The 110,596-nt window shown below is 58.8% G+C and carries 119 protein-coding genes (2 of these 119 cut by a window edge); 60 read left to right on the top strand and 59 right to left on the bottom strand.

The features are described 5' to 3' along the window. Both ACR0MV_RS13035 and ACR0MV_RS13030 read right to left on the bottom strand, forming a co-directional pair. Positions 1-262: the 5' portion of an NUDIX hydrolase gene (locus ACR0MV_RS13035; protein ID WP_480702391.1), read on the bottom strand. It extends 158 nt beyond the left edge of the window; 262 of the gene's 420 nt are visible here — the first part of the coding sequence; its start codon is at positions 260-262; its stop codon lies off the left edge, out of view. 13 nt (positions 263-275) lie between these two features. Beyond that, positions 276-1,082, bottom strand: a complete 807-nt coding sequence (locus ACR0MV_RS13030) for a protein-disulfide reductase DsbD domain-containing protein (RefSeq protein WP_170469109.1) — start codon at positions 1,080-1,082, stop codon at positions 276-278. A gap of 145 nt (positions 1,083-1,227) precedes the next feature. Here ACR0MV_RS13030 and ACR0MV_RS13025 point away from each other — a divergent pair, with 145 nt between their 5' ends. Next, the gene (locus ACR0MV_RS13025) at positions 1,228-1,782 is read left to right on the top strand and encodes a YqgE/AlgH family protein (RefSeq protein ID WP_170426969.1); all 555 of its coding nucleotides are present in this window, start codon (positions 1,228-1,230) and stop codon (positions 1,780-1,782) included. On the opposite strand, the gene ACR0MV_RS13020 is transcribed toward ACR0MV_RS13025, so the two are convergent. Then, positions 1,783-2,709 carry an L-threonylcarbamoyladenylate synthase gene (locus tag ACR0MV_RS13020; protein WP_480702390.1) on the bottom strand — a complete coding sequence of 309 codons (927 nt, stop codon included), beginning with the start codon at positions 2,707-2,709 and terminating at the stop codon, positions 1,783-1,785. A 153-nt stretch (positions 2,710-2,862) separates the two neighbouring features. Here ACR0MV_RS13020 and ACR0MV_RS13015 point away from each other — a divergent pair, with 153 nt between their 5' ends. The 7 genes from ACR0MV_RS13015 to ACR0MV_RS12985 all read left to right on the top strand — a co-directional run bounded on the left by ACR0MV_RS13015 (position 2,863) and on the right by ACR0MV_RS12985 (position 9,377). Then, the gene (locus tag ACR0MV_RS13015) at positions 2,863-4,566 is read left to right on the top strand and encodes an acyl-CoA dehydrogenase family protein (RefSeq protein WP_480702389.1); all 1,704 of its coding nucleotides are present in this window, start codon (positions 2,863-2,865) and stop codon (positions 4,564-4,566) included. After that, positions 4,566-5,612 carry an MBL fold metallo-hydrolase gene (locus ACR0MV_RS13010; protein WP_170426972.1) on the top strand — a complete coding sequence of 349 codons (1,047 nt, stop codon included), beginning with the start codon at positions 4,566-4,568 and terminating at the stop codon, positions 5,610-5,612. Before ACR0MV_RS13015 ends, ACR0MV_RS13010 begins: the two co-directional genes overlap by 1 nt. 4 nt (positions 5,613-5,616) lie before the next feature. Continuing rightward, positions 5,617-6,069 carry a DUF6173 family protein gene (locus ACR0MV_RS13005; RefSeq protein ID WP_170426973.1) on the top strand — a complete coding sequence of 151 codons (453 nt, stop codon included), beginning with the start codon at positions 5,617-5,619 and terminating at the stop codon, positions 6,067-6,069. Positions 6,070-6,135: 66 nt separating this feature from the next. Continuing rightward, on the top strand, positions 6,136-7,974 hold the full coding sequence (locus ACR0MV_RS13000) for a glycerophosphodiester phosphodiesterase family protein (RefSeq protein WP_480702388.1): 1,839 nt from the start codon (positions 6,136-6,138) through the stop codon (positions 7,972-7,974). After that, entirely contained in the window at positions 7,961-8,521 is a 561-nt protein-coding gene (locus tag ACR0MV_RS12995; RefSeq protein WP_170426975.1) for a hypothetical protein, read from the top strand. Before ACR0MV_RS13000 ends, ACR0MV_RS12995 begins: the two co-directional genes overlap by 14 nt. Before the next feature lie 68 nt (positions 8,522-8,589). Next, on the top strand, positions 8,590-8,724 hold the full coding sequence (locus tag ACR0MV_RS12990) for an aa3-type cytochrome c oxidase subunit IV (RefSeq protein ID WP_170426976.1): 135 nt from the start codon (positions 8,590-8,592) through the stop codon (positions 8,722-8,724). Between the two features lie 20 nt (positions 8,725-8,744). Beyond that, positions 8,745-9,377 carry a hypothetical protein gene (locus ACR0MV_RS12985; RefSeq protein WP_480702387.1) on the top strand — a complete coding sequence of 211 codons (633 nt, stop codon included), beginning with the start codon at positions 8,745-8,747 and terminating at the stop codon, positions 9,375-9,377. Here ACR0MV_RS12985 and ACR0MV_RS12980 read toward each other — a convergent pair. Both ACR0MV_RS12980 and ACR0MV_RS12975 read right to left on the bottom strand, forming a co-directional pair. Next, a complete protein-coding gene (locus ACR0MV_RS12980) occupies positions 9,366-9,698 on the bottom strand; it encodes an AzlD domain-containing protein (protein WP_480702386.1) in 333 nt (110 codons plus the stop codon). The genes ACR0MV_RS12985 and ACR0MV_RS12980 overlap by 12 nt on opposite strands. Further along, positions 9,695-10,411, bottom strand: coding sequence for an AzlC family ABC transporter permease (locus ACR0MV_RS12975; RefSeq protein ID WP_480702385.1), 717 nt, complete (start codon positions 10,409-10,411; stop codon positions 9,695-9,697). The genes ACR0MV_RS12980 and ACR0MV_RS12975 overlap by 4 nt, the downstream gene beginning before the upstream one ends. Between ACR0MV_RS12975 and ACR0MV_RS12970 the strand changes: the two genes are divergently transcribed. From ACR0MV_RS12970 to ACR0MV_RS12950, 5 genes are all read left to right on the top strand, one after another. After that, positions 10,410-11,351: a formate dehydrogenase accessory sulfurtransferase FdhD gene (locus ACR0MV_RS12970; RefSeq protein ID WP_480702384.1), complete on the top strand. Its 942-nt coding sequence runs from the start codon at positions 10,410-10,412 to the stop codon at positions 11,349-11,351. The genes ACR0MV_RS12975 and ACR0MV_RS12970 overlap by 2 nt on opposite strands. 97 nt (positions 11,352-11,448) lie before the next feature. Then, entirely contained in the window at positions 11,449-12,402 is a 954-nt protein-coding gene (locus ACR0MV_RS12965) for an AEC family transporter (RefSeq protein WP_480702383.1), read from the top strand. 59 nt (positions 12,403-12,461) lie between these two features. Then, entirely contained in the window at positions 12,462-13,106 is a 645-nt protein-coding gene (gene mobA / locus ACR0MV_RS12960; RefSeq protein WP_480702382.1) for a molybdenum cofactor guanylyltransferase MobA, read from the top strand. Continuing rightward, on the top strand, positions 13,103-13,594 hold the full coding sequence (gene mobB, locus ACR0MV_RS12955) for a molybdopterin-guanine dinucleotide biosynthesis protein B (protein WP_170426982.1): 492 nt from the start codon (positions 13,103-13,105) through the stop codon (positions 13,592-13,594). The genes mobA and mobB overlap by 4 nt, the downstream gene beginning before the upstream one ends. Beyond that, positions 13,591-14,856, top strand: coding sequence for a molybdopterin-binding protein (locus ACR0MV_RS12950; RefSeq protein ID WP_480702381.1), 1,266 nt, complete (start codon positions 13,591-13,593; stop codon positions 14,854-14,856). The genes mobB and ACR0MV_RS12950 overlap by 4 nt, the downstream gene beginning before the upstream one ends. Here the strand turns inward: ACR0MV_RS12950 and ACR0MV_RS12945 are convergent, their stop codons facing one another. The 3 genes from ACR0MV_RS12945 to ACR0MV_RS12935 form a co-directional block, all read right to left on the bottom strand. Beyond that, positions 14,857-15,849, bottom strand: coding sequence for a hypothetical protein (locus tag ACR0MV_RS12945; protein WP_170426984.1), 993 nt, complete (start codon positions 15,847-15,849; stop codon positions 14,857-14,859). Positions 15,850-15,863: 14 nt separating this feature from the next. Beyond that, complete coding sequence (greA, locus tag ACR0MV_RS12940) at positions 15,864-16,334, bottom strand: transcription elongation factor GreA (RefSeq protein WP_170426985.1); 471 nt, start codon at positions 16,332-16,334, stop codon at positions 15,864-15,866. A gap of 140 nt (positions 16,335-16,474) precedes the next feature. Beyond that, on the bottom strand, positions 16,475-16,855 hold the full coding sequence (locus ACR0MV_RS12935; protein WP_480702380.1) for a VOC family protein: 381 nt from the start codon (positions 16,853-16,855) through the stop codon (positions 16,475-16,477). A gap of 87 nt (positions 16,856-16,942) precedes the next feature. Here ACR0MV_RS12935 and soxR point away from each other — a divergent pair, with 87 nt between their 5' ends. From soxR to ACR0MV_RS12915, 4 genes are all read left to right on the top strand, one after another. Further along, positions 16,943-17,398 (top strand): redox-sensitive transcriptional activator SoxR, encoded by a 456-nt coding sequence (soxR, locus tag ACR0MV_RS12930; protein ID WP_170426987.1) that lies wholly within the window; start codon positions 16,943-16,945, stop codon positions 17,396-17,398. Between the two features lie 135 nt (positions 17,399-17,533). After that, positions 17,534-19,180 carry an electron transfer flavoprotein-ubiquinone oxidoreductase gene (locus tag ACR0MV_RS12925; protein WP_480702379.1) on the top strand — a complete coding sequence of 549 codons (1,647 nt, stop codon included), beginning with the start codon at positions 17,534-17,536 and terminating at the stop codon, positions 19,178-19,180. A 104-nt stretch (positions 19,181-19,284) separates the two neighbouring features. Continuing rightward, complete coding sequence (locus tag ACR0MV_RS12920; protein ID WP_480702378.1) at positions 19,285-20,997, top strand: tetratricopeptide repeat protein; 1,713 nt, start codon at positions 19,285-19,287, stop codon at positions 20,995-20,997. Further along, positions 20,987-21,808 (top strand): 4-(cytidine 5'-diphospho)-2-C-methyl-D-erythritol kinase, encoded by an 822-nt coding sequence (locus tag ACR0MV_RS12915; RefSeq protein WP_480702377.1) that lies wholly within the window; start codon positions 20,987-20,989, stop codon positions 21,806-21,808. The genes ACR0MV_RS12920 and ACR0MV_RS12915 overlap by 11 nt, the downstream gene beginning before the upstream one ends. On the opposite strand, the gene ACR0MV_RS12910 is transcribed toward ACR0MV_RS12915, so the two are convergent. Next, entirely contained in the window at positions 21,801-22,799 is a 999-nt protein-coding gene (locus ACR0MV_RS12910) for a polyprenyl synthetase family protein (protein WP_480702376.1), read from the bottom strand. The two genes, ACR0MV_RS12915 and ACR0MV_RS12910, sit on opposite strands and share 8 nt — an antisense overlap. Positions 22,800-22,855: 56 nt before the next feature. On the opposite strand from ACR0MV_RS12910, the gene ACR0MV_RS12905 reads away from it, so the two are divergent. The 3 genes from ACR0MV_RS12905 to ACR0MV_RS12895 all read left to right on the top strand — a co-directional run bounded on the left by ACR0MV_RS12905 (position 22,856) and on the right by ACR0MV_RS12895 (position 24,127). Continuing rightward, positions 22,856-23,071 (top strand): putative signal transducing protein, encoded by a 216-nt coding sequence (locus ACR0MV_RS12905; protein WP_480702375.1) that lies wholly within the window; start codon positions 22,856-22,858, stop codon positions 23,069-23,071. Continuing rightward, entirely contained in the window at positions 23,068-23,841 is a 774-nt protein-coding gene (locus tag ACR0MV_RS12900; RefSeq protein ID WP_480702374.1) for a tRNA1(Val) (adenine(37)-N6)-methyltransferase, read from the top strand. Before ACR0MV_RS12905 ends, ACR0MV_RS12900 begins: the two co-directional genes overlap by 4 nt. Positions 23,842-23,962: 121 nt before the next feature. After that, a complete protein-coding gene (locus ACR0MV_RS12895; protein WP_082643634.1) occupies positions 23,963-24,127 on the top strand; it encodes a YdcH family protein in 165 nt (54 codons plus the stop codon). Here the strand turns inward: ACR0MV_RS12895 and yddG are convergent. The 10 genes from yddG to ACR0MV_RS12845 all read right to left on the bottom strand — a co-directional run bounded on the left by yddG (position 24,124) and on the right by ACR0MV_RS12845 (position 32,119). Beyond that, positions 24,124-24,990 (bottom strand): aromatic amino acid exporter YddG, encoded by an 867-nt coding sequence (gene yddG / locus ACR0MV_RS12890; protein WP_480702373.1) that lies wholly within the window; start codon positions 24,988-24,990, stop codon positions 24,124-24,126. The two genes, ACR0MV_RS12895 and yddG, sit on opposite strands and share 4 nt — an antisense overlap. Beyond that, on the bottom strand, positions 24,987-25,934 hold the full coding sequence (locus ACR0MV_RS12885; RefSeq protein ID WP_170426994.1) for a transcriptional regulator GcvA: 948 nt from the start codon (positions 25,932-25,934) through the stop codon (positions 24,987-24,989). Before ACR0MV_RS12885 ends, yddG begins: the two co-directional genes overlap by 4 nt. A 302-nt stretch (positions 25,935-26,236) precedes the next feature. Beyond that, positions 26,237-26,959 carry an acetoacetyl-CoA reductase gene (gene phbB, locus ACR0MV_RS12880; RefSeq protein WP_155149791.1) on the bottom strand — a complete coding sequence of 241 codons (723 nt, stop codon included), beginning with the start codon at positions 26,957-26,959 and terminating at the stop codon, positions 26,237-26,239. 186 nt (positions 26,960-27,145) lie between these two features. Further along, positions 27,146-28,321 (bottom strand): acetyl-CoA C-acetyltransferase, encoded by a 1,176-nt coding sequence (locus tag ACR0MV_RS12875; protein WP_170426995.1) that lies wholly within the window; start codon positions 28,319-28,321, stop codon positions 27,146-27,148. Between the two features lie 183 nt (positions 28,322-28,504). Continuing rightward, on the bottom strand, positions 28,505-29,338 hold the full coding sequence (locus ACR0MV_RS12870) for an EAL domain-containing protein (RefSeq protein WP_480702372.1): 834 nt from the start codon (positions 29,336-29,338) through the stop codon (positions 28,505-28,507). A 101-nt stretch (positions 29,339-29,439) separates the two neighbouring features. Continuing rightward, positions 29,440-29,628, bottom strand: a complete 189-nt coding sequence (locus ACR0MV_RS12865) for a hypothetical protein (RefSeq protein ID WP_170426997.1) — start codon at positions 29,626-29,628, stop codon at positions 29,440-29,442. A gap of 91 nt (positions 29,629-29,719) precedes the next feature. After that, positions 29,720-30,691 carry a sterol desaturase family protein gene (locus tag ACR0MV_RS12860; RefSeq protein ID WP_480702371.1) on the bottom strand — a complete coding sequence of 324 codons (972 nt, stop codon included), beginning with the start codon at positions 30,689-30,691 and terminating at the stop codon, positions 29,720-29,722. Then, complete coding sequence (locus ACR0MV_RS12855; protein WP_480702370.1) at positions 30,688-31,074, bottom strand: hypothetical protein; 387 nt, start codon at positions 31,072-31,074, stop codon at positions 30,688-30,690. The genes ACR0MV_RS12860 and ACR0MV_RS12855 overlap by 4 nt, the downstream gene beginning before the upstream one ends. Before the next feature lie 60 nt (positions 31,075-31,134). Next, positions 31,135-31,464: a hypothetical protein gene (locus ACR0MV_RS12850; protein WP_480702369.1), complete on the bottom strand. Its 330-nt coding sequence runs from the start codon at positions 31,462-31,464 to the stop codon at positions 31,135-31,137. Positions 31,465-31,552: 88 nt separating this feature from the next. Further along, positions 31,553-32,119 carry a TlpA disulfide reductase family protein gene (locus tag ACR0MV_RS12845; protein WP_480702368.1) on the bottom strand — a complete coding sequence of 189 codons (567 nt, stop codon included), beginning with the start codon at positions 32,117-32,119 and terminating at the stop codon, positions 31,553-31,555. Positions 32,120-32,140: 21 nt separating this feature from the next. Here ACR0MV_RS12845 and argH point away from each other — a divergent pair, with 21 nt between their 5' ends. The 5 genes from argH to ACR0MV_RS12820 all read left to right on the top strand — a co-directional run bounded on the left by argH (position 32,141) and on the right by ACR0MV_RS12820 (position 37,856). Beyond that, the gene (argH, locus tag ACR0MV_RS12840) at positions 32,141-33,529 is read left to right on the top strand and encodes an argininosuccinate lyase (protein ID WP_170467153.1); all 1,389 of its coding nucleotides are present in this window, start codon (positions 32,141-32,143) and stop codon (positions 33,527-33,529) included. Then, positions 33,529-33,711 carry an argininosuccinate lyase gene (locus tag ACR0MV_RS12835; protein WP_480702367.1) on the top strand — a complete coding sequence of 61 codons (183 nt, stop codon included), beginning with the start codon at positions 33,529-33,531 and terminating at the stop codon, positions 33,709-33,711. Before argH ends, ACR0MV_RS12835 begins: the two co-directional genes overlap by 1 nt. A gap of 84 nt (positions 33,712-33,795) precedes the next feature. Next, positions 33,796-33,945: a hypothetical protein gene (locus tag ACR0MV_RS12830; RefSeq protein WP_170427004.1), complete on the top strand. Its 150-nt coding sequence runs from the start codon at positions 33,796-33,798 to the stop codon at positions 33,943-33,945. Between the two features lie 65 nt (positions 33,946-34,010). Then, positions 34,011-35,276, top strand: coding sequence for a diaminopimelate decarboxylase (lysA, locus tag ACR0MV_RS12825; RefSeq protein ID WP_480702366.1), 1,266 nt, complete (start codon positions 34,011-34,013; stop codon positions 35,274-35,276). A gap of 36 nt (positions 35,277-35,312) precedes the next feature. Next, complete coding sequence (locus ACR0MV_RS12820; protein ID WP_480702365.1) at positions 35,313-37,856, top strand: TIGR02302 family protein; 2,544 nt, start codon at positions 35,313-35,315, stop codon at positions 37,854-37,856. A gap of 9 nt (positions 37,857-37,865) precedes the next feature. Here ACR0MV_RS12820 and ACR0MV_RS12815 read toward each other — a convergent pair whose 3' ends face one another. Further along, positions 37,866-38,600: a zinc-ribbon domain-containing protein gene (locus ACR0MV_RS12815; protein WP_480702364.1), complete on the bottom strand. Its 735-nt coding sequence runs from the start codon at positions 38,598-38,600 to the stop codon at positions 37,866-37,868. Positions 38,601-38,784: 184 nt separating this feature from the next. Between ACR0MV_RS12815 and ACR0MV_RS12810 the strand changes: the two genes are divergently transcribed. The 4 genes from ACR0MV_RS12810 to ACR0MV_RS12795 are packed head-to-tail and all read left to right on the top strand — an operon-like array spanning position 38,785 to position 41,690. Next, on the top strand, positions 38,785-39,462 hold the full coding sequence (locus ACR0MV_RS12810; protein WP_170427007.1) for a cell division ATP-binding protein FtsE: 678 nt from the start codon (positions 38,785-38,787) through the stop codon (positions 39,460-39,462). Next, positions 39,459-40,358, top strand: a complete 900-nt coding sequence (locus ACR0MV_RS12805; RefSeq protein ID WP_480702363.1) for a cell division protein FtsX — start codon at positions 39,459-39,461, stop codon at positions 40,356-40,358. The genes ACR0MV_RS12810 and ACR0MV_RS12805 overlap by 4 nt, the downstream gene beginning before the upstream one ends. After that, positions 40,358-41,098, top strand: a complete 741-nt coding sequence (locus tag ACR0MV_RS12800; RefSeq protein WP_480702362.1) for a lysophospholipid acyltransferase family protein — start codon at positions 40,358-40,360, stop codon at positions 41,096-41,098. Before ACR0MV_RS12805 ends, ACR0MV_RS12800 begins: the two co-directional genes overlap by 1 nt. Beyond that, positions 41,085-41,690: a pyridoxamine 5'-phosphate oxidase family protein gene (locus tag ACR0MV_RS12795; RefSeq protein ID WP_480702361.1), complete on the top strand. Its 606-nt coding sequence runs from the start codon at positions 41,085-41,087 to the stop codon at positions 41,688-41,690. The genes ACR0MV_RS12800 and ACR0MV_RS12795 overlap by 14 nt, the downstream gene beginning before the upstream one ends. Before the next feature lie 8 nt (positions 41,691-41,698). Here ACR0MV_RS12795 and ACR0MV_RS12790 read toward each other — a convergent pair whose 3' ends face one another. Continuing rightward, the gene (locus tag ACR0MV_RS12790; RefSeq protein WP_475207331.1) at positions 41,699-42,292 is read right to left on the bottom strand and encodes an NAD(P)H-dependent oxidoreductase; all 594 of its coding nucleotides are present in this window, start codon (positions 42,290-42,292) and stop codon (positions 41,699-41,701) included. Between the two features lie 102 nt (positions 42,293-42,394). Between ACR0MV_RS12790 and ACR0MV_RS12785 the strand changes: the two genes are divergently transcribed. After that, positions 42,395-42,973: a TetR/AcrR family transcriptional regulator gene (locus ACR0MV_RS12785; protein WP_480702360.1), complete on the top strand. Its 579-nt coding sequence runs from the start codon at positions 42,395-42,397 to the stop codon at positions 42,971-42,973. A 20-nt stretch (positions 42,974-42,993) separates the two neighbouring features. Here the strand turns inward: ACR0MV_RS12785 and lpdA are convergent, their stop codons facing one another. From lpdA to mdh, 10 genes are all read right to left on the bottom strand, one after another. After that, entirely contained in the window at positions 42,994-44,382 is a 1,389-nt protein-coding gene (gene lpdA, locus ACR0MV_RS12780) for a dihydrolipoyl dehydrogenase (RefSeq protein ID WP_480702359.1), read from the bottom strand. Between the two features lie 86 nt (positions 44,383-44,468). Then, positions 44,469-44,858 (bottom strand): MAPEG family protein, encoded by a 390-nt coding sequence (locus ACR0MV_RS12775; protein WP_480702357.1) that lies wholly within the window; start codon positions 44,856-44,858, stop codon positions 44,469-44,471. 68 nt (positions 44,859-44,926) lie between these two features. Then, positions 44,927-45,196, bottom strand: a complete 270-nt coding sequence (locus tag ACR0MV_RS12770) for a hypothetical protein (protein ID WP_480702356.1) — start codon at positions 45,194-45,196, stop codon at positions 44,927-44,929. Positions 45,197-45,198: 2 nt separating this feature from the next. Then, a complete protein-coding gene (gene odhB, locus ACR0MV_RS12765; RefSeq protein ID WP_480702355.1) occupies positions 45,199-46,707 on the bottom strand; it encodes a 2-oxoglutarate dehydrogenase complex dihydrolipoyllysine-residue succinyltransferase in 1,509 nt (502 codons plus the stop codon). Positions 46,708-46,710: 3 nt separating this feature from the next. Next, a complete protein-coding gene (locus tag ACR0MV_RS12760; protein ID WP_480702354.1) occupies positions 46,711-49,668 on the bottom strand; it encodes a 2-oxoglutarate dehydrogenase E1 component in 2,958 nt (985 codons plus the stop codon). Then, entirely contained in the window at positions 49,665-50,207 is a 543-nt protein-coding gene (locus ACR0MV_RS12755) for a DUF805 domain-containing protein (RefSeq protein WP_480702353.1), read from the bottom strand. The genes ACR0MV_RS12760 and ACR0MV_RS12755 overlap by 4 nt, the downstream gene beginning before the upstream one ends. Positions 50,208-50,248: 41 nt before the next feature. Further along, entirely contained in the window at positions 50,249-51,130 is an 882-nt protein-coding gene (gene sucD, locus ACR0MV_RS12750; RefSeq protein ID WP_058278790.1) for a succinate--CoA ligase subunit alpha, read from the bottom strand. Between the two features lie 83 nt (positions 51,131-51,213). Further along, positions 51,214-52,407 carry an ADP-forming succinate--CoA ligase subunit beta gene (gene sucC / locus ACR0MV_RS12745; protein WP_170427019.1) on the bottom strand — a complete coding sequence of 398 codons (1,194 nt, stop codon included), beginning with the start codon at positions 52,405-52,407 and terminating at the stop codon, positions 51,214-51,216. A 225-nt stretch (positions 52,408-52,632) separates the two neighbouring features. Beyond that, the gene (locus ACR0MV_RS12740; RefSeq protein WP_170427020.1) at positions 52,633-53,481 is read right to left on the bottom strand and encodes a putative nucleotide-diphospho-sugar transferase; all 849 of its coding nucleotides are present in this window, start codon (positions 53,479-53,481) and stop codon (positions 52,633-52,635) included. Between the two features lie 70 nt (positions 53,482-53,551). Then, positions 53,552-54,514, bottom strand: a complete 963-nt coding sequence (gene mdh / locus ACR0MV_RS12735) for a malate dehydrogenase (protein WP_170427021.1) — start codon at positions 54,512-54,514, stop codon at positions 53,552-53,554. Between the two features lie 160 nt (positions 54,515-54,674). Here mdh and ACR0MV_RS12730 point away from each other — a divergent pair, with 160 nt between their 5' ends. Next, the gene (locus ACR0MV_RS12730) at positions 54,675-55,430 is read left to right on the top strand and encodes a sulfite exporter TauE/SafE family protein (RefSeq protein ID WP_480702352.1); all 756 of its coding nucleotides are present in this window, start codon (positions 54,675-54,677) and stop codon (positions 55,428-55,430) included. On the opposite strand, the gene ACR0MV_RS12725 is transcribed toward ACR0MV_RS12730, so the two are convergent. Next, positions 55,427-55,726, bottom strand: a complete 300-nt coding sequence (locus ACR0MV_RS12725) for a hypothetical protein (RefSeq protein ID WP_480702351.1) — start codon at positions 55,724-55,726, stop codon at positions 55,427-55,429. The genes ACR0MV_RS12730 and ACR0MV_RS12725 overlap by 4 nt on opposite strands. Before the next feature lie 181 nt (positions 55,727-55,907). Here ACR0MV_RS12725 and ACR0MV_RS12720 point away from each other — a divergent pair, with 181 nt between their 5' ends. The 9 genes from ACR0MV_RS12720 (at position 55,908) to sdhA (ending at position 62,792) form a co-directional block, all read left to right on the top strand. After that, on the top strand, positions 55,908-56,765 hold the full coding sequence (locus ACR0MV_RS12720; RefSeq protein WP_170427024.1) for an HpcH/HpaI aldolase/citrate lyase family protein: 858 nt from the start codon (positions 55,908-55,910) through the stop codon (positions 56,763-56,765). A 6-nt stretch (positions 56,766-56,771) separates the two neighbouring features. Continuing rightward, the gene (locus tag ACR0MV_RS12715) at positions 56,772-57,326 is read left to right on the top strand and encodes an NnrU family protein (protein WP_480702350.1); all 555 of its coding nucleotides are present in this window, start codon (positions 56,772-56,774) and stop codon (positions 57,324-57,326) included. Positions 57,327-57,338: 12 nt separating this feature from the next. Beyond that, a complete protein-coding gene (locus tag ACR0MV_RS12710; protein ID WP_475207363.1) occupies positions 57,339-57,545 on the top strand; it encodes a DUF1737 domain-containing protein in 207 nt (68 codons plus the stop codon). Then, entirely contained in the window at positions 57,545-58,573 is a 1,029-nt protein-coding gene (locus tag ACR0MV_RS12705; protein ID WP_480702349.1) for a MaoC family dehydratase, read from the top strand. The genes ACR0MV_RS12710 and ACR0MV_RS12705 overlap by 1 nt, the downstream gene beginning before the upstream one ends. Before the next feature lie 13 nt (positions 58,574-58,586). Then, positions 58,587-59,285: a DUF4344 domain-containing metallopeptidase gene (locus ACR0MV_RS12700; RefSeq protein ID WP_480702348.1), complete on the top strand. Its 699-nt coding sequence runs from the start codon at positions 58,587-58,589 to the stop codon at positions 59,283-59,285. A 45-nt stretch (positions 59,286-59,330) separates the two neighbouring features. Then, positions 59,331-59,993: a DUF1194 domain-containing protein gene (locus ACR0MV_RS12695; protein WP_480702347.1), complete on the top strand. Its 663-nt coding sequence runs from the start codon at positions 59,331-59,333 to the stop codon at positions 59,991-59,993. A gap of 199 nt (positions 59,994-60,192) precedes the next feature. Next, positions 60,193-60,576 (top strand): succinate dehydrogenase, cytochrome b556 subunit, encoded by a 384-nt coding sequence (sdhC, locus tag ACR0MV_RS12690; protein WP_170467107.1) that lies wholly within the window; start codon positions 60,193-60,195, stop codon positions 60,574-60,576. An 11-nt stretch (positions 60,577-60,587) separates the two neighbouring features. Then, positions 60,588-60,959, top strand: a complete 372-nt coding sequence (gene sdhD / locus ACR0MV_RS12685; RefSeq protein WP_480702346.1) for a succinate dehydrogenase, hydrophobic membrane anchor protein — start codon at positions 60,588-60,590, stop codon at positions 60,957-60,959. A 24-nt stretch (positions 60,960-60,983) separates the two neighbouring features. Continuing rightward, positions 60,984-62,792 carry a succinate dehydrogenase flavoprotein subunit gene (gene sdhA / locus ACR0MV_RS12680; RefSeq protein ID WP_480702345.1) on the top strand — a complete coding sequence of 603 codons (1,809 nt, stop codon included), beginning with the start codon at positions 60,984-60,986 and terminating at the stop codon, positions 62,790-62,792. Between the two features lie 109 nt (positions 62,793-62,901). Here sdhA and ACR0MV_RS12675 read toward each other — a convergent pair whose 3' ends face one another. Further along, entirely contained in the window at positions 62,902-63,759 is an 858-nt protein-coding gene (locus tag ACR0MV_RS12675) for a hypothetical protein (protein WP_170427033.1), read from the bottom strand. 123 nt (positions 63,760-63,882) lie between these two features. Here ACR0MV_RS12675 and ACR0MV_RS12670 point away from each other — a divergent pair, with 123 nt between their 5' ends. The 3 genes from ACR0MV_RS12670 (at position 63,883) to ACR0MV_RS12660 (ending at position 65,742) form a co-directional block, all read left to right on the top strand. Beyond that, complete coding sequence (locus tag ACR0MV_RS12670) at positions 63,883-64,590, top strand: class I SAM-dependent methyltransferase (protein WP_170427034.1); 708 nt, start codon at positions 63,883-63,885, stop codon at positions 64,588-64,590. An 88-nt stretch (positions 64,591-64,678) separates the two neighbouring features. Next, the gene (locus tag ACR0MV_RS12665) at positions 64,679-65,458 is read left to right on the top strand and encodes a succinate dehydrogenase iron-sulfur subunit (protein ID WP_480702344.1); all 780 of its coding nucleotides are present in this window, start codon (positions 64,679-64,681) and stop codon (positions 65,456-65,458) included. A gap of 137 nt (positions 65,459-65,595) precedes the next feature. Then, complete coding sequence (locus ACR0MV_RS12660) at positions 65,596-65,742, top strand: hypothetical protein (protein WP_480702343.1); 147 nt, start codon at positions 65,596-65,598, stop codon at positions 65,740-65,742. Positions 65,743-66,018: 276 nt separating this feature from the next. Here ACR0MV_RS12660 and deoD read toward each other — a convergent pair whose 3' ends face one another. The 3 genes from deoD to ACR0MV_RS12645 form a co-directional block, all read right to left on the bottom strand. After that, entirely contained in the window at positions 66,019-66,729 is a 711-nt protein-coding gene (deoD, locus tag ACR0MV_RS12655; protein ID WP_480702342.1) for a purine-nucleoside phosphorylase, read from the bottom strand. 23 nt (positions 66,730-66,752) lie between these two features. Beyond that, the gene (locus tag ACR0MV_RS12650; RefSeq protein ID WP_480702341.1) at positions 66,753-67,064 is read right to left on the bottom strand and encodes an H-NS histone family protein; all 312 of its coding nucleotides are present in this window, start codon (positions 67,062-67,064) and stop codon (positions 66,753-66,755) included. 129 nt (positions 67,065-67,193) lie between these two features. Next, entirely contained in the window at positions 67,194-69,161 is a 1,968-nt protein-coding gene (locus ACR0MV_RS12645; RefSeq protein ID WP_480702340.1) for a methylmalonyl-CoA mutase family protein, read from the bottom strand. Positions 69,162-69,305: 144 nt separating this feature from the next. Between ACR0MV_RS12645 and ACR0MV_RS12640 the strand changes: the two genes are divergently transcribed. From ACR0MV_RS12640 to ACR0MV_RS12610, 7 genes are all read left to right on the top strand, one after another. Beyond that, positions 69,306-70,694 carry a 1-acyl-sn-glycerol-3-phosphate acyltransferase gene (locus ACR0MV_RS12640; protein WP_480702339.1) on the top strand — a complete coding sequence of 463 codons (1,389 nt, stop codon included), beginning with the start codon at positions 69,306-69,308 and terminating at the stop codon, positions 70,692-70,694. Between the two features lie 111 nt (positions 70,695-70,805). Further along, positions 70,806-72,092 carry a crotonyl-CoA carboxylase/reductase gene (gene ccrA / locus ACR0MV_RS12635; protein WP_170427041.1) on the top strand — a complete coding sequence of 429 codons (1,287 nt, stop codon included), beginning with the start codon at positions 70,806-70,808 and terminating at the stop codon, positions 72,090-72,092. A 206-nt stretch (positions 72,093-72,298) separates the two neighbouring features. Then, on the top strand, positions 72,299-72,517 hold the full coding sequence (locus ACR0MV_RS12630) for a hypothetical protein (protein WP_170426876.1): 219 nt from the start codon (positions 72,299-72,301) through the stop codon (positions 72,515-72,517). Next, positions 72,456-73,175 (top strand): helix-turn-helix transcriptional regulator, encoded by a 720-nt coding sequence (locus tag ACR0MV_RS12625; RefSeq protein WP_170427042.1) that lies wholly within the window; start codon positions 72,456-72,458, stop codon positions 73,173-73,175. The genes ACR0MV_RS12630 and ACR0MV_RS12625 overlap by 62 nt, the downstream gene beginning before the upstream one ends. Positions 73,176-73,259: 84 nt before the next feature. Then, the gene (locus tag ACR0MV_RS12620; protein WP_480702338.1) at positions 73,260-73,898 is read left to right on the top strand and encodes an acyl-homoserine-lactone synthase; all 639 of its coding nucleotides are present in this window, start codon (positions 73,260-73,262) and stop codon (positions 73,896-73,898) included. A 60-nt stretch (positions 73,899-73,958) separates the two neighbouring features. Next, a complete protein-coding gene (locus tag ACR0MV_RS12615) occupies positions 73,959-75,491 on the top strand; it encodes an ATP-dependent DNA helicase (RefSeq protein ID WP_480702337.1) in 1,533 nt (510 codons plus the stop codon). Beyond that, positions 75,488-76,216 carry an SDR family oxidoreductase gene (locus tag ACR0MV_RS12610; RefSeq protein WP_170427045.1) on the top strand — a complete coding sequence of 243 codons (729 nt, stop codon included), beginning with the start codon at positions 75,488-75,490 and terminating at the stop codon, positions 76,214-76,216. Before ACR0MV_RS12615 ends, ACR0MV_RS12610 begins: the two co-directional genes overlap by 4 nt. A gap of 3 nt (positions 76,217-76,219) precedes the next feature. On the opposite strand, the gene ACR0MV_RS12605 is transcribed toward ACR0MV_RS12610, so the two are convergent. The 13 genes from ACR0MV_RS12605 to trpS form a co-directional block, all read right to left on the bottom strand. Continuing rightward, positions 76,220-76,987 (bottom strand): TIGR02186 family protein, encoded by a 768-nt coding sequence (locus ACR0MV_RS12605; RefSeq protein ID WP_170427046.1) that lies wholly within the window; start codon positions 76,985-76,987, stop codon positions 76,220-76,222. Positions 76,988-76,989: 2 nt separating this feature from the next. Then, positions 76,990-77,910, bottom strand: a complete 921-nt coding sequence (locus ACR0MV_RS12600) for a sulfite exporter TauE/SafE family protein (protein WP_170427047.1) — start codon at positions 77,908-77,910, stop codon at positions 76,990-76,992. Between the two features lie 348 nt (positions 77,911-78,258). Next, positions 78,259-79,227, bottom strand: coding sequence for an ABC transporter permease (locus tag ACR0MV_RS12595; RefSeq protein WP_170427048.1), 969 nt, complete (start codon positions 79,225-79,227; stop codon positions 78,259-78,261). Next, on the bottom strand, positions 79,227-80,321 hold the full coding sequence (locus ACR0MV_RS12590) for an ABC transporter permease (protein WP_170427049.1): 1,095 nt from the start codon (positions 80,319-80,321) through the stop codon (positions 79,227-79,229). Before ACR0MV_RS12590 ends, ACR0MV_RS12595 begins: the two co-directional genes overlap by 1 nt. Position 80,322: 1 nt before the next feature. Next, positions 80,323-81,852: an ABC transporter ATP-binding protein gene (locus ACR0MV_RS12585; protein WP_170467082.1), complete on the bottom strand. Its 1,530-nt coding sequence runs from the start codon at positions 81,850-81,852 to the stop codon at positions 80,323-80,325. Positions 81,853-81,938: 86 nt separating this feature from the next. Continuing rightward, positions 81,939-82,937, bottom strand: a complete 999-nt coding sequence (locus tag ACR0MV_RS12580) for a BMP family lipoprotein (RefSeq protein WP_170467080.1) — start codon at positions 82,935-82,937, stop codon at positions 81,939-81,941. Between the two features lie 159 nt (positions 82,938-83,096). Beyond that, complete coding sequence (locus ACR0MV_RS12575; RefSeq protein WP_480702336.1) at positions 83,097-83,510, bottom strand: GNAT family N-acetyltransferase; 414 nt, start codon at positions 83,508-83,510, stop codon at positions 83,097-83,099. Further along, positions 83,507-84,094 (bottom strand): tRNA (adenosine(37)-N6)-threonylcarbamoyltransferase complex dimerization subunit type 1 TsaB, encoded by a 588-nt coding sequence (gene tsaB, locus ACR0MV_RS12570; RefSeq protein ID WP_480702335.1) that lies wholly within the window; start codon positions 84,092-84,094, stop codon positions 83,507-83,509. Before tsaB ends, ACR0MV_RS12575 begins: the two co-directional genes overlap by 4 nt. After that, positions 84,084-84,647, bottom strand: a complete 564-nt coding sequence (locus ACR0MV_RS12565; RefSeq protein WP_170427054.1) for a NifU family protein — start codon at positions 84,645-84,647, stop codon at positions 84,084-84,086. Before ACR0MV_RS12565 ends, tsaB begins: the two co-directional genes overlap by 11 nt. 69 nt (positions 84,648-84,716) lie before the next feature. Then, the gene (locus ACR0MV_RS12560; protein WP_480702334.1) at positions 84,717-85,310 is read right to left on the bottom strand and encodes a DsbA family protein; all 594 of its coding nucleotides are present in this window, start codon (positions 85,308-85,310) and stop codon (positions 84,717-84,719) included. Positions 85,311-85,320: 10 nt separating this feature from the next. Beyond that, positions 85,321-85,776: a universal stress protein gene (locus ACR0MV_RS12555; protein ID WP_170427056.1), complete on the bottom strand. Its 456-nt coding sequence runs from the start codon at positions 85,774-85,776 to the stop codon at positions 85,321-85,323. Between the two features lie 64 nt (positions 85,777-85,840). Beyond that, on the bottom strand, positions 85,841-86,704 hold the full coding sequence (locus tag ACR0MV_RS12550) for a branched-chain amino acid aminotransferase (protein WP_480702333.1): 864 nt from the start codon (positions 86,702-86,704) through the stop codon (positions 85,841-85,843). Positions 86,705-86,763: 59 nt separating this feature from the next. Then, complete coding sequence (trpS, locus tag ACR0MV_RS12545; protein ID WP_170427058.1) at positions 86,764-87,792, bottom strand: tryptophan--tRNA ligase; 1,029 nt, start codon at positions 87,790-87,792, stop codon at positions 86,764-86,766. A gap of 86 nt (positions 87,793-87,878) precedes the next feature. On the opposite strand from trpS, the gene ACR0MV_RS12540 reads away from it, so the two are divergent. After that, complete coding sequence (locus ACR0MV_RS12540; protein WP_480702332.1) at positions 87,879-88,565, top strand: rhomboid family intramembrane serine protease; 687 nt, start codon at positions 87,879-87,881, stop codon at positions 88,563-88,565. Here the strand turns inward: ACR0MV_RS12540 and murJ are convergent, their stop codons facing one another. The 3 genes from murJ to ACR0MV_RS12525 are packed head-to-tail and all read right to left on the bottom strand — an operon-like array spanning position 88,566 to position 94,055. Beyond that, on the bottom strand, positions 88,566-90,107 hold the full coding sequence (gene murJ / locus ACR0MV_RS12535; protein ID WP_480702331.1) for a murein biosynthesis integral membrane protein MurJ: 1,542 nt from the start codon (positions 90,105-90,107) through the stop codon (positions 88,566-88,568). It lies immediately after the preceding gene. Then, entirely contained in the window at positions 90,104-92,923 is a 2,820-nt protein-coding gene (locus ACR0MV_RS12530; RefSeq protein ID WP_480702330.1) for a [protein-PII] uridylyltransferase, read from the bottom strand. Before ACR0MV_RS12530 ends, murJ begins: the two co-directional genes overlap by 4 nt. Continuing rightward, positions 92,883-94,055 carry a penicillin-binding protein activator gene (locus ACR0MV_RS12525; RefSeq protein ID WP_170427062.1) on the bottom strand — a complete coding sequence of 391 codons (1,173 nt, stop codon included), beginning with the start codon at positions 94,053-94,055 and terminating at the stop codon, positions 92,883-92,885. Before ACR0MV_RS12525 ends, ACR0MV_RS12530 begins: the two co-directional genes overlap by 41 nt. Before the next feature lie 88 nt (positions 94,056-94,143). Between ACR0MV_RS12525 and rsmI the strand changes: the two genes are divergently transcribed. The 3 genes from rsmI to gshB all read left to right on the top strand — a co-directional run bounded on the left by rsmI (position 94,144) and on the right by gshB (position 96,368). Then, the gene (rsmI, locus tag ACR0MV_RS12520; protein WP_480702329.1) at positions 94,144-95,001 is read left to right on the top strand and encodes a 16S rRNA (cytidine(1402)-2'-O)-methyltransferase; all 858 of its coding nucleotides are present in this window, start codon (positions 94,144-94,146) and stop codon (positions 94,999-95,001) included. A 1-nt stretch (position 95,002) separates the two neighbouring features. After that, positions 95,003-95,374 (top strand): YraN family protein, encoded by a 372-nt coding sequence (locus ACR0MV_RS12515; RefSeq protein WP_480702328.1) that lies wholly within the window; start codon positions 95,003-95,005, stop codon positions 95,372-95,374. Positions 95,375-95,435: 61 nt separating this feature from the next. Beyond that, positions 95,436-96,368 carry a glutathione synthase gene (gene gshB, locus ACR0MV_RS12510; protein WP_480702327.1) on the top strand — a complete coding sequence of 311 codons (933 nt, stop codon included), beginning with the start codon at positions 95,436-95,438 and terminating at the stop codon, positions 96,366-96,368. Here the strand turns inward: gshB and ACR0MV_RS12505 are convergent. From ACR0MV_RS12505 to cobU, 4 genes are read right to left on the bottom strand one after another with little or no spacing between them, the layout of a single operon-like run. Continuing rightward, complete coding sequence (locus tag ACR0MV_RS12505) at positions 96,365-97,879, bottom strand: YifB family Mg chelatase-like AAA ATPase (RefSeq protein ID WP_480702326.1); 1,515 nt, start codon at positions 97,877-97,879, stop codon at positions 96,365-96,367. The two genes, gshB and ACR0MV_RS12505, sit on opposite strands and share 4 nt — an antisense overlap. 45 nt (positions 97,880-97,924) lie before the next feature. Further along, positions 97,925-98,809 (bottom strand): glutathione S-transferase, encoded by an 885-nt coding sequence (locus tag ACR0MV_RS12500; RefSeq protein WP_170427067.1) that lies wholly within the window; start codon positions 98,807-98,809, stop codon positions 97,925-97,927. 58 nt (positions 98,810-98,867) lie between these two features. Further along, positions 98,868-99,446, bottom strand: a complete 579-nt coding sequence (locus tag ACR0MV_RS12495) for a histidine phosphatase family protein (protein WP_480702325.1) — start codon at positions 99,444-99,446, stop codon at positions 98,868-98,870. Further along, the gene (gene cobU / locus ACR0MV_RS12490) at positions 99,443-99,964 is read right to left on the bottom strand and encodes a bifunctional adenosylcobinamide kinase/adenosylcobinamide-phosphate guanylyltransferase (RefSeq protein ID WP_170467046.1); all 522 of its coding nucleotides are present in this window, start codon (positions 99,962-99,964) and stop codon (positions 99,443-99,445) included. The genes ACR0MV_RS12495 and cobU overlap by 4 nt, the downstream gene beginning before the upstream one ends. A gap of 100 nt (positions 99,965-100,064) precedes the next feature. Between cobU and ACR0MV_RS12485 the strand changes: the two genes are divergently transcribed. The 6 genes from ACR0MV_RS12485 to ACR0MV_RS12460 all read left to right on the top strand — a co-directional run bounded on the left by ACR0MV_RS12485 (position 100,065) and on the right by ACR0MV_RS12460 (position 106,749). After that, positions 100,065-100,943, top strand: coding sequence for an RNA polymerase factor sigma-32 (locus ACR0MV_RS12485; RefSeq protein ID WP_170427070.1), 879 nt, complete (start codon positions 100,065-100,067; stop codon positions 100,941-100,943). Continuing rightward, a complete protein-coding gene (locus ACR0MV_RS12480; RefSeq protein WP_480702323.1) occupies positions 100,940-101,755 on the top strand; it encodes a ChaN family lipoprotein in 816 nt (271 codons plus the stop codon). Before ACR0MV_RS12485 ends, ACR0MV_RS12480 begins: the two co-directional genes overlap by 4 nt. A gap of 63 nt (positions 101,756-101,818) precedes the next feature. Next, on the top strand, positions 101,819-103,015 hold the full coding sequence (gene coaBC / locus ACR0MV_RS12475; RefSeq protein ID WP_170427072.1) for a bifunctional phosphopantothenoylcysteine decarboxylase/phosphopantothenate--cysteine ligase CoaBC: 1,197 nt from the start codon (positions 101,819-101,821) through the stop codon (positions 103,013-103,015). A 14-nt stretch (positions 103,016-103,029) separates the two neighbouring features. Then, entirely contained in the window at positions 103,030-103,485 is a 456-nt protein-coding gene (gene dut, locus ACR0MV_RS12470) for a dUTP diphosphatase (protein WP_170427073.1), read from the top strand. Beyond that, positions 103,485-104,534, top strand: a complete 1,050-nt coding sequence (locus tag ACR0MV_RS12465; RefSeq protein ID WP_480702322.1) for a HesA/MoeB/ThiF family protein — start codon at positions 103,485-103,487, stop codon at positions 104,532-104,534. Before dut ends, ACR0MV_RS12465 begins: the two co-directional genes overlap by 1 nt. Before the next feature lie 199 nt (positions 104,535-104,733). After that, positions 104,734-106,749, top strand: a complete 2,016-nt coding sequence (locus ACR0MV_RS12460; protein WP_480702321.1) for a M3 family metallopeptidase — start codon at positions 104,734-104,736, stop codon at positions 106,747-106,749. Here the strand turns inward: ACR0MV_RS12460 and ACR0MV_RS12455 are convergent. The 3 genes in view from ACR0MV_RS12455 to mrdA are tightly spaced (at most 15 nt apart) and all read right to left on the bottom strand, a layout consistent with a single transcriptional unit that may run on beyond the window. Next, the gene (locus ACR0MV_RS12455) at positions 106,746-107,678 is read right to left on the bottom strand and encodes a 2-hydroxyacid dehydrogenase (RefSeq protein ID WP_480702320.1); all 933 of its coding nucleotides are present in this window, start codon (positions 107,676-107,678) and stop codon (positions 106,746-106,748) included. The genes ACR0MV_RS12460 and ACR0MV_RS12455 overlap by 4 nt on opposite strands. 15 nt (positions 107,679-107,693) lie before the next feature. Continuing rightward, on the bottom strand, positions 107,694-108,833 hold the full coding sequence (gene rodA, locus ACR0MV_RS12450; protein WP_170427077.1) for a rod shape-determining protein RodA: 1,140 nt from the start codon (positions 108,831-108,833) through the stop codon (positions 107,694-107,696). After that, on the bottom strand, positions 108,830-110,596 hold the 3' portion of the coding sequence (mrdA, locus tag ACR0MV_RS12445) for a penicillin-binding protein 2 (RefSeq protein WP_480702319.1). Its footprint extends 183 nt past the window's final position; the window shows 1,767 of its 1,950 coding nt (coding positions 184-1,950); its start codon lies beyond the right edge, outside the window; it ends in the stop codon at positions 108,830-108,832. Before mrdA ends, rodA begins: the two co-directional genes overlap by 4 nt.

The following is a 110,596-nucleotide window of genomic DNA, read 5'->3' as shown; positions in this document are numbered from 1 at the left end:
GCAGATAGTGCACCAGAGTTTCGCCACTTTCATCCCGGCGCAGCAGGTCGAGGTTGTCCAAATAGTGGAGCGGCTCGGCGATGACCGAAGTTTCCTCCAGCAACTCCCGCTGTGCGGCCTGCAACACGGTTTCGCCCCATTCCACGTGACCGCCGGGGAACCCCCACAGGCCTGCGTCCGGTTGCTTGCTGCGTTGCACAAGCAGTACCTGATCCTGGTGCAGGACAACCGCCAAGGCGCCGATTTTCGGAGATTGGGTCATGATCTCATCGGGCTCAGCCTGCGCTGCACCCTTTGATGTCCACCGCGTGATTGGCCCCCAGAACGGTGATCCGAATCTCGGACCGGTCCAGCGCAAAGGGCCCGCCCGCAGCGTTGATCACCTCAGACGTCGCAACCAATGTATTGCCCGTCCGCGTGGTCTGAGTTTGCGAGGCCCAAAGGGCAGGATTTCCCGGCTCGATCACGGCGACCTCACGCCCCCCGGCCGAGGGCATGGTGACCCGCGCTTCGATCTTCATTCCATCTGAAGTAGGCGACAGGCGACAGCTGGCCTGAGAGACGCTGGCCTCTTGTGCCGAGAAGGGCCGTTGGGCCAGCGCTGCGGCAATAGCCGGATTGCGCCCGGCCTCTGCATCCAACGTGTGATTGAAATCCAGTTGTTCCGGGATGCAGACATCCTTGCAGACACCCAAATCCATGGTTCCCTTCAGCTTTACGGGCTTGGAAGGGTTCTTCGGCGTGATTTCAACCGGCAGAACCAGTTGGTTTTCATATCCGATCGATTGCAGCCCATTCTGGTCAAACACATCCGGGGCGGGCCAGGTAATCGAAACGTTGCCGACATTGTTTGACTGATTCCAGTCGAATTCCGGTGGAATGCCCGCGTCGCCCGGTGCGCGCCAATAGGTCTTCCACCCATCCTGCAGCGTCACGCGTACGGCGCCCAGATAGGTCCCTTGCGCGGTCCGTCCGCCGTCCAGAATATCCAGCTCGGCCACGGGTCCATTGACCTGCGCCGTTGCGGGCAGGGACAAGCCAAAAGCCAGAGCGATAGCCGAAACTGTGATTTTCACATTCATAACCTATAAATGCGCGGTCATCGCAAGGATTCCAAGTCACGTTCCGGTCATGGGGATGAAATCTGCGGAAATATGCGCTGATCCCTTGCTATTCCGGGTGACCAAGGGTCATTGTTGCCACAGACCTACCAAGAGATGTCGGCCTATGGATCTGACCGGAAAACTGTTGATTGCGATGCCTGGCATGGGCGATCCGCGCTTTGATCATTCGGTGGTGTACCTTTGCAGCCATGGCGAAGAAGGCGCGATGGGCCTGATCATCAACAAACCGTCGGATCTGCGGCTCAAAACCCTGTTGGGGCAGCTCAATATCCCGTGCCGAATCCCTGTTGTCGGGGAACGGTTGGTCCATTTCGGCGGCCCGGTCGAGATGTCGCGGGGTTTTGTCCTCCATAGTTCGGATTATGAGGCCAACCTGCATTCGATGCATATCGACGAAGATTTCAGCATGACCGCGACGCTGGATATTCTCGAAGATCTGGCCTCGGGACGCGGACCTTTGAACTCAACTCTGGTGCTGGGCTATTCTGGCTGGGGCCCGGGGCAGCTTGAGGATGAGATCGGCATGAATGGCTGGCTGACGACCGAGGCGTCCTCGAATCTGGTGTTCGATGTGCCCGATGACGAAAAGTGGGAGGGTGCGCTGGCCACCCTTGGCGTTGACCCGCTGATCCTGTCGGCCGAATCCGGGCGCGCGTAACTAGCGTGGGGCGGCGGCCCGGCGCAGGCGGTCATTGATCGCTGCACCCAACCCGTGATCCGGAATCGACGTGACGGCGATGGGCCTGCCGGTTTCGTTCAGCTTGTGCAGCGCAGCGAACAAGGTCGCTGCCGCTTCAGTCAGATCGCCCGCAGCTGACAGGTTCAGGTCGCAGTCCACCGGTCCAAAACCCAACAAGATCTCATCCCCCTGAGCGCTGCTGGCGTTCAGGCGAACAGGCGCATCCGGTGCGTAGTGGGATTGTAGCTGGCCCGGCGCATTCAGCGCGTCGCCGGGTTGGTGGAGGTGCAGTTGCGTGTTCAGAACAACTTCGACTTGTTCCAGCGCAATGCCGCCGGGGCGCAACAAGGCAGGCTCGCCCGCAAGGCCGACAATCGTGCTTTCCACACCGACACCGCATGGCCCATCGTCCAATACCGCTGCAATGCGCCCGTTCAGCCCTGCCAACACATGAGCAGCCGTCGTGGGGCTGATTTGCCCCGACGGGTTGGCCGAAGGTGCAGCGACCGGTCCGTCGAACGCAGTCAACACCGCGCGCGCGGCGGGATGGGCGGGAACGCGCACCGCCAGGGTTTCAAGCCCTGCAGTGACCAGTGAGGAAATGCCGTGACCGGGTCGCAAGGGCAGAACAAGGGTCAGTGGACCGGGCCAGAACGCGTCGGCCAAGGCCTGTGCCTGATCGGACCATGTGACAAACCGTTGCGCCGCTTCGACCGAGGCCACATGCGCGATCAGAGGGTTGAAGCTGGGCCGCCCCTTGGCGGCATAGATGCTGGCGACGGCCTCGCCATTGCGGGCGTCGCCGCCTAGGCCGTAGACTGTCTCGGTCGGGATGGCCACCAACAGCCCTTGCCGCAACAGGTCTGCGGCCTCTGCGATTCCGGCCGGATCTGCGGATAAATTCATTGTGCCGTTGGGGATCATGGGTGGTGACGCCGCGTTCTGATTGCGTATAGCATGTGGCCCGATACGTAATCGGTTGAACCCAGATGCATAAAGGTGGGCTTCAGAAATTCCAAGCCCGTCGCAAAACGCAATCAGACAGCCCCGAGGGAAGATATGCCATATCGCGCGCCAATCTCTGATTATGAATTCCTGTTCCGTCACGCGGTCGGCTTTGACGAAATCGCGGCAACCGAGAAGTTCTCGTCCGCCAGCGAAGATGTGGTTGGTGCAATCCTGACCGAAGCCGGCAAACTCTGCGAAGAGGTCCTAGCCCCGCTGCAGCGTCCCGGGGACCTTGAACCCGCGCGGTTGGAAAACGGCGTGATGCGGACCTCGCCCGGATTCGCGGACGGTTGGAAGGCAATCGCGGATGGCGGTTGGATCGGGATGAGCGGTGACCCTGAGTTTGGTGGTATGGGTCTGCCGATGACCCTGACCACAGCCGTTAACGAGATGATGTCGGCCGCTTGCCTGTCGCTACAGGTTGCCCCCCTGATGACACAGGGCCAGATCGAAGCGCTGGAACACCACGCCAGCGATGAGATCAAAGCGCTCTATCTGCCCAAGATGATGGCGGGTGAGTGGTCGGGCACCATGAACCTGACCGAACCGCAGGCCGGGTCGGACGTTGGTGCGCTGACGTCCAAAGCTGTGCCCAACGGGGACGGCACCTACGCGGTCACGGGGCAGAAGATTTATATTTCCTGGGGCGACAACGATTTTGCAGAGAATATCTGTCATCTGGTTCTGGCGCGCTTGCCCGACAGTGTTCCGGGAACCAAAGGGATATCCCTGTTCCTGGTTCCGAAGTTCCTGCCGGATGAGGCCGGAAACCCCAGTATCGCCAATGATCTGAAAGTCGTCTCGATCGAACACAAGATGGGCCTGCACGGCTCACCCACCTGTGTCATGCAGTATGACGGTGCCAAGGGTTGGCTGATTGGTCGGGAGCACGGCGGAATGGCCGCGATGTTCACCATGATGAACAACGCGCGTCTGGGTGTCGGCGGACAGGGCGTTGGCTGTGCCGAAGGTGCATATCAGCACGCGCTGGCCTATGCGCTGGAACGCAAACAGGGCAAGACGCCGTCGGGTACGATCATTGACCATGCGGACGTGCGCCGGATGCTGATGAGCATGCGCGCTGATACATTCGCCGCGCGCGCTATCATGCTGGCCAACGCCGCGGCAATCGACATGGGCAACGCCACCGGCGACCCCGAGTGGATCGCCCGTGCCGCTCTGCTGACACCGATCAGCAAAGCTTTTGGAACCGAGACTGGCATGCGCGTATCGGAAACCGGTGTGCAGGTGCACGGCGGCATGGGCTTCATCGAAGAGACCGGTGCGGCGCAATACTATCGCGATGTCCGCGTCACCGCGATTTACGAGGGTACAAACGGCATTCAGGCGATGGACCTCGTCGCGCGTAAGATGATGGATGGTGGCGATGCGGCCTCGCGCCTGCTGGATGAGATCGAGGATCACGCCGAGCAGGCCCGTGCGACCATGCCCGAACTGGCCGGTCCCGTTTGGGAGGCGACCGAAAGCCTGCGTGAAACGACTGAATGGATGGTCGCACAATCGGACCTGAATGCCCGCTTTGCCGGCGCTGTGCCATATCTGCGTGCTTTTGCGCGTGTTCTGGGCGCACACTACCATCTGAAAGCTGCTTTGGCGCAGCCTGATGGCCCACGGTTCAAACTGGCGCGATTTTACATCAACGCGCTGTTGCCCGAGTTTTCAGGCTTGCTGGGTCAGGCTCAAACCGGGGCCGATGATGTGTTTGCCCTGAGTGCCGAGGAGTTTGTGGCGTAATGGACGGCGATACTCCTTTGGCGATCAGATACCCTTGGCCTGAACCTCCGGCGGAAGGCGAGGCGATCGAAGTCGCCGAGGGCGTTCTGTGGATGCGGCTGCCGCTGCCCATGGCACTGGACCACGTCAATATCTATGCGCTGGATGATGGTGACGGCTGGACCGTCATCGATACGGGCATGTCGTCGAACAAAACCCGGCGTATTTGGGAAACGCTGATGGCGGGTCCGCTGTCGGGCAAGCCGATCAAGCGCGTGGTGGTGACGCATCATCACCCCGACCATGTGGGCAACGCGGGCTGGTTCCAGTCGGAACATGGCGCTGAGCTGGTAACCTCGCGCACGTCATGGCTGTTTTCGCGCATGCTTCAGTTGGACGTTCAGGAAAGCTGGCCGCAGGAAACGCTGGATTACTACCGCAGCGCAGGTATGGCACCCGACATTCTGGCCAAGCGGATGGCCGAGCGGCCGTTCAATTATTGCGATACGGTTTACCCGATGCCACTTGGCTTTACCCGGATCAAGCAAGGCAGCGTGATCCGTATGGGCGGGCGCGACTGGGACGTCCATATGGGCAACGGCCACGCCCCCGAACACGCCACATTCTGGAGCCGCGACGACAACCTCGTGATCACTGGCGACCAGATTCTCAGCTCGATCAGCCCCAATCTGGGGGTCTATGTCACCGAACCCTTGGCGGATCCGGTTGCAGAATGGCTTGAGGCCTGTGAAAGGCTGATGGGTCTGGCACAACCCGATCATCTGGCGCTGGGCGGGCACAAGTTGCCGTTCAAAGGACTGCCCATTCGGATGAAGCAGTTGATCGACAATCACCATGGTGCGCTGAATCGGTTGCAGGACTATCTGGACACACCCAAAACGGCAGCGGAGTGTTTTGTGCCCTTGTTCAAGCGTCGGATCGGCTCGGGTGAGTATGGTCTGGCCCTGGTCGAAGCGGTTGCACATCTGAACCATCTTTACCACATTGGAACGGTCACCCGGACGCGCCGCGCGGACGGGGCGTGGGAGTTTCAGCGCAAAGGGTAAAGCCATGCAGGATCAGATCGAAACATCGGCCGAAGCCGCCGAAGCTGCGGCATTGCCCCGCTGTTACGAAGTGCATGCCAACCCCGAGGCCGAGTCGGGCAACAAGGATTTGCCCGGCCAGCTGCAGAAACCGGTTGAGACCAAAAGCCCGGCGCAATGGGCCTATGAGCGGCTGATCCTGTATATCCAGAACTTCGAAAAGACGCTGACCGGCGACCAGGAGGTCGCGATGGGCTTCACTGGTGGGGACGCAGGCGTCATGCGGATTGAGGGGATGGGGTATTTTGATCCCGACATCATCACCTTCTACGGGTCAGACGCGACAGGAGCGCGGACTCAACTGGTGCAGCATGTCAGTCAGCTGAACGTCATGTTGCGGGCCCTGCCCAAATCTGTCGAGGACAAGCCCGCCAACCGCATCGGCTTCCGATTGGCCGCGGATCTCGAAGAAAGCTGACCGCCTGACTTGCAATTCACGTCTGCGCAGCCTTGAATGAGTGCATCTTCAAGGGGGCGTCCGCGCGTGACTCATTTCTCAGCTGTTTCAACTGCGTACAAAGGCGCATGGGCGCGCCGACGCGTGTTTGTTCCCATCTATTTCGTGGTGCGCTTGCTGCTGGTCGCACTGATCGCGCCAGGGGTGGCCATCGTCGTGAATCTGGCGGTGCGGTTGTCCAACCAAACTGCACTGACCGATCAGGCCATCGCCGCGTTCATTCTGTCACCGGCAGGGTTCATCGCCGCCGTCGCCGTGCTCAGCCTGTTTTTGCTGGCCGAGGTCTTTGTTTTCTCGGTCATGGCGGGTTCCTTGCGGATGGGCGAGTCCGACCCGTGGCGCGCTGGCAGTTCAGCCATTGGCCTGATCCTGTCGCGCCTGCCTGCTCTGTTCGGCTTTGCCGTTCGGTTTGTGTTGCGGGTTCTGGTGCTGATCGTGCCATTTGCAGCCGTGTCTGCGCTGATCGCGTGGTGGACGCTGACGGAATTTGACATCAACTATTACCTGACCTTTCAACCGCCATCGTTTTGGCTGGCTGTGGTAATGATCGGCGCGGTTGTGCTGGTCATGGCTTGGGTTTTGATCCGCCGTCTTTCGGCCTGGGCCCTGTCACTGCATTTGGTGCTGTTCGAAGGCGTCCATCCGGGACATGCGTTCAACGTCAGTGCCAACCGGATGGAGGGCAAGCGCGGGCGCCTCAAGATAGAGCTGGCTGTATGGCTGGGGATGCGCCTAGTCATTGCGGCGCTGATCGCTTGGGTGGCCGGGCTTCTGTTCGCGCTGGTCCCGCTGCAAGGGGCAGCGAACCTGCGCCTGGCGCTGATCTACAGCTTGGGTGTCGCCGGCATCTGGTCACTGGCCGGTTTGGTCTTGGCGGCGACGGCACTTGGCGCGCTTGCGGTTTTGCTGGACGGGTTCTTCGAGATCGAGACATCTGAGCCGCCCCATCCTGAACCCGGCAGCCTGCGCGTGCCGTTGTTGGCGGCAGTTGGCGCTGCAGCCGTCGCCGTGTTTGTCGGGCTGTGGTTTGGGCAGTACCTGTTGGAACGCGTTCAAGCCCCTGACCGGGCCGAGGTAATAGGCCATCGCGGTGCAGCGGCGCTGCGGCCCGAAAACACCATGGCGTCGGTTCTGAAGGCGATCGAGGACGGGGCCGACTGGGTTGAAATCGATGTTCAGGAATCTGCGGACGATGTGGTGATCGTCGCCCATGACAGCGACTTCATGAAATTGGCAGGCGTTGACCTCAAGGTCTGGGATGCAACGATGGATGACATCGCCCAGATCGATATCGGCAGCTGGTTCGGCCCAGAATACGCAGAAGAACGCACACCAACGCTGCGCGATGTGTTGGAGGCCGCAAAAGGCAAGGCCAAGGTCATCATTGAACTGAAGTACTACGGTCACGATGTCGATCTGGAAAACCGCGTCGCCGCCATTGTCGAAGAACTTGGTATGCAAGACGATATCGCCACGATGTCGCTTAAGTACCCGGCGGTGCAAAAGATGAAATCCATCCGGCCCGACTGGCGGGCGGGGGTTCTGGCGGCGACCGCCGTGGGCGATCTGTCGGGACTAGAGGGTGATTTTGTTGCCGTGAATGCAGCGATGGCCACGCCCGGATTGGTGAATTCAGTCCATGCGGCGGGCAAGGATATCTACGTTTGGACGGTGAATGATCCGCTGCAGATGTCAGCTATGGCATCTATGGGTGTGGACGGCTTGATCACCGACCGACCCGCTATGGCAAACGAAGTGCTGCGCGTGCGGGCAGAAATGGGTCCAGGCGAACGTTTGATGCTATGGCTGGCAACAACCTTCGGTATGTCTGTTGACACTCAGGCGATGCGCGATGAAAGCCCTTAGACTGGCGGCGATCCTTGCTCTGACTGCTGCATCGGCGATGGCGCAGGATGTCATGCGCACGTTTGAATTGCCCGCTCATCGTGCGCTTATGGCGCAAAAGGGTGGTGCCGAGTTGTCGCCGTTTGAAACCGATGGCTGCTCGGGCGGGTTGTCGTCCAGCTGGCGTTTTGTGGCCGATACATTTCCCAGTTTTCGTGCACTTTATGAGGCGCATCCACCTTGGGAGTATTGCTGTGTCGCCCATGACCGCGCCTATCACCACGCGGGTGGTGCCCTTCGGGCTGAAGACAGCTATACGGCGCGTCTGTCTGCCGATGACACCTTGCGCGCCTGCGTCAGCCAGCACGGCGCAGACCATGCCGATGAATACGCCGAACGGTACGATATGACGCCCGAGCAGATTCGCACCGCTCATTCCGTCACGGCAGAGGCGATGTTCGCAGCCGTTCGTTTTGGCGGCGGGCCTTGTTCGGGGCTGCCGTGGCGATGGGGGTTTGGGTATCCCGGATGCTCGGTGTTCGCACCTTTGACGCCTGCGCGCGAATGACGTGGTGACAGGCCTCGGATTTTCGATTATCCAACATCTCAAACACGCGAATTGGGAATCTGAGACACATGGCTGAACACAAGCACGGCGAAATGGACATCACTGTTCAAACCAAAACCTTTGATGGCTTCATCAAAGCGACCACTTGGTGTGTGGTTGCCATCGCCTTCCTTTGCCTGTTCCTGGCGGTTTTCGCCTCTTAATCCAAGAAACGGGGTCGACCGTGATCAGGATTTTGTGTGCCTGCCTTCTGGCAGCAACCGTTGCGGGCTGCGCTGGGTCGCAGCGACCACAGGCGGACTTGGCTGAAGTAGCGGCGCGGTCCTACCGGGATCCGGGGCCGTCGACCCTGACTCTTTACACGATGATCAGCACCCGGACAGGTTCGGGTGCGCACACGTCGCTGATGATCAGCGGCAGTGAGCGGGTGATCTTTGATCCTGCAGGCTCGTTCCGGGCAGATGTGGTGCCGATCAAGGATGATGTGCTGTATGGTATCACTCCGAATGTCGAGCGCGCCTATCGCAGCAGCCACGCGCGCGAGACGCATTACGCACGTATCCAGACGATCGAGGTGTCGCCCCAACAGGCCGAGATTGCCTTGCAGTTGGCAAAACAATCAGGCCCGGTGGCCGGTGCATTCTGCGCCAATTCGACCTCGCAGCTGTTGCAGCAGGTGCCAGGCTTCGAGCAGATCCAGACAACTTTTTACCCTGTCAAATTGTCCGAACAGTTTGGCGAGTTGCCGGGTGTGCAAACGGCTGAATATCGTGAAAACGACGATGCGGACTTGCAAAAGGGTCTGGCTTTCAACAACGAACGTCTGAACCAGCTGGAAACGACCTCAGCCCAGTAGATACAGAAGACTGTACAATGTACCCGCGCCCGAAAAGATCGCGGCAATTACGTTTTTGGTGAACAGGCCAACGGTAACGGCGACAGCCGCCGCTGCCATGCGAGGGATATCCGGTTGGCCGCCCGTTGCCGTCGGCCAGATGACCAACGGGGCGATCAGGGCGGGAATGATGGCTACGGCAGTATAGCGCAGGTGGCGCAGCAGCCACGGCGGCATTGGGCGGTCGCCAACCAAACCGATGAAGACGAACCGCAAGGCGTAGCTGCCGATTGCAAGCCCGACGATGATCGTCCAGATGGTGACGGGATCCGGCTGGGTCATGCGTTGACCTTTCTGCGTTCAGCAATCACTTCGGCTTGCGCCCCTGCAATCATGCCAGCGCAACCTGCGATCAGCAGACCCAGATTGAATGGAATTCCTACTGCCAGCAGCGACACGATAATGGCCACCAGCGCAGCCACAACATGCGGGAAGGTGCGCATCATCGGTCCGATCATGGCGAGAAACGTGATCGGCAAGGCAAAATCCAACGCCCAGCTTTCCGGGATTCGCGTGCCCAGTACCGCCCCGAGGTAAGTCGCCAGTATCCAAAGCGGTGTAATGGGAGTGACCGAGCCCACAAAATACGCCATGCGCTGGGGAACGGTCATATTCGGTTCTTTCTCGAACTGCACGATCGAGCTTGCGTAAGACTGGTCAACGGTCAGATAAGCCGCGCAGGCCCTTTGCCACATTGGCGCAGCGCCGAGGTAAGGCGTCAACGAGGCGGAATACATTGCCATCCGCAGGTTCACCGCCAGGGCAGAAATCAGGATAATCGCAGTCGGGGTCTGGTCCTGCAGCAATTGCAACGCGGCGAACTGGGCTGCCCCCGCAAACACGGTCGACGTGAAGGCCATCGTCTGGACGATGTTCAGGCCAGCCTCGGTCGCAAACACGCCGAACAGGGTACCAAAGGGAATCGCCACAAAGATAAACGGGGTCCCGTCTCGAAAACCCTTCCAGAAGTATGACTTGGATGTGGTGTCTGCCATGGCTAAATCCTATGGTGTTGACCGCAGCAGTAGCGGTCTTGGGAAAGGGTTGCAATTGGCCACGGAACAGAACCTGTCAGACTACATCATCGCCCCCGATCCCGGCGCGCCGCGATTGACCCGCGCCGTCGAGGGCGTGGACCAGAATGGCGAGGCCAGCCAGATCTCGGTGGTCGAAGAGCGCCCTCTGACCATTTTCCTCAATTCGCAGGAAATCGTGACCGCAATGACGATTGGCGACTATCCGGAATATCTGGCATTGGGCTTCCTGCGCAATCAGGGGATGTTGCTGGCCGACGACCAGATCACACGTGTCGAATACGATGATGATCTGGAAACCGTGGTCGTGCGCACCGCGCGCGAGACCTCGTATGAGGACAAGCTGAAGAAAAAGACCCGCACCAGTGGTTGTGCCGTAGGTACGGTGTTTGGCGACATGATGGAGGGGCTGGAGGATGTCCGCCTGCCACAGGTTCAGGTGCGAACCTCTTGGCTGTATGAGCTAGCCGCCAAGATCAACCGGACCCCGTCCCTGTACCTAGAGGCCGGAGCGATCCACGGCACCGTTCTGTGCCGCGAAAACCGCCCTCTGGTCTATATGGAGGACGTGGGCCGCCACAATGCGGTCGACAAAATCGCAGGCTGGATGCTGTCCGAAGGCGAGACGGCCGACGATAAGATCTTGTACACCACCGGCCGATTGACCTCGGAGATGGTGATCAAAACGGCAATGATGGGCATTCCCGTGCTTGCGTCTCGGTCAGGTTTCACCGCCTGGGGCGTAGAAATCGCGCGCGAGGTCGGGTTGACCCTGATCGGACGCATGCGGGGGCAGCGGTTCGTGTGTCTGTCGGGCGAGGATCGGCTGGTTCGGGATGTGGACCCGTCAACAGTTCCGGCCGAAGACAAAAAGCACAAAAGGAAAAGCGCGCAGGCCTGATTTCCTGCCCCCTGTAGTCGATCCGAAAAAGTTCTGCGAATTCCAATGGATATGCTCTAAGCTGGGCCGACAAGGGTTTTGGCCTTCCGAGTACGCTATGGAGCTGATCAATCTCATTGCGCCGGTCTTTGCGGTGATCCTGACCGGGTACGCGTTTTCCTGGACGAACTTGCTGAGCAAGGAGACATCCGACGCACTGGTGCAGTTTGCCGTCTATGTCCTGATCCCGGCCATCATGTTCTATCTGATTGGGCAGGAAGAGTTTGCGAACCTTCTGAACTATGGCTTCTACATTTCCTACGGTGGAACCTTGCTGGCGCTGTTTGCCGTGTTGTTTCTGGGGCTCAATACAGTAGTTGGGTTCCAAGTGGGCTCGGCAACCGTGGCCGCTTTTGCAGGTGTGGCGTCGAACACGGCGTTGGTTGCTTTGCCAATCCTGCACGCGATTTTTGGGTCCAAGGGGGCGTTGCCAGCGGTTCTGGCAAACCTTGTCGTCGCGATATTGTTGTTGGTAATGACAACCGTTCTGGAAAGCTCGGCGGGGCACAAAGCAAATGCCAAAACGCCAATCTACAAGATCCTGTTGAACGTCCTGAAGAACCCCATCATTGCCGCAACCCTTTTAGGTGTGGTCTATTCCTTTACCGGTATCGGGTTCTCTGACGCCGTTTCCGACTATTTAGAGCTTCTCAGTCAGGCATTGGCTGCGGTGGCGCTGTTTGCAATCGGGTTCACGACCAGCGTTCGGACCATTGTTCAGACGGGGCCGCTGATCCTGTCTCTGACGGTCGTCAAACTGGTCGTGGCGCCGGGTCTTGTCCTGTTGGCGGCGCATCTTGTTGGTCTTGATCCGCTGTGGACCATCGCGGCGACCATTTCCGCGGCGGTACCCACGGCCAAAAACATCTTTCTCTTGGCCAAGCACTACGATCAGGAACCGCAACTTGCCGCGCATATCGTGTCAGCGACATCCTTTTTGGCGGTTGGCACATTGATCATGTGGCTGTTTGTCCTGCACCATATGTATCCAACGGCGTTCCAATTGAACTGAGTTCAATCTACAACGGTGCCAATGACGGATCACTTCGGTGAAAGCAGTAAGGTACGGCAATGAACACCCCTTTGGGCGTAATCCTCGCAGGCGGTCTGGCCACTCGGATGGGGGGTGGTGACAAGGGCTTGCTGACCATAGGCGGGCAAAGCCTCTTGTCTCATGTGATCGCCCGTTTGACGCCGCAGGTGGGCGGTGTGGCGCTGAACGCAAATGGTGATCCCGAACGATTTGCGGATCTGAACCTGCCCGTTCTGCCAGACACGATTGAAGGGTTTGCTGGCCCCTTGGCCGGAGTTCTGGCGGGCCTCGACTGGGCAGCAGAGCAGGGGGCTGACAGTATCGTAACCGCTGCAGCCGATACACCGTTTTTTCCGCGCGATCTGGTCGAAAGGCTGGTTGCAGCGTCAGAAGGCCAAACGCATCCACTTGTCCTGGCAACTACGCCCCGAACCGGGGACGAAGCTTTGAAATCAGGCGGCGGCAAGCGAGTGAACCGGCATCCGACTTTTGGACTGTGGCCCGTGGCTCTGCGCGATGATCTGCGCGAGGCATTGAACGATGGGCTGCGCAAGGTTGTGTTGTGGACCGACAAGCACGACGGGCGCGAGGCCCTGTTCCCAGCCGAACCGTTTGATCCCTTCTTTAACGTCAACACGCCTGACGATCTGACGCGGGCACAACAGCTGCTGGAGCAGGCATGAGGGTCTACGGCGTCACCGGTTGGAAAAACGCCGGAAAGACTGGGTTGATGGAGCGGTTGGTGACTGAGATCACGAGGCGCGGTTTCACCGTTTCGACGGTAAAACATGCCCATCATACGGTGGATGTGGACCAACCTGGCACGGACAGCTACCGCCATCGCGAAGCAGGCGCGTCCGAGGTTTTACTTGCCTCTGGTAAACGCATCGCGGTGATGCAAGAGCTGCGCGGCGCGCCGGAACCGCCTTTGGCCGATTTATTGACCCGCCTGTCCCCCGTGGATTTGGTGTTGATCGAAGGGTTCAAACGGGAAAACCATCCAAAGGTCGAGGCCTATCGCGCCGAAGCAGGTAATCCGTTGATGGCCCGAGAGAACAGCACGATACGGGCCGTTGCCAGCGACACACCGCTGAAAATGGACGTCCCCGTTCTTGATCTGAACGACACCGCTGCGATTGCTGCGTTCATCTTGCAGGAGGTCGGGTTATGACGCCGCCGAACATCTCTCCGCCACCGCTGCGAAACGACTGTTTTGCCTTGCCTGCCGGGGTGAACTGGACGCCTGTGGATGATGCGCTGGGCCTGTTGCAGGACCGGCTTTCTGTAGTGACGGCGGTTGAGACTCTGCCTGTGGGGCAGGCCTCGGGGCGTATTCTCGCGCAAGATATTCACGCGAAACGGTCAAATCCGCCTCAGCCGAATACGGCCGTGGATGGTTACGGGTTCTCAGGTGCAGCCCCGGATGGCCCGCAGGTCATGCCCCTGCATCAGGGGCGCGCGGCGGCGGGGATCCCGTTTGATGGTGCCGTGCCAAACGGGATGGCTCTGCGCGTCTTGACCGGTGCGGCCCTTCCTACCGGTGTGGACACGGTGATACTGGAAGAAGACGTGACTGTTCAGGATGGTCACATCGCCTTTCACGGCCCGCTGAAACAGGGGGCGAACACGCGCAAAGCTGGTGAGGACGTGGCCGAAGGGAAACTGGTGCTGCCCGCCGGGCGCAGGTTGACACCTGCCGATCTGGCGCTGCTGTCGGCGACCGGGATATCCGATGTGCCATTGCGCAAGGTTCTGCGGGTTGCGGTCCTGTCGACCGGAGATGAGCTGGTCGAGCCCGGGCACACAGCTGGGCCGGGTCAGATTTTCGATGCCAACCGCCCGATGTTGTTGTCGTTGGTCGACCGTCTTGGTTTTCAGCCGGTTGATATGGGGCGGGTGTCAGACAGCAGGGACGATTTGCGCAACCGCTTGGATCAGGCAGCGGAACAGGCAGACGTCATCCTGACCAGCGGTGGCGCATCTGCGGGGGACGAAGACCACGTCTCGGCCCTGTTGCGCGAAGCCGGAGCGATACAGGAATGGCGCATCGCATTGAAACCAGGTCGTCCGCTGGCGTTGGGGATGTGGAACAAGACGCCTGTCTTTGGCCTGCCGGGCAACCCTGTTGCTGCCATGGTCTGCACGTTGATCTTTGCCCGCCCGGCGCTTGGCCTGATGGCGGGTGAAGGCTGGTCCGCTCCACAGGGCTTTGACCTGCCAGCGGATTTTGAGAAACGCAAGAAACCGGGGCGTCGCGAATACCTGCGCGCCCGCATCCGAGAGGGCCGGGTCGAGGTGTTTGCCTCAGAAGGGTCGGGCCGGATAAGTGGCCTCAGCTGGGCTGAAGGGCTGGTTGAGATTGGAGATGGCGAACGCCACATCACGCCGGGTGATCTGGTGCGTTTCATTCCCTATGGCAGCTTTGGACTTTGATCAGTCAAAGGTTCCTGCAACACGCCCCAGCAGCATGAATGCCCGTGCAGTCCGCGTGTCGCCCAAGGCTGTCAGGTCCGCATCGCTGGCATCCGGCTCGAACTCGACAATCATATGGTCGAAGCGGCGCAGGAAATGGTGCGCAGCGTCCCGAAAAATCGGGTCCTGCTTCATTCGGGCTGCCGTAAGCGCCAGCGAGGACCGGTCGCGAATACCGCCCAACGCGGCCACGGCGCGACCACGTGCGCCCTGTGCGAACTGCCGCCAGATTTCTGGCCGGGCCATATCGGGGCGCAGGTCGTCCATGTAGATGCCTTCCTGGCTCAGCAAGGTCAGCACATCCTGAGAGGCCTGCACCAGTTGCGCGACCTTGCGATCCTGCAGCGCCAGACGAAGAGCATCGAATCCGGCGGCGTCATCCTGCGTCTCTGGGAAGTTCAGAGCGCGGATAAAGATATCTGTTGTCAGGGGTGGCGCAATTTCTTCCGCCGGAGTGCCCAACTCCAACGAGGTCTGGTCGCCGCTTTGGGCCGGTTTGTCACCCCTTGCCGGCTCGGTTCGTTTTGACGAAAACGTCGCCAATGCGGTTTCCGCTTTTTTGGTGGCTTCGGCGATTTCGTCCAGCTTTTTGCTGACGCCCGGTTCTTGAAGGCTGGCGGCACGCTGTTGTTGGATCACATACGCCTGACGGATTGCGTCGATCGCTGTTTGCAGCCGGGCGCTTTCTTCGCGCATGACGCGGCTGGCGCGCATCGCGGTGGCCGCAACCCAGATCATCGCGACCGGCATGAACACCGCCAGCAGAGTCACAACGAACCCGCCGCCATCGACCTTGCCGGGTAGGACCAGAAATACGACCGATACGATCAGCCAGACCACGCTCAAGGCAATGGCGACGATCTCGATCTCGGTCACCGAAGGATGCGAAGGCTTGTCGTAGATCCCCAGCGGGGTTGGCCGTTCTGCATCCTGTTCTGGATTGGGCTCTGACATGGTCAAGGCTCCGGTCAGGCGTACTCGATATTCAGAACTTCATATGACCGCACGCCGCCGGGCGTGCGCACTTCGACACTGTCGCCTTCTTCTTTGCCGATCAATGCCCTTGCGATGGGCGATTTGATGTTCAGCAGGCCGTTTTCGATGTTGGCTTCGTATTCGCCAACGATCTGCCAGGTTTTTTCCTCGTCGGTGTCTTCGTCCACCAGCGTCACCTTGGCGCCAAACTTGATTGCGCCGGTCAGCTTGCTGGGGTCGATCACATCGGCCAGCGACAGGATGCCTTCCAGCTCTTTGATGCGGCCTTCGATAAAGCCCTGCTTTTCGCGGGCCGAGTGATACTCGGCGTTTTCTTTCAGGTCGCCCAGTTCGCGCGCCGAGGCGATGGCTTCGATGATGGCCGGGCGCTCGACGGACTTGAGGTTCTTAAGCTCCGCCTCGAGCGCGGCATTGCCCGCAGGCGTCATTGGAATTTTTTCCATGTTCTTGTCGTCCACGCATAAATTTTTTCGCCCCGCCGCATGAGACAAGCGTCGGGGCGAAGTGATGGGTCGTCAGATACCTGACCCAAATGAGGCGTGAATTGCAAGAGGGCTTGGTCGCGCAACGCGCGGATTACAGCCTAGTCGTAGCTAATCACTTCGAACTCGATGTCATTGTCATCGTTGAAGTAGAAGCGCCGCCCTGGTTCGTAATCAGCATGAGATTTGGGGGTGAACCCGGCATCAATCACTTTCTGCTCGGTGGCATCAATGTCCTCGACCAAAACACCAACGTGGTTCAGCCCGCCAACGATGTCATAGCTGCTTTCGCCCGACGGTCTGGGATCACTGGGTGCGTAAAGCGCCAGGTAAGTATGCTGGCTGCCGACGTGAACCGTGTAACCACCCGCAATGGCGGGGCCTTCCCATCGTGTTTTCCATCCGAACACCTTTTCCATCCACGCAGCCGAAGCTTGTGGGTCCCGGACCGTGAAATTGGTGTGTTCAAGCGTCGCCATCATGGGATCTCCTTTTCAGTCTTGAGGCTTGTCCCGACTCACCGTAATTTCTAAACCTAACTTTAGGTCAAGGTATTTTGTGAGGGTGAAATGGCTGTGTCCGAAGGGTTGGCAATCGGCGCCTTGGCGCGGCGCACGGGATTGGCCGTATCGGCAATCCGGTACTATGAGGCGCAGGGGCTGATCTCGCCCTGGCGCAATGCTGGCGGGCAAAGGCGCTATCAGCGGGCAGATATCCGGCGATTGAGCTTTGTCATGATCGCCCAGCAATTCGGCCTGACCCTGCCCGAAATTCGCGAGGTTTTGTCCGAACTGCCCGGCAACCGCACACCTACACCACAGGATTGGAAAGCCATAAGCGTTGGGTTGCGGGCGCATTTGGACCGCCGAATCGATACGCTGACGCGGTTGCGCGACAATTTGGGCGGCTGTATCGGCTGCGGATGCCTCAGCTTGCCAAAATGCGCCCTTTACAACCCGGATGACCGCGCCAAATCCAATGGTAGCGGTCCCAGGTACCTGATGGGGGACTCTCCCGAGGCATAACTGCCGCATTGCAGCAATGTTACGCCGTGTTTCGATTGACCAACGTCTTTCAGACCATGTAATCAGCCGAGAAACAAAATTGCGCAGACCACGCAGTGAAAGCGCCAATTCGGAAAGTTAGCTAAGGAGCCCGCGATGGCCGAGATTGAACGCGAAGCGATGGAATACGATGTGGTGATCGTGGGTGCAGGCCCCGCGGGCCTGTCGGCGGCCATCCGTCTTAAACAGCTGGATGCCGACCTGAACGTTGTCGTTCTGGAAAAGGGCTCGGAAGTGGGTGCGCATATCCTGTCAGGCGCAGTTCTCGACCCGTGCGGGCTGGACGCTCTGATCCCGGATTGGAAAGAAAAAGGCGCGCCGCTGAACGTTCCGGTGCACGAGGACAACTTCTACATGCTGGGTGAGGCGGGCAAGATCCGGATCCCCAACTTCCCGATGCCGCCACTGATGAACAACCACGGCAACTACATCGTCTCGATGGGCAACGTTTGCCGCTGGATGGCCGAGCAAGCCGAAGAGCTGGGCGTTGAAATCTTCCCTGGCATGGCCTGTTCCGAGCTGGTTTACGGCGACAATGGCGAGGTCAAAGGCGTTGTTGCGGGTGTCTTTGGCCTGGAGCCCGATGGATCCTATGGTCCGGGCACCGAGCCGGGCATGGAGCTGCACGGCAAATATGTCTTCCTGTCGGAAGGTGTTCGCGGCTCGCTGTCAAAAGAAGTCATCGCCAAGTACGACCTGTCTGCTGGCAAAGAGCCGCAGAAATACGGCGTCGGCATGAAGGAAATCTGGGAGATTGACCCAGCCAAGCACAAGGAAGGCAGCGTCACGCACACGATGGGCTGGCCACTGGGCAGCAACGCGGGTGGTGGATCGTTCATCTATCACCTTGAAAACAATCAGGTCTATGTCGGTTTCGTGGTTCACCTGAACTACAAGAACCCGCACCTGTACCCCTACATGGAATTCCAGCGCTTCAAGCACCACCCGATGGTGGCCGAGCTGCTGAAAGGCGGCAAGCGCGTCGCATACGGTGCCCGTGCGATCACCGAGGGCGGCTATCAATCGATGCCGAAACTGGTCGCGCCGGGCGTGGCGCTGCTGGGCTGTTCTGCGGGTATGGTCAACGTGCCGCGCATCAAGGGCAACCACAACGCGATGCTGTCCGGCAAAGCGGCAGCCGAAGCGGCATTCGACGCGATCAAAGCCGACCGTTCGGGCGACGAACTGACCGCATACGAAACCGATGTCCGTGAAGGCGCGATTGGCAGCGACCTGAAGAAGGTGCGCAACGTCAAGCCGCTGTGGTCGAAATACGGCCTGACGGCCAGCCTGATGCTGGGCGGTATGGATATGTGGACCAACACGCTTTGCTTCTCACTGCTGGGCACTCTGGGCCACGGCAAGAATGACGCGGAATCGACTGAGGATGCCAGCAAGCACCAGCCGATCGACTATCCCAAACCTGATGGCACGCTGTCGTTTGACCGTCTGACCAACGTCTCGTTTGCGATGACCAACCACGAGGAAAGCCAGCCCTGCCATCTGAAGCTGGCTGATCCGTCGATCCCGGTCAAAGTCAATCTGCCCAAGTTCGACGAACCCGCGCAGCGTTACTGCCCTGCAGGCGTGTACGAGATGGTCGAGGATGAAGACGGCCCACGATTCGTCATCAACTTCCAGAACTGCGTCCACTGCAAAACCTGCGACATCAAGGATCCCAGCCAGAACATCACCTGGACCACACCGCAGGGCGGGGACGGACCGAACTATCCCAACATGTAAGCGAAAACATGGGCAATGGCGGGGTCGTGAAAGCCCGGCCATTGCCTCTTTCCTGCCAAAGCCCTAGCTTGTTGGCCAGTCAACGATAGCAAGGCAGGATTTTGGTGGCTTCCCTCGTTCGTCGCGCAGCATTGGTCGCGCTGTTAACCTCGTCATTTGCACTTCCGGCTCTGTCGGATACAGGCTCAGGGGCGTATCTGGCCGGGCGTCAGGCGATTTACCAAAGCGACTATACTTCCGCTGAGAAGTATTATGCGCAGGCACTGCGCGCCGATCCCGAAAATGGCAAACTTCTGGAAAACGTAGTCGTCGCACGCCTTGCCTTGGGCGAAGTTGCTCGCGCCTTGCCTGTCGCACGGTCCATCGAAGAGCTTGGGCTGCCCAGCCAGGCGGCCAAGATGGTCATCATGGCGAACCTGATCGCCGACGACAATCTGGAAGAGCTGCAGGCGCGCGATCCCGAGACGCAGGGCGTCGGCCCACTGGTAGACGGCTTGATCCTGGCCTGGGCCCATGTGGCGCAGGGCTCGATCACCAGCGCGATGGAAAAGTTCGACGAAGTTGGAACGCAGGAGGGCTTGCGGGATTTCGCCATGTTCCACAAAGCCCTGGCGTTGGCGTCGATCGGTGATTTCGAAGGGGCGGAAGAGATCTTTTCGGCCAATAACGGGGCCGTTTCGCGTTTCTCACGCCGTGCGGCCCTGGCCCGGACCGAGATTCTGTCGCAACTGGATCGCAACGAGGATGCGATACAGTATTTGGATGAGGTTTTTGCCGCTGGCAGCGATCCATCCATAGAAGGCTATGTGGCGCGGTTGGAGGCTGGTGAAACATTGCCCTTCACCCATGTCCAGTCCGCCCAGGACGGTATGGCCGAGGTGTTCTTTTCCGTGGGTGCGGCGCTCAGCAGCGAGGCATCGCAGGACTATGTGCTGCTGTACGCACGGATCGCTGCATTCCTGCGCCAGGATCATGTAGATGCAATCCTTCTGAGCGCCGAGCTTCTGGACGCATTAGAGCAATATGATCTGGCGGTTGAGGCCTATCGCATGGTGCCCACCACCAGCAGCGATTATCACGCGGCCGAACTGGGCCGGGCCGAAGTTCTTGGCCGGTCTGGCAAAACCGATGCAGCGGCAGAGGTTTTGCAAAACCTTGCTGCCCAAAGCCCCGATCTGCCCAGTGTGCACGTGGCCCTTGCCGATCTTCAACGACGGCAGGAAGACTACGCAGACGCGGTGCGTACGTACGACACCGCAATCGAATTGACCGAGCAGGGCATCAGCGGAAACTGGTTCCTCTATTACGCCCGGGGTATTTCACATGAGCGGCTCAAGAATTGGGACTCGGCCGAGGCGGATTTCCGCAAGGCATTGGAACTGAACCCCGATCAGCCGCAGGTGCTGAACTATCTGGGCTATTCGCTGGTCGAGCGGAAAGAAAAACTGGATGAGGCGCTGGACATGATTGAACGCGCCGTGGCAGCGCGTCCTGACAGCGGATACATCGTTGATAGCCTAGGTTGGGTTCTGTTCCGTCTGGGTCGGTATGACGAGGCCGTAGGGCATATGGAACGCGCGGTAGAGCTTATGCCCGTCGATCCGGTGGTAAACGACCATCTGGGCGACGTGTACTGGGCCGTGGGCCGTGCCCGCGAGGCCGAGTTCCAGTGGAAGCGCGCGCTGTCTTTCATTGATCCCGAAGACACCGATGGTGAGGCCGACCCGGACCGAATCCGCCGCAAGCTTGAGATCGGGCTGGATGCGGTTCTAGCCGAAGAAGGGGCCGAGCCGCTGAAGGTCGCCAATGGCAACTAAGGCCTTCGCGCCCGCCAAGATCAACCTGACCCTGCATGTGACCGGCCGCCGCGACGACGGGTATCATCTGTTGGATTCGTTGGTGGTCTTTGCGGATGTCGGCGACACGATGGAGTTCGCTCCGGGGCCTGTACTGTCGATTTCAATGACGGGCGAACATGCGGCGGGCGTTCCCACTGACAACCGTAACTTAGTGTGGAAGGCGGCCGCAGCTACGGGCTGGACGGGGCACATAGCGTTGAACAAAGTGCTTCCGCACGGTGGCGGGATCGGAAGTGGGTCTTCTGATGCGGCCGCGACACTTCGAATGATCGCCGAGCAAGGCACAGAAATTCCGGATGGCACAGCTTTATCCCTTGGTGCAGATGTGCCAGTGTGCATGGCTGCCAAGGCCACGCGGATGCGAGGCATTGGTGAGCGGCTGGCACCGGCGACCTTGCCGCAACTACCTGCCCTATTGGTCAATCCTGGTGTCGAGGTGCCCACAGGTGCGGTGTTCTCGGCCCTGCAAAGCCGCGATAACCCTGCGATGCAAGACCACATCCCGACCTTTGAAACGCCCGATGCCTGCGCCGTTTGGCTGCAAAACCAACGAAACGATCTTGAGCCCCCCACCAAAGGCCTCGCGCCCGAGGTGGTCCGTGTACTGGACGAGTTGGCGGATAGCAAAGACGCGCTGCTGGCCCGCATGTCGGGCTCAGGTTCGACCTGTTTCGCACTTTACCCCACGATGAAAGCAGCGCATTTCGCTGCTTATGAGATCGGCGCGGCCCATCCCAATTGGTGGTGCCGCGCAACGCAGCTTAGTTGAGGCGTGAAACCACGTAATCTGCGAGGTCGCGCAGCAATGTGCGGATTTCGTGATCTGGCAACGTGTCCAGCGCGGCTTTTGCCTTAGCGGCCCAACCAAAGGCGTCCGCGCGCGTAGCCTCGAGCGTAGCGTACTTGTTCATCAGGCTCAGCGCGTGGTCCAGATCGCCATCTTCCTGGCGTCCCCGACCAATTGTGCGCTCCCAGAATGCGTGCTCGTCCGGCGTGGCCTGAGCTATCGCTTTGATCACCGGCAGCGTCAGCTTGCGCTCGCGGAAGTCGTCGCCGACGTTTTTGCCAGTCGCCTTACTGTCACCCTGATAATCCAGCAGATCATCGGCGATTTGGAACGCGATCCCCAAGGCATCGCCATAGTCATACAGCGCCTTTACCTGAGCCTCTGAGGCTCCGGCGATCACGCCGCCCACCTCGGTCGCCGCAGAAAACAGCGCGGCGGTCTTGCCGCGTACGACCTGCAGATAAATTGCTTCGGTGGTACCCAGATCGGTGGCTGCGGTCATCTGCAGGACTTCGCCCTCGGCAATCGTTGCCGAGGCGTTGGCCAGGATGTCCAGAACGCGCAGAGATCCGGTTTCAACCATCAGCTGGAAGCTGCGGGAAAACAGATAATCTCCGACCAGAACGCTGGATTTGTTGTCCCACAAAAGGTTCGCTGTGGGTCGGCCCCGCCGCTGGGCGCTTTCGTCGACGACATCGTCATGCAGCAGGGTTGCTGTGTGAATGAACTCGACCGTTGCGGCCAGACGCACGTGGTGGTCACCCGCGTATTCGAACATGCGGGCTGCTGCCAGCGTCAGCATGGGGCGCAGACGTTTGCCGCCGGCTTCGACCAGATGTGCGGTGACTTCGGGAATGCGAGGCGCGTGTTCCGAGGCCATGCGCGTGCGGATCAGCTGGTTCACCGCATCCATTTCACCTGCCAGAAGCTCAGCAAGTCGCTCGTGCGGTTTCGAGATAGTGCCGATGTTCATCACTCTCCTGATACAAGGCTCGACTTCCGCCTCGCCTTGCCCTTACATCAATCCCCATGAAAGAACTACTGCGCAGCACCGATCCGACGATCCTGGCCTTTGCTTCCGCCCTTCTTGAAGGCGAGGATATAGACTGCTTTCAGATGGACGTAAATATGAGCATCCTCGAAGGAGGTATCGGAGTCTTTCCACGCCGCCTGATGGTGCGCGCGGATGATCTGACCCGCGCGGAACGGGTGATGCGTGACAACGACATCCCACTGGGTCGATGATCCTGTTTTCCGATACTGATTTGACGCGAAACGACTTTCTGGGTGGCCGTGTGCGGCTTTGGCAGCCACGGTCTGGATATCGTGCCGGGGTAGACCCGGTGTTGCTGGCCGCCACGGTACCGGCGACACGTGGTCACACCGTTTTGGAACTGGGCTGCGGGGCAGGGGCGGCGGTCCTTTGTCTGCTCGCCCGCGTGCCGGGCTTGCAGGCTGTGGGGGTCGAGCTGCAAGCCAGTTACGCCGATCTGGCGCGCCGCAATGCGGCCGAGAATGACGCACCGCTTGAAGTGGTCGAGGCAGACCTGAGCGCCTTGCCTGCCGACTTGAAACAACGACAATTTGACCACGTGATTGCGAACCCGCCTTACTACCGGGCTGGGGCGCACAGCCCGGCAGAGGATGCGGGGCGCAGCATCGCGCTGGGCGAACAGACACCGCTGGAGCTTTGGTTCGACTGCGCGGCCAAACGCCTTGCCCCGCGGGGCTATCTGCACATGATCCAAAAAGCGGACCGGCTGCCCGACATGCTTGCAGCCTGTGCGGGGCGCTTGGGATCGGTCGAAGTCCTGCCCTTGGCCGCGCGGACCGGTCGGGCCGCTGAATTGGTTATTCTGCGAGCCAGAAAAGGCGGAAAAGCTGCTTTTCGACTGCATGCGCCGCTGATTTTGCACGCAGGGGATCGCCACGAAAAGGACGGCGAAAGCTATGAACCACAGGTGTCAGAGGTGCTGCGTGATGGGGCTGCGATGACCGGGTTTTTTGGCCAATAGGCATTAACCAGCCGAAATTGTCGGATTTATTACAGATTCTGTGCGTCTGCAGCGTGACAGGGTGGAAACGATGTGGTCAAATTCTTACGTGAACCTGAGACACCAACGAAGGAGTATCGCCATGAGCGTGAGCGCACATCTGACCGAACTGAAGAAAAAGCACGAAACTCTCGGTCTTGAAGTCGAACAAGCCCAACGCTCGCCAGGCATCGATGATCTCCATATCGCTCAACTCAAAAAACAGAAGCTAAGGCTAAAGGAAGAGATCGAGCGCCTGTCAAACTAGCGTTTCAGACTTGCACGCGCGGCAATGATCGCGCCGCCTGTAATCAAAAGTGCCGCGATCGCCAGCCCCCAGGATGGGGCGGCGTTCCCGGCCAAAACAAGAACCAGCGTAGACAACAAGGGTGCCGCATACGACGCCGTGCCCAAGACCTGAATGTCGCCCTGTTTCACCCCGATATCCCAAACATAGAACGCCAGCCCGACCGGACCCAGCCCGAGTGCTACAACGGATGCCCAGCCAAGGGTCGTGTCAGGCAAGATCGTATCCTCGACCGCCAGATGCAGCGCAGCAGAGGCGATGGCCGTAGCAATACAGAATATGGCGACCGAACTGGTGGGGGTGTCGCCCAAACGACGCGACAGCACAGAATAGCCGGACCAGGTCAATGCGCATAGCAAGGCCAATGCGTATCCCGGCAGATGTTCGGCCTGAAATCCGGCGCTGCCGCCGCCTGCGATGATCACGGCCGCTCCGGCAAAACCCAGGCAGGCCCCGATCAGATGTCCGATCCTAAGATGCTCACCCGGCAGAAGCCCTGAAAGCAAAACGATGAGCAACGGCCAGAGGTACGCGATTAGACCCGCCTCGGCCGCAGGTGCCATGCGCAAGGCCGAGAAGTACAGGGCGTGATAGCCAAACAGGCCGATTGTACCAAAAACGTATGTGGTCCAGGGGATGTCCAGCAACTGGCGCAACCCGCCGCTGCGCCACGTCCAGATCAGGCCCATAGCTCCACCGATGGAAAAACAGATGGCGTTCAGTAACAGCGGTGGCGTCGGCAGCGAGCCCACCGTGAACAATGCCAGCAGAGACCAAAGGAGGACGGCGATGAACCCAATGGCCGTGGCGCGCGATTTCATCATGTGGACGGAACCTCTTCCACCGGAATAATCTCGAACTCATCCGAGATATGGGCCGTCTTTTCAATCTCTGACATGAACCAGTCGCGGAATGCCGCGATTTGCGGTCTGTTTTCCGCCCCCGGCAGGCACAAGAACCGAAAACGGCCCTGTGTTTCAATCGCGGTTTTGAATGGGGCAACAAGGCGGCCCTCTGTCAGGTCCTTGATGATCATCGCGCGGCGTCCCAGCACCACGCCGACACCGGCAACTGCGGCATCAATCGCGTGGTCCGCGTTCGAGAAATGCGCCCCATGGCTGGGCGAAAAATCCACACCCACCGCCCGAAACCACGTTGGCCAATCGCTGGGTGGCTGCAGGAACGCGATCGAGTCGTCAAAGATCAGCGGGGCGTCTTTCAGGCTTTCTGGGGTTGGAAACTGCTCGGCCAGTTCGGGCGTCATAACCGGCGTCAGCCATTCCTTGCGAACGGGCAGCGAGTACAACCCTTCATCTCCGCCATAGCCGAACCGGATAGCGACATCCACGTCGTCGCGCTCAAGATCCATGTTGCGCAGGGTGGCCGAGAATTTGAGGTCGATCTCAGGGTGCGCACGGGCAAAGTCGTAGAGACGCGGGGCCAGCCACTTGGCGGTCAATGCGGGCCCCGCCGTCACTGTCAGCGAGGTATCGTTGCCCTGCCGTCGCGCGGCCTGCCATGCGGTTTGCAAGGCGGCAAACCCCTCGGCCGCACCCGGGGCAAGGGCACGCCCGGCTTCAGTCAGTTCGACCGCGCGGTTCAGGCGGAAAAACAACGGTCTCCCCAGATGCTCTTCAAGCGACTTGATCTGAAACGACAGGGCCGCTGGGGTAACGCGTAATTCCTCGGCGGCCTTGGCAAAAGACATATGGCGTGCGGCGGCGTCAAAGGCGCGCAGGGCGGTCAGAGGGGGAAGATAGTCGCTCATAGGTGCACAAGAAAATCTTAACTGAAACCCGAAGAAAGCTCGTTTGTCAGTATGATAGATAAGGCGCATATTGGGTACAAGTCAAACAAAGCTGAACTGAAAGGAAGACTGCCATGATCGAAATGACAACAAATCCAGCAGCCGCCCGCGCCTTTCAGCGGGCGCATGCCGAGCGCAGCAAAGCGATTGCACGGGCTTTTAGCTGGCTATTCGGTTCCCGCTGAACGCAGCGCGCACGTTCTTACGGGATAAAAAAGGGCCGGTCCGCAATGGACCGGCCCGTTTTCGTTCTGTGACTGCGATCAGACGAAGAATTGCGCACCGTTGGCCGAGATGGTCGAGCCGTTGATGAACTGAGAATCGTCCGAGGCCAGGAATGCCACGCAGCGTGCGATTTCCTCGGGCTCACCCAAACGGCCTGCCGGGATCTGGCCAATGATGGATTCGCGTACTTTTTCCGGAACCGCCATAACCATCTCGGTCGCGATGTAGCCGGGGCAGATGGCGTTTGCAGTGATGCCCGCGCGTGCGCCTTCTTGCGCTAGCGATTTGACGATGCCCAGATCGCCCGCTTTGGTCGCGGCATAGTTCACCTGCGCGAACTGACCTTTCTGACCGTTGATCGAGCTGATGACGATAACGCGGCCAAATTTACGCTCGCGCATACCGTTCCAAACTGGGTGTACTGTGTTGAACACGCCAGTCAGGTTGGTGTCGATCACCTGGTGCCACTGTTCCGGGGTCATTTTGTGGAACGGCGCGTCGCGGGTGATGCCCGCATTGGCGACAACAATGTCGATTGGGCCAACCTCGGCCTCAACCTTTTCGATGCCCGCTTTGGATTCGTCATAGTCGGCCACGTTCCACTTGTAGGTGGCGATGCCGGTCTCTTCGGTGAACTTCGCTGCGGCTTCGTCGTTCCCAGCATAGGTGGCCGCAACATTGTACCCTTCGGCCTTGAGCGCCTTGGAAATTGCTGCGCCGATGCCCCGGGAGCCGCCGGTAACGAGTGCTGTACGTGCCATTTAGGAATCCTCCAATTTTAGTCGTCTTGGTAATGCTGTTACTTTGAGAGGTGATCGTGCGCAATATTGTTTCGTCATGAATTTCATATTTTCCCATGGCAATATCGTCGCATCTTTGGGTCAAAAGCCCAATGTAACAAAAAAGGCGCCCAACGGACGCCCCTTTCTATCTGGTTGTCAAAGCACTTAGTCGCGCTCCACGCACAGGGCAACGCCCATGCCGCCGCCGATGCACAGGGTCGCCAGACCCTTTTTCGCATCACGGCGCTTCATTTCGAACAGAAGCGTGTTCAGAACACGGCAGCCAGAAGCGCCGATCGGGTGGCCGATGGCAATTGCGCCGCCGTTCACGTTCACGATCGACGGGTCCCAGCCCATGTCCTTGTTCACGGCGCAGGCTTGCGCGGCGAAGGCTTCGTTCGCTTCAACGAGGTCCAGATCGTCAACCGACCAACCTGCTTTTTCCAGCGCTTTGCGCGACGCGTAGATCGGGCCAACGCCCATGATCGACGGGTCGAGACCGGCGGTGGCGTAAGATGCGATGCGGGCCAGAGGCTCAATGCCGCGCTTTTCGGCGTTTTCGGCCGACATCAGCAAAGTTGCCGCAGCGCCGTCGTTCAGGCCGGACGCGTTGGCCGCTGTGACCGAACCGTCCTTGGTGAAGGCCGGGCGCAGTTTGCCCATGGCTTCGATGGTCGCGCCGTGACGAATGTATTCGTCGGCGTCCATCACGATGTCGCCCTTGCGGGTCTTGATGGTGAACGGCACGATCTCGTCTGCAAACTTGCCAGCCTTTTGTGCAGCTTCGGCTTTGTTCTGCGATGCAACAGCGAATTCGTCCTGCATGTCGCGGCTGATCTGCCACTTTTCGGCAACGTTCTCAGCGGTTTGCCCCATGTGATAGCCGTTGAAGGCGTCCCACAGACCGTCGCGGATCATCGTGTCGATGTATTTCATGTCGCCCATCTTGTGACCGGCGCGCAGCGCAGCGGCGTGGGGCGAGAGGGTCATGTTTTCCTGACCACCGGCGGCAACGATCTCTGCGTCACCAAGTTGGATATGCTGTGCGCCCAGAGCGACGGCGCGCAGGCCGGAACCACAGACCTGATTGATACCCCAGGCCGCGCTTTCCTGCGGCAGACCAGCGTTGATATGCGCCTGACGGGCGGGGTTCTGACCCTGAGCAGCCGTCAGCACCTGACCCATAATGGTTTCGCTGACTTCGCCCTTGTCCACGCCTGCGCGTTCGACCACGGCCTCCAGCACGGCGGCGCCCAGATCATGCGCGGGTGTGTTTGCAAACGAGCCGCCAAAGCTGCCGACACCGGTACGCGCGGCGGATGCGATTACTACGTTGGTCATTTAGACAATCCTTTACCGTCAAGGTCCTGCGGGATATTCGACGGCGCAGATTGCACAGAGACAGCCCTGTGATAGCAAGAGCGCCTCATGTTCCCCGCTCCAACTCCTCATGGCATAGCGCAACGCTGCAGTTGCAGCAACGGTCAGCTTGTCTCAGGCGGCTTGTGGACCGGGATGTTTGCTCTAACTGGCTGTACGTTCGTGATTTTTCGCCTTCCAAGGGGCGGATACAGTCGGTGCACCGAACAGAAACCCCTGCAAGCAGTCGACACCGTTAGCGATAAGAAATTCGGCGTCCTTTTCATTCTCGACTGATTCGGCGGTGACCAGAATCTCAAATTCCCGCGCGACGGCGATCAAGGCCCGCACCAAGGCCTGGTTATCAGGATTGTCGCTGACGCCGTGGATGAACTGCCCGTCAATCTTGGCGGCGTCGAAGAAAAACTCGCGAAAATGACGAAAGCTGAAGTTGCTGGCACCAAAGTCGTCCAGCGCAAACGCGATGCCCTGCGGTTGCAGGCGGTCCATAAAGTCGATCACCAACTCTGGCACCGTCATGGCGGAACTTTCCGAGATCTCCAAGATCAGGCGTTCGCCAATGCTGTTGTCCTTCTTCAGAAATCGCTCCAATACGCGCGACCAGCGGGCGTAACCGATCGAACGGGCCGACATATTGATGGACAGGCGAATGCCCGGATTTCTGCTCAGCGTGCGCAGCCCCATTTCCAGCGCAATGCAATCCAACTCACGCCCGATGGCGGTGTTCTCCAGTTGTGGCATAAATTCACGGGCGGGGATGACGCGCCCGGTTTCGTCCAGCACCCGGATGAACCCCTCATAGAAGGCCACTTCACTTGGAGCTTTGGCTTGCATGACCGGCTGGAAAGCAAGCTTGCACTGTTTGTGCTTTACCGCTTCGGTCGCCATGTGGATCGTCGACGCATCTCGGGATTTGACTGCCGCGTTTAGGGGGCTGTCGCCGCCTTCGGGCAAATCTGCCAGTTCATTTTTCCGCATGTGCCGCCGTATCCCTTCGCCGTACCGGTCAGGGAGGGATTTCAGGGCAAACTCATGAATCTGCGGTTAAGGACATCGCAGTTGGATGCGATCAGGTGGAATCAGCGCGATGTTTCCCAGATACGGCCAAGGGCGGCAAAGCCACCGACAACTGCACCCAGAAAGCCCAGCATCATCATGGCAAATCCTAGTGCCACCATTGCCGACGCACCGCCAGCCAGTGCCGTCAGCATCGCCAACATGACACCGACCAGACCCGTAATGGTGGAAAGGGTTGTCAATCTGGTCATGTCGGCCTCCGGCTACTCATACGCTGCACATCGCTTGCATATGGGGCGCAAAGGTCGAAGTTCAAGAATCGGCCCAGTCGGGTCGGCGGGATCAGGCCTGTTTTGCCTGCGGATTGGGCTGTTTAGCCTCAAAGTGTTCAAATCCGGGCGTTCCGTGATCTTCCGGGTGGCGCGCCAGATGCTTGGCTTTGATCTGTTCCGAATTGTCCCGGCTGCCATCATGGCTGTAGCCCGGTGGCGCAAAGCAATAAGCCAGCCGCTGGCGCAGGGTCAGACCGGGTTGCGTGGCGTCCCGCCAAATGCCGACCCATTCATGGAAGGCCACGCGCAGCGGGTTGAACGTGCCGATATTGTGCACAAGCCCATAGTCGACCCGGTCATCTTCCTGTTCGGGTACGAACGTCCCGAATAGTTTGTCCCAGATGATGAAGACGCCTGCATAGTTGCAATCCAGATAGCGTGCATTGCGCCCATGGTGCGCTCGGTGGTGGCTGGGCGTGTTCATCACAGCCTCGAACCAGCGGGGCATCTTGCCGATGGCTTCGGTATGAATCCAGAACTGGTAAATCAGGTTCAGACCGCCAACAAACAGCACCATTGCAGGGTGGAACCCCAAAAGGATCAGCGGCGCGCGCACGACCATCATGAAGGTGAACGTGTAGGTCCATGTCTGCCTCAGCGCGGTTGTCAGGTTGTAGTGTTGTGAGCTGTGGTGGTTCACGTGGCTAGCCCAGACCCAGCGGATACGGTGACCGAACCGATGCACCCAATAATAGCGGAAGTCATCCAGCACAAAGCAAAGGATGATGACCGGGATCGAGGTGCCAAGGTTCAGAGGCGTGATTTGCCACAACCACATAAAGAACGCATAGGCGATGAAACCCAGCAGGAACCCCGAGGCAATATTGCCTGCCCCCATGATCAGAGAGGTCACGGCATCGCGGGTCTCATACCGGCCACCTTTGCCTTTGACGGCGATCCACAGGAACTCGGCCAGAATGGCTGCGATGAAGAATGGGACGGCCCATTGCACGGCGTCCGGGAAAGTCAGTTGGTCGGTCATGCGGGCTCCATCAGGTGCTGCCAGTGGCGGCGTTCAAGGTCATCAAGGTGGATGATGGCTTTGGGTGTGCCAAAGTCGTGGAATTGAACCTCGAGCCCTTGCGGGTGTTCCAGAAGATCAAAGTCCTGCAGCGGGCGGGCGACTGTGTCAGCGCCAAAAGACCACAGTAATCCGGACCCGTTATCAGTGCGGATCAGCGCTGTATGCGCATCACGGGCGACGGTGACATCGATGATCGTGTCATCAGGCGCATGCCGCAGCCACTCTGACCGCGCGACATCCGGCGTCAGTACGCGCAAGCGGGACTTGCCAGTCAGGTGTAACAACAGCGTAATCCCAGCGATCCCTCCGACCACCAGAACCAGTAGAATTTCAAGCGGCATTCCGTCCTCCCGCCCGGCAGAGTGCAAAGCAGCAGGCTGGCTGTCAAAGGTGGCGTCGCGTCAGCTATGTTCCAGATTGTCCAGAATTTCAGACTGCACGACGCGCTGAACAAAGGGAACCAGTCCGTCTGGTCCCGAGCTGCGGTCCTTGAGGTGGATGCAAATGTCGGGTCTGCGTGCCGCTATGATGCCGACCATTTCGCCTCGAATCCTGTCATCGAGACCGGCACCCATGATCGCGCAGGAGATACGTGGCTCCTCGTCCAGCTGGCGTTTGACTTCTTCCTGATCATGCGCGCCCAACCACTGGATCGGTAAGTGGTCCAGCTGTCGCGCGACGTCTCCGATCACATTGGGCAATTTCCCTATCAACAGTACTACCGGTTTCATCGCCCCTCCCTTTCTACAGTCGCAAAGAAAACCGGCCCGTTGGGGCCGGTTTCAGTCTAGCACAAATTGGTCGGGAAGGTCTGCCGCTTCAGCTTTCTGCGCCGACCAAAGTCGACACTATCGCTTTGGCGCTGTCCGAATTCCATTCGGCATCCCCGATCAAACGGGCGATCTCGTTCCCATCCGGGTCCAAAATGACGGTGATGGGCAGAGCGATCACGCCCATCTCGCGGGCAACAGCCGATTTGGGATCCTGATGGCGGGGCAGGTTTACGATGCCGTTTTCTTCAAAGAACTTCTTGATCCCCGCGGGCGAGTTGCGACCCGTCGCCAAAGTCAGAACCTCAAACTTGTCACCCCCGAATTCTTCCTGCAGCTCTGCGATCTGGGGCATTTCCTTGCGGCAGGGTGCGCACCAGGTGGCCCAGAAGTTCAGCAGAACATATTTGCCCTTGTAGTCCTCAAGCGAACCGGTGCCGCCGTCGTCTTCAAGCTGAAACTCTACCGGCGCGACTGGCTTGGGCTCTTTGTGCAGGATCAGCCGCTTCAGTGTGCCATCGCGTAGCGGACCCAGAGTTTCCGCATCCGTTGCAAAAGCCGCGTTTGCACCCAGCGCAAGGGCCATATAAAGGGGGATCAGACGAAATAGGCGCATATCAACTCCGGGTTTTCTTACATGACCGATCAATCTTCGAACCAGATGTGGGGCGGCCGCTTTGCCGCCGGTCCAGACGCGATCATGGAGGCAATCAATGCCTCGATCGGGTTCGATCAGCGGATGGCAGCCCAGGACATTGCAGGCTCACGCGCCCATGCCGCCATGTTGGCTGCCACAGGCGTCATAAGTGATAGTGACGCTGAAGCTATTCGGGAAGGCCTGCTCACCGTTTTGTCAGAAATCCAGAACGGAGAGTTTCAGTTCTCGACCGCGCTGGAAGACATCCACATGAATGTGGAGGCGCGGCTGAAAGAGGTGATCGGAGAGCCTGCGGGTCGTTTGCACACGGGCCGGTCGCGAAACGATCAGGTTGCGACCGATTTCAAACTCTGGGTTCGCGATCAACTGGATGCGGCGGAAACTGGTCTTCTGGCCCTGATCCGCGCGCTTTTGGCACAGGCCGAAGCCGGTGCCGATTGGGTCATGCCGGGCTTTACACACCTGCAAACGGCGCAGCCGGTGACATGGGGTCACCACATGATGGCCTATGTCGAAATGTTTGGCCGCGACCTGAGCCGTGTTCGTGATGCCCGTGCCCGGATGAACGAATCCCCATTGGGGGCAGCCGCGCTGGCTGGGACCTCTTTCCCAATCGATCGCCAGATGACAGCCGAAGCGCTGGGCTTTGACCGCCCCGCCGCAAACTCGCTGGACGCTGTCAGTGACCGCGATTTTGCACTGGAGTTCCTGTCGACCGCCTCGATCTGCGCCGTCCACCTGTCGCGCTTTGCCGAGGAACTGGTGATCTGGTCGTCGGCCCAGTTCCGGTTTGTCACCCTGTCCGATCGCTTCTCGACCGGCTCATCCATCATGCCGCAGAAGAAGAACCCCGACGCAGCCGAGCTGATCCGCGCCAAGGTGGGTCGTATTTTTGGAGCAAACACGGCGCTGATGATGGTCATGAAGGGTCTGCCGCTGGCCTATTCCAAGGACATGCAGGAAGACAAAGAGCAGGTCTTTGACGCCGCCGACAACTGGATGCTGGCACTGGCCGCTATGGAAGGGATGGTCAAGGATATGACCGCCAACCGCGAAAGCCTGGCCGCTGCTGCGGGATCAGGATTTTCGACGGCGACCGATCTGGCCGACTGGCTGGTGCGCGTGCTGGGATTGCCTTTCCGTGATGCGCACCACGTGACCGGGTCCTTGGTCGCGATGGCCGAAAACAAGGGTTGTGACCTGCCGGATCTGTCTCTGGAGGACATGCAATCGGTGCACTCCGACATCACCGATGATGTCTATTCTGTCCTTACCGTGCAAAATTCGGTAAACTCGCGTCAGTCCTATGGCGGCACAGCCCCGGATCAGGTGCGTGCCCAGGTCAAGCGGTGGAAGGCGCTGGTGTGATGCGGATAGTACGTGCAGTTGTTGTGATCTCGGCCGGGATTTTCCTGGCCGGATGCGGCGCAGATGGTGAACCCATCCAACCGTCGATGAGCGCCAATATCGGCGTTGGCAGCAGCGGCACCTATGGCGGTGTTGGTGTGGGCCTGCAACGCGGTGGACTAGGGGTGTTCCTGGGGCTGTAAGCAAGCCGATTGCAATTTCGCGCAACCATGCCCATCTGCATGGCAACAACGGCCTCGCGCCAAACCCAAAAAGAAGACAAAGACATGAGAATTTTCGGCCTGATCCTGTCTCTTGCCGTTCTGGCGGCCTGCGACCCGACGTATAAACCGCGCCCCGAACCGGCGGATACCTCAAGCGGGTCTGGCATCAAGATTTCGGGCTATGGCCGGGTTGGTGTTTCAACATCCAACTAGCGCAATGCCGCAGACGGCGCGGAATCCATTGATCCGCAGGTGGCTTTTGGTCTAAGCGCGCTGTTATGGATCACTTTCTCTACCGCGACGGCGCGCTTTACGCCGAGGATGTCCCGATCTCCGAAATCGCAGCCGCGGTCGGGACCCCATTCTATGTCTATTCGACCGCGACTCTATTGCGGCATTTCCAGCTGTTTGATGACGCGCTTTCCGGCACCGATCATCTTGTCTGCTATGCAATGAAAGCTGCCAGCAATCAGGCGATCCTTAAAACGCTCGCGCAAGCAGGCGCTGGAATGGACGTTGTGTCGGGCGGGGAATACCTGCGGGCCAAGGCTGCAGGTGTTCCGGGCGAAAAGATCGTGTTTTCTGGCGTCGGAAAAACGGCGGATGAGATTCGGACCGCATTGACCGAAGGCATCCGCCAGTTCAACGTGGAATCCGAACCCGAGATGGAAGTGATCAACGCCATCGCGCTGGAACTGGGTATGGTCGCACCAATCACCGTTCGGGTGAACCCGGATGTGGACGCCAAGACCCACGCAAAGATTGCCACCGGAAAGTCCGAAAACAAGTTCGGCATTCCGATTGCGCGCGCGTCCGAGGTCTATGCCCACGCGGCCAGCCTGCCGGGTCTGGATGTGATCGGGATCGACGTCCATATCGGCTCGCAACTGACCGAGTTGGAGCCGTTCGAGATGGCCTACACAAAGGTCGCCGAGCTGACCGAGCAGCTGCGGGCCGAAGGGCACAATATACGCCGACTGGATTTGGGCGGGGGCTTGGGAATTCCATACACCCGCGCAAATGAGGCTCCGCCTTTGCCGGTGGAATATGGTGCCCTGATCAAGAAAACGTTGGGCCATCTGGGCTGTGAGATCGAGATCGAACCCGGCCGGCTGATTGCCGGAAACGCCGGACTGATGGTCAGCAAGGTGATCTATGTGAAATCAGGTGAAGGCCGCGATTTCCTGATCCTCGACGGGGCGATGAACGACCTGATCCGCCCTGCGATGTATGAGGCGCATCACGATATCGTTGCGGTGAAGGAACCGGTTCCGGGTGTCGAACAGCAACCCTATGACATTGTCGGTCCGGTCTGTGAAAGCGGCGATACGTTTGCGAAGGAACGCAACATGCCGCCGCTTGAATCGGGGGATCTGGTCGCGTTCCGAAGTGCCGGGGCTTATGGCGCGGTGATGTCCAGTGAATACAATACCCGCCCTCTGATCCCCGAGGTTCTGGTACATGGGGATCAATTTGCAGTTATTCGTGAACGGCCAAGCTTTGACGAAATCATAAACCGCGATACCATACCTACGTGGCTTTGACGCGATAGGCGCGCGGGCCCGATCAGGAGGCCCGCCTTGACCGCAAGACAGACCCTGCCGATCCCAAGACTGTCCCTGTGGCTGACGCATGCAGGGATGCTGGCCGAACGGGTTATGCGCGCGTTTTGGCCGTTTTTCTCGGTTTTGATGGCTATTCTGGCCGCTTTGATGCTGGGATTGCAGGATGAGGTGCGCGTTGAAATCGTCTGGGCCGTGGGCGCGGTGGCGTTGTTGGGCCTGCTGGCGACTCTGATCCTTGGGCTAAGGCGATTCCATCTCCCGACCCGGGCAGAAGCGGTGATGCGCCTGGATGAGGCCCTGCCGGGCCGCCCGATTCAGGCGTTGATGGACGATCAGGCCATTGGGGCTGCGGATTCTGATTCCGTCGCGTTGTGGCATGCGCACCAAAACCGAATGGCGCAGCGTGTTGCGCAGGCCGAGCCTGTTAAACCCGACCTGCGGTTGGCCGACCGCGATCCTTATGCTCTGCGCTATTCTGCATTGCTGGCACTTGTGATTGCCGCGATGTTTGGTTCGTTCTGGCGTATTGGCTCGGTGGCCGAAATGACACCGGGCGCCGCCGCGGCGGGGCAAGGGCCCAGCTGGGAAGGCTGGGTCGAGCCGCCGCGTTACACCGGACTTCCGACGCTGTATCTGGCGGATCAATCCGACCCGACGCTAACAGTGCCGCAAGGCAGCCGCATCACGCTTAGGTTTTACGGCGAAGTCGGCGCGCACAGTCTGACGGAAACGACAACACCTTTGGGGAAAGAAGCTGCGACTGAACCTGAACAGGATTTCACCGTACAGCGGTCCGGCGAGCTGACCATCGATGGCCCATCAGGTCGCGCTTGGGCACTGAACATCGTGGCGGATACGCCGCCTCAGGTTGCTGTTGACGGCGCGGCCGAGTCTGAGGCTGGTGGGCAGATGAAGCTGCCCTTTGCGGCCAGTGATGACTATGGCGTTGTCTCTGGCTCGGCGGTGATCGAACTGGATCTGGCCTCGGTCGATCGACGGTATGGTCTGACTGCCGCCCCCGAACCGCGCGAGGTCATTCAGGTAGAGCTGCCCATGCCAATTACCGGCGACCGGGCAGATTTTACCGAGGACCTGATCGAAGATTTTTCGCAGCACCCATGGGCGCATCTTCCGGTCAAGATCACGCTGATGGCTCGCGATGCAGCGGATCAGGAAGGTCAGTCCGAGCCGTTTATAACCGCCTTGCCCGCCCGTCGCTTCTTTGACCCGCTGGCCGCAGCCGTAATCGAGCAGCGCCGCGATCTACTTTGGACGCGGGACAACGCGACCCGCGTGGCACAGATGCTGCGGGCGGTGTCGCACCTGCCCGAAGACCTGTTCCGGTCGGATACCGCGTATCTGCGCCTGCGCGTCATTCTGCGCCGGTTGGAGACGTTCAACGAATATGGTCTGAAACCGGAACAGCAGGCCGAGATCGCTGAAGCCCTTTGGGAACTTGGGCTTCTGATCGAAGACGGAACCCTTGCCGATGCGCTGGAACGCATGCGCCGCGCGCAGGAGCGGCTGACCGAAGCCATGCAGAACGGCGCGAGCGATGAAGAGATCGCAGAACTCATGCAGGAACTGCGCGAGGCGACCGAGGACTACATGCGCCAGTTGCAGCGTCTGGCGCAGGAAAACGGCGAGTTTGACCAGAACCAGCAAGGCCAGAATGGCGAGACCATGCAGATGACGCAGGATGACCTGCAGCGCATGATGGACCGCATTCAGGAACTGATGGAACAGGGCCGCATGGCCGAGGCGCAGCAGGCGTTGGAAGAATTCCAGCGTATGATGGAAAACATGCGCGTGACCCAGGGCCAGGGACAAGGCCAGCAATCCGAAGGCCAGCAGGCGATGGAAGGTCTGGCGGAAACGCTGCGCGAGCAGCAGGGCCTGAGTGATCAAGCCTTCCGCGACCTACAGGAACAGTTCAATCCCGGCGCGCAGGCCGGAGAAAACCAGGGCAATGAAGGCCGTTCAGGCGGGCAGGGCCGTGGTCAGAGCCATGAAGGTCAAGGCGGGCAGGGGCAACAAGGTGCCGAAGACGGTGCCGGGCAGCAGGGTCAGGGATCACTGGCGGATCGCCAGCAGGCTCTGCGCGATGAGTTGAACCGCCAGCAACAGGGGTTGCCGGGGGCCGGTACGCCCGAAGGTGATGCTGCGCGTGATGCTCTGGACCGGGCCGGGCGCGCGATGGAGGGTGCCGAAGAGGCGCTGCGCAGCGATGATCTGGCCGAAGCCATTGATCGTCAATCCGAAGCGATGGAAGCCCTGCGCGAAGGCATGCGGTCACTCGGCGAGGCACTGGCGCAAAACCAGCAGAACCAGCCGGGGCAGGGGGCGCAAGACGGCGATATGCAGGCCAACAACAGGGATCCGCTGGGTCGCAGCCCGGGGGCGAACGGCACAATCTCGACCGACGAGAACCTCTTGCAAGGCGAAGATGTCTATCGCCGTGCGCGCGAACTGTTGGATGAGATTCGCCGTCGTACAGGCGAAACGGACCGCCCCCAGATCGAACTGGAATACCTCAAACGACTGCTGGAACGGTTCTGATCGGCCAGTTTAGTTCTGGGACGATGCTGATCCCGTCTGCGCCTCGAGCCAAACGCGGGCCTGATCGACCAGCGAGACATAGCTGTTCAGCACAGGGTCAGCCTGCGGAACGGCTTCGGAAATCCGTTGAGAGTTGCTGTAGATCAGCAGCAGGATCACACCGATAATCAGGATCAGGATGAACCCGCGGCGGAAGCCACCGGATTTGCGCGGCGGGGGCATATCCTCGTCCTGCTTCGGCAGCGGGTCTTCGCTGCGCAGGCTGGAATTGATGGCCTCAACATCCGGCAGCGCGTCATTCTGGCCTGAGTCTTTGGCGGTCTCGGTCGCAATCAAGTCCTTGGCGGCCTTTTCCGGCTCGGGCGGTGCATCAAGGGCCAGATCGGTCTGCGTCTCAAGGCTGCCGCCTTCCTGCGCGCGCAATTCGGCCTCGCGTGCAGCTTCCTGTTTCAGGATACTTGCAACCGCTGGATCGACATTCCCTGTCGATGAAGCCTCGGCCGGTTCGGCGGTTGGCTTTGGGTCTTCAGCAGGCTTTTCAGCAGGCGCGGGCGCTTCCGCCTTTTCCGGCTCGGGGGCAGCGGGCGCCGGTTCGGCTTTGGCAGGCTCGGCCGCAGTTTCCGGGTGCTTGGCTTGGAACCACGTCTTTTCGCAGTTGGAGCACTGCACGTCGCGGCCTTCCTCTGGGATGACCTCGTCTGGTACCTCGTACTGAGCACCACAATTCGGACAAGTAAGACGCATGCTGCCTCCCGGTCGGGGCGCCGACCTGATAATAGTTTTTTCAGGGATGATATTCCGTTAAGACCTGACCGCAAAGGGTGTTTTCGGTTTCCTACGGTAAGTGTCACCAATTCGACCCGGTACAGGCATTGAAACCACAACCCCGCTCGGGCAAGAAGGGCGGCGACACGAAACGGGGGCCCTTGTGATCGAGCTGGAAAACGTCAGCTACACCTATGGCGATGGGGAATTGCTGAGCGATGTATCGCTTCAGCTTCAGCCTGGGTCGTTCCATTTTCTGACCGGCCCTTCGGGCGCGGGCAAGACCACGTTGCTGAAACTGTGTTACGGGGCATTGTTGCCAACATCGGGACGATTGAACGCATTCGAGCAGGATGTTTCGCGACTCGACCGGGACCAGATGGCGCTGTTGCGGCGGCGGATCGGTGTGGTGCACCAGGATTGCCGCTTTCTGGACCATATGACCCTATCGGAAAACGTGGCTTTGCCGCTGATGGTTTCCGGCAAGGGCGAGAACGCTCAGAAAGAGGACCTGTTCGAACTGCTCAATTGGGTCGGCTTGGGTTCACGCCTGGATGCGCTTCCGCCAGAGCTATCGGGCGGTGAACGTCAGCGCGCTGCACTGGCACGGGCGGTAATCCTGTCACCGGACGTGGTGCTTGCAGACGAGCCGACCGGAAACGTGGATTGGGAAATGTCGCAGAGATTGATGCGGCTGTTGGTCGAGCTGAACAAAATGGGCAAAACCGTGCTCATCGCCACCCATGACCTGAGCCTGATCCGTGCGACCAAAAGCCAGGTGCAGGCGCGAGTTCTCAGGATTTCGCAGCGCCAGATTCAGCTGGCAGGAGCGGACCTATGAGCAAGGGCACCATTCGCAGCCTTCTGGCACGGGACAAACGCGCGGACCGGGTCGTGCCGCCATCAGGTTATACAGCACAACTGACGCTATTCGTTTCTGGTGCGATGGGATTTCTGGCCGTTTTCGCGCTGGCGTTGTCGCTGGCATCCGGTCGATTGGCAGATCGCTGGGCCTCGGAGTTGGCAGGGGCCGCGACCTTGCGCATCAACGCGCCTGCTGAACAGTTAACCGCCCAGACCGAGGCCGCGCTGATTGTGCTGTCCCAGACACCAGGCGTGGCGTCTGCCCGTGCGCTCAGTGCCGAAGAGCAGGTCGCCCTGCTGTCCCCGTGGTTTGGCCCTGACCTGCCTCTGGACACATTGCCGATACCTCAACTGATTGAGATCATCGAAGGCGAACCCGGGCTGGACGCTGCCGGATTGCGCCTGCGGTTGGGTGCGGAAGTTCCCGGCGCTGTTCTGGATGATCATTCGCGCTGGCGCAAACCGCTGGTCGAGGCCGCAAACTCGCTGCGGCGGTTGGGATGGGTGTCCATCCTGCTGATCGGTGGTGCAACCGCAGCCATGATCACGTTGGCCGCCAATGCGTCATTGGCCGCCAATGCACAGATCATCGAGGTTTTGCGCTTGGTTGGAGCCCGCGACAGCTTTATCGCCCGCGCCTTCGTGCGACGGTTCACGTACCGCGCGTTCTTTGGGGCGCTGGTTGGGATGCTGTTCGGCATGACCGGCGTTCTGCTATTGCCCGAAGCCTCGCAAGAGGGCGGGTTTCTCACCGGGTTGGGATTTAAGGGTCTTGGCTGGCTTCTGCCTGCGTTAATACCTCTGTTGGGGGCTGCGGTGGCGTTTCTGGCCACCTGGACAGCCGCCGTGCGTAAATTGAAGGAGCTTTCCTGATGGCTACAGCGATCCAATGGATACGCTCTTTGATCTTCATGATCGTGATCTACACATGGATGCTGATCCTTGGCATCGTGTTTGCACCTTATGCGCTGTTTACCAAACGCGGCGCGCTGCAGGCCTGTAAAACCTATGCGCGCAGTACGATGTGGATGGCCAGTTGGATGGTTGGCATTCGGTGCGAGGTGCGTGGTACCGTGCCCGTGGACGAGGTTGTTATCGGTGCCAAGCACCAGTCTTTCCTCGACATCATGATGATCTTCAACGCCGTTCCGCATGGCAAGTTCATCATGAAGAAAGAGCTTCTGTGGACGCCGATCATCGGTCTGTATGCGCGTCGCCTTGGCTGTATTCCTGTTGATCGCGGAAAAAAGGGTGTGGCCGTTGCCAAAATGGTCAAGGACGTCGCCAAGGAGTTCTCGGAACCCGGCCAGTTGGTGATCTACCCTCAGGGTACACGCGTCGCGCCCGGGGTGCAGAAACCCTACAAGGTTGGCACCGCGGTTTTGTACGAGGGGCTGGGGTTCCCGTGCGTGCCGGTGGCGACCAATGCCGGAGTGTTCTGGCCGCGCACTGGTGTCATGCGCAAACCGGGTCTGGCCATCGTGGATTTCCTTGATCCGATCGAGCCGGGTGTTGAAAAGACCGCCTTCCTCGGTCGTCTTGAAGAGGTGATCGAAACGCGATCCGACGCGTTGATGCGCGAAGTGGGGTTTGACCCGGATGCAGTTCATTAAGGAGATCGAGGCGCTTGAGGCGCTGTATGGCACGCCCGGTGCGCCTTCGCTGCGCAAGGTGGCGCAGAATTTGACGCCGCTCTATCGCAAATGGATCATGGCCTCGCGTCTTTGCATCCTCAGCACCGTTGGTCCCGAAGGCGTTGATGGCACCCCGCGCGGTGATGACGGCCCCGTGGTGCTGGAGCTTGATCCGCACAGGCTGGCGATGCCGGATTGGCGCGGGAACAACCGGCTGGACTCGTTGCGCAACATCGTGCGCGACCCACGCGTTTCCCTGATGTTCATTGTGCCCGGGTCGAACACTGTTGTTCGGCTGAATGGCAAGGCCTATGTCACTGATGACCAAGGTCTGCGCGAGCAGTTCGAGAAGCACGGTAAGATGCCGGCCACAGTGATCGTTATCGAAATTGCCGAAATCTACACCCAGTGTGCGCGTGCCTTGATGCGGGCTAGGACCTGGACCGCTGGCGACGAAGGCAAGGACCTGCCCACAGCAGGCGAGATCCTGGCCGAAATGTCCAATGGTGAAGAGGGCGGCGCGCTTTATGACGCTGAATGGGGTGCACGCGCCGCCAAGACAATGTGGTAGGCACGGGATCAAGCCGCCTGAGCGCCGATCTGCTGTACCTTTGATATCCAGCGATCCACGTTGCCGGGCTTTGGATCGCTGGCGCCTGCGAAATAGGTGAACTTGGTCGGTTTGAACCCGACAAAACCCAGAATCTGATCGCGGACCTGACGGATCATAGCTTGTCTGTAGATCAGGCGCATGAACCAACCGGGAGTGTCTGAGGTCAGAATGACCCGCGCCGTGCGGCCCGTCAGCATTGGCGACGGGAATCCAATCCGGGTCGTATTCCGTGTGTCAAAGGTGCGGCCCGGAATGAAAGCCCGATCAATCAGACCTTTCAGCTTTGCAGGCAGGCCGCCCCACCACATGGGCGTGGTCAGAACAAGGTGTTCACTCCATTCCAGATCGTTCAGCACGTCCTCAAGGACCGGTTCCAGCGGTTTGAATTCTTCATAGTTGCCCTGTCCGAAATCATGATCGAATTGCAGCTCGCTGAGATGGATCATTCGAACCTCATGCCCCTGTTGTTGGGCGGCTTGGGCGTAAGTCTCGGCAAACGTACGTGACAGGCTGGTTTCACCGGGGTGCCCATCGAGTATCAGGATTTTCTTTCGTTGCATTGGGAATCTCCAAAAATGACCATGGTCAGTTTATAGAGTTTAAAAATGACCATGGTCAATAATAAAATTTGACCACGGTCAGAAAACATGCGAACAGAACCTATGCAAAAGACAGTTCAAAAGAGAACGCTCAAAACCCGAGCGCGGCTGATCGAGGCTGCGGATGACGTGATTGAAAGACACGGCTATCAGGCTTTGCGGGTGGAAGACGTGGTACAGGCCGCCGGTGTTGCCAAAGGAACCTTCTTCGCCCATTTCCGGGACAAAGATGCGTTGATGGAGTATCTGATCGGTGAAAGGTTGGTTGCGCGCTTTGATCAGGTGGAACAGGGACCCATCCCCCGCACGGCCCCCGAGATTGCCAATGCGTTGCAACCCATCCATTCTTTCATGACGTCCGAACGTTATGTGTTTGATTTGATCATTCGGTATTCCGGGGCAGCGGCCATAACCGAAATTGGCCCCATCGCGGGATGCTTTGAACGCTATGTCAGGCTGGTTGCCGGTTGGCTGGAAACCGCAAAGGTGCGCAAGGACATTTCCCCAGACCTACTTGCCGAGGGTGTTCAGGCGTTTGCCATTCAGTCAATGTCTCTGAAGTTTTGCGCTCTGCACGAGGCTGAGAGCTTTTCAGATAGATTGGAGATCTATCTGGACGCATGGTTAACCCCGGCTGCGTGATCGCCGCCGGGGTTGTCAAATCAGCTGTGAATAGGTCCGTCACCGCAAGCCAGAGCAGCCTCGCGTACGGCCTCGGAATAGGTCGGGTGGGCGTGGCAGGTCAGGGCCAGATCCTCTGCTGAGGCACCGAACTCCATCGCCACGCAAACCTCATGGATCAGGTCACCTGCCGCTGGGCCAATGATGTGGCAGCCCAGAATGCGGTCGGTTTCCTTGTCAGCCAGGATTTTGACAAACCCATCTGTCATCAGGTTGGCCTTGGCGCGGCCGTTGCCCATGAACATGAACTTTCCGACCTTGTAGGCGCGGCCCTGTTCCTTCAGCGTCTCTTCGGTTTCACCCACGTTGGCGACTTCGGGCCAGGTGTAGATGACGCCGGGGATGACGCCATAGTTGACGTGACCATGCTTGCCTGCGACCTGTTCCGCGGCAGCCATGCCTTCGTCTTCGGCCTTATGCGCCAGCATCGGACCTTCGGTCACGTCGCCGATGGCGTAGATACCCGGCACGTTGGTCTGCCAGTCGGAACCCACTTTGATCTGACCGCGCGGGGTCAATTCGACCCCCAACGCCTCAAGCCCAAGACCGTCTGAGAACGGCTTACGGCCCGTAGCAACCAGAACGGTGTCCGCCTCAATCACATGCTCACTATCGTCCTTGCGCAGTTTGTAAGTGACTTTTGCCTTGGTCTTGGTGGCCTCGGTCTTTTGGACCGCTGCGCCCATGACGAAGTTCAGACCCTGTTTTTTCAGAATACGCTGGAAGGTCTTCTGAACCTCGGGGTCCATGCCGGGCGTAATCACGTCGAGGAACTCGATCACGGTCACCTCAGCGCCCAGACGCTGATAGACCGAGCCCAGCTCCAACCCGATCACACCTGCGCCGATCACAACCATTTTCTTCGGCACCTTGCCCAAAGACAGCGCACCGGTCGAGGTCACGACGACCTTTTCATCCACCTCGACACCCGGCAGCGCGGACGGTTCCGACCCCGATGCGATGATGATATTCTTGGCGGTGTGGACCTCGTCCCCAACCTTGACCTGACCGGCGGCGGGGACCGAACCCCAGCCTTTCAGCCAGTCTATCTTGTTCTTTTTGAACAGGAACTCGATCCCCTTGGTATTTCCGTCGATAGTTTCCTGCTTGTAGGCCTGCATCTGCTTCCAATCGACCGAGGGGCTTTTGCCCTTCAGGCCCATCTTGGCAAAGTTATGCTCGGCCTCATGAAGTTGGTGCGAGGCGTGCAGCAGCGCTTTGGACGGGATGCAGCCCACGTTCAGGCAGGTGCCGCCGAGTGTGTCGCGCCCTTCGACACAGGCGGTTTTCAGGCCCAATTGAGCGCAGCGGATGGCGCAGACATAGCCGCCGGGGCCCGATCCGATTACGATAACGTCATAATTTGCCATGTGTCAGGTCCTTGTCGTTTTCGGGGATCGCGGCGCTCGCAAACGCCGGATTTGCCCCATTTTATGTTTCCACGCCGACGGCTGTGTCAAATTACAGCGGCCAGCAACATTACAGTGTTGGCGGCGAGGCCAATCAACCAGATCACGGTACGCCACGGCGTCCAGCCCAACGCATAGGCAGGGACGTAGAGGACACGGGCGATCAGATAGACCCAGCTGCACGCAGCCGTAAAACCGTTCGATTGGCCCGAGATTGTCAGAACAAGGGCGGCAATTGCAAACAGAACCAAACCCTCGGTATGGTTGCTGAGCGCGCGATGCAATCGCCCCGCAGCCCCCGGCCTTTCCACCGGAACGTCCCGAGGGCCCACAGCCTTATCAAGGTCGATCCTGCCATGTCCCACGGCCAGATAGAGCACGAATTGCACCACCCATAGCAGCGCAGCAAGGGTCAGGACGGTCAGTTCCGGCGTCATCTGGTGGTTCCCACGATCATCACGTAGCCCGTTTAGGCCGTGCCCAAACTCAGGCGCGGCCTAAACTTTCAAACAGGCTCCAGCACCTTGGTTTGGATATGTGCCACGCCACCGCGTTCGTGGTGCATGGCCAGTTCTTCGGATTCGATGAAATCCTGAGCCCGGTCCATATCTGTGATTTCGAACAGAGCAACCGCGTGGTCTTTGCGTTCGGGATCTTTCCAGATGTGGAGGTCGCGGATGCCCGCGGCCTCTCTCATTGGTTTGTCTTCTTCGAACACCTTCAGCCAGACATCAAAGTCAGCTACGTCGGCTTGCCAGAGAACATGTGTTGCCATGATTACAGATCCATCAGCAGGCGGCGCGGGTCTTCCAGCGCCTCTTTTACGCGAACAAGGAACGTCACCGCGCCTTTGCCGTCCACGATCCGGTGGTCATAAGACAGGGCCAGATACATCATCGGGCGGATCTTGATCTCACCGTTGATGACCATCGGACGGTCCTGGATCTTGTGCATCCCCAGGATACCCGATTGCGGTGGGTTCAGGATCGGCGAGGACATGAGCGAGCCGTAAACCCCACCGTTTGAGATCGTGAACGTGCCGCCCTGCATCTCTTCCATGCTCAGCTTGCCGTCACGGGCGCGTTTGCCTTTCTCAGCGATGGCCTTTTCGATTGCGGCAAAGGACATGCTGTCCGCGTCACGGATGACCGGAACAACCAGACCTTGCGGAGTGCCAGCTGCGACGCCCATGTGGACGAAGTTCTTGTAGACAATGTCCGTACCGTCGATCTCGGCATTTACCTCGGGCACTTCTTTTAGCGCGTGGCAGCAGGCTTTGGTGAAGAAGGACATAAAGCCCAGGCGGACGCCGTGCTTTTTCTCGAACTGGTCCTTGTACTGGCTGCGCAGGGCCATCACCTCGGTCATGTCCACCTCGTTGTAAGTGGTCAGGATCGCGGCGGTGTTCTGTGCGTCTTTCAGGCGCTTGGCGATGGTCTGGCGCAAACGTGTCATGCGCACGCGCTCCTCGCGGGCTGCATCCTGTGCCGCAACCGGTGCTCGGGGCGCAGCTGCTGGAGCCGGGGCTGCCGCAGCAGGGGCCGGAGCTGCCGCTGTTGCGACCGCGCGAGCCACGTCTTCCTTCATGATGCGGCCATCACGACCTGTGCCCGTTACCTGACCGGCAGAAAGGCCAGCCTCGGCCATCGCTTTTTCTGCCGATGGTGCGTTGGCCACGTCTTTGCCTGTGCTTGCGGCGGGAGCCGGGGCTGCTGCTGCGGGGGCAGGGGCTGCAGATGCTCCTGCTGCCGCACCCGAGATCACCGCCAGTTTCGCGGTCGCGTCCACGGTCACGCCCTCTGGGGCTACGATTTCTGCCAGAACGCCTGCAGCCGGTGCCGGTACTTCGACAGAAACCTTGTCGGTTTCCAACTCACACAGCATCTCATCCTGCGCGACGCTGTCACCAACCTGTTTGAACCAGGTCGAAACTGTCGCTTCGGTCACAGATTCGCCCAAGGTGGGCACCATCACGTCGACGCTGCCACCAGACGCAGCCGGGGCTGCGGCAGGGGCAGGAGCCGCCGCCGGAGCGGGGGCCGCGCCTTCGCCTGCGGCGATCGTGGCCAGCAAAGCGTCGACACCAACGGTTTCGCCCTCGGCAGCGACGATTTCGCCCATCACGCCAGCGGCGGGCGAAGGGACTTCGACGGTGACCTTGTCGGTCTCCAACTCACACAGCATTTCATCCACGGCCACAGCGTCGCCGGGTTTCTTGAACCATGTCGCAACCGTGGCTTCGGTGACCGACTCGCCAAGCGTGGGAACTCGAACTTCAATGGACATCGATTATTTTCCTTCAATGCTCAGCGCTTCGTTGACCAGCGCTTCTTGTTGGGCTTTGTGTTGGCTGGCCAGCCCCGTCGCGGGCGAGGCCGAAGTCGCGCGGCCGACATAGCGCGGCCGTGTGTGCTTGGCGCCGATGCGGGTCAGAACCCACTCGATATTCGGCTCGATAAAGGTCCAGGCACCCTGGTTCTTGGGTTCTTCCTGGCACCAGATCATCTCTGCCCCTTTGAACCGCTCAAGCTCGTTGATCAGCGAATGGGCAGGGAAGGGGTAGTACTGTTCGATCCGCAGCAGATAGACGTCGTCGATCCCGCGTGCGTCGCGTTCTTCCAGCAGGTCGTAGTAGACCTTGCCGGAACACATCACGACCCGCTTGATCTTGTCGTCCTTCTGCAGCTTGGTGTCCGAGTTGCCCTTTTGGGCGTCATCCCAAAGAACCCGGTGGAAGCTGGAGCCGGTGGTGAAGTCATCAGCCGTGCTAATCGCCAGTTTGTGGCGCAGCAGCGATTTCGGCGTCACCAGAATCAAGGGCTTGCGGAAGGTGCGGTGCAGCTGACGGCGCAGGATGTGGAAATAGTTCGCAGGCGTCGTACAGTTCGCCACGATCCAGTTGTCCTGACCGCACATTTGCAGGAAGCGCTCCAGCCGTGCCGAGCTGTGCTCGGGGCCTTGCCCTTCGTACCCATGTGGTAGCAGGGTCACCAGGCCAGACATCCGCAGCCATTTGCTTTCGCCCGAGCTGATGAACTGATCGAACATGATCTGCGCACCGTTGGCAAAATCACCAAACTGCGCCTCCCACAAGGTCAGTGCGTTGGGTTCCGCCAGTGAATAGCCGTATTCGAAACCAAGGACCGCATATTCCGAAAGCATCGAGTCGATCACTTCGTAATGCGACTGGCCTTTGCGAATGTTGTTCAGGGGATAGTACCGCTCTTCGGATTCCTGATGCACAAAGCCCGAGTGACGCTGACTAAACGTGCCGCGCGTTGCGTCCTGACCGGACAGGCGGACCGGGTAGCCTTCGGTCAGAAGCGACCCAAAGGCCAAAGCCTCGCCCGTAGCCCAGTCGAACCCCTTACCGGTTTCGAACATTTGCTTTTTGTGATCCAGAAGGCGGGCGACCGTCTTGTGCACCGAGAATTCGGCCGGCGCTTGCGACAGCGCGGTTCCGACCTCGGCCAGGGTGTCCGGCGTGATTGCAGTGTCGCCGCGGACATATTCCTCTTTGTTTTTGTTCAGGTGCGACCAACGCCCGTCCAGCCAGTCGGCCTTATTAGGCTTATAGTCTTTACCGGCCTCAAACTCATCGTTCAGGTGAGCTTGGAAGGCAGCCTTCATATCCTCGATCTCACCCTCGGGGATCAGGCCGTCTTTGACCAGGCGTTCAGTGTAAAGCGACAGCGTGGTCTTATGGGTTTTGATCTTCTTGTACATGATCGGGTTGGTAAACATGGGCTCGTCGCCCTCGTTGTGACCAAACCGGCGATAGCAGAAGATGTCGATGACCACGTCCTTGTGGAACTTCTGGCGGAACTCGGTCGCAACCTTGGCCGCGTGGACCACGGCCTCGGGGTCGTCGCCGTTCACGTGGAAGATCGGTGCCTCAACCATCAGCGCAATGTCCGTCGGATACGGGCTCGAGCGCGAGAAGTGCGGTGCAGTGGTAAAGCCGATCTGGTTGTTCACCACGATATGCATGGTGCCGCCGGTCTTGTGGCCGCGCAGGCCGGACAGGCCAAAGCCTTCGGCCACAACGCCCTGACCCGCAAAGGCCGCGTCACCATGCAGCAGGATACCCATGACCTTGGTGCGATCAGTGTCGTTCAGCTGATCCTGTTTGGCACGGACCTTACCCAGAACAACCGGGTTCACGGCCTCGAGGTGGCTGGGGTTTGCGGTCAGCGACAGGTGGACGCTGTTGCCATCAAAAGCACGGTCGCTGGACGCACCCAGATGGTACTTCACGTCGCCCGAGCCATCTACATCCTCGGGTTTGAAGCTGCCGCCCTGGAACTCGTTGAAGATGGCGCGATAGGGCTTGCCCATCACATTTGCCAGAATGTTCAGGCGGCCACGGTGGGGCATGCCAATCACGATATCCTGCACACCCAAAGCGCCGCCGCGCTTGATGATTTGTTCCATCGCGGGGATCAGCGCTTCGCCACCATCCAGGCCAAACCGCTTGGTGCCCATGTATTTCACATGCAGGAACTTCTCGAACCCTTCGGCCTCGACCATTTTGTTCAGGATCGCCTTTCGGCCTTCCTTGGTGAACGCGATTTCTTTGCCGTACCCCTCAATCCGTTCCTTCAGCCACGCGGCTTGCTCAGGGTCGGAAATGTGCATGTACTGCAGCGCGAAGGTGCCGCAATAGGTCCGCTTCACGATGTCGACAATCTGGCGCATGCTGGCCATCTGCAGGCCCAGCACGTTGTCGATAAAGATCGGCCGGTCCATGTCGGCCTCAGTGAAGCCATAGGTTTTGGGATCCAGCTCGGGATGCGTGCTGGCCGCGCGCATGCCCAGCGGGTCCAGATCAGCCGCTAGGTGACCCCTTATCCGATAGGCCCGGATCAGCATCAGGGCCCGCAGGCTGTCCAGCACTGCCCGTTTGATCTGATCTTCGCTGACCGCGACGCCTTTGTCTGCCGCCTTGTCCTTGATCTTTTTGCCCGCCGCCTTGGCGTCGATCTCGGCCCATTCGCCTGTCAATGCACCTGTCAGATCATCTGCCGGCATCGGAGGCCAGTCGGTCCGTGCCCAAGATGGCCCCTCAGCCTCGCGCTGAACATCCGGCGTGGCGTCGCCCATGGCCTTGAAGAACTCGGCCCAGGCAGCATCTACCGCGTTCGGGTCTTTGGTGTACTGGGCATACAGTTGCTCCAGATATTCCGCATTGTGCCCCTGCATAAAGCTTGAGGCATGAAAGGCAGAGTTGGGCGTATGTTCGGTCATTGGGCTACCTCATATGGGTTGGGACCGTATTGGTTGGTGCCTGGTTGACTGGGGCGCGTAAGCCACCACAAAACCAGGAGGGGCGACACAAAAAGAACAAGCAGTGTCGGAATGACGACCAGCAACGTGGCGCGGGTAAACAGGATGTCCAGATTGCCACCGTGCTGGAAACTCGAGGCAAGACCGATGCCAAAAATCAGAACCGCTCCGGCGCCAAGGATCAGCAGGATTGGTAGCAGTGCATAAAGCCCGCTGCGCCCGGTATCATGCATCCGTCGCCACGCAACGGCCAAATGCGGGATGAACACAATCAGGCTGACGATGCTTTGCACAGGCTGCGAGGACGTCGCGGTGACCGATTTCACCTCGGCGCTTTCGCTGACCGAGACCTGCGTGAAGAACTGCCAGTCGATGATCCCGGCGATAAAGCTCCAGATCACGATGAACAGGAAAAAGAACCAGTATTCGGGCCGCGAGGCGCGGCCCGAAAAAGTGAAGAATTTGGAGAAACACGTTCTGACAGCCTCACCAAAGGTCATGTGTTCCGTTCCTCCCCGATTAGACGGCCGAAGCCGCCATATCAGCCAATCGCTTCCAGTACAGCCTCACCCAGCTGCGCCGGGCTTTCGGCCACGACGATACCGGCGCTGCGCATGGCTTCGATCTTGTCCTCGGCACCGCCTTTGCCGCCGGCGACAATCGCGCCCGCGTGGCCCATGCGGCGGCCCGGAGGGGCTGTGCGGCCTGCGATGAAACCTGCGGTTGGCTTCTTGCGGCCCTTCTTGGCCTCGTCCGCCAGGAACTGCGCAGCTTCTTCTTCGGCCGAGCCACCGATCTCACCAATCATGATGATCGACTCGGTTTCATCATCGGCCAAGAACCATTCCAGCACGTCGATATGCTCGGTGCCTTTTATCGGGTCACCGCCGATGCCCACACAGGTGGACTGGCCCAGTCCTACGTCAGTCGTCTGTTTCACGGCCTCATACGTAAGCGTACCCGAACGGCTTACAACACCCACGCTACCGCGTTTGTGAATGTGGCCGGGCATGATGCCGATCTTGCAGGCGTCGGGCGTGATGACACCCGGGCAGTTTGGGCCAATCAGGCGCGACTTCGAGCCTTCCAGCGCGCGTTTCACCTTCATCATGTCCAGAACCGGGATGCCTTCGGTGATGCAAACGATCACTTCCATCTCGGCATCAATCGCTTCGAGGATCGAGTCAGCCGCGAAGGGCGGCGGAACATAGATCACCGAGGCGTTGGCTTCGGTCACGTGCTTGGCTTCGTGGACCGAATTGAACACGGGCAGGTCAAGGTGGGTCATCCCGCCTTTGCCGGGGGTCACGCCGCCGACCATCTTGGTGCCATACGCAATGGCCTGTTCAGAGTGGAATGTGCCCTGCGAGCCGGTAAAGCCCTGACAGATCACTTTGGTATTTTCGTCGATGAGGACTGCCATTTGGCGTTCTCCTGTTTTAGGCGGGCCAAAGCCTACCAGAATTCTTCGGAAAGGCGGGCCGAAACCCACCCCACGGAATTGGATTAGCCTTTGACGGCCTTCACGATCTTCTCGGCACCGTCTTTCAGGTTGTCCGCCGCAATGACGTCCAGGCCAGAGGTGTTGATGATCTCTTTGCCTTTCTCGACATTCGTGCCTTCCAGACGCACGACCAGCGGAACTTGCAGGCCGACCTCTTTCACCGCGGCGACCACGCCCTCGGCGATGACGTCACAGCGCATGATACCGCCGAAGATGTTGACCAGAATGCCTTTGACGTTTTCGTCCGAGGTGATGATCTTGAACGCCTCGGTCACTTTCTCTTTGGTCGCACCGCCACCAACGTCCAGGAAGTTGGCAGGCTCGGCACCGTACAGCTTGATGATGTCCATCGTCGCCATCGCAAGACCGGCACCGTTGACCATACAGCCAATCTCTCCATCCAGCGCGATGTAGTTCAGGTCGTATTTCGAGGCTTCCAGTTCCTTGGGATCTTCCTCGGTTGTGTCGCGCAGCTCGGCGATGTCGGGGTGGCGGTAGACCGCGTTGCCGTCAAAGCCGACCTTGGCGTCCAGCACCTTGAGGTCGCCCTTGTCCGAGATGATCAGCGGGTTGATCTCCAGCATCTCCATGTCCTTCTCGACGAAGGCTGCATAGAGCTGGCTCATCAGTTTGACGCATTGCTTGACCTGCGGACCTTCCAGACCCAGCGAGAAGGCGATGCGGCGGCCATGGTAGGGCTGATAGCCCGTCGCAGGATCGACCGAGAAGGACAGGATTTTCTCAGGCGTCGCAGCGGCCACCTCTTCGATGTCCATGCCGCCTTCGGTCGAGCAGACAAACGAAATGCGGCTGGTCTGGCGATCCACCAGCAGGGCCAGATACAGCTCACGCTCGATGCCGGAACCGGCTTCGATGTAAATTCGGTTGACCTGCTTGCCTGCCGGTCCGGTCTGATGGGTGACCAGTGTGCGGCCCAGCATCTTTTTGGCTTCTTCAGCCGCTTCTTCGACCGATTTCGTCAGACGGACACCGCCTTTTTCACCGGCATCGGCCTCTTTGAACGAGCCCTTGCCGCGGCCACCCGCGTGGATCTGCGCTTTGACAACCCACAGAGGGCCGTCCAGTTCACCGGCTGCGGTTTTGGCTTCCTCAGCGCGCAGAACCGCGCGTCCTTCGGAGACCGGAGCGCCATAGCTGCGAAGAAGCGCTTTGGCCTGATATTCGTGAATGTTCATCGAAACTGTCCTGTCTGACTGCGATTACACCGTTATAGGGGTGTCTAGGGGGCAAGTTTAAAGGCTTTTTTGACAGGGACGCAGTTTTTCACGAAGATTTTCATTATTTGTGATCACAGCTTTTTAACGTGTGATCACAAACGCAGAAGTTAAGCGGATATTTGATTCGTAACGGTCGACGACCTTTAGAATAAACGGATATTCAAGCTAGCGCTAACCTCGGGGCTAGCTGCGGCGCAAGCGGACGATGCCCTTTTTCAGGCCCATAATAAGTTTGCGCAACTTGCCCAGAATGCCTTTGTCCACCAATGGGCGCACTTTCTTTGTTGTCCCCGGTGTCAGCTGTGCGTCCGCCTGGATCAGCGCGTTCAGGTGACGTTCCAGATCTGGCCCAACCAGACCCGCGACGGACCGAGCGCTGTCCAATCGTTTGTCGTGTCGGCTATGGAATTTGTAATGGTGCAGCAGGCGAGGGGCGCTGTGCAGGAAACCGAACATCTCGGCCTGCCGGTAGTCGAGGAAATTGTACTCCGGTGGCAAAACGGCCAACCGCAGGTCGCTGTAGAACAGTTTCTCTCGGATCAGTGCCTGATCGGATTTCAGGTCTTCTGCGATAATCGTTTCCTGTACGTCGCGCAAAAAGTCCAGCACTTGCTCAGAGGTCCGAATTCCAACCAGTCCGCCATTCAGATGCGGGAACGCGTTGGGCAGCGGAGTTTTCCAGACGCGCTGCGCATGCTGAGAGTTGCGCAAGGGATCATGCACCATCGCTATGTCGAACCGGTCGAGAACAGTAAAGATGTCGGACATATCCGCCAGACAGCGCACGTCCGCATCCAGATAGACGGTCTTGTCAAACCGCGAGCGCACAAGGCTTTCGAACTTGGGACGGAACCAGCTTTTGTCCAGCATGTGGATTTGGTCGAAGACCTCACTCCCCGGTGCGCCCTCAACGTCGGTGAACAAATCGACGGGCTCATCGGGCATCGCAGCCTTCAGCGAAATAGCAGCGTCAACCGCGGTTTCTATGTACTGCTCACCGCTGGCTGCAATGACAAAACCCTGAGACGACATGGCAATTTCCCAAAACAAAACCCGGCCCTCCTTACGGTGAACCGGGTTCCAATTTTTGGCAACAGCTAGATCAGGCCAGAGAGGCGTCGATACCTTTACACGCTTCGATCAGGCCCTTCACGGCGTTGACCGAGTTGTCGAAGCCAGCTTGTTCGTCTTCGTTCAGCTTGATGTCGACGATGCGCTCGACACCACCGGCACCGATCACGGTCGGAACGCCAACGTACAGGCCGTCTACGCCCAGCTCGCCGCTGCAGTAGGCGGCACAGGGCAGGACGCGCTTTTGGTCTTTCAGATAGGCTTCGGCCATTTCGATCGCCGAAGTGGCGGGTGCATAGTAAGCCGAGCCGGTTTTCAGCAGACCAACGATCTCGGCACCACCGTCACGGGTCCGCTGAACGATGGCGTCCAGCTTGTCCTGCGTGGTCCAGCCCATCTCGACCAGATCGGGCAGCGGGATACCGGCAACGGTCGAGTAACGCACCGACGGCACCATGGTGTCGCCGTGGCCGCCCAGAACAAACGCGGTGACGTCGCGCATTGAGACGTTGAACTCTTCCGACAGGAAGTGAGCGAAACGCGCCGAGTCCAGAACGCCTGCCATACCGCAGACCTTGTTATGGGGCAGGCCCGAGAACTCGCGCAGAGCCCAGACCATCGCGTCCAGCGGGTTGGTGATGCAGATCACGAAGGCGTCCGGCGCATGGGCTGCGATGCCTTCGCCAACCGACTTCATGACTTTCAGGTTGATGCCCAGCAGGTCATCACGGCTCATGCCTGGTTTACGAGCAACGCCTGCGGTCACGATGCAAACGTCTGCGCCCGCGATGTCGGCATAGTCGCTGGTGCCGGACATTGCTGCGTCGAACCCTTCCGAGGGGCCGGATTCAGCGATGTCGAGCGCCTTGCCCTGCGGCAGTCCGTCTGCGATGTCGAACAGGACAACGTCACCCAGTTCTTTGACAGCTGCGAGGTGCGCAAGCGTGCCGCCGATGTTCCCCGCGCCGATCAGCGCAATCTTGGGTCTGGCCATTTGGAAAATCTCCGGTCGGAATTGAAATCGCGGTTGTGCTAGTCGTTAAATGTCTTTCGTGCAAGTGTCCAGCGGCGCGGCATGCAACCGCATACAGTTTGCGCAGCCCGACCTGATTGCGCTAAACGGCCAGTGACACAAGCCTAAACCGGGACGCCGCATGTTCGAATTGAACCTGATGTTTTTTGCCGTGGCGATCCCGGCCGTGATCTTTGCGGGTATCTCCAAGGGCGGCTTTGGCTCGGGTGTGGCCTTTGCGTCCTCTTCGATTCTGGCGCTGATTTTGGACCCGGGGCAGGCGCTTGCCCTGATGTTGCCGATCCTGATGGTGATCGACGTGGCCACACTGGGCCCTTACTGGAAACGCTGGAGCTGGCCCGACGCGCGCCTTCTGATCCTTGGGGCCTTGCCCGGTGTCGCGCTTGGCGCGTTGTTGTTCAGGGCCACAGATGATGACCTTTTGCGCCTGTTGATCGGAGGGATCTCGATCGGCTTTGTCATATGGCACTTGGCCCAGACAAAGGGTTGGGTGCGTGGTTTTGCCAATCGACTGCCGCCCTCGGCCGGAGTGTTTGCCGGTCTTGTCGCGGGGTTCACCAGCTTTGTCAGTCACGCGGGCGGGCCGCCGGCGGCTGTCTATCTGCTGTCACAGCGCCTTTCCAAAACCGAGTTTCAGGCCAGCACTGTTCTGGTTTTCTGGGTTATCAACATCGCCAAATTCGTGCCCTACGCCTTTTTGGGCCTGTTCACATGGCACACGGCCTGGGCCGATTTGTTGCTGACGCCATTCGCAATCCTTGGGGCTTGGCTGGGCGTGCGGGCACATTTCATGATGTCTGAACGCCTGTTCTTTGGCATCGCATACGTTCTTCTGACCCTGACGGGCAGCAAACTTATCTGGGACGCATTCACTTAAACGTTGGGCGGCAAGGCCTCGGCCATGGTTTCATAAGCCTGCCCCGAGACCACAAGGCATGTGATCCCGTCCGGCAACGTCACCGTGATCGTCCAGCTGCCGCTCTGGTCCGAGGCAAACAGCTCCATCACCGCGCCCTGACGTGCGATGCCGATGCCCTGGCGGGTTTCGCCGTAGGTCTCCGTCAGCCGCTTGATCACCTCGTCCCGTGGAGCACAGGTGCGGGCGTGGACCTGTTGTGCCGCCAGCACCATAATCCCAAGGCCCATCGTCATCTTGTACAGTGTCTTTTGCATCTCTGAACCCTTTTGATTCCATCCGGCCTTCAGGCTGCCCAGTGGGGACCGAAATCCGGTTAAGGGAACGCACGTTGCGCCGGGTCATACATCAGAATGCTGCGGCGCGGCGATTTTGCGCTTGAACTTTCCGACAAAAAATGCCCCATTCCGCGCAACTTTATTTCTTCGGGAGAAGCCAATGGACCCGCGCCAGCGCCCCTATCGATCTGTTCTATACATCCCCGGCTCAAAAGATCGGGCCCTGGACAAGGCCCGAACCCTGCCGGTGGATGCGATTATTTTCGACCTCGAAGATGCCGTTGCCGCGGATGAGAAAGAGAACGCGCGCGAGACGCTCAAGGCTGCGCTTGCAGCCGGCGGGTATGGCGCACGCGTCAAGATCGTCCGTATCAACGGGTTGGATACCGAATGGGGCCGCGCTGATGCCGAGGCCGTACGCGACATGGACGCAGATGTTGTTCTGTTGCCCAAGGTGAACTCGGCCGCGGATGTGGATGCATTGGCCGCGATCACAGGTGACCTTCCGATCTGGGCGATGATGGAAACCCCGCGTGGGATGCTGAACGCGGCTGAAATCGCGGCTCATCCGCTGATGGCCGGTTTCGTCATGGGAACCAACGACCTGGCCAAAGAGCTGCAAACCCGCTTCCGCCCCGATCGCCTGCCACTGATGACCTCGCTGGGCTTGTGCCTGCTGGCCGCTAAGGCCGAAGGGCTGATCATTGTCGATGGTGTCTACAACGCGTTCAAGGACGCGGAAGGCCTTGCCGCCGAGTGTGCGCAGGGCCGTGACATGGGCTTTGACGGCAAGACCCTGATTCACCCGGCACAGGTTGATGTCACCAATGCCGCCTACGCCCCTTCGGATTCCGAAATCGATCTGGCGCGCCGCCAGATCGCAGCTTTCGAAGAGGTCGAGGCCCAAGGGCAGGGCGTGGCAGTGGTCGACGGCAAAATCGTTGAGAACCTGCACGTTGTAACTGCCCGCGAAATTCTGGCAAAAGCGGAGGCGATAACAGCTTTGCAAGCGGGGTAAGCCAGCATGGGCTTTGTTCTTTTGATTCTTGGCGTGGCACTTTGGTGGGCCGCACATCTGTTCAAACGTGTGATGCCGGAACGCCGCGCCGCCATGGGCAATGGCGGCAAGGGCGCGGTCGCACTGGCTCTGGTCGCGTCCATACTCTTGATGATCTTCGGTTATCGGATGACCGACTTCATCTATGTTTGGGCTCCGCCAACCTTCATGATCCACATCAACAACCTTTTGGTTCTGATTGCGATCTTCATGATGAGCCCCGCAGGGACCAAAGGGCGGCTGTTGAATAAAGTCCGCCATCCGATGTTGGGCGGGTTCAAGCTGTGGGCGTTCGCGCACTTGCTTGTGAATGGAGATCTGGCCTCGATCATCCTGTTTGGCGGATTGCTGGCCTGGGCCGTGGTTGAAGTGATTGTGATCAACAAGTCCGAACCCGACTGGACCCCCGTCGAGCCTGGCACGTATGGGAAAGACGCGATGTTCTTTGTCGCCTCGATCGTTCTGCTGGGCATCATCGGTTACATTCACGGGCTGGTCGGTCCGTCGCCCTTCCCGTCTTAAGGATTTGACATCATGGCAAAACTATACCGCCTGTTGACCGAGGAAGACACATCCGCCTTCTGTCACAAAGTATCGGACGCTTTGGCGAAAGGATGGGTGCTTTATGGCGACCCGTCCTACGCTTACGACGCCACAAACAGCGTGATGCGCTGCGCACAGGCCGTGACCAAAGAGGTCGAGGCCGACTATTCACCTGACATGAAACTGGGACAGCAATAATGGCAAAAACCAATCCGGGCCGCTTTTTCGAGGATTACTCTGTTGGTCAGGTTCTGCACCACGCGGTGCCACGTACGGTCACCACGGGCGAACGGGCACTGTACCACGCGCTCTATCCCGCACGGCATGCGCTTTATTCCTCGGACGAGTTCGCCCGGGCCTCTGGTTTGCCGCAAAGCCCGATTGACGATCTGGCTGCGTTCCACGTCGTGTTTGGCAAAACCGTCCCCGATGTTTCACTGAACGCGGTGGCCAATCTCGGGTATGCCGAAGGACGCTGGCTGAAACCGGTTTACCCCGGCGACACGCTGCGTTCGGAATCCGAAGTGATCGGCCTTAAACAGAACTCGAACGGCAAGACTGGCGTTGTCTGGGTGCGTACGCGCGGCCTGAATCAACGTGATGAAGTGGTGATCGAGTATGTCCGCTGGGTCATGGTTCGGAAATCCGATTTGGATGCACCCGCGCCCGAGACGGTCGTGCCGGATCTGAAAAAGGCACTGGATGCGCAGGATTTGGTTGTGCCCCAGGGGCTTGATTTCTCGAACTACGATTTCACCCAGGCCGGTGAGGCGCATCGCTGGGGTGATTACGAAATCGGCGAAACGATTGACCACGTCGACGGCGTAACGGTGGAAGAGGCCGAACATATGTTGGCCACACGCCTGTGGCAAAACACTGCCAAGGTACATTTCGATCTGACCTTCCGCCCCGAAGGACGTCTGATCTATGGGGGTCACGTGATTTCGATGGCCCGAACCCTGTCGTTCAACGGTCTGGCCAACGCGCAGATGATCGTCGGCCTGAATGGTGGCGCACATGCCAACCCCTGTTTCGCCGGTGACACGATCAAGGCTTGGTCCGAAGTTTTGGACAAGGCGGATACAGATATGCCGGGAGTTGGCGCCATCCGGTTGCGTTTGGTAGCTATCAACGGCGGCGATCCATTTGTTTTGAAGAACGAGGATGGCCGCTATTTGCCGAATGTTCTGCTGGATCTGGATGTCTGGGCGCTGATGCCCAAATAGCTGAGAGATTTGGATGCTAAAAAGATTCGCCCTGATCGCTATGCTTACGGCCTCACCGGTCGGGGCGAATACGGATGATTTTGTTGAGGCAAATCTTCTTTCGATCCTCTATCACGAACTCGGCCATGCGTTGATCGATATTCTGGGCCTTCCCGTTTTTGGTCAGGAAGAAGACGCCGCCGATGTGGCGTCTGTCCTGCTGATTGATGCGTTTTTTGAGGAAGCTGACGCCACCGCTATAGCTTATGACTCTGCATTTGGATTTCTGGGTGAAGCAGATGCCGCCGGAGACGATATTGCATATTGGGATGTGCACGGCCCGAATCTTCAACGTTACTACAACCTTGTATGCCTTTTCGTCGGCGCGGATATGGATCGCCGGGCCGACATGGCGAACGAGTTAGGTCTGCCGGAAGAGCGGCAAGATAGCCGCGAAGAGGAGTTTTTTTTAGCAAATGATAGCTGGGGTCCGGTTTTTGACGAAATCGAAGGCAGTGGGGGGTCGATCCGTTATGATGGCAAAATGTCTACGCTGACGGAAACAGTCATCGCAAAAGAAGTCGTGTTTCTGAACGAAAGCTTCAGGCTGCCGCAGACCCTTACGGTGCGTGTCGAAGATTGTGGCGAGGCGAACGCGTATTACAACTTGGACCTTAAAGAGATCGTAGTCTGTTCAGAATTCGAGGGCTGGCTGCGCGAAATTGCTCCCTGACGCGAATTTGAGTTGCGCCCAGCCCATCTGTGCTAGGATCGGGGTATGCAAGTTCTGCGTGCAGCATCATTGGTTATTGCGAGTGTGACACCGGCCGCCGCCTGTGATCTGGCATTGGCGTTGGCAGTGGATGTCTCGGGCTCGGTCGACAGCACGGAATACCGCATTCAGATGGACGGGCTTGCAGCCGGTTTGCGCGATCCGATTGTGTCCGAGGCTTTGGTGCGAGGACAAGCTCGTGTGATGCTGGTGCAGTGGACGGGATCGTCGCGCCAGAAAGTCACGGTTCCCTGGACACGCATCGACAGTTTCGAGGCGATAGATCAGTTTGCTGACCGGGTGGGCAATGATCCTCGGGTCTGGCGCAATTTCTCGACAGCGATCGGAGAGGCGCTGGAAACGACCATGGCCTATTTTGAAGAGGTTGCTGATTGCGAACGGCATCTGATCGACATCTCGGGCGATGGCGTATCGAATGAAGGGATCGAGCCGTCCGAAGTGCACCGAATCCTGCGAACCCGTGGTGTGACGGTGAACGCAATTGCCATCGAAGAGACCGAGCCGGATCTGACCGCGTATTTCTTTGAAAACGTGATCGTGGGAGAGGGCGCATTTGTCGTCTCGGCCTCGGGTTTCGCCGATTATCCTGAACGCATACGTAAGAAACTGCTGCGCGAAGTGACCCAGCAAACCGCTGAATTGAAATAGCGGAATCGTAGATTCGGGGTTTCAGGCGCTAACATCACATGTCCCATAAAGCTTTTGTGATCACGAGCTTATTTTGTGTGATCACATATCGTAAATATCCGCCATTTTGCATCAAATATCAGCTTTTTTGCAGTTGCAGCACGTGACAGAACGGCAAAAAACAGTAAAACCTTCGGAAGCCAACCGTAAAGGAGCCAACATGGCCGATGTAAATCGGGGCAATCGCCCTCTTTCACCCCACCTTTCGATATACCGCCCGCAACTGACTTCGGTGACCTCGATCCTTGTGCGTATCACAGGAATTGCGTCGCTGTTGGTCGCATTCTTTGTTGTCTGGTGGTTCCTGGCAGCTGCGACTTCTGAGTCGTCGTTCAGTTTTATCGATGGGCTGATGAGAAGCTGGTTGGGTGATCTGGTGATGTTCGCTGCGACCTGGGCGATTTTCTATCACATGCTCGGCCGTCTGCGTCACGTGATCTGGGATCTGGGATACTGCGTGGATGTGCGGATTTCCGAGAAGCTGGGGATCGGCATGCTGGTGCTGGCCACCATTCTCGCCTTCATCACGGCAATCGCGGTTTAAGGAGACTGGCTATGAATTATCTCACTGACCGCAAACGCGCGCAGGGAACCGGGGCTGGCGGTGAAGGCACACATCATCACTGGCAGATGATGGTCAGTTCGGCGGCTCTGGTCATTCTTGTTCCGCTGTTCGTATTCATCTTTGCCAACGGGCTAGGCAAATCGTACGAAGAGGTTCTGGCTTATTACGGTCGTCCGTTCCCGGCCATCGTGACCGGTCTGACGATGGTCGTCGTCATCCTGCACCTGGTGCGAGAGACACAGGTAGCGATCGAAGATTATGTCCACGGTGTCGCAGAAAAGCTGAGCCTCATGGCCGTCGCGGCGTTTGGCTACACATTGATAGCTGCTGGGCTGTTTGCCCTGATCAAGCTGGCTCTGTGAAACGCGCGGTAAGGAAATAGACAAATGACAGCTGCATACGAATACGAAACACACGAATATGACGTGGTTGTTGTCGGCGCCGGTGGGGCCGGTCTGCGCGCCACACTAGGTATGGCGGAACAGGGTCTGCGCACGGCATGCGTGACCAAGGTGTTCCCGACACGCTCGCACACTGTTGCCGCGCAGGGTGGTATCGCCGCATCGCTTTCAAACATGGGCCCTGACCATTGGCAGTGGCACATGTATGACACCGTCAAAGGCTCGGACTGGCTGGGTGATACCGACGCGATGGAATACCTCGCACGCGAAGCCCCCAAAGCCGTGTATGAGCTGGAGCACTATGGCGTGCCCTTCAGCCGGACCGAAGAAGGCAAGATCTACCAGCGCCCCTTCGGTGGCCACACCACCGAATTCGGTGAAGGCCCTGCTGTTCAGCGGACCTGTGCTGCCGCAGACCGGACCGGTCACGCGATCCTGCACACGCTCTATGGTCAGTCGCTGAAGAACAACGCCGAGTTTTACATCGAATACTTCGCCATCGACCTGATCATGTCCGAGGATGGGCAGTGTCAGGGCGTTGTCTGCTGGAAGCTGGACGACGGCACGATGCATGTCTTCAACGCCAAGATGGTCGTGCTGGCGACCGGCGGTTACGGCCGCGCCTATTTCAGCGCCACCTCGGCCCATACCTGCACCGGCGACGGTGGCGGGATGGTGGCCCGCGCGGGTCTGGCGCTGCAGGATATGGAGTTTGTTCAGTTCCACCCGACCGGCATCTACGGTTCGGGCTGCCTGATTACCGAAGGTGCACGCGGTGAAGGCGGATACCTGACCAACTCGGAAGGCGAGCGGTTCATGGAGCGCTATGCGCCCCAGTACAAGGATCTGGCACCCCGCGATTATGTTTCGCGGTCGATGACGATGGAAATCCGCGAAGGCCGTGGTCACGGTGAGAACGGGGACCACATTCACCTGAACCTCAGCCACCTGCCTGCCGAAGCGTTGGCGGAACGCCTGCCGGGTATCTCGGAATCCGCCCGCGTCTTTGCCGGAGTGGATGTCACCAAAGAACCGATCCCGGTTCTGCCGACCGTGCATTACAACATGGGCGGTATCCCGACCAACTATTGGGGTGAGGTTCTGAACCCGACAGCTGACAACCCAACCGCCGTGGTCCCGGGCCTGATGGCCGTGGGTGAGGCTGGGTGTGCTTCGGTTCACGGTGCGAACCGACTGGGTTCGAACTCGCTGATTGACCTTGTGGTCTTTGGCCGCGCCGCTGCGATCAAGGCAGGTAAGGTTGTTGACCCAGACGCGCCGAACCCGGTTCTGAACCAGGCGTCTGTCGACAAGGCCTTTGATCGGTTTGATGCCGTGCGCAATGCAAGTGGCGCGATCCCGACCGCCGATCTGCGGCTTGAGATGCAGCGCACCATGCAAGAGGACGCGGCCGTGTTCCGTACCGCCAAAACCATGGCCGAAGGCGTCGAGAAGATGACCGCGATTGCGGCCAAGATGGACGACCTGAAGGTCTCGGATCGCTCGCTGGTCTGGAACAGTGACCTGATGGAAACGCTGGAACTGACCAACCTTATGCCAAGCGCTCTGGCCACTATCGTCGGTGCCGAGGCACGCAAGGAATCGCGTGGTGCACACGCACACGAGGATTATACCGAACGTGATGACGAAAACTGGCGTGTCCACACAGTCTCGCGCGTGGATGGCAACAAGGTTGAGCTGAGCTATCGCCCGGTAATCGTCGATCCGCTGACCACCGAAGACGAAGGCGGTATCAGCTTGAAGAAAATCGCTCCCAAGGCGCGGACGTTCTGATTGAACGCCACGTCTTGCATGCATTCGCTATATTGTAAGTGAAAAGAACCACGGGATTGCTTTTTTGATCGCGTGGTTCTTTTGACTCCGGTGCCGTGAGCGGCACCCTTCAGAACAGGCTTTTGAATCGTTCCGGCAATTGGAACAGCTCTGCCGATGCATGTGTTTTATGCTTGGTGAACGTCGCTCCATTTTCGGTGATAAGATGTTTGCTTTGTTCGATTTTGGCACGATAGGATGATCGATCCTCGGGCAAAGAACCGGCGATCGGCATTGCATTCAGGCTCGCTACTAAATCTTCAATCCCCTGGTCAGAGGCTCTCCACGCGCGGGAAGGCGTGTTGTTCTTGCCTTTGGGCGCTTTGGTTGTTTGGCGTCGACGTACTGCGCGTGAACGAAAAAGGGGAATGTCAAAAAATCTCAGATGGAACGCGATGAGATTGGTGTCGACAAAAATGTCCTCGCTAAAGGCGAAATGGCCGCCGCGACGCCAGGCAATCGGTGCTTTGACCATGCTAGGTTTTCCGAAACTTGCGTTGACACGCACCAACCCGCGTTGTTCCAGAACGCCTTTGTCCGGGTCGAACCCCAAAGGTTCCTGATCTTCCCGGTGGATCACTTCGAGCCCGTAAGGGGCAGTCACATCCGCATTGCTATTCAAAATGTACTCACTGACATTCATGCCGACGTTTGGATCCAATGTGAGGATTTCATCGACATCTGTGTAAAGCACGGAATCGTGCATGACCGTCAACGCACTTACAAAGTGACCCAGCATATGCCAGCGCTCGGATTCCATGTGTGGCGTCGGCGGGGGCCTGCGCATCTCAATCACGTTGCAGCCACGTGCCATTCGGCGAAGTCTGCGATTTGAGCCGTGGATGATGACGTACATACATTTCCCGTCTACATGCTGAGACCAGTATTTGACCCAGATCGGCAAGAACTCGTAGTCGTCATAGACCATCGTCACAACTGCAAGTGACATGTATTCGCTCCGTCATTTTTTTGCTGGTTTCGAGTTGCCGACAATGCGTGCCGAAGTAGTATATAGGCTTGATACCAAGGCTACAATTCAAGGTGTGCGGAAATGGACCCGGACAAAATTTATAAAAGCCTCCACAAAGGTCACATTCGCCAGGAAGAAGCCAGGGTGCACTCTGCAAGGAGAATCTCTGGCTTATGTGAGCGTTTTTTTGAGCCAAAGTCCGTCATCGATGTGGGATGTGGTGTTGGATTTCTACTGGCCGAATTCGAAAAAGATGATTGCGAAATCTGCGGTGTCGAAGGTGACTGGCTGGAGGAGACGAATATCAAGTTCTCCGCAGATGCACTGGTTCGGGCCGACCTCGAAACCCCGTTTTCCATAGACCGCTCGTTTGATCTTTGCGTCAGTACCGAGGTTGCAGAACATCTTGAACCGGCCCGCGCCAAAAGCTTTGTTGAAGATCTGACACGCTTGTCAGATGTTGTGTTGTTTTCGGCAGCAATAGCCGGGCAGGGTGGTACAGGTCACAAAAACGAACAATGGCAGGATTATTGGGCCGATCTGTTCGACGCGCAAAACTATGCCTTCTACGATGCTTTCCGTCCCAACCTTTGGACAGACCCGTTGGTCATGGATTGGTTTAAGCAGAATCTGATGGTCTTTGTGAAGCGAGGGGCGCATGTCAAGCCCGAGCTTTCCAAGTTCGCGAGTTCGGCAGACGTGGCCCGAATGATCGTTCCCAAGTACCATGACAAAATTGTCAGGCGCACAACGCGACAATTGCGTAGGCTTAAACGAGAAAAGTCGTGAATACCGCAGTATACTAACTTTTGTCGCATTGTCTTTCAGTGGTATTTAGGGCAGATTGCGGGCAAGTAGACCAAGGAATTTCAGGCATATGGTTCAACTGACCCTCCCCAAGAATTCGCGCATCACAACGGGCAAAACCTGGCCCAAGCCGGAAGGTGCCAAGAATATTCGTAAGTTTCAGATCTATCGCTGGAACCCGGACGACGGGCAAAACCCGCGGGTAGATACTTACTTCGTGGATATGGACAGCTGCGGGCCGATGGTTCTGGACGCACTGATCAAGATCAAGAACGAAATCGATCCAACCCTGACCTTCCGTCGGTCCTGCCGTGAAGGCATTTGCGGCTCCTGTGCTATGAATATCGACGGGATCAACACGCTGGCCTGTATCTATGGCATGGATGAGATCAAGGGCGACGTGAAAATCTATCCGCTGCCGCATATGCCGGTGGTGAAGGACCTGATCCCGGATCTGACCCATTTCTACGCCCAGCATGCCTCGATCATGCCGTGGTTGGAAACCAAGACCAACCGCCCCGCGAAAGAGTGGAAGCAATCCATCGAAGACCGCAAAAAGCTGGACGGTCTGTATGAATGCGTGATGTGCGCCAGCTGCTCGACCTCGTGCCCGAGCTATTGGTGGAACGGTGATCGCTACCTTGGGCCCGCCGCTTTGTTGCACGCCTATCGCTGGATCATCGACAGCCGCGATGAAGCCACGGGTGAGCGTTTGGATGAGTTGGAAGACCCCTTCAAACTCTATCGTTGCCACACGATCATGAACTGCGCCAAGACCTGCCCGAAGGGTTTGAACCCGGCCAAAGCGATTGCCGAGATCAAAAAGATGATGGTCGATCGCGCAGTTTAAAGTGATTTAAAATCATGCACTTGCTGCTTTGCAGTGAGTGCATGCCGACATTGCAAAGTTATGCAATGCGACCGCCCCTGATCAGCACTATCTTACGGTCAGGGAGGAGTGATACTACCGAAAACGGGATCGCTCCGATGAAAGATCAAGAACAAAAAACCAAGACAAGCCCCGCAGAAGCTTTGGAACTGTTGAACGAGGCATGGGCGTATTACGCGCCCGAACCTGCTGTAGCAGGAGAGCAGCGTGAACCGGCCCTGTTCGAATACGCAAACGCTGCCTAGGCTGACGCCAGACTTGCAGTCGATGCTCAAAATGGGCCATGCATGAGCATGCCCATTTTGCTTCTTGTCCTAGCCGGCGGTGTTTTTGCCTATTTCCTCTGGCGCTCGCGGACATCCTCTTTGACCCGAGATTGCCGTTGGCGGCAGCATCGCAAAGAGGGTGTCTGGGTTTGCGCATTCTGTGGCGCGCAACAGCAATCTGACAGCGCGCCAACCGAATGTCGGAAAGGAAAATAGAGGGCTAACAGGGCAGAATTCAACCCTGTTGGAATTGCATCAGGCGTTTGGAAAAGCCGCTTGCAGAGCAATTTCGACCATATCCCCGAAGCTTCGCTCACGCTCCGACGACGGCAGAGCCTCGCCTGTCAGCAGGTGATCAGAGACGGTCAAAACAGCCAATGCTCGGCACTTGTGGCGCGCGGCGAGGATATACAGTTCGGCTGCTTCCATCTCGACACCGAGAATGCCGTGGCGCACCATTTGTTCGTTTAGATCAGGACGTTCATCATAAAACACATCTGACGAATATATCCCGCCGACATGGGTTGGCGTGCCTTTGGCTGCGGCGGCCTGAGCGGCTGCTTGCAACAGTCCCCAATCGGCGCAGGGGGCAAAATTCAGCTCTTTCATAATCCCGCGCGAAGGCGTGCTGAGCGTGGTGGATGTCATCGCCAGAATAACATCCCGAACGCTTACGCTGTCTTGCATACCGCCACAGGATCCGATGCGGATCAGGGTTTTGGCGCCAAAGTCTCGGATCAATTCGTTCACGTAGATCGACAAAGACGGCATTCCCATGCCGCTGCCCTGAATGGTGACAGGATTGCCTTTCCAGTTACCTGTAAAGCCAAGCATGCCGCGCACGTCATTGACTTGTTTTACGTCGTCCAGAAACGTTTCGGCTGCCCATTTCGCCCGATAGGGGTCACCAGGCAATAGGACGGTTTCCGCAATCTCGCCTTTTTCGGCACCAATATGAATTGTCATTTTGGATCAGTTCCAATTGGGTTTCAGATTTCCAGATCAGAGATATCTGCGCCGGATTGCAATGCGTCGTGAAGCCATTGCGGTTTTCGTCCGCGACCAGACCAGGTTTGTTTGGGGTCGGCTGGATTTCTGTATTTTGCTTTCGCAGTTTTCCCCGATGTAGGAGAGTCTTCTGCCAATTCTGACAATGAAAACCCGAATTCCGCTGCAGCCTTTTCCGCCGCCTTTAATGCTTCTTTTCGTTCTCTCTTTTCCGCATTGACTAGCGCTTTTTCCACTTGATCACGTAAATCAAGTAGCTCTTTTCGCGACATTTTTTCCAGTTCTGTCCCCATTGTTTTTCCCCTCCTAGGAAATAGGTGTTACCGATGTCCCCAATGGGGCACCGTAATTCCAAAGGAGAGAATTATCTATCCCCTTTTGCTTCAGGGGATAGACTAGGAACCAATAAGAAATCCCGGGTATTACTCGGCGGCGAGGTTCTGAGGATCGACCAGGGTGACAATATCACCCATAATCGCATTCAGCTCAAAATTCTTTGGTGTATAGATTTTCGCGACGCCCATGGCCTTTAGCTTTGCCGCATCGTCATCAGGGATAATTCCGCCGACGACCACGGGGATGTGCTCCAATCCTGCTTCGCGTAGCCGGTTCATGACGTCTTGCACCAGTGGGATGTGGCTTCCGGACAGAATCGACAGGCCGATTACATGCGCGTCGTCTTCTGCCGCCGCCGTCACGATTTCTTCTGGCGTCAGGCGAATGCCCTCATAGCTGATATCCATGCCGCAATCACGCGCGCGGAAGGCGATCTGTTCTGCGCCGTTCGAATGCCCATCCAGCCCCGGCTTACCGACCAGGAATTTCAGGCGGCGCCCCAGCTTGTCGCTGACCGCGTCCACGGCTGCGCGCAGGTCTTCCAGACCTTCGGTTTTGTTCGAGACCGAGCCGGACACACCGGTTGGCCCGCGATACGTGCCGTAGACCTTACGCATTTCCTCGGCCCATTCACCCGTAGTCACACCCGCTTTGGCGGCCGCAATCGACGGTTCCATGACGTTGGTCCCATTTTGCGCCGCTTCGCGCAACGCAGTCAGCGCGGCAGTGACGGCCGCCTCATCCCGTTCCTGACGCCATTCGTTCAGGCGCGCGATCTGTTCCTGTTCAACGGCAGGATCGACGACCATGATGCCACCATCCTCGGTCTGCAGGGGCGAGGGTTCGCCCTCGATCCATTTGTTCACGCCAACCACAACGGTTTCATTGCGTTCGATCCGGTTCAGTCGTTCGGCGTTCGAATCCACGAGACGTGATTTCATGTACTCGATCGAAGCGACCGCGCCACCCATCGAATCCAGGTTCGCTAGTTCCGCCCGCGCGCCCTCTTTCAGTTCTTCGACTTTGGCATCCACAGCGGGGTTGCCGTCGAACAGGTCGCCGTATTCCAGCAGATCGGTTTCATAGGCCAGGATTTGCTGCATTCGCATCGACCACTGTTGGTCCCATGGGCGGGGTAGACCCAGCGCTTCGTTCCACGCAGGCAGTTGCACCGCGCGGGCGCGCGCCTTTTTCGACAGGGTCACGGCCAGCATCTCGATCAGGATGCGATACACGTTGTTTTCCGGCTGCTGCTCGGTCAGGCCCAACGAGTTCACCTGAACACCGTAACGGAAACGGCGGAATTTCGGGTTCTCAACACCGTAGCGCTCTTGCAGGATTTCATCCCAAAGATCGACGAAGGCGCGCATTTTGCACATCTCAGTGACAAAGCGAATGCCCGCGTTCACAAAGAATGAGATTCGCCCGCAGAGGGCTGGGAAGTCCTCGGCCGGAACGCGGGGGCGCAGTTCATCCAAAACGGCGATGGCGGTGGCCAACGCATAAGCCAGTTCCTGTTCAGGCGTCGCGCCCGCCTCTTGCAGGTGATAGGAACACACGTTCATCGGGTTCCATTTTGGCACGTTGGTATAGCAGTACTCGGCCACGTCCGCGATCATCTTCAACGATGGTTTCGGTGGGCAAACATAGGTGCCACGGCTCAGATATTCCTTGATCAGGTCGTTCTGAACCGTGCCTTGCAGTTTAGAGACATCCGCGCCCTGTTCCTCGGCCACAGCAATATAAAGCGCTAGCAGCCAAGGTGCCGTCGCGTTGATCGTCATCGAGGTGTTCATCTGTTCCAGCGGAATCTGGTCGAACAGAACCCGCATATCCCCCAGATGACAGACGGGCACGCCAACCTTGCCCACTTCGCCGCGCGCCAGAGTGTGGTCGCTGTCGTACCCGGTCTGAGTCGGCAGATCGAAGGCCACCGAAAGACCGGTCTGGCCCTTTGCAAGGTTCCCGCGGTACAGGGCGTTCGACGCTTTGGCGGTGGAGTGACCGGCATAGGTTCGGATGAGCCAGGGGCGATCTTTCTGCGTCTGCGTCATAGCTGGACCTCTTGTTTCGGGCGGGCAAGAAAATTACGTCACCGGCTTCTAAAGCGCAATTTTCGGGATATGTCAATTCGCTGCGTCGCGGCATATCGCGTTCTTCAGATTGTAGGACGCAGCGTTTGGTGGCAGGGTGCGCGCATGACGCAGACTGTAGAGCTTCCGCTTTGGCTTTTTTTGCTGATCCTGGTGTTCGCCGCGGTCACTTTAGCCTCGCATTTTTTGTTTCCATCTGTGCGTTGGTTTTTTCGGCGGCGTCTGGAGCGCGCAGTAAAGCGTTTGAACCAGCGCCTTAAACGGCCGATCCAACCGTTCAAACTAGCCCACCGCCACGACATGATTCAACGCCTGATCTATGACCCGCAGGTCGGGCAGGCCCTACAGCAACACGCGCGCGAAACAGGTGTACCAGAGGCTGTGGCCTTTGAGCAGGCCCGCCGATACGCACGCGAGATTGTTCCGTCCTTCTCGGCTGTAGCCTATTTCAGCGTTGCGATCCGTCTGACGCGGTTGTTGAGTAACGCGTTCTATCAGGTTCGGCTCAGCTATCGGGACGAAGAAGCCGTTGAGAATATCGACCCTGATGCGACGGTTGTGTTTGTCATGAACCACCGCAGCAACATGGATTATGTCTTGGTTACATATCTGGCGGCGCAGCATTCCGCGCTGTCCTATGCGGTGGGTGAGTGGGCGCGTGTATGGCCGCTCAGCCGTCTGATCCGCGCGATGGGCGCGTATTTTATCCGCCGCAAGTCGGGCAATGATCTCTATCGTCAGGTTTTGGCTTGCTACGTGCGCCATGCGACCGAGGCCGGGGTGACCCAGGCCATGTTTCCGGAAGGCGGGCTGAGCCTGACAGGGGCATTGGGCCGCCCAAAGCTGGGATTGCTGAAATACATTATCGACGGAACTTCGGCAGATGGGCGCGATGTTGTCTTTGTACCCGTTGCGCTGAACTACGATCGCGTACTGGAAGATACTATCCTGACCCGGGCTTCATTGGGCAACGAACGCCGGTTTCGTGCCAAGATCGGAGTAATCACCGGGTGGATCCTCAAACAGATCTGGCGGCGTATCATCGGGCGATACAAACGGTTCGGGATTGCCTCGGTCCGGTATGGCCACCCGGTTTCCTTACGCGCGTTTCGGGCCGATCACCCGCGCGACTTGATGACAGATCTGGCCCGCGCCCTAATGGCGGAAATCCGCGACGCGATCCCGTTGGTACCAGTTCCTGCAGCGTGTTGGTTGATGCAACAACACCCGGAATTGCCCGAAGCCGATGCGGTCCAGATGATCGTCGACATGATGCGGCGGAACGGGATTCCTGACGAAGAAAACCGCACTTCGGTCGAAGCCGCGATCGATCAATTGGTCGATCGCCGCATTCTAAAGCGGCTCGACGGAAAAATATCCCAGTCAGGTCAAAGGGTTGATCTGCTGGAATACTACGCAGCGTCTGCTCCGTTGGGGCAAAATGCTGGTGATGCTGCGGGCGCAAAAGATTTTTCTGCATCCGCTGGGTCATAAAATTTCAAAACAACGCCAGAATCGGTTGCATTATTTCCCTGTGGGCAATATTCCATCGGATAACGCATGCGATTCTGCATCGCGGCAAAGGATTAGATAAAGGAGGCCAACATGGCTCTGGACACCGACAGCGGCATCGCGTCGTACGAGGCACCGGAAAAAGACCTCTATGAGATGGGTGAGATCCCTCCGATGGGGTTTGTGCCCAAACAAATGTATGCATGGGCCATCCGCAAAGAACGCCATGGCGAACCGGATACGGCGATGCAGCTTGAAGTGGTAGATGTCCCAAAGCTGGACAGCCACGAAGTGCTGGTTCTGGTGATGGCGGCCGGCGTCAACTACAACGGTGTCTGGGCTTCTCTGGGTAAGCCGATCAGCCCGTTCGACGGCCATGGTCAGCCTTTCCACATTGCTGGTTCTGATGCATCCGGCATCGTTTGGGCTGTCGGCGACAAGGTAAAGCGCTGGAAAGTCGGCGACGAGGTTGTGATCCACTGCAACCAGGACGACGGCGATGATGAGCACTGCAACGGCGGCGACCCGATGTACTCGCCCAGCCAGCGGATCTGGGGTTACGAGACGCCAGACGGTTCGTTCGCACAGTTCACCAACGTACAGGCCCAGCAGTTGATGCCGCGTCCCAAGCACCTGACTTGGGAAGAAAGCGCCTGCTACACGCTGACACTGGCAACCGCCTACCGTATGCTGTTCGGCCATGAGCCGCATGACCTCAAACCTGGTCAGAACGTTCTGGTCTGGGGCGCGTCGGGTGGTCTGGGTTCTTATGCGATCCAGTTGATCAACACTGCTGGTGCAAATGCGATCGGTGTGATCTCGGACGAAAGCAAACGCGATTTCGTCATGGGGCTGGGCGCCAAAGGCGTAATCAACCGCAAGGACTTTAACTGCTGGGGCCAGCTGCCCACGGTCAACACCCCCGAATATGCGGCCTGGCTGAAAGAGGCGCGCAAGTTCGGTAAGGCGATCTGGGACATCACCGGCAAAGGTGTGAACGTTGACATGGTCTTCGAACACCCGGGCGAAACCACTTTCCCGGTCTCGTCGCTGGTCTGCAAAAAAGGCGGCATGGTCGTGATCTGCGCCGGCACCACCGGTTTCAACTGTACCTTCGACGTACGTTACATGTGGATGCACCAGAAGCGCCTGCAGGGTTCGCACTTTGCGCATCTGAAACAGGCGTCGGCAGCAAACCAGCTCATGGTTGAGCGTCGTCTGGACCCCTGCATGTCCGAAGTGTTCACCTGGGCCGACCTGCCCGAGGCGCATATGAAGATGCTGCGCAACGAGCACAAGCCCGGCAACATGTCGGTTTTGGTCCAGGCTCCGCGCACCGGAATGCGCACGCTGGAAGAGGTTCTGGCCGCGCGCGACTAAGCTGCGTTAACTTTTATGCAACACACCCGCGAATCGGTTTTTCGGTCCGCGGGTGTTTCTTTTTTCGAACTTTAGCGCTTACTTTCAAGGCCTTGTGAAAATCAGACCCGCTGTTTTTGGGGAGTAGAAACCAGTGAATAGGCCAAAAAAAGCGTCACATGCTATGGTTGCGTTAACCCTTCGTTAACCGTTTCGGAGAGACCCTGATGGCGCAAAATGAGTGGATACTGGACGTTCTGTCGGACCTCAGCGCCTTTGCTGTGGAAAACGGATTGACCGCGTTGGCCGAGCAGTTGGACGATACCAAACTGATCGCCGCAGCCGAGATCGCGTCCAGAAAGAATGAGGTTCGGGCGCCCGCGGATGGCAACAAAACTCGATATGAGCCAGGTTCTGGAGGACTTGGAAAACACCAGCACGCTTGATGAACTCGGCGATGTTGCCACGCGCCTGCGGGACAGGCTGCAGGTCGAACACCTGATCTACCACTGGGTCGATGGAGCTGGCGACCAGTACGGATATACCACCTATCCCGATGACTGGGCCGAAAGGTACCGCGACCGAAACTACCACAGAATTGACCCGGTGATCCTGGGGTGCTTTCAGCGCTTTCATCCGGTGGACTGGAAGACACTGGATTGGTCAAGCAAGGTCGCAAAGACCTTCCTGAAGGATGCGCTGGAGCACGGTGTTGGTAACCAGGGGTATTCTATTCCGATCCGGGGACCGAATGGTCAATTCGCCTTGTTCACGGTCAATCACACCTGCAATGACGATGCGTGGCTCAAGTTCATCGAAACCCATGGCCGCGAGTTGATCCTAATTGCGCATTACTTCAACCGCAAAGCGCTGGAATTTGAAAGCGACCGTCAGCCCGAATCCGCGCGTGGATTGTCCCCGCGCGAAGTGGACGCCATGACGCTGCTGGCCTTGGGTTACAGCCGGGCGCAGGTGGCACATTCCCTGTCGATCTCAGAGCATACGCTTCGGGTTTACATCGAAAGCGCCCGCGCCAAACTGGGCGCGCAAAACACTACCCACGCCATCGCTACGGCTTTGAGTAGAGGGTTAATAGTGGTTTAAGGACCGCGCGCAATCAAAACAGGAAATTAACCAAGACTCCGTACCCCCTTTGTTCCTGCACAGGACGACAAGGGGAAAAGAGTCATGTTGCGCTATGTCTATGCGGATGAATTGCACAAATATCCAAAATTGGCCGAGGGGATGTTTCGGGATCGCGCCGACCAGTTCAAGACCCGGCTGGGTTGGGATGTTCACGTCAACGACAAAGGGGAAGAGCGGGATCAGTACGATGATCTGAACCCGATCTACGTGATTTGGGAAGAACCCGACGGCAGCCACGGCGGGTCCATGCGTGTCTTGCCAACGACCGGTCCCGTCATGGTGAATGAGGTCTTCGGGCACCTGACCGGGGGACAACCCATCAACAGCCCTCTGATCTGGGAAGTGACGCGGTTTTGTTTGTCGCGCACCGCCAGTCCGCATACCGCCGGGGCTATTATGCTCAGCGGGGGTGAGATGATGGAAGGGTTCGGTCTGACTCATATTGCAGGCGTTTTCGATGCGCGCATGATTCGGATCTATCGCCTGATCGGGTCGTCCCCGATCGTGCTGGGCACAGAAGGTAAGGGTCGCGATCAGATCTCGGTCGGGCTTTGGCCGTATTCGGCGGATGACTGCAACCGCGTTGCCCAACGTGCAGGCATCCCGCGCGAGCTGTCGCGGTTGTGGTTCAAGACGGCCTTCGGTGTAGGCACGCAGCCTCGGTTTGCTTTGTCTGCCTGACAGCCCGAAAACCGAAATCCACATCTGGTGATAGCGGGCGCGGCCTTGTAGGGTCGCGCCATGTCTTTGCCCCCAGTGACTTTCTCTGACGACCAGGCCGCCGCGTATGACAGCATCTCAGAGATGCTGAAGTCGGCAGGCGTAGACCTTGATGATGATGCGCTGCTGAAACTTCCGGGGAACGGAAAATCCGGCGTGATGGCCGTGATTGGCAAAGCGGGGTCCGGCAAAACGCTGTTGCTGGCCGAGCTGTATAAAGCGCTGGCGGAAACCGGCGTTCAGATTGTCTCGGGCGATTTCGAAAGCCGCAAAGCTCGCGACAAACGCAGTCTGGCCATTCTGGCCCCGACGAACAAGGCGGCCAGCGTCTTACGCCTGCGCGGGGTGCCGGCGACGACAATTCACCGCATTCTCTACACGCCCGTCTATGACCCGGAATACGAACGGATCGCCGAGTGGCTGGCAGGGAATGACGAACGCCCCGAGATCGAGGGCCTGACCGACGAGGCTCTGGATCGCGCGGCGGCGTTCTACGAAAACAACAAATCCATCCCCGGCGCTTTGGCTGCGGCCGGGTTGCGCGGGTCGGACTTCATCACCGGCTGGAAACGTCGGGACGAACCTTTGGACATTGGCTTTGTCGACGAAGCCTCGATGTTGGACGACCGGCAATTCGAGGACCTGCAAGAGATCTTCCCGACGCTCCTGTTGTTTGGGGATCCGGCGCAGCTGGCCCCGGTCAACCAGTCCGGCAGCATGGTGTTTGATGCCTTGCCCGAGCCGCGCAAGCAAATCCTGCACAGGGTGCATAGGCAGGATGCAGATAACCCAATTCTGGATCTGGCTCATGCTCTGGCGGACCCGCAAATGGGGTTCGAAGATTTTGAACGCATGGTCGAACAGACCGCCCGTCAGGACGACCGCGTTATCTGGGGTCAGCGGGTCGAGGTGGATCTGATGGCACGCAGCCCGGTCCTTGTTTGGCGCAACGCGACACGTATTCGTCTGATTCAAGCGTTCCGCCATGTGCATGGTGCGCCTGACACGGAACTGCTGGAAGGTGAACCGTTGATCTGCGACGGGATCGAACTGCCCCTGAAGCACCGCAAGAAACGTCTGGATCTTGAGGCGCGCGGGCTAATCAAAGGCGCGCAGGTCATCTATCTGGGGCCGGGGCGCAAGCCGGGCTTTTCGCGTCTACACGTGATGGGCGCCGAAGACCCGCAGGTCAGCGCAGCCTCGATCGTGAAGATCGAGATGCCGGACGAGGAAGAGCCATTTATCCCCTATGCGGCCCGTATGGGCGCGACCTTTCTGCATGGCGCTGCGGTGACCATTCACAAGGCGCAAGGTTCGCAGTGGGACACTGTTCAGGTCTTTGCCCCTGACATCTACGCGGCTGCACGCATGGGCCGGACTGAGGCAGGCCAGCCGTTGTGGAAACGCCTGGCCTATGTGGCGATTACTCGGGCGCAGGAGAGGTTGATCTGGGTTGTGCGGAACCGTTTGGCTAAACCAACCTATCCGCTGCGAGTCGACGACCTGCGTGCCGTACCGGCGGCTTCGCTGACACTGGAGGCGGAAGAGACATGAAATCCATCATCGTAACCGGCGCAAGCTCGGGTATTGGACGGGCCACGGCCGAGCTATTCCTGGCCGAGGGCTGGACCGTCGGCCTTCTGGCGCGCAGTGCGCATACGCTGAACCAGATGGCGGCGGACAACGCCAATGCCATACCTTTGGTCGCGGATGTCACCGACGCTCAAGCCGTCGAAGCCGCTTTTGAGGCGTTTCAGGAAAAGACAGCCCGCCTCGACGTTCTGCTCAACAACGCGGGCATATTCGCGCCCGGCGGCACAATCGACGAGATCGCCTTGGACGACTGGTACCAAAGCGTCAACGTCAATCTGAACGGTATGTTCCTGTGTGCCCGCGCGGCCTTTCGGATCATGCGCCAACAATCGCCGCAAGGCGGGCGTATCATCAACAATGGCTCAATCGCCGCGCATGTCCCGCGCCCCAACTCTGTGCACTATTCGGCAACGAAACACGCCATCACTGGTCTGACGCGCAGCCTGTCGCTGGATGGCCGGGCGTTCAACATTGCTTGCGGGCAGATCGACATCGGCAACGCGCGCACTCAGATGGTTCAGGGTCTGGTCGATGCGGCCATTGCCAGCGGGCAGGAACCCGATCCAACAATGGCCGTTGAAGATGCCGCACGGTCCGTCCTGCATATGGCGAACCTGCCGCTTGAGGCGAACGTCCAGTTTATGACCGTTATGGCGACCACTATGCCTTACATCGGGCGTGGATAACGATCAGTTCTCGCGAAGCAACCGGAACGCCGTCGAAGCCCCCCAACCTGCCGCAATGGCAATGACCAATGACATTAGGCCGTACCAGACCGGTTGCTGGCGGGACATGTTGTACAGGAACCGCTCCAACCCGACTTTACGTACGTCGATTGTGGTCTCGAATTGAGAAATGACTGAACCACCGCGGGTCAGGAAAATCCGCGCCGCGTATTCGCCTTCGGTCAGGTCTGCCGGCATCTCGATCGAGGTTCTGAACAAGGTCTGCTCGTCCACGGCCACTGTATCCTCGCGGATCGAATACAACCCTTCGTCTTCGCGGATACGCACGACCGCATCGGCAAAGTCCTGTGCGCCACGCACATTCATGGCTGCGCCAACAGACCGGATCGCCCGTTCGATTGAAATCCGATACCGGAGGTCTTCGGTATCCAACAGGATATCGTCCAGCGGTCCGCTGGTCGCAACCGCATAGAAACTGGGGGCAAGGTCAACCAGCACGCTGTCGGTGTTCACCCAGATACCCAGTTTGCGTTCTTTCCGTCGCACGGTCACCGGGCTGGAGGGGCCAGCCAATGCCACGATCACCTCAAGTGGAGGCCCGTCGGGAATAGGCGCTTCGCGTTTTACTGCACCAAAGATCAGAATTTCAGAACCGTCGAAGTTGGCCGTAATGGCCACGCGATCCTGGCTGAGGCCCAGAACAACCGCTTCGTCTGTGGCCAGCGCCGGGCTGGCGCAGAAGGCAAGCACTGCAAGCAAGCGTTTCAGCATGATCAGTGCCCCCCGCCGGTACCAAGCGAATACAACTCGGCCGGTTCAAGCAACAGATCCAGAGCCAGCTTGCCGCAGACCACCAGAACCAATGCGGCCAGCAGCACGCGCAGCTGTTCGGCTGGCATACGCGCCCCGATCACAGTGCCGATTTGGGCCCCGATCACGCCACCGACCAGCAGCAGAACTGCCAGAACAACGTCGACGGTATAGTTCGTGGTTGCGTGCAGCATGGTCGTGAAACCGGTCACGAAGATGATCTGGAACAGGGAGGTTCCGACAACCACCTTGGTCGGCATTCCCAGCAGATAGATCATCGCGGGGACCATGATGAAGCCGCCACCGACGCCCATGATGGCCGACAGAATGCCGACGAACAGACCAACCAGCGCTGGTGGAATGACCGAGATATACAGGCCCGAGGTCCGAAACCGCATCTTGAACGGCATCGCATGGACCCAGCCCCGCTGGCGGCGCTTGGGCGGTGCAGACCCGCCTTTTTTTGATTTGCGCAGCGCGTTCAGGCTTTCGATGAACATCAAGCTGCCAACCACGCCAAGGAACACGACGTAGCACAGGGTCACAAGCAGATCGACCTGCCCCAGCCCCTTGAGATAGTTAAAGATCACCACGCCAAGCGCGGCGCCCGTTAACCCTCCTATCAACAAGACGGTCCCCATTTTCAGGTCCACCGTCTTTCGTCGGAAATGCGCCAGCACGCCTGAGAACGAAGACGCAACGATCTGGTTGGCCTCGGTTGCAACTGCAACAGCGGGTGGAATGCCGATGAAGAACAACAGTGGCGTCATCAGAAAGCCGCCGCCGACACCGAACATGCCCGACAGGATGCCGACCATCCCTCCAAGCCCCAAAAGCAGGAAGGCGTTGACGGAAACTTCGGCGATAGGAAGGTAAATTTGCATATCGAGCTACTGAACGAGGGCTGACGGATCACGAATGGTGGCGCAGGCTGCCTCGGGTGGGAAAGGGGGTGAATTTGATGCGACGCGCGGCAGTAAAGCACCGACGCCCCATAGCGAATTTTTGTGCAACGGGTATTGTGTCAGCAGATTGATAAGGCTGAGAAACCCGGCGTGCCCCAAATCTTAGGCGCTCATGCGATATCGCCAGCCTGTTCAGGGCCAGCTTTGAGTCGCGGGATATATTTGGGGGCACGTGCATACCCCTTTAGAACGGTTGCGGCATGCAAAATCAACTCTGCATGCCGCTCTGCAGCGAACAGGACTGAACTGAGTCCGAAACTGGACTTATCAGCGCTCTTTCACATAGGGCTCACCACCCGCGCGCGGCGGGATGGCTTTGCCCACGAACCCGGCCAGAATGACGACGGTCAGGATATAGGGCAGGGCGTCCATGACCTGTACCGGAATGACCACACCACCCAAGTCGATGTTCTGGAATCGCAGTGCGACGGCCTGCAAAAGACCGAACAACAAGCAAGCCCACATCGCGTGCCACGGCCGCCATTTCGCAAAGATCAGCGCGGCCAGCGCGATAAATCCGCGACCGGCAGTCATCTCTTTGACGAACCCGGCCTGCAACGCGGTCGCCAGATAGGCACCGGCGATCCCGCAGAGCACACCGCAGATGGCAACCGCTGCAAAGCGCAGGCCTACGACCGACACGCCAGCGGTATCAACGGCGGCGGGGTTTTCACCCACAGCCCGCAGGCGCAGACCAAAGCGTGTGCGATACAGAATCCACCATGTCAGCGGGACCATCAGGAAGGCGATGTAGACCAGAATGGAATGGCCCGACAAAAGCTCGGAGTAGATCGGGCCAATAATCGGAACACCACTGATGGCTTCGGCGAAGGGGAACTCGATCGGCTCAAACCGACCGCCACCGAACAGCGATGGCGTACGACCACCTTGTTGGAACCAGCTTTGCGCAATCAGCACGGTCAGGCCCGAGGCCAAAAAGTTGATGGCAACGCCCGAAATCAGCTGGTTGCCCCGGAATGTGATCGAGGCAACACCGTGGAGCGCCGACAGAACCAGCGACGCGCCGATACCGGCCAGCAGGCCCAGCCAGACCGACCCTGTCACGGCTGCGACTGCCGCTGAGAAGAAGGCCGAGATCAGCATTTTGCCTTCCAGACCGATGTCGAAAATGCCCGCGCGTTCGGAATAAAGCCCTGCCAGACAGGCCAGCAATAGCGGCGTGGCCAGACGGATGGTCGAGTCGAGGACCTGGATCAGTGTTACGAAGAACTCCATCACTCGGCCCCCTTCCGCATACCCAGGAACAACTTTTCAAGCGGCATCCGAACCATGTTGTCCAACGCCCCGGTGAACAGGATCACCAGCGCCTGAATAACGACGATCAGCTCACGCGGGATCGAAGTCCACAGCGCAAGCTCTGCGCCACCCTGGTAGAGAAAGCCGAACAAAATCGCGGCGAGAAAAACGCCGAACGGATGCGACCGGCCCATCAGCGCCACGGCGATCCCGATGAAACCTGCGCCCTCGGTTGAGTTCAGGACCAAACGTTCCGCCTCACCCATCACGTTGTTGATGGCCATCAGACCGGCCAGAGCACCCGAGATCAGCATCGCGATAATGGTGATCCGCACCGGCGAAATCCCAGCATAGACCGCTCCGGTTTCGGAATGGCCGTATGCGCGGATTTCATAGCCCAGCCGCGTCCGCCAGATCAGCGCCCAGACAACTACGCAGGCCAAAAGCGCCACGAAGAACGAGATATTTGCAGGCGCACCACGGAACATCACGTTCTCTGCGGTCGAGAACATCGACTGGAAGGTCGGCAGGTGAACGGTTTCCGGGAAGCGCGCCGTCGCCGGATCTTGTGAGCCCTGCGGGCGCATCACATTGACCAGCATATAGTTCAGGAAAGCGGCGGCGATAAAGTTGAACATGATCGTCGTGATCACGATGTGGCTGCCGCGCTTGGCCTGCAGATAGGCCGGAATTGCAGCCCATGCGGCACCAAACAAAGCGGCCCCCAAGCCTGCGGCCAGCAGGGCAATGCTCCAATGCGGCCAGTCGATATAAAGGCAGACCATCGCTACGCCAAGTCCGCCTAGCATTGCCTGACCTTCACCACCGATGTTGAACAGACGTGCGTGAAAGGCGACGGCCACAGCAAGTCCGGTGAACATGAAGTTGGTGGCGTAATACAGGGTATAGCCCCAGCCATAGGTCGACCCTAGCGCGCCGGTGACCATCAGGTTCACGGCCTCAACCGGGTTTTCACCGATGGCAAGGATCACCAGCGCGGAAAGAATAGCGGCCAGTATCAGACTGATCAGCGGGATCAGAACGACGTCGGCCCATTTGGGCATTTTATCCATGTTACGCGGCCTCTCCCGCAACACCGGCCATCAACAGGCCTAGTTCTTTTTCATCTGTTTCATGGGGCAGACGCTCACCCATGATATGTCCGTCAAACATCACCGCGATCCTGTCAGAGAGCGAGAAGATCTCTTCCAACTCGACCGATACCAGCAGGATCGCCTTACCCTGATCGCGTAGGGCAACGATCTGTTTGTGAATGAACTCGATCGCACCAATGTCCACACCGCGGGTCGGCTGGCCCACCAGTAAGAGGTCGGGGTTACGCTCGATCTCGCGCGCGACGACGATTTTCTGCTGGTTGCCGCCCGAAAAGCTCTTGGCGGAAAGCCACGCGTTCGGGGGGCGGACGTCAAATTTCTCGATCTTTGCTTCGGTATCAGCACGCAGGGCAGCGTTGTCCATGAAGATCCCGCGCTTGTAGGCGGGGTCCCTGTGATAGCCGAAGGCGACGTTTTCCCAAGCGTGAAAGTCCATAATCAGACCTTCGCGCTGACGGTCTTCGGGCACGTGCGCGATGTGCTGCGCGCGGCGGGCCTGCCCGTCCGATCCCGCGCCGCTTAGCGCCAAGGGCGCGCCGTTCAGCTTGATCGATCCCTCTCCTGGGCGCATACCGCCCAGAACTTCCAAAAGTTCCGACTGACCGTTGCCAGCAACACCGGCGATGCCGACGATCTCTCCGGCGCGTACCGTCAGGTCGATGCCTTTGACACGCTCGACACCTGCCGAGTCAAAGACGCGCAGGTTCTCGACCTCAAGGATAGGCTTGCCTGGCTGTGCGGGCACCTTGTCGACCTGCAACAGAACCTTTCGGCCCACCATCAGCTCGGCCAGTTCTTCGGGGCTGGTGTCGGCGGTTTTGACGGTGGCGGTCATCTGCCCGCGCCGCATGACCGAAACGGTATCGGTGTTTTCCATGATTTCACGCAGCTTGTGCGTGATCACGATGATTGTTTTCCCTTCGGCCCGCAATCGGTCCAGAATGCGGAACAGCTGATCGGCCTCGGCCGGGGTCAGAACACCGGTGGGTTCGTCGAGGATCAGAATCTCGGCCTTGCGATACAACGCCTTCAGAATCTCGACCCGCTGCTGCATCCCAACGCCGATCTCGTCGATGCGCTTGTCGGGGTCGACGAACAGTTCGTATTCTTCTTCCAGAGCCTTCAACTCTTTCCGGGCCTTGGACAGGGACGGGGCCAGCAGCCCGCCATCTTCGGCACCCAGAACGATGTTTTCCAGAACGGTGAAATTCTCGACCAGTTTGAAATGCTGGAACACCATTCCGATGCCAGCCGCAATCGCGGCCTGACTGTCAGGGATGTCGGTCTTGTTGCCGTTAATCCAGATTTCGCCTTTGTCGGCTTTGTAGAAGCCGTAGAGAATGCTCATCAGCGTGGATTTGCCCGCACCGTTTTCACCGATGATCCCGTGGATCGTGCCGGGGGCGACGCTGATGGAAATGTCTTTGTTGGCCTGAACCGGCCCAAAGGCTTTGGAAATCCCTTTGAGCTCAATGGCGGGGACGGTCATGTCTTGCCCTCAATTGCCGAAAGGCCGCGGTGCACACGCGGCAGAGTGGAGGCGAGGCGGAGGTCAAACCCCCGCCCCGCGCGTTATCAGAACTGCAGTGCCGGGCAGCTGTCGTTCTCGTAGTAGCTAACGACCGAGATGTCGCCGTCGATGATGCCACGACGCGCGGCCTCAACCGCGTCAGCCATCTGTGCGTCAACCAGCTCGCGGTTGTTGTCGTCGATCGCAACGCCAACACCTTCTTCGGCCAGACCCATTGCGAACTTGCCGGTTTCCAGATCGGTACCCGCTGTCATCGCGTCATAGACGGCAACGTCCACGCGCTTCAGCATCGAGGTCAGAACCTTACCGGGGTGCAGGTGGTTTTGGTTGCTGTCCACGCCGATCGACAGGATGCCTTCGTCGGCTGCGGTCTGCAGAACGCCGACACCGGTGCCGCCAGCGGCTGCATAGATCACGTCAGCGCCCTGGCTGATCTGCGCCTTGGTCAACTCGGAACCCTTCACCGGGTCGTTCCATGCTGCCGGGGTGGTGCCGGTCATGTTGGCAACAACGTTGATGTCCGGATTCACGGCCTTGGCACCTTGCGCGTAGCCGCAGCCAAAGTGACGGATCAGTGGGATGTCCATACCACCGATAAAGCCAACGGTGCCCGATTCCGAGGCCATCGCGGCCATCATGCCAACCAGGTATGAACCCTCATGCTCGGCAAAGCTGACCTGACGGATGTTCGGAGCGTCCAGCCAGTTCACGTCAACCGCAACAAACTTGGTGTCAGGATAGTCGCCAGCAACTGCGGACAGCGGATCAGCCATGGCAAAGCCCATGGTGATGATCGGGTTGGCACCGGCCTCGGCGAAACGGCGCAGAGCCTGTTCGCGCTGTGCTTCGGACTGAAGCTCGATCTCACGATAAGTGCCGCCGGTCTCATTGGCCCAACGCTGCGCGCCGTTGTGGGCTGCTTCGTTGAACGACTTGTCGAACTTGCCGCCAAGGTCAAAAATCAGGGCCGGTTCGGCCAAGGCTGCACCTGCCGTCAGTGCGACAGCGGCGGCAGCGCCCATCAAAGATTTCATCAGGGTCATTTGTTACTCCCGTTGGTTATTGTCGGTCGGGGCCAAGATAGCCCCGTTCACCCACTGTGAGCGAGCATAACTGTTGTGATGGCGGGAATTAAGGCCGTTTGCAACCGCCGTGGTCAACTGATTTTTGACCAAATGGTCGAAAAAATGCAGCACGACGGCTTACCGAAGTGAAAAATCCATCACGATCGCATCGATTTTCTGATTGTTCCCGCGGGGATAATATCCTTTGCGCAGCCCGCAGCGGCGATACCCACAGAGGTCGTACAAAGCGATCGCGGGTAGATTGTCTGCCGCAACGTCCAGTATCGCACGGGTAGCCCCCAACTCTGCGGCTTGCGCGTGCCATTCCCGCATCCGCGCACGGGCCATGCCTTGGCGTTGCAGGCTGGGATGGGTGGCGATCGTCAACAGTTCAGCCTCATCCGCAATCACTTGAAATAGCGCAAATGATTGAGCGTTTCCAACGACATGAGTGAACCGATTTGCCAGAAGGCCGGCAAATTCATCCGCCGTCCATGGGCGCGATTGGGTAAAGGACGCGGCGTGCGTTTTGGCCAACTCTTCCGGGGTCATCCGTCCAGCAAAACCGGAGCAGTGTCCTTGGACGGTGCCGCATCCGCAGGTCGCACATACAAAGGGGCCGGGGGCAAGGTCGTGGTCTGCCATCGCTGCCCGGTAATCCGGGCAATCGCGCGGACCTGCGCGTCCGGGTCGTCATTCATGGTCAGGGGGCCGAGTGATTCTGCTTCGGCCTGGGCGATCAGCATCGGGCCTTTGTGAGGTACAGCAACGTAAACCTGTTCCCGCGGTGCGCGGATGGCGGGCAGGGCGTCGGTTGATATCGCAGCCAAGGCGTCGAATCCCGATACACCCACGGCCGGTATCCCAAGGCCCAAGGCCAGACCCCGCGCGGCTGAGACCGAGATACGGATGCCGGTAAAGTTCCCAGGTCCAACGCCCACGCCGATTGCGGTTAGATCTTTCCACGCGCAATCGGCCTCAGCCAGAATCTCTTCCAGCAGTGGCATCAGGCGTTCGGCTTGACCGCGTGTCATGGGTTCGACATGCGACGTTACGATTTGGTCACCGCTTAACAAAGCGGCCGCGCAATGCGCGGCCGATGTGTCAAATGCCAGAATGATCGGATCAGACGGCAACGGGGCGAACCTCGGTCACTTCGGGGATGTAGTGGCGCAGCAGGTTCTCGATCCCCATCTTCAGCGTCAGAGTCGAAGACGGGCAACCCGCGCAGGCACCCTGCATATGCAAGTAGACGACGCCCCGGTCAAAGCCGTGGAAGGTGATGTCACCGCCGTCTTGCGCAACCGCCGGACGCACGCGGCTGTCCAGCAAGTCTTTGATCTGGTTCACAACCTCTGCATCTTCGCCCGTATGCTCGGCATGGCCTGACGCCGGGGTTGCGTCCGCGCCGATAACCGGTTGGCCGGATTGGTAGTGTTCCATGACGGCACCCAGGATCGCGGGCTTGATGTGATCCCACTGAACGTCGTCCGACTTTGTGACGGTCACAAAGTCATTGCCAAGAAACACGCCGGTCACGCCGTTGACCGCGAAAATCCGTTTGGCCAAAGGAGATTTCTCACCGGCTTCCGCCGACGGGAAATCTGCAGTGCCCGCTTCCAGCACGGTCTGGCCGGGCAGGAATTTCAAAGTTGCGGGGTTCGGCGTGGATTCGGTCTGGATGAACATGTCACGGCTCCGTTTCAGTTGGTTCTGATATGCGGGTCCGCGCCGGATAAGTCAAGATTTGGAACGATTCTAAATTTCTGCGGCCAGCCGTATTGCATCATCCAACCGATCATCGCCCCAGAACAGCTCATTCCCAACCAGAAAGCTGGGCGCGCCGAACAGGCCCTTGGCTTGCGCAGTTTTGGTCTGCGCTATGAGGGCTTCTTTGATCTCAGGGTTTTTGGTCATGTCCATCAGGTCTGCCGGTAATTCCGCAGCCTTCAAGCAATCCACTAGAACTGTTTCCTCGGACACATTGCGACCATCAGCAAACTCGGCCGCGTACACCGCGCGCACGAAACGACCTTTTTGATCCTGATCTTTTATCGCCAGAGTCAGCCGCGCGGCCTTCAGGCCGTTTTGTGGGAACGGGTCTGGCTGACACAGTGGCAAGCCGCGCTGGGCTGTCAAACGCTCCATATCGCGCCACATATAGCGCCCCTTGGCCGGGTAAATGTTGAAGGGCGAGTTATCCCAGCCTTGGGCCGCGAAAATGGGACCCAGCAGAAAAGGGTGCCATTCCACGTCCACACCGCGCTGCGCCGCCGCCTCTTCGATTCGCATGGCGCTGAGATAGGAATAGGTCGACGCGAATTCGAACCAGAATTGGATGCGGCGCTGCATGAGGAGGACCTCAGGTGATGGCTTCAAGTTTTTCCTTGCTCAGATCACCGGGCACGATCGTGATCGGGATCGGCAGGCTGCCAGAATTCTTGGTCAACTGAGTCACCAAAGGACCGGGCCCCTTCTTTTCGATACCTGCACCCAGAACCAGAACGCCGATTTCTGGATCGGACTGGACGTGTTCGATGATCTGAGGAACGGGTTCACCTTCGCGAATGGACAATTCGGGGTCGATTCCCTGTTTGTCACGCATCCATTTGGCGAATACCTCGTAATGAGCGTGGATGCGTTCCCGCGCCTCTTCCCGCATGGTTTCCGCGACACCGATCCAGTGGTTGAACTCATCCGGCGGTATGACAGACAGGATTGTCACACCTCCACCAGTGTGGGCTGCGCGCATTGCTGCGAAACGCATCGCATTCAAGCATTCGCGGCTGTCATCAAGAATGACTAGAAACTTACGCATGGGTATCCTCATGTATTTCGGGGATCATGCCTGACCTGATACGGGCTGGCAACAGAGTGGATGACTAGCGGGTGCTTGCAGCCCAGTCCCAGTACAGTTCGCGCGCGCGGCGCGCAATTGGTCCGACCTGGTATTGCGTATCTTCCAGAGCAGTGACCGGTGTAATCTTGTTCATGTTGCCGGTCATAAATACCTCGTCCGCCTCGTGGAAGTCTTCGAAGCCAAGGACAGATTCGTGGACCGTCACACCATCAGCGCGCAGGTTCTTGATATGCCGCGCGCGAGTGATTCCCGCCAGGAATGTGCCGTTTGGAGTAGGGGTGAACACTTCGCCATCGCGCACCATGAAGATGTTAGCCGTGGCTGTTTCCGCAACGTGGCCCAGAGCGTCCGCGACAAGGGCATTCGAGAACCCCTTGGACCGGGCTTCTTTCAGCATCCGAGCGTTGTTCGGGTACAGGCACCCAGCCTTGGCATTGACCACCGCAGATTCCAGAACGGGTCTGCGAAACCGGGTGGTGGTCAGCGTGACCGAAGCAGTTTCGGGGGCCATTGGGATTTCTTCCAAACAGATGGCAAAGCCCGTGCTGTCCTGCTGTGGAACGATTGCTGTGACGTCGCCGTCTATTCCCCAATACATCGGGCGGATATAAACGGCTGAGCCTTTGGCGTAGCTGTCCAACCCTTCGCGAACAATCTCGACCATCTGTTCGGTTGTCACTGTCGGGGTCAACATCAGTGCTTCGGCGGAACGGTTTACCCGTTCGCAATGGGCCTCAAGATCGGGGGCCAGACCGTCGAAGAACCGCGCGCCGTCAAAGACCGAAGACCCCAGCCAAGCACCATGATCCGCCGCCCGCATGATAGGGGCGTCCCCGTTGTGCCACTGACCATCAAAATAGGTGCGGATATTTTTACCAACTGCCATGACGCCCTCCTTTGCCCTTGGGGCAACCTAGGAAGGCGTCACGGGAAGGTCCAGCGCAATCAGCCCTGTTTTGCGCCCACCATGCCCACGATTTCGTAGGTTTGTTGCAGGATCGGAGCGGCGATCGCCCGTGCCTTTTCCGCGCCTTGGGCAAGAATCCGGTCAATCTCGGTCTCTTCACCCATCAAACGGGCCATCTCGGTCGAGATCGGGGACAGTTTGGCCACGGCCAGTTCTGCCAGCAACGGTTTGAACTCGCCAAACTGCTTACCGCCAACATCGACCAGTACCTGTTCCGCCGTCTGATCGCTGAGCGCGGCGTAGATGTTGACCAGATTGCGCGCCTCGGGGCGTTCGGACAGGCCATCAACCTCAGAGGGCAGAGCGTCCGGGTCTGTCTTGGCCTTGCGGATCTTCTTCGCAATCGCGTCGGCATCGTCAGTCATGTTGATCCGGGTCATGTCGGACGGATCCGACGAAGACATTTTCCGCGAACCATCGCGCAGGTTCATCACGCGCGGTGCAGGGCCGCCGATGACGGGTTCGGTCACGGGGAAGAAATCCACGCCGTAGTCATGGTTGAACTTGATGGCGATATCGCGAGTCAGCTCCAGATGCTGTTTCTGATCCTCGCCCACCGGCACATGCGTCGCGTGGTAGGTCAGGATGTCAGCCGCCATCAACGCTGGATAGGCAAACAAACCCAGCGAGGCGTTTTGCGCGTTCTTGCCTGCCTTGTCCTTGAACTGTGTCATCCGCTGCATCCAACCCATGCGGGCGATACAGTTGAAAATCCATGCCAACTGAGTGTGCTCGGCCACCTGGCTTTGGTTGAACAGGATGGATTTTTCCGGGTCCAGACCGGCGGCAATGAAACCGGCGCAAACCTCGCGTGTCTTCTCACGCAGACGGGCGGGGTCTTGCCAGACGGTGATCGCGTGCAGGTCGACCATGCAATAGATGGTCTCGTAATCCTCGCCCTGCATATCCACAAAACGCTTGAGCGCACCGAGGTAGTTGCCAAGGTGCAGGTTTCCCGAAGGCTGGATGCCGGAAAACACGCGCGGCGTGAATTGAGTTTCGGTCATCGAAGGGAACTCCCGTCTGGAAAAATCAGCCCCCGTCGCTTACCCATGAGGTCAAGGGACGTCAACAGCCGCGAAAGGCCAGCCCAATGAGCAGTGAGCATTATACACCCGCCGTGAACCCCTTGCCGCCTGTGGTGGTGGCGTTGGTGGTGTTCATCATGGGGATCGAACTGGCATTTACGCTGGGCTCGCGCGGGATCGTCGGTGGCCCCTCGGCTGTAGGATGGCGGTTGGAGGCTCTGCAGAGCTACGCCTTTTCCCCCGATATTTTCCATTGGATGATTGAAAATGGTCGCTGGCCGTTTGAACATCTGATCCGGTTTGTGACCTATCCGTTCGTTTCGGGCAGCTTTACGCAGGCGATTTTTGTCAGCGTCTTCGTTTTGGCTATGGGTAAAATGGTCGCCGAAGTGTTCGGTGGCATTCAGATGCTGATCATCTTTGTCCTGTCTGGCGTGGGCGGGGCCTTGGTCTATGCTTTGCTGCTGAACCCGCAGTATCCGCTGGTTGGAGGGTTTCCTCCGGTTTACGGCCTGATCGGTGCCTTGACGTGGCTGCTGTGGCGCAAGCTGTCTCTGGTCGGGGAAAACCAATCCCGCGCCTTCAGCCTGATCGCGGTTCTGATGGGTATCCAGCTGGTATTTGGGCTGTTGTTCGGGGGCACGTCCGATTGGGTTGCCGATCTGGGCGGGTTTGCCACCGGGTTTGGCCTGTCATTCTTCCTGTCGCCGGGCGGATGGACGCGGATCGTAGGACGCATCCGCCGCGATTGATCAGGATCTGCGCAGCGCTTTTTTGAACTCGGACAGCTCAAACGCTTTTAACAGGTGACCAAGAGCGAAATAGGCCGCTGCGGCAACAACGATCAGGATCAGTAGTGCCAGGTAGCGCCAACCGGGTACTTGGAATGCCCAGCCAAAAAGATGCATCGCGGCATACAATACCACACCCATTCCCGCCGAGGCCGCGATGATCCGCCATACGCGACGTTTGAACCGATCATCCAAGCGCGCCTCTTCACCGAAACGCCGCGCACCGATCGCCAACAACGCAACCATGGCCCACCCCGCGACCGACGCCGCAATAGCCGGGGCAATCCATCCCACCAGCGGATAAAGCCCAAACGCCAACCCGGCATTCACGGCCATCGCAACCACGGCGTAACGGAACGGAGACTTCGTATCCTCGCGCGCAAAGAACAAAGGTTGCAGCAATTTTTGCAGCATGAATGCGGGTAGACCGATGCCGTAGATTGCCACCGCCAGCGCAGTAGCTGCCGTGTCTTCGGCGCTGAACTGGCCGCGTTCGAACAGGACCGACACCAGTGGTAAGGGAATGATCAGAAAGGCAACGGTCGACGGCAGGCTCAGCAGCAGTGTGAACTCTCCGGCGCGGGAATAGGCATTTCGCGCGCCATCCTTGTCCCCGGCGTGCAGGCGGCGGGACAGGTCGGGCAGCAACACGATCCCCACCGCGATACCGACCACTCCCAGCGGCAATTGATACAACCGGTCGGCAGCAAACAGCCAACTGACCGCCTTTTCAGTTTTCGAGGCAACAAGCTGACCAACCACCAGATTAACTTGTGTCACGCCCATCGCTAGGGCGGCGGGCACCGCAATGCGCACCATTTGACGCATTTCCAGGCTAAGCTTGGGCCGTCCGGGACGAATGCGAATGCCTGCGCGCTCGGTCGCCACCCAAACCAGTGCCAATTGCGCGACCCCGGCGATTGGGATGACGGTGATGAGCCAGCGGATGACCTCACCGCCAGATAGGGCACCGGCGATCAGCGCGGTACACGCAAAGATGTTCAGCAAAACTGGAGCGGCGGCGGCAGCTGCAAATCGACCTGTGGCATTCAGAACGCCTGAGAACAATGCAGCGAGCGACATAAACAAGATGTAGGGAAACACCACATAGCCGTAGTCCACGGCCATATCGAACCGTTCATCGCCGTAAAACCCTTCGGCGGTCAGCCAGACCAGACCCGGCATGAAAACCATCGCCAGCCCGACCAATGATAATACGGCTGCCGCCAGCAGGTTAAAGGCGTCTTGGGCAAACCCTTCGGCGTTTTCCTCGCCCTCGAGGCGTTTAGAGAACATCGGCACGAAGGCGGCGTTGAACGCGCCTTCTGCAAAGAAGCGGCGGAACATGTTCGGCAGGCGGAACGCGGCCACAAACGCATCCATGACCGGGCCCGGTCCGATGTACGCGGTCAATAGAATTTCTCGCAAAAAACCAAGTATCCGGCTGGCGAGTGTCCAGAACCCGACCGTGAACAGGCCGGAAAACAGCCGGATCTGCTTCATGAGCTCGCGCGCTCCGCACCTTCGGTGATGGCTTTGCGCAGCTTGGCCTCAAGCCCGCGCTGCTTGCCTTCCGAATGGTATTTCAAGCCGAACATATCCTTGACGTAGAAGGTGTCGACCACCTGTTCGCCATATGTCGCGATTACGGCGTTGGCGATATAGACATTCGCCGCAGCCAGCGTCCTTGTCAGGTCATACAACAGGCCGGGGCGGTCGCGCGTGTCGACTTCGATGATCGTGTAAATCTCGGACCCGTCATTGTCGAAGATGATGTGCGTCGGCACGTTGAAGGCACGTTCGCGTTTCTTGATCTTATCGCGGGATTTAAGAGCATCCCGCGCGACCACTTCACCCTTGAGCGTCTTGTGGATCATCTGCGTCAGTCGTGGCAGGCGGCTTGCTTCGAACGGGTGGCCTTCGGCATCCTGTATCCAGAACGCATCGGTGACGTAGCCATCTTTGGTGGTGTAGCTACGGGCATCCACCACGTTGGCCCCGACCAGCGCCAGTGCACCGGCGATGCGGGCAAAAATACCCGGATGATCGGCCATGGCAAAACAGGCACGCGTCGCGTCGCGGTCGTCATCTGGATGCAGGTGAATTTCCATCGCACCGGGATCGCCGCTGTGTTCCAGCGCACGTAGCATTTTGGCAAATTCAACATGCGTCGACAGGTTCAAACCCTGCCAATAGGGCGCATAGTGCCGTCCGGTCTCGGCCTTGAGATCAGCCTTGGACCAATCACCAAGTGCTGCGCGCAGGGCTTTCTTGGCCTCGGCGCCGCGGTTGGCCCGGTTGAGGTCTTCCATGCCTGTTTCCAACGCCCGTTTGGTTTCAGCATGAAGGGCGCGCAGCAGAGTTGCTTTCCAGTTGTTCCAGGTATTCGGGCCAACGCCGCGAATGTCGCACACGGTCAGAACCGTCAGCAGGTCCAGGCGTTTGACAGTCTTCACCGCTTTGGCAAAGTCCCGCACTGTGCGCGGGTCAGAGATGTCGCGTTTTTGCGCCATGTCCGACATCAGAAGGTGATAGCGTACCAGCCATTCCACGGTTTCCGAGTCAGACTTGTTCAGTCCCAGTCGCGGAGCCACCTTACGCGCGATCTGTGCCCCTAGGATCGAGTGATCCTCGGGGCGGCCCTTGGCTATGTCATGTAGCAACAGGGCCACGTACAGAACTTTGCGATTGACCCCGCCTTTCAGAATGGACGAGGCCAGCGGCAGCGACTCGACCAGTTCACCCCGTTCGATTTGCGCCAGATTGACGATGGTCTGGATGGTGTGCTCGTCCACCGTATAGCTGTGATACATGTTGAACTGCATCATCGCCACGATGTGCTCAAACTCCGGCAAAAAGGCCGATAGCACGCCCAACTCGTTCATCCGCCGCAGGGCGCGTTCCGGATTGCCGTGTTTCAGCATCAAGTCCAGAAAAATGCGCTGCGCCTCTTTGTCGTGGCGCATGTCATCGTCGATCAGGTGAAGGTTGGCTGTCACCAGTCGCATTGCGTCCGGGTGGATCAGCATACCGGTGCGCAGGCCCTCTTCGAACAGACGCAACAGGTTCAGCTTGTCTGCCAGAAAGGTCTTGGGGTCAGCCACGTCCAGGCGGCCATGGACAACCTTGTACCCGGATTTGACACGCGGTCTGCGTCTAAAAATCCGCTCTAGCAGCGCCTCGCCTTTGACGTGGGATGCTTCGAGTTTCGTCAGGAAGATACGGGTCAGTTCCCCTACCTGCGTCGCTTCGCGGAAATAGCGCTGCATGAACACTTCCACCGCCCGGCGTCCGGCCCGATCTTCATAGCCCATGCGGTCGGCCACCTCGACCTGCAGGTCAAAGGTCAGCTGCTCGGTCGCGCGTCCGGTGACAAGGTGCAAATGCGACCGCACCGCCCACAGGAACTCTTCTGCTTGGGCGAAGGTGCTGAACTCTTCGGCGGTGAACAGACCCAGCGGGACCAGTTCGGCGACGTCCTGAACGCCGTAGATATACTTAGCAATCCAATAGAGCGATTGCAGATCGCGCAGCCCGCCTTTGCCTTCTTTGACGTTGGGCTCGACCATGTAGCGCTCACCCTGTTTCTGGTGGCGTTCGTCGCGCTCCTGCAGCTTGGCCTCGATGAACTGACGCTCGCTGCCTTTGAACAGTTCGGTCTTGAGGCGCTTCTCCAGCTCATCGGCCAAGGCCGCGTCCCCTGCCAGATACCGCTGTTCCAGCATGGCGGTGCGGATGGTGAAATCATCTGCCCCAAGCCGAAGGCAATCCTTGATCGTACGTGATGAATGGCCGACCTTCAGCCGCAAGTCCCAAAGGATGTAGAGCATGGATTCAATCACGCTCTCGGCCCATGCGGTGATCTTGTAGGGGGTCAGGAAAAGCAGATCGACGTCCGAGGCCGGGGCCATTTCGCCCCGCCCGTAACCGCCCACGGCCAACACGGCGATCTTTTCGCCCTGTGTCGGCGTGGCCAGCGGATGCAGATCGGTGCTGGCGACCTGCATCGCGGTGCAGACCAGACCGTCGGTCAGGTAAGTATAGGACCGGGTCAAAGGCCTTGCGTCGAACGGGCGCCGCGCAAACGCATCTGCGATAGCTTTGCGTCCAGCTTTTTGAGCATCACGCAAAATGCGCACGGTCTCGTTCCGCCGTGCGCTATTGTCCTGCGTGTTTCCAAAGGCTTCCGACAGTTGTGCCAGGACGGCGGTACTGTCGAATATTTCATCGGCCGGACAGATCAGCTCACCCTGCGGGGTGAGCTTAAGAACCGGTTGATCAGAAACCGGCGCCAGAGAAGCTTTGAGGGGCGGAGTCAATCACTACTACCTGTTTGTTCTGGATCGTGGCAACGGCCAGACCGCGTTCGTTCGTGCCGTCAGACCGCAAGCGGAAGATACCGCCAACACCCTGAAAACCGGCGTTCTGTGTCAATGCCGAAGCGGTCAGCGCGTCGGATTTGCCCTGGCTGACCAGCGCCGCGATCGCCGCGATCCCGTCATAGGCTAGACCGCTGATCGGGTGCGGCGCCTCACCATAGGTGTTGTTGTACCGTTGGCGATACGCTTGTGCCTTGGACGGGTCAGGCAGCGCGAACCAGCCACCCTGTACGCCGGGCAGTTCCAGCGTTTGGGCAGGGATATCCCATCGCGTCAGTCCGATGTACTGCGTTGTCGACGGCGAGACGCCAGCCTCGGGCAGCAGTTGCGAAAACAGCGGCAGTGCTCCGGCGGTTGTGGCAGTCAGGAACAGCGAATCCGCCCCCGATGCGTCGACGGTTGACTTGATCGTGGGGACCGAGTTGATCACGCCTTGCTGCGAGCGGTCGTACCCAACAGTTCCTGCATTTCCGACGCGGCTGCTGCTTATTGCATTGGCAATTGCCGATTGTCCAAGTTGTCCGGCAGAGTCATTGCTGTGAACGATGACCATGTTCGACTTGCCGCGCGATCCGGCAAAGCTGACCAGACGGTTTGCCGTGTTCTGGAAGGTCGGACCAAGCACAAAGACGTTGCCGCCTGCGATGCTTGTGTTGTTCGAGAATGACAGAACGTTGACGTTGTTGCTCAGCACGGCCAGACCGGCCGAGTTTGCAGCCTGCGCATAGACCGGACCCAAAATGACCTTCGCTCCGTCGGCCACCGCGCGCTGCGCAACTTCGGCCGCCGTGTTTGAGCTGCCGCGCGTGTCATAAACGCGCAGATCAATCTGCACATTCTGCAGATCGGCCATCGCCAGACGTGCCGCGTTTTCTAAGCTGCGGGCCAGGGCTGCATCCCCGGAATTGCCCGATCCCGCTGGGACCAACAGGGCAACCGGAACGGGTTTGGATGTGTTGATCGACGGGCCTCCGCCCAGATTTCCGGGCTCACATGCGGCCAGCAACGCGGCAGTGGCAAGAATAGCAGCGGATTGCGCCAGCTTGCGAACGGGCTTGCAAACGGTAAACATCTAAATGAAAACTCCCTGTCCCGGCGGCTTGGGGTACCACCAATCTGTTAGGCCGCGATAATAAACGTCACGCTGTGAGGGTCCAGCTTTGAATTGCCAAAAAGTAAGATTGGGCGCTGGCCTGTATTTTGTTGCCACTCCGATCGGAACGGCGCGCGATATCACGCTCAGAGCACTGGATGTGCTCGCCTCGTCTGATGTAATCGCCGCCGAAGACACGCGCAGCTTGCGCCGGTTGATGGAGATTCACGGCGTCCCGCTCGAAGGGCGGCGAATCCTGGCCTATCACGACCACAGCGGCGCGGGTGCACGCGGGAAGATTCTGGACGCTCTGAATGAGGGTAAGTCCGTCGCCTATGCCTCTGAGGCCGGGATGCCCCTGATTGCTGATCCGGGTTACGATCTAGGGCGTCAAGCAGCCGAGGCGGGACATACAGTGACGTGTGCGCCCGGACCATCCGCTGCGCTGATGGCGTTGACGCTGGCCGGGTTGCCCACGGATGCGTTTTTCTTTGCTGGCTTCCTGCCCAATGCCTCCGGTGCCCGTCGTTCGCGGATCGAGGCGCTGCGGGACGTACCCGGGACATTGGTATTTTACGAATCTCCCAAACGCGTGGCGGCTTGCCTGTCTGATCTGGCTGATATGTTGGGCGGGAACCGTCAGGCAGCGATGTGCCGAGAGCTAACTAAGAAATTCGAAGAGGTCCGACGTGGGTCGTTGGAGGAGTTGGCCGCCGCCCTGAAGGGGCAGACGGTCAAAGGAGAGATTGTTCTGCTTGTGGACCGGGGACATTCGGAAACTGTTAACGAATCCGACATAGAAGAGGCGTTGAAACGAGCCTTGGAAACTCATTCGGTTCGGGATGCGGCAGATCTGGTTTCTGAAATGTACAAACTGCCGCGTCGTCCGATTTATCAGAAGGCTCTGAAACTGGGAAAGGGATGACATGACTGCGCGATCCGTCAAAAGCTCGGTATCGTATCATGCCGGGCAAGCGGCGGAACAGCAGGTTGCGTCCGACTATGAGCGCCGAGGCTACTCGATTGCCCATCACCGTTGGCGGGGTGTCGGAGGTGAGATTGATCTGATCGTGCGTAGCGCCGACGATGTGATCTTTGTCGAGGTTAAGAAAAGCCGCAGCTTCGATGTTGCTGCCCACCGGATCAACCGTCGTCAGATGGATCGGATTTGCGCCTCAGCCGCTCAGTTTCTTGAAACCGAACCCAACGGACAACTGACGAATGTCCGCTTTGATGCCGCTTTGGTGGATGGCTCAGGCGCTATTCAAATCATCGAAAACGCGTTCGATTTGGGCTGATCCCCATTGAACCGCCAGCGCGGCTGGGCCATGTATCGGGCGTGAAACTGAGGGACACGCCATGAAAATCGCCTTTCAGATGGACCCGATCGGGGCCGTAGACATCAATGCTGACAGCTCATTCCGACTGGCTGAAGAGGCACAGGCACGCGGGCATTCGCTGTTTTTCTACAGCCCAGACCATTTGGCGTATCAAGAGGGGCGGATCACAGCACGCGGTCACGACATGAAGGTTCAGCGCGTAGCTGGCGACCCTGCTGAACTGGGCCCCGAACGTGAGGTTGATTTGGCAGATTTTGACGTGATCTGGTTGCGTCAGGACCCTCCGTTCGACATGCACTACATCACATCGACCCACCTGCTGGACCGCCTGAAAGGGCAAGCACTGGTGGTCAACGATCCGTTCTGGGTGCGGAACTATCCCGAGAAACTGCTGGTGCTGGATTTCCCGGATCTAACGCCGCCAACGACCATCGCGCGCGATTTGCAGACCATTAAGGCATTCAAGGAAAAGCATGGCGACGTGATCCTGAAACCGCTTTACGGCAACGGTGGCGCTGGGGTTTTCCGGTTGGATGCCAACGACCGCAACCTGACCTCTTTGCACGAGCTGTTTACCGGTTTCTCGCGTGAGCCGCTGATCGTTCAGAAGTTCCTGCCGGACGTCAGCAATGGCGACAAACGCGTGATCCTCGTCGATGGTGAAGCCGTGGGTGCGATTAACCGGGTGCCAGCCGCAGGTGAGACGCGTTCGAACATGCACGTGGGCGGTCGGCCCGAAAAAATCGGCCTTTCCGACCGCGATCTTGAAATCTGCGCCGCGATTGGCCCTTTGCTGAAAGAAAAGGGGCAGGTCTTTGTGGGCATCGACGTGATTGGCGATTACCTGACCGAGATCAACGTGACCTCACCGACAGGTATCCAAGAGCTTGAGCGTTTCAACGGTGTGAATATAGCCGAAAAGATCTGGCAGGCGATCGAAGCGAAACTCTAAAGCGCCGCTTTGGCGCTGATGCGAAAGCTCAGCGCTTCGGCCACATGAGGGCGGCGAACCTCGGGTTCCCCGTCCAGATCCGCAATCGTGCGCGCGACCCGAAGGATGCGATGAAAGGCGCGCGCCGAAAGGCCGAACCGCTCGGCAGCTCGGACAAGCAACTCTTTGCCTTCAGAGTCGGGCGCTGCGACTTCCTCCAGCAGATTGCCTTCGACATCGGAATTTTGACGGACGTTTGGCACCTCTTGAAAGCGTTCGGCCTGAACGCTGCGGGCTTGTTCGACCCGCGCCGCCACTGTCGCCGAATTATCGCCGGATGGCGGCAGATCCAGGTCGGTGAACCCGACTGGAGGCACCTCGATCCGCAGGTCAAACCGATCCATTAACGGGCCCGAGATACGGCTCAGGTAGTCTTCACCGCAGATGGGCGCGCGCGAGCAAGCGCGGGCCGGGTCGGTTAGGTATCCGCATTTGCAGGGATTGGCTGCGGCGACCAGCATGAATCTGCAGGGGTATTTCACATGCGCGTTGGCCCGCGCCACCATGACCTCGCCGGTTTCGATGGGTTGGCGCAGAGTTTCCAGAACTGTACGCGGAAACTCAGGGAATTCGTCCATGAATAACACCCCGTTATGGGCCAGCGATATCTCACCGGGTTTTGCGCCCCGGCCTCCTCCGACGATCGCCGCCATGGATGCGGTGTGGTGCGGTTCGCGGAACGGTCGGCTGCGGCTGATCCCGCCCTCATCTAACAGCCCGCACAGAGATTGGATCATCGATGTTTCCAGGGCCTCGGCCGGGGTGAGAGGGGGCAGAATGCCGGGTAGTCGGGCGGCCAACATGGATTTGCCTGAACCGGGCGTGCCGGTCATGATCAGATGGTGCCGCCCGGCCGCCGCGATTTCCAATGCGCGCTTAGCCCGCTCCTGCCCTTTGACGTCGCGCAGATCACGCGCGCTGGGCTCAAGAGTGACTTCGCCCGGTTGCGCGGCGGGCAATGGGGATTGCCCCGAGAAATGCCGCACGACATCACCCAACGACCCCGCCCCGATCACCAGAGTTGCATCGACCCACGCGGCCTCGGCGCTGGAGGCACGGGGGCAAAGCAACGCCCGATCCTCGGCCGCGGCGGTCATGGCAGCGGGCAGGGCGCCGACCACCGGCACCAACGATCCGTCCAGCGACAACTCGCCCAGCGAGACCGAACCTTCGGCAGCGTCGGGTGGTATGATCTCTAATGCTGACAGCAGGGCCACTGCGATTGGCAGGTCGAAATGGCTGCCTTCTTTGGGCAGATCGGCCGGCGACAGGTTGATCGTGATCCGCTTGGACGGCAGTGCAATCGCCATCGAACTGAGCGCGCTGCGCACACGATCCCGCGCCTCGGAAACTGCCTTGTCGGGCAGCCCAACGATGGAAAACGCGGGCAGACCCGGTGAGACGGCGCATTGAACCTCAACTGGGCGAGCTTCTACGCCTTGAAAAGCAACTGTGTGGGCGCGGGCGACCATGAACGACCTTTTTGGTTAACAGGTCGTTGCTGCCACGGTCACGGTTTAAGAATCGTTAACAGCTCCGATCATGGACGAGAATTTTGGCCACGCTCCGGGGTCTGCGACGGTTTTGTCCCGGCAGAAACGGTTGCAGAACCCCCAGCGTTGACCGTCAAGTTCCAGGACATCGACCACAGGTTTCCCTGAATAGGGGCAAGCATCGTTGATCGCCGCGTTGCCCGGAACAGGTATTGCCCTGGATACTTCGCCAATCGGCCAGGGCTCGGACGGTAGATCCATTGCGTAAGGGAACGGCTCGTAGCGCACCGTCAGCCCCATCGCGCGCCATTGGCGCACCGACAGATCCGAAAGCAATTCAATGCAATACGCGCGATTTGCGTCTGAGACCGGCAAACCATACCCGATGATCCGCGCCGCGACTGGCGTGTAGAACACGTCCGCCAACGAATACTGTCCGAACAATGGGCCGCTGGCCGCGCCGGAAACATCCCGAGCATGGGCCCACAGAGCTTCGATCCGATCCAGATCGGCGCGCGTTTCGGGCGATGGTTCAAACCCTTGCCAGCAGTGTTTCAGTTGCATCGGACACTGGCCGCGCAACGCGGTGAATCCGGCTACCATTTCCGCGCAAAGCCACCGTGCGGTTGCGCGCGCAGCGGGGTCGTCCGGCCACAATCCCGCCTCGGGGTGCAATTCGGCCAAGGTTTCAGCCATAGCAAGGCTTTCACCAACGACCGTACCATCTGGCAAGCGCAGAGCAGGAACGAGTCGAGCCGGAGCGAGAGGTTTCATATCCTCAGCCATCGTGCCGGAATACAGCCCGATCATATGAGATCGATAGGGCAGGCCGAACTTTTCCAGCATCAGCCACCCGCGCATGGACCAGCTGGAAAACAGACGGTCCCCAATAAACAAATCATAGGTCATGACAGAACGATGCCGCGTCACGCGCGTTCAGTAAAACCTTGATTTGTGCGGGGTCGCATCACGGATGGTGATTGATCCGCCCGACGGACCAGCGATCTCTGTGATGCGTGATTTCGGTGACCGAGAGGTTGTCGATACGGTGACTGAAGGCTTCTTGTGCGTCGACACCAAGCGCGCGTTGAACCTGTGTCAGGATCACACCGAAATGCACAACGATCACAAGATCGCGCCCGGTGTGCTGTGCGATCAGCTTATCTACGGCCCCATCCACCCGTGCACGAACCTCGTTCCAGCTTTCGCCGTTCGGGGGACGCACATCGCCGGGATTGTCCCAATAAGCAAAGGCCAACTCGGGGTCTTCGGCCTCGATCTCTTTGAAGCCGCGCAGCTCCCACGCGCCGAAGTGGATTTCGCGCAGCTCGGGCTGATGTGGCAGCCGGTGCCGCGTTCCTTGAATGGCCGAGGCGGTCTGATCAGCGCGGCTGAGGTCGGAAGAGACAACAATCGCCTCAACAGGCAGATGGTCATGTAGTCGGGCAATGGCCTCGTGATCGCTTAGATCGGCGGGCAGGTCGGACCATCCGACCATTGTTTTGGCATGTGTGGGGCCATGACGGACAAAGTGCAAGCGGGTCAATCCAAGCGCCCTTTCAGAACCAAGGGCAATCCTGCAGTGACCTGAACCACGACGTCAGCCTCAGCCGCTAAGGCGATGTTCAGCCGCCCTTGGGCCTCGCGGAACTGGCGGGACAAGGCGTTGTCAGGGACGATCCCATGGCCGACCTCGTTCGATACGATGACGACCTGCGCCGGGCACAGGCGCAGGGATTGCATTAGGGTGCTTTGAGCCTGTTCCAGATCACTTTCGGCGAGCAGATGATTGGTCAGCCACATTGTCGCGCAGTCGATCAGGCAGGCGCTGTTGGGCGGCAGAGTCGCTAGTGTCGGGCCAAGGTGCAGAGGGGCTTCGATCGTCTCCCAACCTTTGCCGCGCTGAGAGACATGGCGCTGAACCTTGTCTTTCATCTCGTCATCAAACACTTGTGATGTCGCGAGATAGACCCGTTTTTTTCCTGATGAAACAACAAGCTGCTCGGCAAAAGCCGACTTTCCCGAGGCTGCTCCGCCCAACACAAAGGTTAAATCCGGATTCACTATTATTACCTTTCATGTGATCCACCCGGTTCTGTTTTGCGTATCGGTCATAGGTCGGCAAAGCAACCCCGGCCCGCGCCTGTGAAAAGGGGAGATTTCAATGGCACTGGACAATGCGAACGACTTCTCGATGTCCCGGCAAGCGATGAAAGCCGAGCTTCTGGACGCGGAAACCGAATTGCAACTGGCTTATGCGTGGCGGGATGACCGCGACGAACAGGCCCTGCACCGTTTGATCACGGCCTATATGCGCTTAGCTATTTCAATGGCCGCAAAATTCAAACGCTATGGCGCGCCGATGAATGACCTGATCCAAGAGGCGGGTCTGGGTCTGATGAAGGCTGCCGACAAGTTTGATCCGGACCGCGGCGTCCGCTTTTCGACCTATGCGGTTTGGTGGATCAAAGCGAGCATTCAGGACTATGTGATGCGCAATTGGTCAATGGTGCGCACGGGATCGACCTCTTCCCAGAAATCTCTGTTCTTCAACATGCGACGTGTCCAGGCTCGGCTTGAGCGAGAAGCCGCGACCGAGGGGATGGATCTGGATCGGCATCAGTTGCACCAGATGATCGCCGCTGAGATCGGCGTTCCACTGCGGGATGTTGAAATGATGGAGGGCCGCTTGTCCGGGTCCGACTTCTCTTTGAACGCAGTGCAATCGGCTGATGAGGATGGTCGGGAATGGATCGACGCGCTCGAAGATGATCGTGAACAGGCTGCCGAGACCGTCGAAAACAGCCACGATACCGAGCAATTGCGTGAATGGCTGCTTACGGCGATGAAATCGCTGAATGATCGCGAAAGATTTATCGTACGCGAACGCAAGCTCCGCGAACCGGCGCGGACCCTTGAAAGCCTTGGGCAAGAGCTTGGATTGTCAAAGGAACGCGTACGCCAACTTGAGGCTGCGGCCTTTGTGAAGATGCGCAAGAACCTTGAAGCCCAGTCTCGTGAGGTGCAACACTTCATCGCATGAGACACCTTGCGATTCTGCTTTGCGCACTTGTGGTTATGGCGTCCCCGGGCCATACCGATGAGCTTATACCTGACGACGTTCTGTCCGAGATGACCTCGGCAGACGTCGTCATTTTGGGTGAAATTCACGACAACCCCCAGCATCACGTCATTCAGGCCGAGGCATTGAAGGCCATCAACCCCTCTGCTGTCGTCTGGGAAATGGTGACAGAAGAAGGCGCGCAGCGACTTGCGGACAAGGCGGTGTCGAACCCTGAAGAGCTTGCCCGTATCCTTGAGTGGATCGAATCCGGTTGGCCGCCGCTCAGCATGTATTACCCGGTTTTCCAGGCATCTGATGCGCCTGTTTATGGCGCAATGGTCCCGCGCACGGCCGCGCGGGCCGCGATGGAGCGTGGAGCGGCCACGGCCTTGGGTGCGGACGCTGCGCGCTATGGCCTGACGGTTCCTTTGCCGCGAGACGAACAGGCAGCGCGCGAGGCGGATCAACTGGCTGCCCACTGCGATGCGATCCCCGAAAGTGCTCTGCCGCAGTTGGTTGCAATCCAAAGGTTGCGTGATGCGGTTTTGACCCGTTCGATCCTGCGCGCCACCGACGAAACCGGTGGGCCTGTGGCTGTAATCACGGGCAACGGACACGCCCGAAAAGACCGTGGTATCCCTACGTTCCTGTCCCGCCTGCGTCCGGGTTTGAACGTCTTTGTTCTGGGCCAGTCCGAGGATGGTGAGATTACCGGGGAATTCGACGCTGTGATCGACAGCCCCGGCATCGAGCGCGAAGACCCCTGTCTGGCGTTTCAGACTCAGAATTAACCGCTGGAACTGTCCCATGGCCTTGCCTAATGTCGGGGCCGACCGGGACGGGAAGGGCACGACATGCTGGCATCGAAACGCATTCTGTTGATTATAGGCGCAGGAATTGCGGCCTATAAGTCGCTGGATCTGATCCGGCGGTTGAAAGAACGCGGTGCTTCGGTAACTCCGGTTCTGACCCGTGCCGCCGAAGAGTTCGTGACCCCTTTGTCCGTTTCCGCGCTGGCTGGTGAGAAGGTGTATCGCGATTTATTCGACCTGACGGATGAAGCCGAAATGGGCCACATCCAGCTGTCGCGCTCTGCTGATCTGATCGTTGTCGCCCCGGCTACGGCGGATATGATGGGCAAGATGACGTCCGGTTTGGCAAACGATCTGGCCTCGACCCTGCTGATGGCGACGGACACGCCCGTTCTATGTGCACCAGCAATGAATGTGCGCATGTGGGATCACCCGGCGACCCAGCGCAACCTCAAGCAACTGCGGGCCGACGGTATCCGCTTTGTCGGCCCGAATGAGGGCGACATGGCCTGCGGTGAATACGGCCCCGGCCGGATGTCCGAACCGCTTGAAATCGTGGCAGCAGTTGAGGCCGCTTTGGGTGACGGGCCACTGAAAGGTAAGCGTGTTCTTGTCACCTCCGGCCCGACGCATGAGCCGATTGATCCAGTGCGCTACATCGCCAATCGCTCTTCTGGCGCGCAAGGCACAGCCGTCGCACGGGCTTTGTCCGCGCTGGGCGCTGACGTGGTGTTTGTCACAGGTCCGGCAGATGTTCCGCCGCCCGATGGCGTGCAGGTTGTTCGCGTCGAGACCGCGCAACAAATGTCTGACGCTGTTGATGCCGCTCTGCCGGTGGATGCGGGTGTCTTTGCCGCCGCCGTTGCAGATTGGCGCATGGCTGCGGCTTCGGACAAGAAACTCAAGAAAAGCCGCGATGGTCTGCCCGTGCTCGAATTTGCAGAGAACCCGGACATTCTCAAACGCATATCAAGGCTAGAGGCTGGACGCCCCCCGCTGGTCGTTGGCTTCGCGGCGGAAACCGACAATGTAATCGAACACGCCACTGCGAAACGGGCGCGCAAGGGGTGCGACTGGATCGTTGCCAATGACGTTAGCCCGGCAACGGGCATCATGGGTGGGTCGGAAAACGCGGTTACCCTGATATCTGACGAAGGGGCCGAGGAATGGCCGCGCATGGGCAAGGATGCCGTGGCGCAACGTCTGGCGCAAAAGATCGCCGACGCTCTGAAACGCTGAACAAGAGGGACCGAATGGTAGCAATTCGTGTGATCCGCGACGAAGGGGCCGACCCGGCCATTGCCTTGCCGTCTTACGAAACGACCGGAGCGGCCGGGGCTGACGTCCGCGCAAACCTGCCTGATGGGGCGTCCGTCACCCTTGAGCCGGGTCAACGTGCGTTGATTCCCACAGGATTGCGGATCGAAATCCCTAACGGGTATGAGGTGCAAGTGCGGCCACGATCGGGCCTTGCCTTGAAGCACGGCATCACCCTGCCCAATACGCCGGGTACAATCGACAGCGACTATCGGGGTCCCTTGGGTGTAATATTGCTGAATGCGGGTCAGGAAAGCTTTGAGATTGTGCACGGCGAACGTATTGCACAACTGGTCGTTGCCCCTGTGGTGCAGGCTACGTTTGAAGCAGTTGAGGTTCTCAGCGACACTGAACGTGGTGCAGGCGGCTTCGGCTCGACCGGGCGCGGCTAATGTTTCTTGTCCTGATCCTTGCCGCCGGTCTCTGGGGCGTCGGCTATCTGGCCGGAGTATCCCGGACAGCCCGCAGTGTGTCGGTCAGCGTTTTGCTGGTCGGCGTGCTGATCATACAGCTGACTTTGCCGGATGGGCACCCTCTGCGCGAGGCAACGGGCGGATCTGCGGCCTTGTGGCTAATCCTGGGGGGCGCCGCGGTTTTGGTGCTGATCTATGGCCGGGTGCTGAAGGCACTGCGTAACCGGGCAAGCCCACAGACAGCAGACGAACCCGCCCCGCCGTCCGACAAGTTCACAGAAACCGAGCTAGAGCGATATGCCCGCCATATCGTTCTGCGTGAACTGGGTGGGCCGGGGCAGAAAAAGATGAAACAGGCCCGCGTGCTGGTGATTGGCGCGGGCGGGCTTGGCGCTCCTGCACTCCAGTATCTCGCAGCGGCCGGTGTTGGAACGATCGGCGTGATCGACGACGACGTTGTGGAAAACGCCAACCTGCAGCGGCAGGTGATCCATCGCGATGCCGATATCGGGATGCCCAAGGTTTTCTCGGCACAGCAAGCCATGCAGGCCCAGAACCCCAACGTGGTCGTGCTGCCCTATCACCGCCGTTTGACCGAAGAGATCGCGACAGATCTGTTCGGGGATTTCGATCTGATCCTGGATGGGACCGACAATTTCGACACCCGCTATCTGGCGAACCGAACGGCTGTCGCATTGGGCAAACCGCTGATCTCTGGCGCGTTGTCGCAATGGGAAGGGCAGCTGAGCGTTTTTGACCCGGGCCACAACGCACCCTGCTATCAATGTATCTTTCCCGAAGCCCCGGCTCCGGGTCTGGCTCCGTCCTGCGCCGAGGCCGGGGTGATCGGTCCGCTGCCCGGTGTGGTCGGGTCCATGATGGCGGTCGAAGCGATCAAGGTGATCACTGGGGCAGGGCAAGCGCTGAGGGGCGAGATGTTGATCTACGATGCGCTCTATGGCGAAAGCCGCAAAATCACTCTGACCCGACGTGCGGACTGCCCCATTTGCGGGGCGACCAAGTCTTAGGCGCAACCGCCGCGCGCCTGCGCGTGGCCCGGCCCAACCCTGCCAAGGCGCATCTTTGATGCGCGCTGCAGGGGCGGGAGGCCTCCGTTCGACATGGTTGTTGCGCGTCCCAAAACTCGCCTTTTTCGCAGCCATATTCAGGGCGACCTCTGGACCATCCGGGTCACGCTCCCTAGCTTGACCAGCAAAGGAGATCCGCATGACCAACCCGATCCTGTCCGATTGGACCACGCCGTTCGAAATCGCGCCCTTCGCAACGATCTCGGATGATGATTTCGCGCCCGCATTGGAACAGGCCATGGCCGCCCACAACGCGCAGATCGATGCGATTGCCACCAATTCCGAAGCGCCCAACTTTGCCAATACGATAGAAGCGCTTGAGGCCGCCGGAGAGCAGATGGACAAGGTTCTGTCTGTGTTCTTTACCGTTGCCGGGGCAGACAGCAATGCGAAGCGGGAAGAGCTGCAACGCGAATTCTCTCCAAAGCTGTCGGCGCATTTCTCAGGCATTTCATCAAACAAGGCTCTGTTTCAGCGTGTGGCAGATCTTTGGGCGCGCAAGGATGAACTGGACCTGACCGAAGAACAGGCCCGCGTTCTGATGCTGACCCATCGCGGGTTTGTCCGCGCAGGCGCTGCACTGGAAGGTGCCGATGACGACCGCATTCAGGAAATCAAATCGCGGTTGGCCTCACTGGGAACTTCCTTCACGCAGAATTTGCTGGCCGACGAGCGCGATTGGTACATGGACCTGTCCGAGAACGACCTGGAAGGTTTGCCCGATTTCGTCGTGAATACCGCCCGCGCCGCTGGCGAAGAAAAGGGCGCAGCTGGTCCCGTTGTCACCCTGTCCCGGTCCCTGATCGTTCCGTTCCTGCAGTTTTCTCCCCGCCGCGATCTTCGTGAGAAAGCCTATCGGGCCTGGACCGCGCGCGGGGCCAATGGCGGTGAAACTGACAACCGCGAGATTGCGGCAGAGGTTCTGAACCTGCGGGAAGAACGGGCCAAGCTTCTGGGCTATGACAATTTCGCGGCCTACAAACTGGAAACCGAGATGGCGCGCACGCCGGACCGGGTTCGTGATCTGCTTATGCAGGTCTGGGAGCCTGCGAAGAAACGAGCGGATGCAGATGCTGAAATCCTGACTGCGATGATGCAAGACGATGGCGTCAACGGCCCGCTTGAGGCTTGGGACTGGCGCTACTACGCCGAGAAACGCCGCAAGGCCGAGCATGATCTGGATGAGGCGGCGCTGAAGCCCTACCTCCAGCTTGACCGTATGATCGAGGCGTCTTTTGCCTGCGCCAACCGCCTGTTCGGTTTGGAATTCGCGCCATTGGACGTGCCGCTGTACCATCCGGATTGCCGCGCTTGGGAAGTGACGCGGGATGGTCAGCATATCGCCGTGTTCATAGGCGATTACTTCGCGCGCGGATCAAAACGCTCGGGCGCGTGGTGCAGTGCAATGCGGAGCCAGGCGAAGCTCCCAAAAGTGCAGGCCCCTATTGTGATCAACGTGTGCAACTTTGCCAAAGGCGATCCGGCGTTGCTGTCCTATGACGATGCGCGCACACTGTTCCACGAATTCGGTCACGCACTGCACCAGATGCTTTCCAACGTGACCTATGAAAGCATCTCGGGCACCAGTGTCGCACGTGATTTCGTGGAGCTGCCCAGCCAGCTTTACGAACACTGGCTGGAAGTGCCCGAAGTGCTGGCTGAGTTTGCCACGCATGCTGAGACCGGTGAACCAATGCCGCAGGAGATGTTGGAGAAGGTTCTGAAAGCCGCAAACTTCGATCAGGGTTTCCAAACGGTGGAATACGTGGCCTCGGCACTGGTTGATTTGGCGTTCCACGATGGCGCAGCACCCGCTGATCCGATGGCAAAACAAGCCGAGGTATTGGCTGAAATCGGTATGCCGCAGGCCATTGGGATGCGCCACGCCACGCCGCATTTCGCGCATGTGTTTGCGGGCGATGGTTACAGCTCGGCCTACTACAGCTACATGTGGTCCGAGGTCATGGACGCAGACGCCTTTGCCGCCTTTGAAGAGGCAGGCGGGGCATTTGACCCCGACCGTGCCAAAGCGCTAGAGGAGAACATCCTGGCCACCGGTGGTTCCCGCGAGGCGGAAGACCTCTATCTGGCCTTCCGCGGGCGTTTGCCGGGGGTTGAAGCGTTGTTGAAAGGCCGCGGTCTGATCGCGGCTTAATAGCCCAAAGAACGGTCAACGAGGTGAAGGAAGGGTTTGCCTTCCTCTCCTCGGATGATGTTCTGGCAGATGACCTGCGCCGCAGTAACCGGCCGGGTTTCCGACGCGATATGCGGTGTGACCGTGACCTTGGGATGCGCCCAGTATGGGTGTTCCGCAGGCAGCGGTTCCACGCGGAACACGTCCAGAGTTGCGTGACCGACCTGACCCGTCTTGAGGGCGGCCAGCAGGGCGTCGTCATCAATCAGCGGGCCACGACCGGGGTTGATGATCCGCGCGCCTTTGGGCAGCAAGGCCAGCGTATCTGCGTTCATCGCGTTTTCAGTGGCCGGGGTGTCGGGCAGCAAAAGAACAACGATCTCGGCGCTGGACAGCGCGGTGCGCAACCCTTCGGCACCGTGCAGGCAGGTTACGCCTGGGATGTCCTTTGCCGTACGGCTCCAGCCGGTCACGTTGAAGTTCAGCGCGGCGAGCGCTCGTGCCGCAGCCTCGCCCAACGCACCCAAGCCCAACACGCAGACATGCCGTTGGGTTGCCAGTGGCGGGGCATCGGGGGCCCAAACGCCGTCTTGCACCGTGATATAGCGATCCATTCCCAGGTGATAGCGCAGCACCTGTCCAACCACCCATTCCGTCATACCCTGCATCAACCCGTCATCCACCATCCGTGCCAATGGCACAGTCAGCGTGTCATTGCCGGCGATTTTCTCGACCCCGGCCCACAGGCTCAGAACGGCTTTCAGGCGTGTAAACGGCGAAAAGTCCAGCAGCCCGCTGGCAGGGGAATAGACCACGTAATCGACCTGATCCGGTTCAAATTCGGTCGCCAGTTGGAAGTCCAATCCGGCTTGCGTTAGACCTTCGGACAGCAACGGTTCATACACGGGCCATTGTTCAGGGCGCGCGGAAAACAGGACGTTTACGGGCATGAAGGGCCTTTCAGATTAACGGGGGCGGTGAATATGTGCGCTTTGGACGATGCCGAAGGCTGCCATCAAAACCAGCATGGCCGAACCGCCATAGCTGACCATCGGCAGGGGCACACCTACAACCGGTGCAAGGCCCATGACCATCGACATGTTGACCGCGAAGAACAGGAAGAAGTTCAGCGCAATGCCCAGTGTGACCAGGGATGAAAATCGATCTTTGGTGGCCAGAGCCGTGACCATGCAGAAGATGATGATCAGCGCGTAGAGGATCAGCAGTGTGATACCCCCGACAAAGCCGAACTCTTCGGCCAGCGTGGTGAAGATAAAATCGGTGTGTTTTTCCGGCAGGAAATTCAGTCGCGACTGGGTGCCCTGCATGAACCCGCGCCCGTTCCAGCCGCCCGATCCCAGGGCGATTTTGGACTGCGTAATGTGATAGCCAGCCCCCAACGGGTCGGTTGAGGGATCAAGGAACGTATCGATGCGGCGGAACTGGTAGTCCTTGAGCAATTGCCACTCGGTCCCACGGCTATTGAACACCGTCGCAATCAACCCGACCACGGCGGCAATGACGGCCGCGAAATAGGCCCAGTGGACACCGGCCAGAAACATCAAACCGCCGCCTGCCGCCAGCAACAGGATCGATGTCCCAAGATCAGGCTGTTTAAGGACCATGGCTGTCGGGATCAGGATCAGCACAACAGGGATCAAAACCCAAAGCGGGCGAGAGGTTTTGTGCGAGGGCAACCAGTCGTAATAAGCCGCCAGAACCATGACCAACGCGACCTTCATCACTTCGGAAGGTTGCAGCCGCATGAACCCAAGGTCGATCCACCGCTGCGCGCCCATGCCGATGGTGCCGAACAGTTCCACAAAAACCAAAAGGACAATCGAGCCCAGATAGGCCAGAACCGACATGTTTCGCCAGAACCAGATTGGCACCAGCGCGATGATAAACATCACGGTGAGGCCAAGCCCGAAACGCTCAATCTGTGGCTCGGCCCATGGCATCCACGACCCACCGGCGACCGAGTACAGCATCAGGAAGCCAGCGCTGGCGACGCTGATCAACAACAGCGTCAGCGGCCAGTTCATATACAGAAACTTGCGAAACCCGGTCGGTGTGGATTTGACGGCATACTCAAGATAGCTCATGCGCGGTCCTTTTCGGACGGGCGCGCTTTGGGGCGGCGGTCGCCCTCAAGCCGTTTTTGTTGTTCCTTGATGCGCTCGCGATCAGCGACGGGATATGCCTCAAGCGGTGGCGTGCCGTTATAAAGCGCTTGCAGCAGGATATCGCGCGCGACAGGGGCCGCGGCCTTGGAGCCGCCGCCGCCGTGCTCGACCACAACCGCGATGGCGTATTTTGGATTGTCATAAGGTGCATAGCTGACGAACAAGGCGTGGTCGCGCCGTTCCCAGGGCAGATCTTCGTTGCGGATCACACCGGCCGCGCGCTCGGCCTTGGTGATGTTGCGCACCTGGCTGGTTCCGGTCTTGCCTGCCATGCGCAGATCGTCGGCGATGATGCGGCTGCGATACGCCGTGCCACCCCGGTCGTTCGAGACCGAGAACATCGCTTTGCGCACCTGTTCCAGATTGGCTGGGTTGACGTCAAGCGGCTCACCCGCGCCCGAGGGTTCTTCGACACCGTTCACGGACCGAACCAAGCGTGGTTTCACGGCCCGCCCCGTGGCAATGCGCGCGGTCATAACCGCAAGTTGCAGCGGCGAGGCCAGCATGAACCCTTGTCCGATCGAGGCATTGGCCGTGTCGCCCACCAGCCAGCTTTCTCCGTGGACCCGCTCTTTCCATGCTTGATTGGGTGCCAGTCCTGCTGCGACAGCGGACATCGGGATGTCGTGCTTGACGCCCAAGCCGAACTTGCGCGCCATTTCCGAGATTTTGTCGATACCGGTGCGCAGTGCCACATCGTAATAGTAGACGTCGCAGCTGCGTTTCAGCGACAGGTTCAAGTCGACCGTCCCGTGTCCGCCGCGTTTCCAGCAGTGGAACCGGCGGCTACCAACTTTCAGGTGGCCGGGGCAATAGACAGTGTTGCCAGGGCCGACAACGCCAGCCTCAAGCGCGGCCATCGCGGTGATCATTTTGAAGGTCGATCCGGGCGGATAGGTACCCTGTACCGTCTTGTTCGCGAGCGGGCGATATTTATCATCCGTCAGCGTGCGGTAATCAGCGACCGAGATACCGCGCACGAACAGGTTGGGGTCGAAACTGGGTGCAGAGCTGATCGCCCGGATGTCTCCGGTTTCACAATCGATGACGACCGCAGCGGCACTTTCACCAGCTAGCCGGGCCTGAGCATACTGCTGCAGATCCGCGTCGACGGACAATTGCAGATCAGCCCCGGCCTCGCCCTCTTGTCGGTCCAGCTCACGCATAACGCGGCCTGTCGCGTTGACCTCGACCCGCTTTGCGCCTGCTTTGCCGCGCAGTGTGCCTTCTTGTTTCGCTTCCAAGCCGACTTTGCCGATCTGGAACCGGGGAATGCGCAGCACCGGTTCGGGGTCTTCCATCTGGCTGAGGTCATAGTCGCTGACCGGCCCAACATAGCCGACTACATGGGCGAAATCCTCGTACCGGGGATAGAGGCGCGCGGTTCCGACCTCGGGCGTGACGCCCGGCAGGGCGGGCGCGTTGACAGCAACTCTCGAAATATCCTCCCACGTGACTTGATCAGCCAGCGTGACAGGCAGGAACGGGGCAGACCGGCGCATTTCGGTCTTGGCGCGGTCAATTTCGTCTTGTGTAAGCGGGATCAGCTCAGAAAGCTTGGCAATGACCTTGTCGACATCACCCGCATCTTCGCGGACCATCACAATGCGATAAGACTGTGTGTTTTGTCCAATGATCTGGCCGGTGCGGTCATAGATGCGCCCGCGCGTCGGCGGGATAAG

Source organism: Ruegeria sp. BC3, assembly GCF_056539265.1.
The sequence above is the reverse complement of the archived record's forward strand: the minus strand, read 5'-3'. Positions and strand labels throughout refer to the sequence as shown.

Bases quoted from the DNA above. Each gene is read 5' to 3' on its own strand.
- ACR0MV_RS12980 (WP_480702386.1), bottom strand. From the start codon at position 9,698: ATGACCCAGCCGGATCCCGTCACCATCTGGACGATCATCGTCGGGCTT.
- ACR0MV_RS12480 (WP_480702323.1), top strand. From the start codon at position 100,940: ATGAGACACCTTGCGATTCTGCTTTGCGCACTTGTGGTTATGGCGTCC.
- ACR0MV_RS12645 (WP_480702340.1), bottom strand. From the start codon at position 69,161: ATGACGCAGACGCAGAAAGATCGCCCCTGGCTCATCCGAACCTATGCC.
- ACR0MV_RS12605 (WP_170427046.1), bottom strand. From the start codon at position 76,987: ATGCTGAAACGCTTGCTTGCAGTGCTTGCCTTCTGCGCCAGCCCGGCG.
- ACR0MV_RS12460 (WP_480702321.1), top strand. From the start codon at position 104,734: ATGACCAACCCGATCCTGTCCGATTGGACCACGCCGTTCGAAATCGCG.
- ACR0MV_RS12845 (WP_480702368.1), bottom strand. From the start codon at position 32,119: ATGCGCCTATTTCGTCTGATCCCCCTTTATATGGCCCTTGCGCTGGGT.
- ACR0MV_RS12905 (WP_480702375.1), top strand. From the start codon at position 22,856: ATGAAAGAACTACTGCGCAGCACCGATCCGACGATCCTGGCCTTTGCT.
- ACR0MV_RS13020 (WP_480702390.1), bottom strand. From the start codon at position 2,709: ATGAATTTATCCGCAGATCCGGCCGGAATCGCAGAGGCCGCAGACCTG.
- ACR0MV_RS12610 (WP_170427045.1), top strand. From the start codon at position 75,488: ATGAAATCCATCATCGTAACCGGCGCAAGCTCGGGTATTGGACGGGCC.
- ACR0MV_RS12965 (WP_480702383.1), top strand. From the start codon at position 11,449: ATGGAGCTGATCAATCTCATTGCGCCGGTCTTTGCGGTGATCCTGACC.
- ACR0MV_RS12540 (WP_480702332.1), top strand. From the start codon at position 87,879: ATGAGCAGTGAGCATTATACACCCGCCGTGAACCCCTTGCCGCCTGTG.
- dut (WP_170427073.1), top strand. From the start codon at position 103,030: ATGGTAGCAATTCGTGTGATCCGCGACGAAGGGGCCGACCCGGCCATT.
- ACR0MV_RS12815 (WP_480702364.1), bottom strand. From the start codon at position 38,600: ATGCGTCTTACTTGTCCGAATTGTGGTGCTCAGTACGAGGTACCAGAC.
- ACR0MV_RS12590 (WP_170427049.1), bottom strand. From the start codon at position 80,321: ATGGATAAAATGCCCAAATGGGCCGACGTCGTTCTGATCCCGCTGATC.
- ccrA (WP_170427041.1), top strand. From the start codon at position 70,806: ATGGCTCTGGACACCGACAGCGGCATCGCGTCGTACGAGGCACCGGAA.
- ACR0MV_RS12515 (WP_480702328.1), top strand. From the start codon at position 95,003: ATGACTGCGCGATCCGTCAAAAGCTCGGTATCGTATCATGCCGGGCAA.
- ACR0MV_RS12790 (WP_475207331.1), bottom strand. From the start codon at position 42,292: ATGCAACGAAAGAAAATCCTGATACTCGATGGGCACCCCGGTGAAACC.
- sucD (WP_058278790.1), bottom strand. From the start codon at position 51,130: ATGGCAGTCCTCATCGACGAAAATACCAAAGTGATCTGTCAGGGCTTT.
- argH (WP_170467153.1), top strand. From the start codon at position 32,141: ATGACCGATCAATCTTCGAACCAGATGTGGGGCGGCCGCTTTGCCGCC.
- ACR0MV_RS12565 (WP_170427054.1), bottom strand. From the start codon at position 84,647: ATGTTCATCCAGACCGAATCCACGCCGAACCCCGCAACTTTGAAATTC.
- ACR0MV_RS12860 (WP_480702371.1), bottom strand. From the start codon at position 30,691: ATGACCGACCAACTGACTTTCCCGGACGCCGTGCAATGGGCCGTCCCA.
- ACR0MV_RS12650 (WP_480702341.1), bottom strand. From the start codon at position 67,064: ATGGGGACAGAACTGGAAAAAATGTCGCGAAAAGAGCTACTTGATTTA.
- ACR0MV_RS12895 (WP_082643634.1), top strand. From the start codon at position 23,963: ATGAGCGTGAGCGCACATCTGACCGAACTGAAGAAAAAGCACGAAACT.
- ACR0MV_RS12975 (WP_480702385.1), bottom strand. From the start codon at position 10,411: ATGGCAGACACCACATCCAAGTCATACTTCTGGAAGGGTTTTCGAGAC.
- ACR0MV_RS12670 (WP_170427034.1), top strand. From the start codon at position 63,883: ATGGACCCGGACAAAATTTATAAAAGCCTCCACAAAGGTCACATTCGC.
- ACR0MV_RS12720 (WP_170427024.1), top strand. From the start codon at position 55,908: ATGGACCCGCGCCAGCGCCCCTATCGATCTGTTCTATACATCCCCGGC.
- ACR0MV_RS12560 (WP_480702334.1), bottom strand. From the start codon at position 85,310: ATGCAGCGCCGCATCCAATTCTGGTTCGAATTCGCGTCGACCTATTCC.
- lpdA (WP_480702359.1), bottom strand. From the start codon at position 44,382: ATGGCAAATTATGACGTTATCGTAATCGGATCGGGCCCCGGCGGCTAT.
- ACR0MV_RS12625 (WP_170427042.1), top strand. From the start codon at position 72,456: ATGGCAACAAAACTCGATATGAGCCAGGTTCTGGAGGACTTGGAAAAC.
- ACR0MV_RS12640 (WP_480702339.1), top strand. From the start codon at position 69,306: ATGACGCAGACTGTAGAGCTTCCGCTTTGGCTTTTTTTGCTGATCCTG.
- ACR0MV_RS12615 (WP_480702337.1), top strand. From the start codon at position 73,959: ATGTCTTTGCCCCCAGTGACTTTCTCTGACGACCAGGCCGCCGCGTAT.
- mobB (WP_170426982.1), top strand. From the start codon at position 13,103: ATGAGGGTCTACGGCGTCACCGGTTGGAAAAACGCCGGAAAGACTGGG.
- ACR0MV_RS12725 (WP_480702351.1), bottom strand. From the start codon at position 55,726: ATGCAAAAGACACTGTACAAGATGACGATGGGCCTTGGGATTATGGTG.
- rodA (WP_170427077.1), bottom strand. From the start codon at position 108,833: ATGAGCTATCTTGAGTATGCCGTCAAATCCACACCGACCGGGTTTCGC.
- ACR0MV_RS12585 (WP_170467082.1), bottom strand. From the start codon at position 81,852: ATGACCGTCCCCGCCATTGAGCTCAAAGGGATTTCCAAAGCCTTTGGG.
- yddG (WP_480702373.1), bottom strand. From the start codon at position 24,990: ATGATGAAATCGCGCGCCACGGCCATTGGGTTCATCGCCGTCCTCCTT.
- ACR0MV_RS12775 (WP_480702357.1), bottom strand. From the start codon at position 44,858: ATGACGCCGGAACTGACCGTCCTGACCCTTGCTGCGCTGCTATGGGTG.
- greA (WP_170426985.1), bottom strand. From the start codon at position 16,334: ATGGAAAAAATTCCAATGACGCCTGCGGGCAATGCCGCGCTCGAGGCG.
- ACR0MV_RS12970 (WP_480702384.1), top strand. From the start codon at position 10,410: ATGGCTAAATCCTATGGTGTTGACCGCAGCAGTAGCGGTCTTGGGAAA.
- ACR0MV_RS12740 (WP_170427020.1), bottom strand. From the start codon at position 53,481: ATGTCGTCTCAGGGTTTTGTCATTGCAGCCAGCGGTGAGCAGTACATA.
- ACR0MV_RS12715 (WP_480702350.1), top strand. From the start codon at position 56,772: ATGGGCTTTGTTCTTTTGATTCTTGGCGTGGCACTTTGGTGGGCCGCA.
- ACR0MV_RS12885 (WP_170426994.1), bottom strand. From the start codon at position 25,934: ATGAGCGACTATCTTCCCCCTCTGACCGCCCTGCGCGCCTTTGACGCC.
- ACR0MV_RS12785 (WP_480702360.1), top strand. From the start codon at position 42,395: ATGCAAAAGACAGTTCAAAAGAGAACGCTCAAAACCCGAGCGCGGCTG.
- ACR0MV_RS12465 (WP_480702322.1), top strand. From the start codon at position 103,485: ATGTTTCTTGTCCTGATCCTTGCCGCCGGTCTCTGGGGCGTCGGCTAT.
- ACR0MV_RS12870 (WP_480702372.1), bottom strand. From the start codon at position 29,338: ATGCGGAAAAATGAACTGGCAGATTTGCCCGAAGGCGGCGACAGCCCC.
- ACR0MV_RS12760 (WP_480702354.1), bottom strand. From the start codon at position 49,668: ATGACCGAACATACGCCCAACTCTGCCTTTCATGCCTCAAGCTTTATG.
- mobA (WP_480702382.1), top strand. From the start codon at position 12,462: ATGAACACCCCTTTGGGCGTAATCCTCGCAGGCGGTCTGGCCACTCGG.
- ACR0MV_RS12875 (WP_170426995.1), bottom strand. From the start codon at position 28,321: ATGACCAACGTAGTAATCGCATCCGCCGCGCGTACCGGTGTCGGCAGC.
- ACR0MV_RS12990 (WP_170426976.1), top strand. From the start codon at position 8,590: ATGGCTGAACACAAGCACGGCGAAATGGACATCACTGTTCAAACCAAA.
- ACR0MV_RS12835 (WP_480702367.1), top strand. From the start codon at position 33,529: ATGCGGATAGTACGTGCAGTTGTTGTGATCTCGGCCGGGATTTTCCTG.
- sucC (WP_170427019.1), bottom strand. From the start codon at position 52,407: ATGAACATTCACGAATATCAGGCCAAAGCGCTTCTTCGCAGCTATGGC.
- ACR0MV_RS12455 (WP_480702320.1), bottom strand. From the start codon at position 107,678: ATGCCCGTAAACGTCCTGTTTTCCGCGCGCCCTGAACAATGGCCCGTG.
- ACR0MV_RS12710 (WP_475207363.1), top strand. From the start codon at position 57,339: ATGGCAAAACTATACCGCCTGTTGACCGAGGAAGACACATCCGCCTTC.
- ACR0MV_RS12945 (WP_170426984.1), bottom strand. From the start codon at position 15,849: ATGTCAGAGCCCAATCCAGAACAGGATGCAGAACGGCCAACCCCGCTG.
- ACR0MV_RS13030 (WP_170469109.1), bottom strand. From the start codon at position 1,082: ATGAATGTGAAAATCACAGTTTCGGCTATCGCTCTGGCTTTTGGCTTG.
- ACR0MV_RS12595 (WP_170427048.1), bottom strand. From the start codon at position 79,227: ATGGAGTTCTTCGTAACACTGATCCAGGTCCTCGACTCGACCATCCGT.
- ACR0MV_RS12550 (WP_480702333.1), bottom strand. From the start codon at position 86,704: ATGGCAGTTGGTAAAAATATCCGCACCTATTTTGATGGTCAGTGGCAC.
- ACR0MV_RS12795 (WP_480702361.1), top strand. From the start codon at position 41,085: ATGCAGTTCATTAAGGAGATCGAGGCGCTTGAGGCGCTGTATGGCACG.
- ACR0MV_RS12600 (WP_170427047.1), bottom strand. From the start codon at position 77,910: ATGCAAATTTACCTTCCTATCGCCGAAGTTTCCGTCAACGCCTTCCTG.
- mdh (WP_170427021.1), bottom strand. From the start codon at position 54,514: ATGGCCAGACCCAAGATTGCGCTGATCGGCGCGGGGAACATCGGCGGC.
- sdhC (WP_170467107.1), top strand. From the start codon at position 60,193: ATGGCCGATGTAAATCGGGGCAATCGCCCTCTTTCACCCCACCTTTCG.
- ACR0MV_RS13010 (WP_170426972.1), top strand. From the start codon at position 4,566: ATGGACGGCGATACTCCTTTGGCGATCAGATACCCTTGGCCTGAACCT.
- ACR0MV_RS12950 (WP_480702381.1), top strand. From the start codon at position 13,591: ATGACGCCGCCGAACATCTCTCCGCCACCGCTGCGAAACGACTGTTTT.
- odhB (WP_480702355.1), bottom strand. From the start codon at position 46,707: ATGTCCATTGAAGTTCGAGTTCCCACGCTTGGCGAGTCGGTCACCGAA.
- ACR0MV_RS12830 (WP_170427004.1), top strand. From the start codon at position 33,796: ATGAGAATTTTCGGCCTGATCCTGTCTCTTGCCGTTCTGGCGGCCTGC.
- ACR0MV_RS12580 (WP_170467080.1), bottom strand. From the start codon at position 82,937: ATGACCCTGATGAAATCTTTGATGGGCGCTGCCGCCGCTGTCGCACTG.
- ACR0MV_RS12865 (WP_170426997.1), bottom strand. From the start codon at position 29,628: ATGACCAGATTGACAACCCTTTCCACCATTACGGGTCTGGTCGGTGTC.
- deoD (WP_480702342.1), bottom strand. From the start codon at position 66,729: ATGACAATTCATATTGGTGCCGAAAAAGGCGAGATTGCGGAAACCGTC.
- ACR0MV_RS12910 (WP_480702376.1), bottom strand. From the start codon at position 22,799: ATGAACATCGGCACTATCTCGAAACCGCACGAGCGACTTGCTGAGCTT.
- ACR0MV_RS12555 (WP_170427056.1), bottom strand. From the start codon at position 85,776: ATGCGTAAGTTTCTAGTCATTCTTGATGACAGCCGCGAATGCTTGAAT.
- lysA (WP_480702366.1), top strand. From the start codon at position 34,011: ATGGATCACTTTCTCTACCGCGACGGCGCGCTTTACGCCGAGGATGTC.
- ACR0MV_RS12995 (WP_170426975.1), top strand. From the start codon at position 7,961: ATGAAAGCCCTTAGACTGGCGGCGATCCTTGCTCTGACTGCTGCATCG.
- ACR0MV_RS12660 (WP_480702343.1), top strand. From the start codon at position 65,596: ATGAAAGATCAAGAACAAAAAACCAAGACAAGCCCCGCAGAAGCTTTG.
- ACR0MV_RS12675 (WP_170427033.1), bottom strand. From the start codon at position 63,759: ATGGTCTATGACGACTACGAGTTCTTGCCGATCTGGGTCAAATACTGG.
- ACR0MV_RS12695 (WP_480702347.1), top strand. From the start codon at position 59,331: ATGCAAGTTCTGCGTGCAGCATCATTGGTTATTGCGAGTGTGACACCG.
- phbB (WP_155149791.1), bottom strand. From the start codon at position 26,959: ATGGCACGTACAGCACTCGTTACCGGCGGCTCCCGGGGCATCGGCGCA.
- ACR0MV_RS12705 (WP_480702349.1), top strand. From the start codon at position 57,545: ATGGCAAAAACCAATCCGGGCCGCTTTTTCGAGGATTACTCTGTTGGT.
- ACR0MV_RS12755 (WP_480702353.1), bottom strand. From the start codon at position 50,207: ATGACCTTTGGTGAGGCTGTCAGAACGTGTTTCTCCAAATTCTTCACT.
- ACR0MV_RS12805 (WP_480702363.1), top strand. From the start codon at position 39,459: ATGAGCAAGGGCACCATTCGCAGCCTTCTGGCACGGGACAAACGCGCG.
- ACR0MV_RS12700 (WP_480702348.1), top strand. From the start codon at position 58,587: ATGCTAAAAAGATTCGCCCTGATCGCTATGCTTACGGCCTCACCGGTC.
- ACR0MV_RS12505 (WP_480702326.1), bottom strand. From the start codon at position 97,879: ATGGTCGCCCGCGCCCACACAGTTGCTTTTCAAGGCGTAGAAGCTCGC.
- ACR0MV_RS12575 (WP_480702336.1), bottom strand. From the start codon at position 83,510: ATGACCCCGGAAGAGTTGGCCAAAACGCACGCCGCGTCCTTTACCCAA.
- soxR (WP_170426987.1), top strand. From the start codon at position 16,943: ATGGCTGTGTCCGAAGGGTTGGCAATCGGCGCCTTGGCGCGGCGCACG.
- gshB (WP_480702327.1), top strand. From the start codon at position 95,436: ATGAAAATCGCCTTTCAGATGGACCCGATCGGGGCCGTAGACATCAAT.
- ACR0MV_RS12915 (WP_480702377.1), top strand. From the start codon at position 20,987: ATGGCAACTAAGGCCTTCGCGCCCGCCAAGATCAACCTGACCCTGCAT.
- ACR0MV_RS12665 (WP_480702344.1), top strand. From the start codon at position 64,679: ATGGTTCAACTGACCCTCCCCAAGAATTCGCGCATCACAACGGGCAAA.
- ACR0MV_RS12630 (WP_170426876.1), top strand. From the start codon at position 72,299: ATGGCGCAAAATGAGTGGATACTGGACGTTCTGTCGGACCTCAGCGCC.
- ACR0MV_RS12935 (WP_480702380.1), bottom strand. From the start codon at position 16,855: ATGATGGCGACGCTTGAACACACCAATTTCACGGTCCGGGACCCACAA.
- ACR0MV_RS12620 (WP_480702338.1), top strand. From the start codon at position 73,260: ATGTTGCGCTATGTCTATGCGGATGAATTGCACAAATATCCAAAATTG.
- ACR0MV_RS12500 (WP_170427067.1), bottom strand. From the start codon at position 98,809: ATGACCTATGATTTGTTTATTGGGGACCGTCTGTTTTCCAGCTGGTCC.
- ACR0MV_RS12925 (WP_480702379.1), top strand. From the start codon at position 17,534: ATGGCCGAGATTGAACGCGAAGCGATGGAATACGATGTGGTGATCGTG.
- ACR0MV_RS12485 (WP_170427070.1), top strand. From the start codon at position 100,065: ATGGCACTGGACAATGCGAACGACTTCTCGATGTCCCGGCAAGCGATG.
- ACR0MV_RS12800 (WP_480702362.1), top strand. From the start codon at position 40,358: ATGGCTACAGCGATCCAATGGATACGCTCTTTGATCTTCATGATCGTG.
- ACR0MV_RS12900 (WP_480702374.1), top strand. From the start codon at position 23,068: ATGATCCTGTTTTCCGATACTGATTTGACGCGAAACGACTTTCTGGGT.
- ACR0MV_RS12850 (WP_480702369.1), bottom strand. From the start codon at position 31,464: ATGAAACCGGTAGTACTGTTGATAGGGAAATTGCCCAATGTGATCGGA.
- ACR0MV_RS12770 (WP_480702356.1), bottom strand. From the start codon at position 45,196: ATGGCAACACATGTTCTCTGGCAAGCCGACGTAGCTGACTTTGATGTC.
- trpS (WP_170427058.1), bottom strand. From the start codon at position 87,792: ATGACCGAAACTCAATTCACGCCGCGCGTGTTTTCCGGCATCCAGCCT.
- murJ (WP_480702331.1), bottom strand. From the start codon at position 90,107: ATGAAGCAGATCCGGCTGTTTTCCGGCCTGTTCACGGTCGGGTTCTGG.
- ACR0MV_RS13025 (WP_170426969.1), top strand. From the start codon at position 1,228: ATGGATCTGACCGGAAAACTGTTGATTGCGATGCCTGGCATGGGCGAT.
- sdhA (WP_480702345.1), top strand. From the start codon at position 60,984: ATGACAGCTGCATACGAATACGAAACACACGAATATGACGTGGTTGTT.
- ACR0MV_RS12855 (WP_480702370.1), bottom strand. From the start codon at position 31,074: ATGCCGCTTGAAATTCTACTGGTTCTGGTGGTCGGAGGGATCGCTGGG.
- sdhD (WP_480702346.1), top strand. From the start codon at position 60,588: ATGAATTATCTCACTGACCGCAAACGCGCGCAGGGAACCGGGGCTGGC.
- ACR0MV_RS13005 (WP_170426973.1), top strand. From the start codon at position 5,617: ATGCAGGATCAGATCGAAACATCGGCCGAAGCCGCCGAAGCTGCGGCA.
- ACR0MV_RS12730 (WP_480702352.1), top strand. From the start codon at position 54,675: ATGTTCGAATTGAACCTGATGTTTTTTGCCGTGGCGATCCCGGCCGTG.
- ACR0MV_RS13015 (WP_480702389.1), top strand. From the start codon at position 2,863: ATGCCATATCGCGCGCCAATCTCTGATTATGAATTCCTGTTCCGTCAC.
- coaBC (WP_170427072.1), top strand. From the start codon at position 101,819: ATGCTGGCATCGAAACGCATTCTGTTGATTATAGGCGCAGGAATTGCG.
- ACR0MV_RS12525 (WP_170427062.1), bottom strand. From the start codon at position 94,055: ATGTTTACCGTTTGCAAGCCCGTTCGCAAGCTGGCGCAATCCGCTGCT.